86 protein-coding genes, 2 tRNA genes, 2 rRNA genes, 1 pseudogene, 1 CRISPR repeat array and 1 other annotated feature are annotated in these 101,539 nt (G+C 30.0%); of the genes and pseudogenes, 72 read left to right on the top strand and 19 right to left on the bottom strand.

Annotated features, from left to right (window positions below; all coding sequences use genetic code 11):
- From KPL37_RS07350 to KPL37_RS07330, 5 genes are all read left to right on the top strand, one after another.
- Nucleotides 1-231: ribosomal RNA gene (locus tag KPL37_RS07350) — 23S ribosomal RNA — on the top strand; the annotation flags it as partial.
- A gap of 124 nt (nt 232-355) precedes the next feature.
- Nucleotides 356-472 (top strand): 5S ribosomal RNA (gene rrf, locus KPL37_RS07345).
- Between the two features lie 5 nt (nt 473-477).
- Nucleotides 478-553, top strand: a tRNA-Phe gene (locus tag KPL37_RS07340).
- 6 nt (nt 554-559) lie between these two features.
- Nucleotides 560-634 (top strand) — tRNA-Cys (locus KPL37_RS07335).
- Between the two features lie 340 nt (nt 635-974).
- Nucleotides 975-1,469: a hypothetical protein gene (locus tag KPL37_RS07330; RefSeq protein ID WP_216147286.1), complete on the top strand. Its 495-nt coding sequence runs from the start codon at nt 975-977 to the stop codon at nt 1,467-1,469.
- Nucleotides 1,470-1,557: 88 nt separating this feature from the next.
- Here the strand turns inward: KPL37_RS07330 and KPL37_RS07325 are convergent, their stop codons facing one another.
- The gene (locus KPL37_RS07325) at nt 1,558-2,682 is read right to left on the bottom strand and encodes a zinc-binding metallopeptidase family protein (protein WP_216147283.1); all 1,125 of its coding nucleotides are present in this window, start codon (nt 2,680-2,682) and stop codon (nt 1,558-1,560) included.
- Nucleotides 2,683-3,061: 379 nt separating this feature from the next.
- On the opposite strand from KPL37_RS07325, the gene KPL37_RS07320 reads away from it, so the two are divergent.
- The 9 genes from KPL37_RS07320 (at nt 3,062) to KPL37_RS07280 (ending at nt 9,226) form a co-directional block, all read left to right on the top strand.
- A complete protein-coding gene (locus KPL37_RS07320; protein ID WP_216147280.1) occupies nt 3,062-3,274 on the top strand; it encodes a sigma factor G inhibitor Gin in 213 nt (70 codons plus the stop codon).
- Nucleotides 3,253-4,701 (top strand): aminotransferase class I/II-fold pyridoxal phosphate-dependent enzyme, encoded by a 1,449-nt coding sequence (locus KPL37_RS07315; protein ID WP_216147277.1) that lies wholly within the window; start codon nt 3,253-3,255, stop codon nt 4,699-4,701. Before KPL37_RS07320 ends, KPL37_RS07315 begins: the two co-directional genes overlap by 22 nt.
- Before the next feature lie 37 nt (nt 4,702-4,738).
- A complete protein-coding gene (gene tmk / locus KPL37_RS07310) occupies nt 4,739-5,350 on the top strand; it encodes a dTMP kinase (protein WP_216147274.1) in 612 nt (203 codons plus the stop codon).
- Nucleotides 5,351-5,365: 15 nt separating this feature from the next.
- Nucleotides 5,366-5,695, top strand: coding sequence for a cyclic-di-AMP receptor (locus tag KPL37_RS07305; RefSeq protein WP_216147271.1), 330 nt, complete (start codon nt 5,366-5,368; stop codon nt 5,693-5,695).
- Between the two features lie 57 nt (nt 5,696-5,752).
- A complete protein-coding gene (locus KPL37_RS07300; RefSeq protein WP_216147267.1) occupies nt 5,753-6,697 on the top strand; it encodes a DNA polymerase III subunit delta' in 945 nt (314 codons plus the stop codon).
- 177 nt (nt 6,698-6,874) lie between these two features.
- A complete protein-coding gene (locus tag KPL37_RS07295; RefSeq protein ID WP_216147264.1) occupies nt 6,875-7,786 on the top strand; it encodes a PSP1 domain-containing protein in 912 nt (303 codons plus the stop codon).
- A gap of 10 nt (nt 7,787-7,796) precedes the next feature.
- The gene (locus KPL37_RS07290; protein ID WP_216147261.1) at nt 7,797-8,000 is read left to right on the top strand and encodes a heavy-metal-associated domain-containing protein; all 204 of its coding nucleotides are present in this window, start codon (nt 7,797-7,799) and stop codon (nt 7,998-8,000) included.
- Between the two features lie 139 nt (nt 8,001-8,139).
- On the top strand, nt 8,140-8,400 hold the full coding sequence (locus KPL37_RS07285; RefSeq protein WP_216147257.1) for a YkuS family protein: 261 nt from the start codon (nt 8,140-8,142) through the stop codon (nt 8,398-8,400).
- Between the two features lie 214 nt (nt 8,401-8,614).
- On the top strand, nt 8,615-9,226 hold the full coding sequence (locus KPL37_RS07280) for a LysM peptidoglycan-binding domain-containing protein (RefSeq protein WP_216147254.1): 612 nt from the start codon (nt 8,615-8,617) through the stop codon (nt 9,224-9,226).
- A 102-nt stretch (nt 9,227-9,328) separates the two neighbouring features.
- Here the strand turns inward: KPL37_RS07280 and KPL37_RS07275 are convergent, their stop codons facing one another.
- Complete coding sequence (locus KPL37_RS07275; protein ID WP_216147251.1) at nt 9,329-9,985, bottom strand: PIN domain-containing protein; 657 nt, start codon at nt 9,983-9,985, stop codon at nt 9,329-9,331.
- A gap of 229 nt (nt 9,986-10,214) precedes the next feature.
- Here KPL37_RS07275 and KPL37_RS07270 point away from each other — a divergent pair, with 229 nt between their 5' ends.
- From KPL37_RS07270 to KPL37_RS07250, 5 genes are all read left to right on the top strand, one after another.
- Nucleotides 10,215-10,958: a tRNA1(Val) (adenine(37)-N6)-methyltransferase gene (locus KPL37_RS07270; RefSeq protein WP_216147248.1), complete on the top strand. Its 744-nt coding sequence runs from the start codon at nt 10,215-10,217 to the stop codon at nt 10,956-10,958.
- 46 nt (nt 10,959-11,004) lie between these two features.
- Entirely contained in the window at nt 11,005-11,847 is an 843-nt protein-coding gene (rsmI, locus tag KPL37_RS07265; protein ID WP_216147245.1) for a 16S rRNA (cytidine(1402)-2'-O)-methyltransferase, read from the top strand.
- Between the two features lie 201 nt (nt 11,848-12,048).
- Nucleotides 12,049-13,152, top strand: coding sequence for a C40 family peptidase (locus KPL37_RS07260; protein WP_216147242.1), 1,104 nt, complete (start codon nt 12,049-12,051; stop codon nt 13,150-13,152).
- A gap of 675 nt (nt 13,153-13,827) precedes the next feature.
- On the top strand, nt 13,828-14,826 hold the full coding sequence (gene argF / locus KPL37_RS07255; protein WP_246578163.1) for an ornithine carbamoyltransferase: 999 nt from the start codon (nt 13,828-13,830) through the stop codon (nt 14,824-14,826).
- A 163-nt stretch (nt 14,827-14,989) separates the two neighbouring features.
- Nucleotides 14,990-15,196, top strand: a complete 207-nt coding sequence (locus KPL37_RS07250) for a hypothetical protein (RefSeq protein WP_216147239.1) — start codon at nt 14,990-14,992, stop codon at nt 15,194-15,196.
- 155 nt (nt 15,197-15,351) lie between these two features.
- Here the strand turns inward: KPL37_RS07250 and ispF are convergent, their stop codons facing one another.
- The 3 genes from ispF to KPL37_RS07235 all read right to left on the bottom strand — a co-directional run bounded on the left by ispF (nt 15,352) and on the right by KPL37_RS07235 (nt 18,271).
- Nucleotides 15,352-15,819 (bottom strand): 2-C-methyl-D-erythritol 2,4-cyclodiphosphate synthase, encoded by a 468-nt coding sequence (gene ispF, locus KPL37_RS07245; RefSeq protein ID WP_281418636.1) that lies wholly within the window; start codon nt 15,817-15,819, stop codon nt 15,352-15,354.
- A gap of 1,034 nt (nt 15,820-16,853) precedes the next feature.
- A complete protein-coding gene (gene rluF, locus KPL37_RS07240; protein WP_216147236.1) occupies nt 16,854-17,639 on the bottom strand; it encodes a 23S rRNA pseudouridine(2604) synthase RluF in 786 nt (261 codons plus the stop codon).
- A gap of 59 nt (nt 17,640-17,698) precedes the next feature.
- Complete coding sequence (locus KPL37_RS07235; protein WP_216147233.1) at nt 17,699-18,271, bottom strand: anti-sigma-I factor RsgI family protein; 573 nt, start codon at nt 18,269-18,271, stop codon at nt 17,699-17,701.
- Nucleotides 18,272-18,508: 237 nt separating this feature from the next.
- Here KPL37_RS07235 and KPL37_RS07230 point away from each other — a divergent pair, with 237 nt between their 5' ends.
- On the top strand, nt 18,509-19,792 hold the full coding sequence (locus tag KPL37_RS07230) for a GAF domain-containing sensor histidine kinase (protein WP_216147230.1): 1,284 nt from the start codon (nt 18,509-18,511) through the stop codon (nt 19,790-19,792).
- 80 nt (nt 19,793-19,872) lie between these two features.
- Here the strand turns inward: KPL37_RS07230 and cls are convergent, their stop codons facing one another.
- Nucleotides 19,873-21,327, bottom strand: a complete 1,455-nt coding sequence (gene cls, locus KPL37_RS07225; RefSeq protein ID WP_216147227.1) for a cardiolipin synthase — start codon at nt 21,325-21,327, stop codon at nt 19,873-19,875.
- Nucleotides 21,328-21,643: 316 nt separating this feature from the next.
- Here cls and KPL37_RS07220 point away from each other — a divergent pair, with 316 nt between their 5' ends.
- On the top strand, nt 21,644-23,182 hold the full coding sequence (locus KPL37_RS07220) for a YiiX/YebB-like N1pC/P60 family cysteine hydrolase (RefSeq protein ID WP_216147224.1): 1,539 nt from the start codon (nt 21,644-21,646) through the stop codon (nt 23,180-23,182).
- 83 nt (nt 23,183-23,265) lie between these two features.
- Nucleotides 23,266-24,003, top strand: coding sequence for a tRNA pseudouridine(38-40) synthase TruA (gene truA, locus KPL37_RS07215; RefSeq protein ID WP_216147221.1), 738 nt, complete (start codon nt 23,266-23,268; stop codon nt 24,001-24,003).
- A gap of 96 nt (nt 24,004-24,099) precedes the next feature.
- Here the strand turns inward: truA and KPL37_RS07210 are convergent, their stop codons facing one another.
- Entirely contained in the window at nt 24,100-24,285 is a 186-nt protein-coding gene (locus KPL37_RS07210) for a hypothetical protein (RefSeq protein WP_216147218.1), read from the bottom strand.
- A gap of 111 nt (nt 24,286-24,396) precedes the next feature.
- A complete protein-coding gene (locus KPL37_RS07205; protein ID WP_216147215.1) occupies nt 24,397-25,257 on the bottom strand; it encodes a putative ABC transporter permease in 861 nt (286 codons plus the stop codon).
- Between the two features lie 287 nt (nt 25,258-25,544).
- Here KPL37_RS07205 and KPL37_RS07200 point away from each other — a divergent pair, with 287 nt between their 5' ends.
- From KPL37_RS07200 to KPL37_RS07150, 11 genes are all read left to right on the top strand, one after another.
- Nucleotides 25,545-26,120, top strand: a complete 576-nt coding sequence (locus KPL37_RS07200; protein ID WP_216147212.1) for a nucleoside recognition domain-containing protein — start codon at nt 25,545-25,547, stop codon at nt 26,118-26,120.
- A 70-nt stretch (nt 26,121-26,190) separates the two neighbouring features.
- Complete coding sequence (locus KPL37_RS07195; protein WP_216147304.1) at nt 26,191-26,709, top strand: spore maturation protein; 519 nt, start codon at nt 26,191-26,193, stop codon at nt 26,707-26,709.
- Between the two features lie 536 nt (nt 26,710-27,245).
- Entirely contained in the window at nt 27,246-29,186 is a 1,941-nt protein-coding gene (gene metG, locus KPL37_RS07190; RefSeq protein ID WP_216147209.1) for a methionine--tRNA ligase, read from the top strand.
- Nucleotides 29,187-29,233: 47 nt separating this feature from the next.
- On the top strand, nt 29,234-30,751 hold the full coding sequence (locus tag KPL37_RS07185; protein WP_216147206.1) for a DUF445 family protein: 1,518 nt from the start codon (nt 29,234-29,236) through the stop codon (nt 30,749-30,751).
- A gap of 222 nt (nt 30,752-30,973) precedes the next feature.
- Nucleotides 30,974-31,741 (top strand): TatD family hydrolase, encoded by a 768-nt coding sequence (locus tag KPL37_RS07180; RefSeq protein ID WP_216147301.1) that lies wholly within the window; start codon nt 30,974-30,976, stop codon nt 31,739-31,741.
- Between the two features lie 269 nt (nt 31,742-32,010).
- Entirely contained in the window at nt 32,011-33,048 is a 1,038-nt protein-coding gene (locus tag KPL37_RS07175) for a resuscitation-promoting factor (protein ID WP_216147203.1), read from the top strand.
- 198 nt (nt 33,049-33,246) lie between these two features.
- Complete coding sequence (rnmV, locus tag KPL37_RS07170) at nt 33,247-33,810, top strand: ribonuclease M5 (protein ID WP_216147200.1); 564 nt, start codon at nt 33,247-33,249, stop codon at nt 33,808-33,810.
- Nucleotides 33,791-34,627 carry a 16S rRNA (adenine(1518)-N(6)/adenine(1519)-N(6))-dimethyltransferase RsmA gene (rsmA, locus tag KPL37_RS07165; RefSeq protein ID WP_216147198.1) on the top strand — a complete coding sequence of 279 codons (837 nt, stop codon included), beginning with the start codon at nt 33,791-33,793 and terminating at the stop codon, nt 34,625-34,627. Before rnmV ends, rsmA begins: the two co-directional genes overlap by 20 nt.
- Nucleotides 34,628-34,704: 77 nt before the next feature.
- Nucleotides 34,705-36,039, top strand: coding sequence for a DUF7922 domain-containing protein (locus KPL37_RS07160; protein WP_216147195.1), 1,335 nt, complete (start codon nt 34,705-34,707; stop codon nt 36,037-36,039).
- Between the two features lie 110 nt (nt 36,040-36,149).
- Nucleotides 36,150-36,734 (top strand): hypothetical protein, encoded by a 585-nt coding sequence (locus tag KPL37_RS07155; RefSeq protein WP_216147192.1) that lies wholly within the window; start codon nt 36,150-36,152, stop codon nt 36,732-36,734.
- A gap of 168 nt (nt 36,735-36,902) precedes the next feature.
- Entirely contained in the window at nt 36,903-37,661 is a 759-nt protein-coding gene (locus tag KPL37_RS07150; protein ID WP_216147189.1) for a prolipoprotein diacylglyceryl transferase, read from the top strand.
- A 52-nt stretch (nt 37,662-37,713) separates the two neighbouring features.
- Here KPL37_RS07150 and KPL37_RS07145 read toward each other — a convergent pair whose 3' ends face one another.
- The 3 genes from KPL37_RS07145 to KPL37_RS07135 all read right to left on the bottom strand — a co-directional run bounded on the left by KPL37_RS07145 (nt 37,714) and on the right by KPL37_RS07135 (nt 39,224).
- The gene (locus KPL37_RS07145) at nt 37,714-37,893 is read right to left on the bottom strand and encodes a DUF3006 domain-containing protein (RefSeq protein ID WP_216147186.1); all 180 of its coding nucleotides are present in this window, start codon (nt 37,891-37,893) and stop codon (nt 37,714-37,716) included.
- 306 nt (nt 37,894-38,199) lie between these two features.
- Nucleotides 38,200-38,400, bottom strand: coding sequence for a cold-shock protein (locus KPL37_RS07140; protein WP_216147183.1), 201 nt, complete (start codon nt 38,398-38,400; stop codon nt 38,200-38,202).
- A 185-nt stretch (nt 38,401-38,585) separates the two neighbouring features.
- Nucleotides 38,586-39,224 (bottom strand): MBL fold metallo-hydrolase, encoded by a 639-nt coding sequence (locus KPL37_RS07135; RefSeq protein ID WP_216147181.1) that lies wholly within the window; start codon nt 39,222-39,224, stop codon nt 38,586-38,588.
- A 321-nt stretch (nt 39,225-39,545) separates the two neighbouring features.
- Here KPL37_RS07135 and KPL37_RS07130 point away from each other — a divergent pair, with 321 nt between their 5' ends.
- Nucleotides 39,546-41,333: an N-acetylmuramoyl-L-alanine amidase gene (locus KPL37_RS07130; RefSeq protein ID WP_216147178.1), complete on the top strand. Its 1,788-nt coding sequence runs from the start codon at nt 39,546-39,548 to the stop codon at nt 41,331-41,333.
- A gap of 258 nt (nt 41,334-41,591) precedes the next feature.
- Here the strand turns inward: KPL37_RS07130 and KPL37_RS07125 are convergent, their stop codons facing one another.
- Nucleotides 41,592-43,490 (bottom strand): type I glutamate--ammonia ligase, encoded by a 1,899-nt coding sequence (locus KPL37_RS07125; protein WP_216147298.1) that lies wholly within the window; start codon nt 43,488-43,490, stop codon nt 41,592-41,594.
- Nucleotides 43,491-44,092: 602 nt separating this feature from the next.
- Nucleotides 44,093-44,310 (top strand) — a binding site (T-box leader).
- Between the two features lie 131 nt (nt 44,311-44,441).
- Between KPL37_RS07125 and ileS the strand changes: the two genes are divergently transcribed.
- From ileS to KPL37_RS07100, 5 genes are all read left to right on the top strand, one after another.
- Nucleotides 44,442-47,543, top strand: a complete 3,102-nt coding sequence (ileS, locus tag KPL37_RS07120) for an isoleucine--tRNA ligase (protein WP_216147175.1) — start codon at nt 44,442-44,444, stop codon at nt 47,541-47,543.
- A gap of 261 nt (nt 47,544-47,804) precedes the next feature.
- Nucleotides 47,805-48,803 carry a LacI family DNA-binding transcriptional regulator gene (locus tag KPL37_RS07115; protein ID WP_216147172.1) on the top strand — a complete coding sequence of 333 codons (999 nt, stop codon included), beginning with the start codon at nt 47,805-47,807 and terminating at the stop codon, nt 48,801-48,803.
- A gap of 119 nt (nt 48,804-48,922) precedes the next feature.
- Nucleotides 48,923-53,002 (top strand): AAA domain-containing protein, encoded by a 4,080-nt coding sequence (locus KPL37_RS07110; RefSeq protein ID WP_216147169.1) that lies wholly within the window; start codon nt 48,923-48,925, stop codon nt 53,000-53,002.
- A gap of 112 nt (nt 53,003-53,114) precedes the next feature.
- Complete coding sequence (locus KPL37_RS07105) at nt 53,115-53,549, top strand: HipA N-terminal domain-containing protein (protein ID WP_216147166.1); 435 nt, start codon at nt 53,115-53,117, stop codon at nt 53,547-53,549.
- A gap of 137 nt (nt 53,550-53,686) precedes the next feature.
- Nucleotides 53,687-54,754: a mannose-1-phosphate guanylyltransferase gene (locus KPL37_RS07100; RefSeq protein ID WP_216147163.1), complete on the top strand. Its 1,068-nt coding sequence runs from the start codon at nt 53,687-53,689 to the stop codon at nt 54,752-54,754.
- A gap of 126 nt (nt 54,755-54,880) precedes the next feature.
- On the opposite strand, the gene KPL37_RS07095 is transcribed toward KPL37_RS07100, so the two are convergent.
- Nucleotides 54,881-55,636 carry an RloB family protein gene (locus tag KPL37_RS07095; protein WP_216147160.1) on the bottom strand — a complete coding sequence of 252 codons (756 nt, stop codon included), beginning with the start codon at nt 55,634-55,636 and terminating at the stop codon, nt 54,881-54,883.
- Nucleotides 55,627-56,883, bottom strand: a complete 1,257-nt coding sequence (locus KPL37_RS07090) for an AAA family ATPase (RefSeq protein ID WP_216147157.1) — start codon at nt 56,881-56,883, stop codon at nt 55,627-55,629. The genes KPL37_RS07095 and KPL37_RS07090 overlap by 10 nt, the downstream gene beginning before the upstream one ends.
- 304 nt (nt 56,884-57,187) lie before the next feature.
- Between KPL37_RS07090 and KPL37_RS07085 the strand changes: the two genes are divergently transcribed.
- The 17 genes from KPL37_RS07085 (at nt 57,188) to KPL37_RS07005 (ending at nt 76,357) form a co-directional block, all read left to right on the top strand.
- Nucleotides 57,188-57,877 (top strand): Cap15 family cyclic dinucleotide receptor domain-containing protein, encoded by a 690-nt coding sequence (locus KPL37_RS07085; protein ID WP_216147295.1) that lies wholly within the window; start codon nt 57,188-57,190, stop codon nt 57,875-57,877.
- Between the two features lie 312 nt (nt 57,878-58,189).
- Nucleotides 58,190-59,710, top strand: a complete 1,521-nt coding sequence (locus tag KPL37_RS07080; RefSeq protein WP_216147154.1) for a type I restriction-modification system subunit M — start codon at nt 58,190-58,192, stop codon at nt 59,708-59,710.
- 30 nt (nt 59,711-59,740) lie between these two features.
- Nucleotides 59,741-60,001 (top strand): hypothetical protein, encoded by a 261-nt coding sequence (locus KPL37_RS07075; protein WP_216147151.1) that lies wholly within the window; start codon nt 59,741-59,743, stop codon nt 59,999-60,001.
- Nucleotides 60,002-60,020: 19 nt separating this feature from the next.
- The gene (locus KPL37_RS07070) at nt 60,021-61,259 is read left to right on the top strand and encodes a restriction endonuclease subunit S (protein ID WP_216147148.1); all 1,239 of its coding nucleotides are present in this window, start codon (nt 60,021-60,023) and stop codon (nt 61,257-61,259) included.
- Nucleotides 61,260-61,322: 63 nt separating this feature from the next.
- Nucleotides 61,323-64,511, top strand: coding sequence for a type I restriction endonuclease subunit R (locus KPL37_RS07065; protein ID WP_216147146.1), 3,189 nt, complete (start codon nt 61,323-61,325; stop codon nt 64,509-64,511).
- Nucleotides 64,512-64,585: 74 nt separating this feature from the next.
- A complete protein-coding gene (locus KPL37_RS07060; protein WP_216147143.1) occupies nt 64,586-65,299 on the top strand; it encodes a M48 family metallopeptidase in 714 nt (237 codons plus the stop codon).
- A gap of 22 nt (nt 65,300-65,321) precedes the next feature.
- Entirely contained in the window at nt 65,322-65,561 is a 240-nt protein-coding gene (locus tag KPL37_RS07055; RefSeq protein WP_216147140.1) for a YdbC family protein, read from the top strand.
- A gap of 644 nt (nt 65,562-66,205) precedes the next feature.
- The gene (locus KPL37_RS07050) at nt 66,206-66,673 is read left to right on the top strand and encodes a hypothetical protein (protein ID WP_216147137.1); all 468 of its coding nucleotides are present in this window, start codon (nt 66,206-66,208) and stop codon (nt 66,671-66,673) included.
- Between the two features lie 269 nt (nt 66,674-66,942).
- Entirely contained in the window at nt 66,943-67,929 is a 987-nt protein-coding gene (locus tag KPL37_RS07045) for a hypothetical protein (protein WP_216147134.1), read from the top strand.
- A gap of 398 nt (nt 67,930-68,327) precedes the next feature.
- Complete coding sequence (locus KPL37_RS07040) at nt 68,328-68,636, top strand: hypothetical protein (protein ID WP_216147131.1); 309 nt, start codon at nt 68,328-68,330, stop codon at nt 68,634-68,636.
- 55 nt (nt 68,637-68,691) lie between these two features.
- Nucleotides 68,692-69,573 (top strand): toll/interleukin-1 receptor domain-containing protein, encoded by an 882-nt coding sequence (locus tag KPL37_RS07035; protein ID WP_216147128.1) that lies wholly within the window; start codon nt 68,692-68,694, stop codon nt 69,571-69,573.
- A gap of 247 nt (nt 69,574-69,820) precedes the next feature.
- On the top strand, nt 69,821-71,542 hold the full coding sequence (locus KPL37_RS07030; RefSeq protein ID WP_216147125.1) for a hypothetical protein: 1,722 nt from the start codon (nt 69,821-69,823) through the stop codon (nt 71,540-71,542).
- Nucleotides 71,543-72,015: 473 nt separating this feature from the next.
- Complete coding sequence (locus KPL37_RS07025; RefSeq protein WP_216147122.1) at nt 72,016-72,276, top strand: hypothetical protein; 261 nt, start codon at nt 72,016-72,018, stop codon at nt 72,274-72,276.
- The gene (locus tag KPL37_RS07020; protein ID WP_216147119.1) at nt 72,249-72,959 is read left to right on the top strand and encodes a hypothetical protein; all 711 of its coding nucleotides are present in this window, start codon (nt 72,249-72,251) and stop codon (nt 72,957-72,959) included. The genes KPL37_RS07025 and KPL37_RS07020 overlap by 28 nt, the downstream gene beginning before the upstream one ends.
- 35 nt (nt 72,960-72,994) lie before the next feature.
- On the top strand, nt 72,995-73,414 hold the full coding sequence (locus KPL37_RS07015; protein ID WP_216147117.1) for a hypothetical protein: 420 nt from the start codon (nt 72,995-72,997) through the stop codon (nt 73,412-73,414).
- Nucleotides 73,415-73,427: 13 nt separating this feature from the next.
- The gene (locus KPL37_RS07010) at nt 73,428-74,480 is read left to right on the top strand and encodes a hypothetical protein (protein WP_216147114.1); all 1,053 of its coding nucleotides are present in this window, start codon (nt 73,428-73,430) and stop codon (nt 74,478-74,480) included.
- A 512-nt stretch (nt 74,481-74,992) separates the two neighbouring features.
- On the top strand, nt 74,993-76,357 hold the full coding sequence (locus KPL37_RS07005) for a caspase family protein (RefSeq protein WP_216147111.1): 1,365 nt from the start codon (nt 74,993-74,995) through the stop codon (nt 76,355-76,357).
- 478 nt (nt 76,358-76,835) lie between these two features.
- On the opposite strand, the gene KPL37_RS07000 is transcribed toward KPL37_RS07005, so the two are convergent.
- The 4 genes from KPL37_RS07000 to KPL37_RS06985 form a co-directional block, all read right to left on the bottom strand.
- Nucleotides 76,836-77,315: a DUF3888 domain-containing protein gene (locus KPL37_RS07000; RefSeq protein WP_216147108.1), complete on the bottom strand. Its 480-nt coding sequence runs from the start codon at nt 77,313-77,315 to the stop codon at nt 76,836-76,838.
- Between the two features lie 261 nt (nt 77,316-77,576).
- On the bottom strand, nt 77,577-78,689 hold the full coding sequence (locus KPL37_RS06995) for a hypothetical protein (RefSeq protein WP_216147104.1): 1,113 nt from the start codon (nt 78,687-78,689) through the stop codon (nt 77,577-77,579).
- Nucleotides 78,690-79,021: 332 nt separating this feature from the next.
- A complete protein-coding gene (locus KPL37_RS06990; protein WP_216147101.1) occupies nt 79,022-79,354 on the bottom strand; it encodes a hypothetical protein in 333 nt (110 codons plus the stop codon).
- 148 nt (nt 79,355-79,502) lie between these two features.
- Nucleotides 79,503-79,646 (bottom strand): hypothetical protein, encoded by a 144-nt coding sequence (locus KPL37_RS06985; protein ID WP_216147097.1) that lies wholly within the window; start codon nt 79,644-79,646, stop codon nt 79,503-79,505.
- A 764-nt stretch (nt 79,647-80,410) separates the two neighbouring features.
- Here KPL37_RS06985 and KPL37_RS06980 point away from each other — a divergent pair.
- From KPL37_RS06980 to KPL37_RS06905, 16 genes and pseudogenes are all read left to right on the top strand, one after another.
- Nucleotides 80,411-80,890, top strand: a pseudogene (locus KPL37_RS06980) (mannose-1-phosphate guanylyltransferase); the annotation flags it as partial.
- Between the two features lie 291 nt (nt 80,891-81,181).
- A complete protein-coding gene (gene cas3, locus KPL37_RS06975) occupies nt 81,182-83,608 on the top strand; it encodes a CRISPR-associated helicase Cas3' (RefSeq protein ID WP_216147091.1) in 2,427 nt (808 codons plus the stop codon).
- Between the two features lie 14 nt (nt 83,609-83,622).
- Nucleotides 83,623-84,360: a type I-C CRISPR-associated protein Cas5c gene (gene cas5c / locus KPL37_RS06970; protein ID WP_216147088.1), complete on the top strand. Its 738-nt coding sequence runs from the start codon at nt 83,623-83,625 to the stop codon at nt 84,358-84,360.
- Nucleotides 84,335-86,251, top strand: coding sequence for a type I-C CRISPR-associated protein Cas8c/Csd1 (cas8c, locus tag KPL37_RS06965; RefSeq protein ID WP_216147085.1), 1,917 nt, complete (start codon nt 84,335-84,337; stop codon nt 86,249-86,251). Before cas5c ends, cas8c begins: the two co-directional genes overlap by 26 nt.
- 1 nt (nt 86,252) lies before the next feature.
- The gene (gene cas7c, locus KPL37_RS06960; RefSeq protein WP_216147082.1) at nt 86,253-87,110 is read left to right on the top strand and encodes a type I-C CRISPR-associated protein Cas7/Csd2; all 858 of its coding nucleotides are present in this window, start codon (nt 86,253-86,255) and stop codon (nt 87,108-87,110) included.
- On the top strand, nt 87,100-87,765 hold the full coding sequence (gene cas4, locus KPL37_RS06955; RefSeq protein ID WP_216147292.1) for a CRISPR-associated protein Cas4: 666 nt from the start codon (nt 87,100-87,102) through the stop codon (nt 87,763-87,765). The genes cas7c and cas4 overlap by 11 nt, the downstream gene beginning before the upstream one ends.
- Nucleotides 87,762-88,793: a type I-C CRISPR-associated endonuclease Cas1c gene (gene cas1c, locus KPL37_RS06950; protein ID WP_216147079.1), complete on the top strand. Its 1,032-nt coding sequence runs from the start codon at nt 87,762-87,764 to the stop codon at nt 88,791-88,793. The genes cas4 and cas1c overlap by 4 nt, the downstream gene beginning before the upstream one ends.
- Before the next feature lie 8 nt (nt 88,794-88,801).
- Nucleotides 88,802-89,092 carry a CRISPR-associated endonuclease Cas2 gene (gene cas2 / locus KPL37_RS06945; protein ID WP_216147289.1) on the top strand — a complete coding sequence of 97 codons (291 nt, stop codon included), beginning with the start codon at nt 88,802-88,804 and terminating at the stop codon, nt 89,090-89,092.
- A gap of 166 nt (nt 89,093-89,258) precedes the next feature.
- Nucleotides 89,259-92,006: direct repeats of the CRISPR family, unit length 32 nt; unit sequence GTCGCTCCTTACATAGGAGCGTGGATTGAAAT.
- Nucleotides 92,007-92,406: 400 nt separating this feature from the next.
- The gene (locus KPL37_RS06940; protein WP_216147076.1) at nt 92,407-92,694 is read left to right on the top strand and encodes a hypothetical protein; all 288 of its coding nucleotides are present in this window, start codon (nt 92,407-92,409) and stop codon (nt 92,692-92,694) included.
- A 109-nt stretch (nt 92,695-92,803) separates the two neighbouring features.
- Complete coding sequence (locus tag KPL37_RS06935; protein ID WP_216147073.1) at nt 92,804-93,742, top strand: hypothetical protein; 939 nt, start codon at nt 92,804-92,806, stop codon at nt 93,740-93,742.
- Nucleotides 93,743-93,862: 120 nt separating this feature from the next.
- Entirely contained in the window at nt 93,863-94,045 is a 183-nt protein-coding gene (locus KPL37_RS06930) for a hypothetical protein (protein ID WP_216147070.1), read from the top strand.
- A 205-nt stretch (nt 94,046-94,250) separates the two neighbouring features.
- Nucleotides 94,251-95,429 carry a hypothetical protein gene (locus KPL37_RS06925; RefSeq protein WP_216147067.1) on the top strand — a complete coding sequence of 393 codons (1,179 nt, stop codon included), beginning with the start codon at nt 94,251-94,253 and terminating at the stop codon, nt 95,427-95,429.
- Between the two features lie 263 nt (nt 95,430-95,692).
- Complete coding sequence (locus KPL37_RS06920; protein ID WP_216147064.1) at nt 95,693-97,090, top strand: beta/alpha barrel domain-containing protein; 1,398 nt, start codon at nt 95,693-95,695, stop codon at nt 97,088-97,090.
- A gap of 52 nt (nt 97,091-97,142) precedes the next feature.
- The gene (locus KPL37_RS06915; protein ID WP_216147062.1) at nt 97,143-99,077 is read left to right on the top strand and encodes an aconitate hydratase; all 1,935 of its coding nucleotides are present in this window, start codon (nt 97,143-97,145) and stop codon (nt 99,075-99,077) included.
- A 4-nt stretch (nt 99,078-99,081) separates the two neighbouring features.
- A complete protein-coding gene (locus KPL37_RS06910) occupies nt 99,082-100,095 on the top strand; it encodes an isocitrate/isopropylmalate dehydrogenase family protein (RefSeq protein ID WP_216147060.1) in 1,014 nt (337 codons plus the stop codon).
- Between the two features lie 222 nt (nt 100,096-100,317).
- Entirely contained in the window at nt 100,318-100,998 is a 681-nt protein-coding gene (locus KPL37_RS06905; RefSeq protein WP_216147058.1) for a pseudouridine synthase, read from the top strand.
- A gap of 87 nt (nt 100,999-101,085) precedes the next feature.
- Here the strand turns inward: KPL37_RS06905 and KPL37_RS06900 are convergent, their stop codons facing one another.
- On the bottom strand, nt 101,086-101,406 hold the full coding sequence (locus KPL37_RS06900; RefSeq protein ID WP_216147056.1) for a DUF1540 domain-containing protein: 321 nt from the start codon (nt 101,404-101,406) through the stop codon (nt 101,086-101,088).
- Nucleotides 101,407-101,539: the final 133 nt, after the last annotated feature.

The following is a 101,539-nucleotide window of genomic DNA, read 5'->3' as shown; positions in this document are numbered from 1 at the left end:
TCTGGTGCACCAGTTGTCACGCCAGTGGCATCGCTGGGTAGCTATGTTTGGAAGGGATAAACACTGAAAGCATCTAAGTGTGAAGCCCACCCTAAGATGAGATTTCCCATTGTCCACACGTAAGTGTGGTGCAAGTAAGACTCCTGGAAGACCACCAGGTTGATAGGTTAGAGGTGTAAGCATGGTAACATGTTCAGCTGACTAATACTAATAAGTCGAGGGCTTGACCAAGATAACATAAGTAACAATTAATATTAATATTGCGACTTACCTCTTTCGCAAGAAAGAGACAGGGCTTTGAGCGTTAGCGAAAAGACCAGCACTGTGCAATTTTCAGAGAATATTTATATTCTCATCTAGTGATTATGGCCTGAAGGTAACACCCGTTCCCATACCGAACACGAAGGTTAAGCTTCAATGCGCCGATGGTACTGCAGGGGTAACTTTGTGGAAGAGTAGGTTGTCGCTAGGTTACATGGCTAAATAGCTCAGTCGGTAGAGCAGAGGACTGAAAATCCTCGTGTCCCTGGTTCGATTCCGGGTTTAGCCACCAAGTTATGGCGCTATAGCCAAGCGGTAAGGTCAAGGTCTGCAAAACCTTTATTCCCCGGTTCAAATCCGGGTGGCGCCTCCAAAACACTTTGTATAATACAAAGTGTTTTTTTTATTTGTAACAATATATACGACATGATTGGTTCTTTCTACTAAGGATGCGTATCATATCTTATTAAACATAAAAAAATATAATATACATAATATTTAATGAAAGTTAGTAATTAAGAGTAATACCTAGAAATATATATGTTGATGCATATGAATCAATATAATTTGATCACATGCCTTTATACCATGTTATACAAACCATAGTTAACTTAGCAGAAGTAGATTATTATATGAAATGCTAGTATAATCACATATGTTGGGTAACAGACTGTATATGCCTGATTTTTTTAATAAATTTAGGGGGTCTGAGTTTGATGTATAAAGAAATGATTCAGAGAAAGAAGTTTCCAGCTGTGGTATCGCTATTTATTACATTAGTTGTATTTATATGCCTATCAGACTTATTGCCTAAAGTTAGTATAGGCAACATAAATGTTAAAACATTTGTAACTTTATTTTTTAATACGATAATGATAGCTCTTTGTTATATGGAGTTTTCAAAGTGTAAGGTTAAATATAAGTATTTAATTGTAGCAGATCAATTTATTATTCATAAAATAAAAGGTCAAGACGTTACAGTACGAGAAGATATTAAGTTAAAAGATATAGAGTACATTGGTAAGTATAGTAACTACAGTTCAGATATCCATATAAGTAGTAGTAAAAAGTATGTGTGTTCTACATTCATTGGAAGTAAATTTTGTTGTGTATATAAAGCAGGAAACAAGTTCAAAAAGTTTTATTTTGAACCTAGTGATGGCCTTATGAACAAAATCAAATTACTAAAAGAAAAGTCAGTATTTTAATAACGAATATAGCATACATAAAAAAGAAGTATAATTTGAAATTAATTATACTTCTTTTTTGTCGTGAAATATTTATAAAAAAAATATATTATTTTAATTCAATAGTAATTTCTTTTAATAAATCTTGTTTTTCAATAATATCAAGGCCTGTAATGGCAAGTGCGTTAGCTGCTTTTACAATATTATTTTTACAGAACTCGGTTTGTGTTTCTAAAGCAAAGGAAGGTGAGGGACAATTTATTAGGTTATTTTCTGTAATCGATATTGAAGGGTATATACACGGCGTTGTATGACTTATAGCACCAATGCCTAAGCCATAGGAACTATTTTTACAAGAATCAATATTAATAATGCCACATTCTTTTAAGTTGTGAGCAAGTAATCTTGATAAAGAAATATTAGTTAAAAGTTCCTCTGAAGGTAATTCGAATAGACTAATTTCTTCTGGCACACTCATTACTTGAGATAATGAATTAATGAGTTTTACAATTTTTTTCTGGAAAATTTCAGCTTCATTTAGGGTAGCAGCTTTAAGATAAAACTTGGCCTCAGATTGTAAAAAAGAATTATCACTAGGGGAGACATTAGTTATAGATATATTGTCAATAAAACAACTATTAGGTACTCCTTTTAGCAAACGATTTAATGAATTAAATATGAATAAATAGGAGTCTAAAGATGAAAAATTATTATTATCACTAATATATTTAAGCTTAATTGGAATAGTAGCCATAGATGTACCACTTTCTGCATTAGTTATATCACAATGAGGTGCAATGATAATATCCATATCTTCAAAACATTTTTCTTTTATTATAGTTAATTCTGATCCATTGGAATATTCACCAGGGCAACCTAGTATAACTACACTCCCACCACTTTTAGAAATCACTTTTGATAGACCTAATGCTGCTGCAACAGAAATACTAGCGTTTACGTTATTACCAAAAATATGACCTGCTTTTTCAGTGGAAGTATATTTACACATATAACATATTTTAGGATGACCAACTCCATATTGTGCATAAAAAGAAGTAGGAATATTACAGTAGTTTTCTTTCACATTAAAACCATTGGTTTTTAACATATTTATTATGTAAGCAGAACCTTTATATTCTTTATAACTTGATTCGGGATTATTATAAAGGTAGTTCGACAAATTGTATATATCATTTTTTATGCTATCTATATAACTTATAATTTCTTGTTTCATAGATTGTTCTCCTCTCAAAATCTTATGATTATTAATATGATTAGTATAACCGAAGTTATATAAATATATTGATAATAAAAAATAAAATTTTTAAGGCAATTCAAAATGTGTAACACTTAGTGACATAAAGTAGTCAAGTATATGGATATATTATTCAGTTTAACGAACCTAAAGCCACAGAGTAAATTAAAATGACTGGGTATAGCATAAAATGTAGATAAATATATTTTAAATTATTAGGTGGACAAAATAAGAAACTGTATCTAGTTGAATAAAATATATTATAGAGGCCATACTCTAGTTGGTTTTAACATCATTTAATAATGGTTTATATTATTGATAGAAAATGATTTAAGGTAGAGCGGTTAAGGGGGGAATTATGCTAAAAGAAAAGTGTATTATATGTAGAAAGCCTCTAAATGGTGGTATAATAATAAATGGAAGAGGGATTTGCAATAATTGCGAAGAAAGAATCATAGAAGCTAAGGCTAATACCGATTTCTATGAATATTACAAGAACTGTATAAGAAAGACTTTAGTACAGTTTATACCAAGAGGAGTGACTAAAGATTGTCAAGATTACCACTTTTAGATGGAGTGTTAACATATATAAAAGAAAAAAATGTTTCCTTTTGTATGCCAGGCCACAAAGGAGGTCTTGGTTTTTTAAAAACGATGAAAGGTAGAGAGCTTTATGAAAATTTTATTAAAGCGGATATTACTGAAGTTGATGGATTAGATAACCTTCATCATGCAGAAGGAATAATAAAAGAATCTCAACAATTATTGAGTAGCTATTATGGCAGTACAAAATCTTATTTTCTAGTTAATGGGAGTACTAGTGGGAATTTTACTATGATTTTTTCAGTATTTAATGAAGGTGATAAAATTATTGTAGAGAGAAATTGTCATAGATCCATATATAACGCAATAATTATGAGAAAATTAAAACCAGTATATATTAAAAATAAACTTAATTTAGAATATGATGTTCCTTTTCCTTTCGATAAGGAACATTTCCTTTGTTTAATTCGTGAAAACAAAGATGCCAAAGGAATAATCATTACATATCCCAACTATTATGGCATATGTCTTGATTTATCATATATTATTGCAACAGCTAAAAAATATAATATTAAGGTGCTGATAGACGCTGCTCATGGTGCACACTTTGGTGCTAATAAGTTATTACCTGAAAATCCTTTGAAGCTGGGAGCGAATATGGTAGTTATGAGTGCACATAAAACTCTACCTAGCCTAACGCAAACAGCTTTTTTACATGTAGGTCCGGATATAGCTATAAGTAAAGTAGATTTTTATGTAAGTGCATTTTTAAGTACAAGTCCTTCTTATATGTTTTTATGTTCTATGGATTATGCAAGGTTTTATATTGAGGAGTATGGTGAAAATGATTATGAAGAGTTAATTAAAATGTGTAAATTGAATAGAGTTAAAATTAATAAATTGGGTAAATTTCATATATTAGGTCAGGAAGATTTAGAGAATGTATCAGGAAATTCTACTAAAGATATTAATAAGTATACAATGGATTTAACTAGATATATATTAAATGTGCCTAAAGGTTATAGTGGTCATAAATTATTAGAATATTTAAGGCTAAGTAAAATACAAGCTGAGATGAGTGACAGTAGGAATGTAGTTTTAATATTTTCACCTTTTAATGACGAGCAAGATTTTGAAAAACTTTACCTAGCTCTTAAAGCGTGTGATATGGAGTCTCTAAAGGAGACGTATGTACATATAATAGATTATGATATACCGGCGCAAAGTATGTTCCCCTATGAAGTAATGGATAGTGATAAAACTATGGTAGAGTTAAAAAAGTCGCGAGGTGAAATATGTGCAGTGGCAATAGTTCCATATCCACCAGGGATACCAATTGTAATGCCTGGGGAAAGACTAGATGAGAATAATATAGCTTTGATATTATATTATTTGAAGTGTAATGTAACGGTGCTTGGAATTAATGATGGGAAAGTTGCAATAGTAAACAAATAACGGCTATGGTTATATACATATTGATGGAGGAGATTGAATGGAAAGAGGGCGCATGATAGTATTAGAAGGGCCAGATGGTTCAGGAAAAACCACGCAGATAGAGTTATTAGAAAAATATTTACAAGAATCTGGATATGAAGTAGTAAGAGTCAGAGAACCTGGAGGGACAGAAATTAGTGAAAAAATAAGAGAAATAATATTAGACAATGATAATTGTAACATGAGCTATATGTGTGAAGCACTTCTTTATGCCGCTTCTCGTGCACAATTAGTAAGTGAGGTTATAAAGCCGGCATTAGACAATGGTAAAATAGTCATATGTGATCGTTTTATTTATTCTTCAATGGTATATCAAGGTATTGGTCGAGGTCTTGGGATGGAGAAAATAAAGGGTATTAATGAGGTGGCACTAGATGGGCTTAAACCGGATATAACATTCATGATTACAATTCCTTATACTGAAGGGTTAAACAGAAAAAAGAAGCAAGGAAGCTTAGATCGTTTAGAAAATAGTGGGAATGAATTTCATAAAAAAGTTTTCGAAGGTTATATGGATATTTGTATAAAATATGATAAAATAGAAGTACTAGATGGTAATAGAAGTGTAAAAGAAATACAAAAGGATATAATTAAAATAATAAAATTATAGAAAGGGTGGGATTATATGAAATTAGTTATCGCAATTGTACAAGATGATGATGCCAATGATTTAATTGAGGCAATAACAGATAAGGGATTTAGGGTTACCAAACTTGCGACTACTGGGGGATTTCTAAAATCAGGAAATACAACATTACTAATAGGTGTTGAAAAAGAAAAGGTGGATGAAGTTTTAGCTATTATCGAAGAAGTATGTAAGGAAAGAAAGCAAATAATATCATCCCCATCACCTGTAGCTGGATCTACAGGAGTTTATATGCCATTTCCCATTGAAGTAGACGTAGGTGGGGCAAATGTATTCGTAGTTGATGTAGATAAGTATATAAAGGTATAACTAATTGGAAGCAAGTATATATAAATTTATACTTGCTTCTATGCATGGAGGACTAAAATGAGTTTTGAGGATATAATAGGACATAGTAATATAAAAAATCAAATAACTAAAGCTATACAGTTAGATAAATTATCACATGCTCATATTTTAGTTGGAGAAGATGGAATAGGCAAAAGTCTACTTGCAAAAAATATAGGGTTTATGATTTTAGGTAAAAATGAAGAAAGGCAGTACGTTGATTTAGTGGAATGGCAAATGGATAAAAATAAAAGCACAATAGGTGTTAGTTCTATAAGGATTTTAATTGAAGAGATTAATAAGAAACCTTTTGAAGGCGATAAGAAAGTTATTATTATTTACCATGCTCACAAAATGACGGTGCAAGCGCAAAATGCTTTTTTAAAAACGATTGAGGAACCCCCTAAAAATGTGACTATACTCTTATTATGTGAAAATCTTGAAGTAATATTAGATACAATAAAATCAAGATGTCAAATACATAAGCTAAAGAATTTGAATATAGATGAGATGAAAGAGTTTTTAAGTAAAAATTATTCTGATTTATCAATAGATACAATAAAAGTAATTTTAGCTTTTAGTGATGGAATACCAGGAAAGGCTGAAAAATTTATTAAAGACAACAATTTTAAGGATATAAGAGATATTACCTTGGAAATATTGCTTAAGTTAAATAATGCTAAAACTGAGGAACTACTTAAATATGAAAAGAAATTATCTAATCAAAAGGACAATTTTTACGAAATATTAACTGCATTTCTTTCGTATATTAGGGATACTATAATATATAAAGAAGTTGAAGAAGAAAATTTAATTATTAATATAGATAAACTATTAAATATAAAAGAGTTAGCGAACATATTTTCATTTAACAAATTAAATGGTATTATAAATATAATCAATGATACTAGAGAAAATTTAGATAGAAACGTTAACCCGGCGTTAGCGTTTGAAGTTATGTTACTTAAAATGCAGGAGGTTTAACGACATTTTAGAAGGAGAGTTTACTACTTATATAAGTGGGAGAATAACAATTGAGAATTGTTATCTAACCCAGAGATATACCTAGGGGATACCTACTTTAGCAAAAATAAAACTTCAATGGTAGTTAAATATCCTTTTGAAGTCGTTAATATTCAGCTGCGAAGGAGATGGTTTAACATGGTTACAGTAATAGGAGTACGATTTAAAAAAGCTGGTAAAATATATTATTTTAGTCCAAACGATATAGATATTAAGAAAGAAGATAGAGTTATTGTAGAAACTGTAAGAGGAATAGAATTTGGAGAATGTGTTATTGGAATAAAGGAGATAAAGGAAGATGATATAGTATCACCTCTTAAGTGTGTTATTAGAAAAGCTACAGATGAAGATGCTCAGAAGGATTTTGATAATAAAAGAAAAGAAAAGGAAGCATACGAAATATGCTTAGAGAAGATACATAAACACGAACTTGATATGAAACTTATAGATGTAGAGTATACTTTTGATAATAATAAAGTTATTTTTTACTTTACAGCGGATGGACGTGTTGATTTTAGGGAACTCGTAAAGGATTTAGCTGCAGTGTTTAGAACAAGAATAGAACTTAGGCAAATAGGGGTTAGGGACGAAGCAAAAATGGTTGGTGGTCTTGGACCATGTGGTAGACCTATGTGTTGTTCAACTTTTCTTGGTGAATTTGCACCAGTATCAATAAAAATGGCTAAAGAGCAAAATTTATCATTAAATCCTACAAAAATTTCAGGTATTTGCGGTAGGCTTATGTGTTGTTTAAATTATGAGCAGGAGACCTATGAAAAAATAAGAAAAACGTTGCCTACTCTAGGATCAGTAGTAGATACACCTTATGGTAGAGCCGAAGTTATTGGTAATAGTGTTGTAAAAGAATCAGTTAAAATCAAGATGAAACTTAATGGCAGTGATGAAGAAATTGTAGAGGTTAAAATTGAAGATTTAACATTAGTTTCTGGTAGATATGAAGATGCTGTAAATGATGAAGATATTAAATTAGAACTTTCTAAAAATGTAGAAGATTCATATATAATAAAGGAATTAATTAAAGATAACTAGGGGGGGAAAGATGAAGTCGGTTATAAAAGTATGCAATATGAATACTTCTAAAGATATTAGTAATATTAATTTAGCAATATCAAATAACCAAGGAGTAATTGCTTGCCAAATAAATAGTGAAAGTAAACAAATAGAAATAATATATGATGATTATTTTATTACCTTGGACAATTTAATTGAATCAATTGAAGAGGCTGGTTATGCGGTTATATAAAAAATCTGAGAGATAATTTTCTCAGCTTTTTTATTTTTTTTGATTGTTAAAATTAAAATATAAGTAAGTACATTTGAATATGCTTTTTTTTATTGGAGATAATAACTTAATAAAACAATTTCAAAGGGAGGCAAGAGATATGAAGAAAATAGCAGTGCAAGAGGGATTGAATCCAATTAAAGAGTATTTAAGCAATGAAGGTTATGCAGTCAAAGAATTTGATAATAGTAAGAAGAACGCAGGCCATTTTTTAGATAGGTATGATGCTGTTGTTGTTACAGGGGAAAATCAAGACATAATGGGAGAGGCTAAAACTATAACAACTACTCCAATTATCAATGCAACTGGTATGACAGGGGAAGAGGTTAGGGAGCAAATAGAGAAAAGTAATAGAAAATAATATATAAAGTTATAATTGATAAAGACTGTTAACCAATAGGGTTAACAGTCTTTATTTTTTAATATATTACATTTATAACAGATGAGTAATTCTTAAAATGATATTTCTAGCAATTATATAATAATAAGAGGTACAACATGTATGAGACATCTAAATTATGTCAATGATTATAAATATAGTTAATTAAAAAATAAATATTAAAGGGGTTTTAAATATGAGAATGAAAAAAGGAATAATTAGTATATCTACCGTTGTTGTATTAATTTTAGTAGTGTTTTTTGCAGTAAGATTTACAGGGTCACGAGACGTTGCTAGTGTGAAGTCGCCAGATGCGACTATAGTTCAAAATGACAATTCAACGTCTATAGGCAGTACCGATAAAACCACAAATGAAAATGTTTTAGAAACGAGTACTAATAAAATGGATGCAGCTTATATAAATGATAAAACTAATGTTGGAATCTATACTGTTAAAAAGAATGATACCGTGTTTAGTATTGCTAAAACGTATATGCCTAGTCAGGATAAAGTTAAAATCGTTGAATTTATTAAAAATAGAAATAGTATGACTGGATCTTATAAAATTGCAGAGGGCCAGAAGATAGTAATACCATATGAAAAAACAGCTGAGGCATCAAAGGCTGTAATTGCAGAAGGGAATACTACTGAATATATTGTTAAAAAACAGGATACATTAACTTCAATTGCTAAAAATAATATGCCCTCTTATAGTGTAAAGAAAGCGATTGGAATGCTAAAAGAAACAAATAAAATTGCAAACGAGAATGCAATAAAAGATGGCACGCATATTTATATTCCTAAATAATAAACACAAAGAAAGAAGCGTATTTTGAGATAATCAAATTTACGCTTCTTTTTTATAGTAATTTTAATTTATTAAATTAATTGCTTTAAGAAATGTTTTCTACTAAATTTTAAGTATTTTCATGTCACTGCTTTCAGCAAAAATAAAGTCACCATCCAAAGTTAGTAAAAAATCTATATTATTGTGCTCTGCAGTAGCTATGTGGAAAGCATCATTCACTGATAATAAACTCTCGCACATAAATTTTTTAACTAAGGATATACATTCTTCGGAAATACTAAGATACTTTATATTTATAATTTTTTCTAATTCTGAAAGTATTTCTACAGATTTACTGTAATAGATATTGAGTAAATTTCTTTTCATAGAATTTTTAGAGATATTATCAAAATACCTTTTATATGGAATATGAATAAGTCTGTCTTTTTTCTTTTCCTTTAATATTTTTGTATCATGGCGGCTGAAGCTATTTGTAATAGATCTAATATTATCCATCGAGTTATAAGGACTAGTATTATTTATTTTGCATTGAATGTCACTAATAAATAATTTATAAAGTATTTTATTCATAACCTCAGCTGTTATAATACTAGTAGTGTAAAAAACAGAACCTCCTTTTGAAAGTTGTTTTAAACATGATAAACAATCGCTATGCTTGATATCGTCATCATAAATTAAGCTGAGCAAGAAAGAGGCATCTAATAATACAGAGTTTTTATTGAAAACTACATTTTTAAATGGATATAATATTAATTGCATTTTTAACCTCATTAAAATCGATTATTCTATAATAACATGTATATTCAACAATGCTTACTAATAGTAGTTTAATAATTAATTACACGTTTATTAAATGAAAATATATATTTATTAATCATAAAAAAATAATAAAGTGTGTATTCTCTTGATTTAGCAATAAAAATTGAGGTATACTTCTTTTGTTGTGATGTATATAATAAATGCAAATTTTATAGAAAGGAGATACATAATGGAGTTTTTAAGAATGGATGAAACTTTAGATGATCTTCAATTAAAAGGTATTCACGTTATTCAAAAAAAACATGCTTTTAGGTTTGGGGTGGATGCAGTACTGCTTGCAAATTTTGCAAAAGTAAAAAAAAATGCTAAAGTTGTTGATTTGTGTACTGGTACAGGTATAATCCCTTTTATATTAGCAGGAAAAACAAACGCCAGCGATATAATTGGTGTGGAAATTCAAGAAGAGTTTGTTGATATGGCAAATAGATCAATAAGATACAATAATTTAGAAGATACAATTAAATTTATAAATGGAGACTTAAAAGATATAGAACTTATTAAAACTATTGATAAGGTAGATATTGTTACAGTTAATCCGCCATATAAACTTCAAAATTCGGGATTAATAAGTTTAAATGATAAGGAAGCTATAGCAAGACATGAAATTTGTTGTACATTAGAAGATGTAATTATTGCATGTAGAATTCTTCTAAATAATAATGGACGAATGTATATGGTGCATAGGCCGGATAGGTTAGCCGATATCTTGTGTACTATGAGAAAGCATAGGATTGAACCTAAACGTATAAGGATGGTGCACCCAAGTGTAAATAAGGCACCTAACATTGTCCTAATCGAAGGACAGAGAGATGGGGGGGCATTTTTAAAGTGGGATACGCCTCTTTATGTCCATACAGTAGATGGTGGTTATACACAGGAAATTAAAGATATGTATAATTCAGAGATGATTTAATATTAAAAAAAAATTAATGTAAATACTACAGCGAAGGGTGATAAGAATGTCAGGAAAATTATATTTAGTTCCAACTCCTATAGGAAATTTAAAGGATATCACGCTTAGAGCATTAGAAGTGCTTCAAAGTGTAGATATAATAGCAGCAGAAGATACAAGGCAAAGTTTAAAACTCTTAAATCATTTTAATATAAAAAAAATACTTATAAGCTACCATAAGTTTAATGAGTTAGGGAAAAGTGATGATATAATTAGACAAGTAAAAGATGGTAAAAATATTGCTATTATTAGTGATGCAGGAACACCTGGTATTTCAGATCCCGGAAGCGTAATAGTTTCAAAATGTATAGAGCAAAATATAGAATTTGTAGTGTTGCCTGGTGCTACTGCAATTACTACTGCACTTGTATATTCGGGTCTTGATACTACAAAATTTATTTTTAGGGGATTCTTACCTAGGGAAAATAAAGAAAGAAAGCCTATTATTGATGATCTAATAAATAGGAGTGAAACTTTAATTTTCTATGAGGCTCCGCATAGACTTTTAAGTACCTTAGAATTTTTATACGAGAATATTGGTAATAGAAAGATATCAATGTGTAGGGAACTTACTAAACTGTATGAAGAGATAATCAGGCTGACACTAGAACAAGCAATAGAATATTATAAACTGAATGCTCCAAGAGGTGAATATGTATTAGTGGTTGAAGGTAAGAGTAAGGAAGAGATAGATAAAGATGAAAGGGCTAAATGGGATTCATTAACTATAGAAGAGCATATACAAAAATATATGGATGACGGATTAAATAAAAAAGATGCAATGAAATTAGTTGCAAAGGATAGAAATATGGCTAAATCTGAAGTATATAAACATTCTTTAAAATTATGAACATATGATAGAATAAAATATGTAAAAAGATGTATAACAATAAACATATAATTGAATATTAAAATAGAATTTACAAAATAACCAATGTTTATTTTGAAGTTTCTAAGAAAATAGTGGTATAATGTAATCGTTGATTTAAAAGCGGTGATTAAAAAACGAGTAAATTGTAAAATGCATAATTTTACATATGGAGGGATTAAGTTGCGCAAAAGAATAATGTCATTGATAATAACAATTGGCTTTGTGGCTACAATAAGCATGCAGGTAATGGCAAATCCATTATCAGATAAACTTAGTAATCAAAAAAGTCAGTTAGAAAGTCAAAAAAACGCATACAAGAAAGCTCAAAGTAATAATGAAAGCATAGAAGTATCTATTGAAAAATTAGATTCAGACATAGAAAAGATGTATGCACAAGTTGACAAAACAAAGGTTAAAGTAGGGGAAACAGAGAAACAAATAGTGAAGACAACAAAGGATATACAAGTTGCACAGGATAATATTAAAAAAGAACAAGATTTATATGATCTTAGAATGCGAAGCATGTATATGAATGGTGTTGATAATTACGTGGAAGTTTTATTAGACTCTGAGGGAATAGAAGATTTTATTTCAAGGGCTGAAACTGTTAAGACGATAGTTCAGTATGATAATAAGATTGTTGCAGAGTTAACAGCTAAAAAGAGTGAAGTTGAAAACCAAAAGGTAGCACTTGAAACTGAGAAAACAAAGATATTGTTGTTAAAGGCTGATAATGAAGCAAAACTCGCAAAGCTTAAAGATACTAAGAAAGATCAAAGTGTATTAGTTTTGGAAGCTGCAAAACAAGAAAAATCTTATTCTGGCAATGTTAATAATGGACAGGCTACTGTAGATGCGACTATGAAGCAAATACAACAAATGAAAGATAGTGTTCCTAAGTATACCGCATCTAGAGGAGGATCATCGTCACTTAGTTCAAATGCCGTAGTTGCATATGCAAGTAATTTTTTAGGGACTCCATATGTTTGGGGTGCTAGTGGTCCTCAGTTTTTCGATTGCTCTGGATTTATGCAGTATGTATATGCCCATTTTGGGGTTTCAATAAGTAGAACTACTTTTACTCAAATAAATGAAGGCACATACGTTGCTAGAGAAAATTTACAACCAGGAGATTTAATTTTCTTTGGTACACAGTCTAATCCACATCATGTAGGAATGTATGTAGGTAATAACTCATATATTCATGCACCTCGTACTGGGGATGTAATTAAAATATCAGCACTTACAAGAGGCGATTACCTTACTGCGAGAAGAGTTAAGTAAAGCTTTATTTAGACAGGCTATTTAAATAGCTTGTCTTTTTATTCGTAATAAAATGTGATAAAGATTTAAAATAAGGGACCTTAGCATATTAAATAAATATGTTTTAAAAAACAAGTAATCGTAGTATTCTAAATTGAATTTGGTTAAAAATTTATTAAAATAATATATAAAGCAAATAGCAGAAAAAGATAAATATTGAATAATAAAGAAGAAGTTAAACTATTTATTTCACATAAAAACTAATAGATTATGAACAGATATTAGTAGATAATGTGGATAAAAATATGTCGGAATTACTTTTAATATGTATAAGCGCTCAAATAAGGCTTTCGCATATACATATAATTGTCCACAGCTTCTGTTGATTAAATGTTAAAAACTGTGGATAACTTATCCTAAATATTTAAAATATAGCTATTTGCAATATTATCTTTAAAATAAATCATATAGTATAATGAAAATCTTGTAATAAAATGGGGTATAATGTTTTTATGGCTAAAGTTAATAGTATATATGTAATTTTATATAGTAAAGATTTAGTGTAAATATAAAAATATATTGAAATTTTCGCAATAGTAGTACATTATAATGATAAACAACTTTTATGGATCACTTAAAAATATTTTATCTGTGATTAGTAAAAATTAGACGTAAAGATAAGAGAGGGGAATTATTATGTTTAACTTAAGGAACAGAAACTTTTTAACACTTATGGATTTTTCACCAAAAGAGATTTATTATTTTCTTGAATTGGCTAGAGATTTAAAGAGGGCTAAATATGCAGGCACAGAAAGGCAAACATTAAAGGGGAAGAACATAGTATTATTATTTGAGAAAGACTCAACTAGAACGAGATGTTCATTTGAGGTTGGAGCACTTGATCAAGGAGCACACGTTACATATCTTGGACCTACAGGGAGCCAAATGGGTAAAAAGGAGTCAATTGCAGATACTGCAAGGGTTCTAGGCAGAATGTATGATGGTATTGAATATAGAGGGTATGGCCAAGACGTAGTAGAGGAACTAGCAAAATATGCAGGAGTGCCAGTATGGAATGGGTTAACTACCGAGGACCATCCTACTCAAATTCTTGCTGACTTTTTAACCGTTCAAGAACATTTTTCGAAACCATTAAATGAAATTAAGTTTGTCTATGCAGGGGATGGAAGAAATAATATGGCAAATGCTCTTATGATAGGAGCCGCTAAGATGGGAATGGACTTTAGAATAATTGCACCAAATTCATTATTCCCTGAAGAAGCATTAGTTAGTAAATGTAGAGAAGTAGCCAAGGATACAGGAGCAAGCATCACAATTACAGACGACGTAGCAAAAGGAGTAAAGGATGCAGACGTTATATATACTGATGTTTGGGTGTCGATGGGAGAGGCAGATGAGGTTTGGGCTCAGAGAATTAATCTGTTAAAACCATATCAAGTTAATAAAGAAATGATGAATTTAACCGGAAACAAAAATACTAAGTTTATGCATTGTTTGCCAGCATTCCATAATTTGAAAACTAAAGTTGGTAGAGATATATATGAAAAATTTGGAATGAATGGTGTAGAGGTTACAGATGAAGTATTTGAAAGTCCTGCTTCAATAGTATTTGATGAGGCGGAAAACAGAATGCATACTATAAAAGCAATTATGGTGGCAACACTTGGAGAGTAATATATTCGTGTAATATTATATGGTAATATAATGGAATGAACAATGTATCTATAGTAAAAACTATATAGTAAAAATTATATAAAATAAATAAAATATTTAGCATAAATGTTAATATATTATAATATTTATCTATAGTTGATAAATATTAAGGGGGTAGATGTTTATGCTAAATAGTATACCAAAATTTATTTATGACCTATGTGGGGAAAAAGTGGAGGTTATGGATTATTCAAAGGTTTTTTTTGAAAACAAGAATGAAGAGGGTTATGTGCTTCATTTAGAACAACATGATAGGGTTACATCTATAAATGAGTTTGAATTAGAAAAAAAAGAAGATAAGTATTATTGTACGAGAAAATTGTTTAAATAATTAAATTTTTATAACATATATTTAATGGTATTGCAAAAGGGCGATAACGTTTATAATTGGTTTAACACATATATATCGATGAAAGATAATAAAAATAAGTGCGATTCTCATATAAGAATCGTCCTTATTTTTATTTAACACAAAATCATAAAGAACTATTTTAAAAGACATATAGCATTAGCTGATATTCCTGCGCATTGACCAGTGAAACCAAGGCCCTCTTCAGTGGTAGCTTTAATATTAACTTTATCTATAGGCAAATCAAGGGCAGTTGCAATATTTTTTACCATGTAGAGTATATGAGGTGCCATTTTAGGTTCTTGTGCTATTATTGTAGCGTCAATATTTTCAATTATATAATTCTTGTCTTTTATTAAGTTACACACATATTTAAGCAAAGAAATACTCGATATACCTTTATATTTAGTATCAGTGTCAGGAAAATGTTTTCCAATGTCACCAAGTGCAGCAGCACCTAGGAGTGCATCCATGATTGCATGAATTAGAACGTCTGCATCTGAATGACCAAGTAAACCAGTCTCGTGAGGTATCATCACTCCACCGAGGATTAATTTTCTACCCTTAACTAATCTATGAACATCATATCCCATTCCTATTCTCAAGTGAATTACCTCTTTTCAATTTAATTTATAAAGATTCCAAACATGTGTCATATATTTGAATTGAATATATACTTATGTGCCTAATATACCATTTCACGAGCTGGTAATCAAGAAATTTTATTAGGTGAATATATTAACTTATAATAACTTAAATCTAGTAAATATGGGTGATATTATAGAGAAAAAGTTATTAACATGTTATCAACAAAACTGTGGATAATGTGCATAACTTAATAATTAAATTCTTGATTATTTTATTTAATACACAAATATTTACATATTATGTTCCTATATATACATAATAACGACAAATAACTAATCATTAACATCGACTCCACAAGTTATGCACAGAAAGACTGTGGATAATGTGTATAACTATTAAATGGTTGATAAATTTTAACATATAATTACATATATTTAAATCGATTGTGGATTAGTAAAACTTAATGTGTACAATCTGTGAGTCTAACTAAAAAAAATAAGAAATTCAAAATAATTTTCAAAACAGTAGGAAATAATGTAAATTAAATATAATATCATAATAAGAAGAGTTTATAATTAAATTGGTATAATATATAAAATACAAGAGAAAATGTATTGTTGAGTTATATGGTAAAACGTGGCTATAACTAAAATACAATGAATACAATATAAATGTAGATAAGATTATACTTGTTAAATAAGGACTAGAAGCTTGAAATATGAAAATGATTACATAGCAGTCTATAATGCAATTACGATCATAAAAGCAGTAAATGGCAAGTGTTAGCAATTTGAGCTAAAGTTAAGTGATTTTATATGAAGTTAAGGAAAATAAACAAGTAATTATTTACAATTTTAAAGCATAATTTCAAACGAATTTATAACATAAATATAATAGTTATTATTAACTAAGAGTAACAAGTTATCCACAAATTCTGTGTGCATAATGTTGATAACTTTTGAATGAAGCAAAAAACACACAAATTTGTGTGTTTTTCAAGGGATTTTTAACATTAGAGATATTAAGTTAATAAAAAAACAGATGGTGTTATTTATTTAGAAGCACTTTCGGTTTTTATGGAGTCTAAAATTAGATTGTTAATACCCATTAGTTCAGTTTTAGATAGATATCTCCATCTTCCAATAGGTAAATTATCTATAGAAACATTCATAATTCTGAGTCTCTCAAGTCGCATAACCGAGTATCCTAAATACTCACACATTCTTCGTATTTGGCGGTTAAGTCCCTGCGTTAAAGTTATTTTGAAAACATATTTGCTTTCTTTTTTTATTAAACATTTTTTAGTGGTAGTTTTAAGTATAGGTATACCATTTCCCATGTTTTTTATAAAATCAGGAGAGATTGGTTTATCTACAGTTACAAGGTACTCCTTTTCATGACTATTACCTGAACGTAAAATTTTATTTACAATGTCACCATCGTTAGTTAAAAATATAAGACCTTGAGAAGCTTTATCAAGACGACCAATTGGAAAAATCCTTTTTGGATAATTTATAAAATCTATAATATTCCCATTAATTTTATGTTCTGTAGTACAGGTTATTCCAACAGGTTTATTGAAAGCTAAATAAATGTGATCTTCTTTATTTTTTAGGGGGTTACCATTTATTTTAATGTCATCCGCTTTAGAAACCTGAGTACCCATTTCAGGTATTTTTCCATTTACGGTGACTCTACCTTTATCAATTAGCTTATCTGCTTCGCGTCTAGAACAAAAACCTGTTTCACTTATAAATTTATTTAATCTAGTTTTTGAATCATTAGTCTCATAGTGCTGAATAATATTTTTTTCTTTTTCGCCATGTATAATTTTCATTTCACACCGTCCTTAGAAGTTATAAAGTAAATTTAAGATAAGTATTATGTAAAGACCATCTAATTGGTCATAGCTAGCCCATTATCATTTATTAGCACCTTGAAATTACGAGTTTCAGCATAATCTTTAAACTCAGTTAAGTTTATTGGATTTTTATTTATATTGCCAGAAATAAATATAGAAATTTTAAAACCATCATCTGCATGTGCTTTAGTTAAGTATTTTTGCTTAATAGATTCATCTAAAATCAAACGTAAGGACTGATTAAGCGATGTATTTTTGAGATTTAGAAGTTGTTTTATTTTATATCCACCAGAGCTAATTCCTTCAACATTTGTAACTTTATTTGAACCATTTAAATCCATTTTTAGAGAACAATTCATGTCTACGATAACGGAGTAATTATATCTATTATTCACATATAATTGCCTTATTAGAAGTAATATTAATAAAGAACAAGTAATTACTAAGATGTATTTCCAAGTAGTAATGGGTTTGAATTCTTTACCTATATATATTTCACCTATTACAGGTTCAACTGCATGTCTTTTGAGAGTTACAAACTCCTTATTTGTGGTAACGATATACACCTTATCTTTTTCAATATTAATTATTTTACCTGATTTTTGCATAGAGGCACCTCTTTCATATGATAATAAGTAGCTGTATTAAATGTTTAATAATACTTGACATAAAGAGATAAAATTGGTATTTTCATTATAGTTATGTATAAAATCAAGTCATAAATACATAAGTATTGTAACAGCAGGGTGCTAATAAATAATAAATAGAGGTATGTTATGATAAAAATATTGTCAAACAAATTTTACATATATATAGGAGTCATAATAATAACAAATATTATAATTATGCATATAGTAATAAAAATGTTAATGTCTAAAAAATCTAAGGAATTTGATAAGAAAATCATTTCAAATATTGATATATTTAAATCTACAACAAATATTAATGATATATTTAATAAGTTATTAAATAATTTATATAAAAATTTAGCTTACGATGTTGCTATAAGTATATTTAAAGATGATACTGACTTTAAAATTATGGCTTGTCATGGTGATGGAGTCGAACTAGAAACAAATAGCTACATTCAGGATGAGAAGTTTATTAATCTAATTAATAGAGTTACAAAGTCTGGCACGATGTTTTATATTCATGATTTAAGGAAAGTGGATTATACAAAATATAGTACCAAATTACAACTATTATTATATCACAAGAGAAGCCTATTAATGATTCCAATAATTTATAAAGATGAAATATATGGAACTGTAATAATGCTTAATTATAAGAAGGCAGCATACAATGAAATTTATAGAGGTAATGCTTATTCAATAGTTAGTCAAGTAGCCGTAGCTATAGAAAATGCTAAGCTTTTTAAAAAGCTAAAAGATATAGATAAGACGAAAACAGATTTTTTATCTACAGTTTCTCATGAACTTAGAACACCATTAACATCAATAATTGGGTTTACAGAAATGGTTAAGCGAAAATTTGAAGGATCTATAGTATCCGAATTAGATCTTTCAATTGAAAAAAACCAAAGTGCAGTAGTCAAAATAAAGAGAAATGTAAATATAATATTATCAGAAGGAGAGAGATTATCTAGTCTTATAAATGATTTATTAGATATATCAAGGATGGAAGCAGGAAAAGTTTTATTAAATGTGAGGGAAACTGATATAGAAGAAATTATAACACAAGTAATAACATTAACGAATCCCATTATAAGGGGTAAATCTCTTCAGGTTATACAAAGTATAAGTGAAACACTTCCTAAAATTATGGCAGATAAAGATAAATTAATGCAAGTAATAATAAATCTTATTTCTAATGCTATAAAATTCACGGAAAAAGGATGTATAGTATGCAGTGCAAGAGTAGTTGCGGCGAATATAATAGTAAGTATTAGTGACACAGGAGTAGGTGTTAGGGAGGCAGATAAAAAGTATATATTTGAAAAGTTTAGTCAAGTGGGTGATACGCTTACATCCAAACCTAGGGGCACAGGACTTGGATTATCCATATGCAAGTATATTATCGAAGAACATGGTGGAGAGATATGGGTTGAAAGTGAAATAGGAAAAGGAACTGATTTTTCATTTAGTATACCTATAATTAAAACTAATTGATTAATATTATAAAACATAATTAGTATGTGTAAATAATGGAATGGCCCTACAAACATTCAAAAGTTTGTGGGGCCATTCCATTATAGTATGGGAGAAAGCAATCTAGAAATGGATTCCTTGAATTTAACAATAAAACTTCTATTGGTGTATTTTTTTAGTGTTAGTTCATCACAAGATTTCAAATCATCAATAAAAAAGTGATCTAAGTCAGAAGTTATTTCTTTATCATAAATAAAAGCATTAATTTCGAAGTTTAAAGTGAAGCTTCGAATATCTAGATTTGCTGTGCCTACAGAACTTATAGACTGATCAATAGATAGAAATTTACTATGAAGAAAGCCCTTGGTATAGGTATAACATTTGACACCAGAATCGAGAAGATCCCCCATATAAGATGTAGAAGCCCAATATACAAAGGGATGATCTGGTTTACTCGGTATAATTATACGAACATCTACGCCAGACAAGGAGGCTATTCTTAGAGCTTCAAGGATACTGTCATCTGGAATAAAGTAAGGAGTTTCTATATAGATGTTTTTTTCAGCTTTACTTATCATTTTTAAATAGCCATTTTTAATAGAATTCCAAGTTGAATCAGGACCACTTGAAACTATCTGAAGACCTGTTTTACCAATGTGGGTTCTATGAGGAAAATATTTGTCATCAAAAACGGAGTTCTCTTTTGAAGCAAACCTCCAGTCCATTAGGAAGTGCAATTGAAGTGCATCAAGTGCATCTCCTTGTATGAATAAATGTGTATCTCGCCAGAATCCAAATTTTTTAGAAAGTCCTAAATATTCGTCACCAATATTAAAACCACCGATATAGCCATACTTACCATCAATAGTGCATATTTTACGATGGTTTCTAAAATTTACACGAAGATTTATATATGGAAGAAAAGGTGGGAAAAAACATGAAACTTTTCCACCAGACTTTATTAAAGGAGCAAAAAATTTCTTATGCACTTTAAGGCAGCCCATTCCATCATAGAGTAATTTTACCTCTACTCCTTCCTTAGCTTTCCTACACAAAATTTCTAGAATTGATCCTCCTAAATTATCATTTTGAAATATATAATACTCCATATGAATAAATATTTTTGCATCTTCTAGATTTTTTTTAAGCTGATCAAATTTTGATTTACCATCAGTAAATATAGTTACATTATTATTATTTGTGTAGAAAGAATTATCACTACATAGATTGAGTTTCATTACATCAGAATATTTACTTAAAAAAGGATTAGTTTTAATTAGAGTATCGTTACTCAAAAACTCTGTTTGTTTATTGATAATTGATGCGAGATTTTCCTTTTCTTCTTTCTTTAGTGAAAATAATTTCTTTTTTTTTAAGTTTTGACCCAGAAATAAGTATAGAATAAACCCTATGCTAGGTAAAAATAGTAATACCATAAGCCAAGTCCAAGTGCTTGCAGGGTTTTTTCGCTCAAGAAATACAACTGCAAAAGCGAAAAGGATATTAATAATAAATAATAAATTTAAAAAATGTAATAATAGTTCGCTTGTAAACATATAAACCTCCAGAAATTCATTTTATCTTACCAATTGTCGTATAGTGATAGTATACATATAAATGAGTAAAAAGAAACATTGAAAATTTGAAAAAGGTAAAATAAAATAGAAATATTCAATTATATAATTTATATATTAAAGGAATAGCGAGTTCTATGGTATAATAATATTTAATTGACAAACTCAATTTATGGGCGGAGTATGTACCTAATTGAATTTATAGCTATATTAATAATATAAATCATTTTTTTATCTGCACATGTAGATTTAAATTAAATGCTAATTTAAAAATGAATATGGAATCGAGGATAATTATATGGGCTTAGTTCATAGAACAGTTAATGAGGAAATAAAAAAATCCTTAGAGCTTATAAAAGAATTAGAACATGTGATGAGTGAGATTCAAAGTAATGAAAGCCTATTTATTTCAAATATTCAAAATATGTCATTAGTCGATAAACAAAATATATTAGATAAATGGATTAGTTACGTAAGATGTTATAATGAATTAAATGATATTAGAGAAAGATATAAAAATAAGCTTTTACTTAAGAATACTTCAAATTCTCATAATAAGTATAAAAATATTTTATTAATTTATGCATCAACTATAGCAATACGTAAAAACTCTGTTTTGCTTGTGGGTGTCATAGAGAAAAATAAGTATTTGGAGTCAATGCTAAATGAACCTAGGGCTGAATACAACATTAATAAAAAACAATATTACTATATTACTCAAGAAATTACGGAAATATCTTATATGATATCTTTGTATAGAAATAAGCATTATTTTGATTTTAATGTTAATTACTATAAGGTTTATGAATTGGAAAGAGATGAGACTGAAGCGCAATTATTAGATTATGCAAGTTATAATTATTTGAACGTTATTAAACTTGTAAGGAATCATAGAAATATTGTTAAAAATAATATGATTGATTTTTTTGGGAAAAATGTTTTTGATTTTTGGTTCCCATTTCAAAAATGGGTTGCTATAAGTATCACCGGAGTTGATTACTCTAGTAGAAAAGAAAAATATATTAGTAATGAAGATATCAATATTTTTAAAGAGGAATTGGTACCAGGAGATATTCTTTTAAAAAGAAATAATTACCAGCTAACGAATATGGGACTTCCAGGATTTTGGACTCATACTGGTATTTATATAGGTTGTTTGGAAAAATTGGACAAGTATTTTGGTGATATGCTATTAGGGGATTGCTTGTGTGTTTCGGAGTATGTAAAGGTGATTTATCCCAAAGTATATGAGAGTTTAAGGGTGAAAGATGGAGATAATAGAGACTATATTATAGAAGTTATTGCTCCAGGTGTTGTAATAAATACTCTAGATGCTATTGCAAAAGTAGATTATTTTTCTGCTCTGCGTCCAAAACTATCAAAAGAAGATAAACTAAAGGCTTTATTTACGGCTTTTGAATCTTTAGGAAAGGCATATGATTACAATTTTGACATTATGACAGATAACGCATTATTTTGTAGTGAATTAATTTATAAATCATATTTAAGTTCGAGTAATAAAAAAGGAATTACATTTGATCTTCAGCCTAAAGCTGGAAGATTATTACTTTCACCTAATAGTATTATTAAAAAATTTGATGTCGAATTTAATACTGAAAATGCAGAATTTGATTTTGTAGTATTTTATGATGGTAATGAAAGAGAAGGAAAGGCTATAAGGAGAAATGCAACTGATTTAAAAAACACTTGGAAATTATCTAGGTGGAAGATGGTAAAACGTAGAGTTTTTTTAGATACGGAAACAAGATATCCTATAGTAAAATTAAGTTTAGTTTTGTCAAAACTTAAAATTAAATTATATGGTATGTTTTATTAATAAAGATATATGTATATAATATAAGTAGTGGATTAAAAATATTAGATTAAATTCTAAAATAGAAAGTAGGATAAATAATAAATATGAGAAATATAAAAATTGTAATTGAATATGATGGTACTAGGTATAAAGGATGGCAAAGACTTGGAGATAGTGATAATACAATCCAGCACAAAATAGAAGCAGTTTTGAGTAAGATGGCAGAAGAAAATATTGAAATTACTGCTTCAGGAAGAACTGATGCGGGAGTACATGCATCAAACCAAGTTGCAAATTTTAGAACAGAATGTACAATGCCAACACATAAAATGCGTAGTTATTGTTATGAATATTTACCAGAAGATATTGTAGTGAAGAGTGTAGAGGAAGTAGATCTTAATTTTCATGCAAGATATAATGCTAAGGTTAAAAAGTATATATATAATATCTGCAACAATAAAGTTCATGATGTATTTACCAGAAAATATGATTATCATGTGCCATTACCTTTAAATATCGATAAGATGATGAAAGCAGCAGAAATTTTAATAGGAGAACATGATTTTCAAAGCTTTACAACACTTAAAACTAAGAAAAAATCTACTGTAAGAACTATTTACACAATAAATATTGTAAATGAAGATGGAAATATAGAAATTAGTGTTCAAGGAAATGGATTTATGAAGAACATGGTAAGAATAATAGTTGGGACACTTGTTGAGGTAGGACTTGGTGAGCGAGATGCAAATGAGATTAGTGATATATTAGATAGAAAAGAAAGAAAATATTCGGGACATATTGCACCAGCCAAAGGATTGTTTTTAGATGAAGTAGATTATTAAAAATTAATTTAATTTAATAAATTTATAAAACAAAAGCGACACATAAGTATTAACTTATGTGTCGCTTTTGTTTTATTATTATAAAGGCAACAGTAACTATAAAATACCTTCATTTTTTAAGATACTTTCAATTTTATCAACTTTTTTAGAAAGCGTATAAAAACTTTCTTTTAATATATTTTTTGAGATAGGAGTTTCTTTTATACTTTTTTCTAGCGATTCTATAGTGTCGAGCGCATCATCAATTCCTTGTTGCGCAAGTTTAAGACTATTTTCTTTCATTCTTAGGTCTCCTTTAACTTATGTTATTTTAATATATACAATTGAATCCTAACATTAGTAATTGCTAATTTCAAGCTCTAAATAATTTTTACCTTATTAAAGAGAATAAAATTAACTTTTTTTATCCTTATGAATTATATTTTTAACATTTTTTAAAATAGCATCTAAACCCTTAAATTTAAGGTCTGGAAAGGCTTTTATAAGTCGTGAATATTCGGGATACTTTTTTATAAACAAAGAATCATATTTTATTTTAACTTCTTTTACAATATTCCCGATATTGGATTTTTCTTTACTCATTTTAGTTTCAGAAAGTGCAATTAACTGATCCAATTTAATTCTTAACTCAGGTATATTTTTAGTATTACCTAAATTTGATTTAAAATCTAAAAATTTCTCAGTTAACTCTGAATATGCAGTGATTAATTGGGTTAAAAGAGATTTTAGTTTGAGTATAGTAAGTATAGTAATTATAAAATCTAGAATAAAATATAGTAAAGTGATATAAAAGAGAAATATACCTGGATTTTTAGGTATCAAACCTACTATGTGTTCAATATAGGGATGAAGTACCTTTAGTATTAAAATTGAAATGAATCCCCATAGTATAGAGAATTTTAAGCATATTCTTCCATGAAGATTGTGGGGCTCATCGCTATAATCCCACCAAGTACTATCAAAAGCAGTTTCTAAAACATAGCCTGTTATATACTCGATAATTGAAGTTAAAAATATTGAACCTAAAAAAAGAAATATATAATTATTTTCAATAGGTTTTAGCAAAACAATTATTGACAAGATAGCGAAACCATAAATAGGACAAAAGGGTCCAGTTAGGAAGCCTCTATTAACAAATTCTTTTTTACGAATTGTAGCATATACTGTCTCAAGACACCAGCCCATGAAGGAATAAATAATAAAATAACAAAAAAGTGAAAATACATTAAAATTTAGTAAAGTTATATTAATCATAAATTAACTCCCTTTTGAACTTTGTATATTAAATCATCTCCTGGGTCGCTGAAAAGCTTTGTAGAAGATGCATTAACGACTTCAGAAGGAAATTAATAATTCTACTTATAAAAATAAGAGACTTCCCTTCTGAAATGTCTTTAAACAAGAAAATGATACCACAAAATATATTTTTTTTATAGTATATGAAGTGAACAAAATATTAATATATGCAATTTTATAGAATTAGATACATATACATTAATAAAACAATGATAAATTAAATTTAATATCTAGGAGGAAAATATTTGATAAATATCATATGGTTTTTAATTTTAACACTCGGAATAGTTATTGGAATGCTTAGTGGAAAAGGAGAAATTGTGTCAAAGGCCCTTGTATCATCTACAACTAGCTCTGTAGAACTAGTGATGGGGCTTGTTGGAATGATGTGTCTTTGGTGTGGGATAATGAAAATCGCGCAAAAAAGTGGGCTAACTGATAAATTAGCAAAGGTACTTAGGCCTGTTTTAAAAATGATTTTTAAGGAAACTTCTAAAAACAATAAGGTTATGTCTAGTATTACCATGAATTTAACAGCAAATATGATGGGGCTTTCTAACGCAGCCACTCCATTTGGGATAAAAGCTATGGAAGAGATGCAGAAAATGAATATTAAAAAAGATACAGCTAGCAATGATATGGCTTTATTTTTAGTTTTAAATGCTGCTTGTATTCAGTTTTTACCCACTACAGTAATATCTATAAGAGCGGCATATAATTCCCAAAATCCAGCCATTATTATAGTGCCTGCAATAATTACAACAGGTGTTGCTTCGGTTTTAGGTGTAGTTTATTGTAAAATATTACAAAAATATTTTTAGAAAATTACCTTTTTACGGACAGTGAATCTAAATGGAGAGTGAGTAAAATATGGTTATTATAGGTAACTTGATGTCGTACATGCTTAAGGGAATAATTCCGATTATTATTGCACTCGTGGTAACTTATGGAGTCATTAAAAAAGTTAAGGTTTATGAATGTTTTGTAGAAGGTGCAAAGGATGGAATAACAATTTGCCTAAAAATTTTTCCTTATCTTTTAGCTATGATTATAGCTGTTAATGTTTTTAGAGTTTCAGGGGCTTTAGACTTTTTTATTTGTTTAGTTACACCAATTGTTAAGTTTATAGGGTTACCGCCGGAAATTGTTCCCTTAGTTTTAATAAAACCACTCTCAGGAAGTGGTGCTTTAGGAGTTTTTACTGATATTATAAGGCAATATGGAGCAGATAGTTACATAGGGCGTGTGTCATCTATAATAATGGGTTCAACAGAAACTATCTTTTATACGTTGACAGTATATTTTGGAGCCATAAATATAAAAAAAATTAGGCATACATTACTCGCGGCAATACTCGCAGATATAACAGCAATCATAATGGCCGTTAATTTAGCAAAATTTTTCTTCTAATGATAACTTATATGTAGCTTGCTTATTATAGTATAATTTTATATTTTTAGGATAAAATTATTGACATAGTGATTTATTTGCAATACAATTATTATTGAATAAATGCAATGATGAGAAGAGTAATAAGCTAAAGTGTTAAAAGAGAGCTGTAACTGGTGAAAAGCAGTAGCAAGGTGGTTTATGAATATGGACTCTAAGCAGATTATCCAAATAAAAAGTATAAAAGATTATTGTGATGATAGTTTTTTTATTTGTTTATTAAGATAATACGGTAGCAACCGTTATATTGACAGGTGATGATAGTCACCCATTGAGATCTTTATAGTGATGTAGGGATGAATTAGAGTGGTAAAACGTTAAATACGTCTCTAAACAGAAGGATTTTTCTGTTTAGAGATTTTTTTTATTTACCGGGAAATTAATATTGTGGTTCAAAAGAAGATGAACAGCTTCAAAGAAGATGAATAGCTTCAAAGAAGATGAATAGCACCAAAATTAATTATTAGTAATTTAAATATGAGAGGTAGGAGAAATTTATGAATAAAAAAACTTTTTACATTACTACACCGATTTATTATCCATCAGCAAAGTTACATATCGGAAATACATATACAACGGTTGCTGCAGATGCAATTGCTAGATTTAAAAGGCTTACAGGCTATGATGTAATGTTTTTAACAGGAACAGATGAACATGGTCAAAAGATACAAAGAATAGCTGCGGAAAAAGGGGTTACTCCAAAACAGTATGTAGATAAAGTAGTAGCAGGTATACAAGAATTGTGGAGTATGATGGATATAAGTTATGATAAATTTATAAGAACTACTGACGAATATCATAAAAAGGCTGTTCAAAAATTATTTAAACAATTATATGATCAAGGTGACATATACAAGGGTGCATATGAAGGTTGGTATTGTACTCCATGTGAATCTTTTTGGACAGAAACACAAGCGGTAGATGGAAAATGTCCTGATTGTGGAAGACCTGTGGAGAAAGCTAAGGAAGAAGCATATTTCTTTAAAATGTCTAAATATGCAGATAAACTTATAGAATATATAGAAGCTCATCCAGAGTTCATACAACCAGAATCAAGAAAAAATGAAATGATAAATAACTTCTTAAAACCTGGTCTTCAAGATCTATGTGTTTCAAGAACAACATTTAATTGGGGTATACCAGTAGAATTCGATCCAGGACATGTTATATATGTATGGGTAGATGCATTATCTAACTATATAACTGCCCTTGGATATAATGGCGAGAATACGACTTTATATGATAAATACTGGCCGGCTGATATACATTTAATAGGTAAAGATATATTAAGATTCCATACAATTTATTGGCCAATAATGTTAATGGCATTAGGTCTACCTCTTCCAAAGCAAGTATTTGGTCATGGATGGCTTCTTTTTGATGGTGGAGTAAAAATGTCAAAATCAAAAGGTAATGTAGTAGATCCTGTAATACTAGTTAATCACTTTGGAGTGGATGCAGTGAGATATTACTTACTTCATGAAATACCATTTGGTTCTGATGGAATATTTACTAATGAAATATTCATAAAGAAAACAAATTCAGACCTAGCTAATGATTTAGGTAATTTATTATCTAGAACAGTAACAATGATAGAAAAATATTTTGATGGAGTTATACCAAAACCTAAAGATATAGCTGATGTGGATAATGAACTTATAGAACTTGCTCTTTCAATTCCAGGTAAGGTAGAAAAGGCTATAGATGACCTTAAGATTCCTGAAGCACTTGATCATGTTTGGACACTAATAAGAAGAACTAACAAATATATAGATGAAACAACACCTTGGATACTTGGGAAAGATGAAACGAAAAAGGAGAGACTCGGTACAGTACTTTACAATTTAGTAGAATCATTAAGAATGACATCAGTACTGATTTCAGCATTTTTGCCTACAACTAGTAAAAAAATAAATGCTCAAATAAATGCAAGTGTTACTACTTGGGATAGCTTAAAAACTTTCAATGGAACAATCCCCGGAACAAAAGTTAATAAAGGTGACGTAATGTTCCCAAGAATAGATGTAGAAGCTAAAATAGAGGAGCTTAATGTACTTGTAGAAGAAGCAAGAAAACTAGCGAGTAAACCTACAATGCAGCCAATAAAACAAGAAATTACTATAGAGGATTTTGATAAGATAGATATGAGAGTTGTTAAAGTATTAGAATGCGAACCAGTTAAAAAGACAAAAAAACTTCTTAAGTTAAAAGTAGATTTAGGTGGGGAAGTAAGACAAGTAATTTCGGGAATAGCCCAAAATTATAAACCAGAAGATCTGATTGGAAAGTATGTGGTATTAGTAGCTAATTTAAAGCCTGTTAATTTAAGAGGTGAATTATCACAGGGAATGATAATTGCAGCGTCGACAGATGACGATAGTAAACTATTTGCAATATCTATACCTGGAGAACTACCGACTGGAAGCACAGTAAGATAGCTTTATAATTAGTTATATATTACTGAAAATTATGAGGAGGAAATAACATGAAGTTTATTATAGGTTCCTTAGTTGGAGCTGTTATCGGGTACATAACCAATTGGTTAGCTATAAAGATGCTGTTTAGGCCACATAAAGAAATTAGAATTTTTAATGTTAAAGTACCATTTACCCCAGGACTTATTCCAAAGGAAAAGTCTAGAATTGCAAGGAGCGTAGGTGAGTCTATAGGTAATCATCTTCTAACTAAGGAAACAATCATTAAATCTTTATGCAGTGAAGATATGAATATGCAATTGGATACTTGGGTGAAAAGCAAAGTTAGTACTATGAAAAACAGCAATGCTACGGTAGAAGATGAGCTAAAGGATATATTAGGTGAAGAGTATTGTAATTTCACCAAAGGTACTGTAGGTAACGTTTCAAAATCACTTATAAGCTATATAAATGACGTGGAAGTTAAAAAGGCCATCGCTAAATATGTTTATGCACAGATAATGTCAGAACTAAAGGCAAAACCACAAGCTATTTGTGAAAGCAAATTATATAATTCAATAAAAAATAAAGTACTGAATTTGGTTATCGAATATAAGGATTCAAAAGATTTTCACGAAGAAATTCAAAAAATGTTAAAAGCTAAGGTAGCTAAATTAGTGCTTTTAGACAAAAAATTTGAAGATGTTATACCAAGCGAGATAACAAATAACCTAAAAGTTTATGTCTATGGTAAAAGATATAATATTGCTATGGAAATAAAAAAAATGATTAAAGAAGAAAGGAATAGTAAAAAATTAAAGCAAATTGTTGAGGAAACAATATCTACTAAACTAAGTCCGATGATAGCAATGTTTATCAGTAAGGATAGTATTTTTGAAAAAGTTGTAATTGGTATAGATGAATACTTGGATAATGTAGAAAATCATAATGACATTGCCCTAATCATTAATGATATAATAGACAAATTGCTTAAAAAAACAATATCTAGTGTTGTTTTTGATTTGCCAAAAGAAGGAATTGATGATGTTATAGAGCCATTGATTAATTTATTTACAACAAAAATTGTAGATGAAGAACTTATTATAAGTACTTTTGAAAAGCTTGAGAGTAAGTTTAATAGTTATATATCTGTTGAAGATTTGCTCGAAAAGACAGGGATAGAGTACAAAAATGTAATAGAGGAAATTGTAAATAGTCGAATAAATAGTATGATTGAAAATGATTCTACTAAACTAAAAATCAATGAAATAGTAGGTGTAATGATTAATAAATTGTTACATATAGAGATGAAATCAATATTTAAAGGAAGAGGAGATAAGGTTACTCAATCTGTTTCTAAAGTAGTTGAAAAATCATATAATAAATTCATAGAGAATAAGGCACCAGAAGTAATTGAAGTGTTAAATATAGCTAAGATAGTTGAAGAAAAAATCAATGAATTCGATGTAGCTTTTTCAGAGGAAATTATACTCGAAATTGCTAGTAAAGAGCTTAATGCTATAACTTGGCTAGGGGCATTACTTGGTGCTATTATGGGACTATTATCACCTATACTAGGTTCAATGTAGTACATTATAATCAAAAGTCACTTCCGTTAGGAGGTGGCTTTTAATTATTTTAACGACCAAGGAGATGATTTAATGTTGTATACATCACAGAATCTTGCTAAAAGTTAGATACTAGTGATATAATATCTAACATATATTTGGAGTTTATATTAAATTTATAAGTTCATAGAAAGGATGGTGAAAACTGTTATTAAACTTTCGGTGTTTAATGCAGTAGAAATTATGATATTTGATTCACATGCACATTATGATGATGAGGCTTTTAATGAGGATAGAGATAAGGTAATAATGGGTTTAAATGATAAAGGGGTAATAGGAGTCTTAAATTGCGGGGCATCACTTGAAGGCGCAAGAATGTCAGTACAATTATCCAATAAATATGATTTTATATATTCAGCAGTTGGAATACATCCTGAATATGCAAATATTGTTAATGATGAAGTTATCAAAGAATTAGGAGATTTAGCGCATCAGCCAAAAGTTAGAGCTATTGGCGAAATAGGACTTGACTATCATACAGAAGAAAATCCAGATAGAGAAATACAAAAGGCCGCATTTAAACTTCAAATGGAGCTTGCAAAAAAACTTAAATTACCAGTAGTCATCCATGATAGGGATGCTCATCAAGATACTTTAGATATATTAAAACAATTCCCCGAAGTGATAGGCACAGTTCACTGTTTCTCAGGAAGTGTTGAATTCGCTAGGGAGTGTTTGAAACTAGGCTATTATATAGGGTTTACCGGAGTTATAACATTTAAAAATGCAAAAAAAACAGCAGAGGTTGCAAAAGAGGTACCAATGAATAGGATACTCGTAGAAACAGATTGTCCATACATGGCACCAGTTCCTCTTAGAGGGAAAAGAAACGAATCTGATTATATTAAGTATATAATAGAAAAAATATCAGAAGTTAAGGAGAAAAGTATAAAAGAAATTGAAGATGTAACAATCCATAATATTAAAAATTTGCTAAAAATAGAAAATTAGTGTAGAATAGATAATGTTCAATAAATGGTATAATTTTACAATAAATATTTGTAATTAAAATTAAATGTATAACATATAATTTTAATGGAAAATATTGTTTTCCAGTTTACCCTCAAGACTGGGTTAATTAGTTTATTTTGTAATTGTAATTGTATGCATAATGATGCATTAACAGTCAAAACTTAGAGTATTGGTATGGAAATTTGACATATTTACTGCTTCAAGTTATAATACGCAAGTGCTATTGACTAAGGGAGGGAATTTTTATAATGAAAAACGCGAAAAATAATTTTAAGAACTATTTTTCAAACGGACCCAAGACGGTTTTTGTAGTAATGCTAGTAGTAATGTGCATTACGGTGACTATATTTAACATGAAAAAAGCTATATCTGTTATCGTTGACGGTAAGGCTATACAAGTTGTTACTTTAAAGAGCAATGTTACACAAATACTAAAAAGTAATAATATAGCATTAGGATCAAAGGACCAAATAACAGTTAGTTTAGACAGTAAAGTAAAAGACGGAGATAAAATATATATAAAAAAAGCTATTAATGTTAAAGTAGAAGTTGATGGTAAAAAATACAATATTCTAACTGCTGAAAATACAGTAGAAGATATGCTTAAGGCAGAAAAAATTGTATTAAGTGGAACGGACAAAGTTATTCCATCAAAAAACAATGAGTTAACATCTGGGTTACAAGTGGTAATAACAAGAGTAAACACCAAGACACTTAAAGAGACAAAAGCAATAAATTTTGCAACGGAAATTAAGAATAGCAATGAGTTAAATAAGGGTGCAAAGAAAGTAATTCAAAAGGGTAAAGCAGGTCAGAAAGTTGTAACCTCATCTGTTGTCTATGAAAATGGCAAAGAGATATCGAGAAACTTGATTAGCGAAAAAGTTAAATCAAAGCCTGTTAAACAAATAATTGCATTAGGAACTACTGGCGTTTATACAGCATCTCGTGGGGGAAACGTTCGTTACTCGAGTAAACTGAGTGTAAGGGCAACAGCATATACTGCTGATTATAGTTGTACGGGCAAAGGTCCGGGTGACCCTGGATTAGGTATAACATCTACTGGAGCACGTGCGAAAAGAAATGCTAATGGATATAGTACTATTGCTGTGGATCCTAGAGTTATTCCTTTAGGCACTAAAGTTTATGTAGATGGATATGGATATGCTATTGCAGAAGACATAGGTGGGGCTATAAAGGGTAACCACATAGATTTGTATTTCAGTTCCACTGATGAAATGTGGAGTTGGGGAGCAAGAAATGTTAGTATTTATATTGTGAAATAGGAGCATAAGCTCCTTTTTTTTGTCTTATAGTTTATTATTAATAAGTAAAATGGTATTATAGATACAGTATTAGAAAGAAATACTAAGAGCGTTCATTATTACAATTATATAATAATGGATATTTTCTTAGTTTAGCATAACACTTAAAATGACAGTTATTATTGTGTATCGGTCGCGATAAATAGCAAGGGGGATAATATGATTAAAGAAGTGATAGTAGTTGAAGGAAGAGATGATGTTACAGCTGTTAAAAGAGCAGTAGAGGCTGAACTAATTTCTGTAGGCGGATTTGGAATTAACGAAAAGGTAATTAACAAAATAAGAGAAGCTCAAAAGAGAAAAGGCGTAATAATTTTTACTGATCCAGACTTTGCTGGAGAAAAAATAAGAAGAATTATTACTAAAAGGGTAGCTAATGTAAAGCATGCATACATATCTCAAAAAGAAGGAACTAGAGATGGGGACATAGGCGTTGAAAATGCATCACCTGAAACAATATTAAGAGCGCTCGAGGCTGCTAAGTTTGAAGTACAAGAGAAGAGAAAAGAATTTGATGTGCATGATATGATATTTTTTAAATTAACAGCGGATAGCAAGGCAAGAGAAAGGCGAGATGCCCTAGGAAACAAATTAGGTATAGGATATGGTAATGCTTCACAATTTTTAACTAGGTTAAACAACTATGGAATTGTAAAAGAAGAATTTACAGAGGCATTAGAAAAAATAAACAAGGAGATGAATTATGGCAGATTTGACGATTAGTGAGGTTAGTAAAAAATATGAATTTAGATTTAAAAAAGGTTTGGGTCAGAATTTTTTAATAGATGACTCTGTTCTAGATGATGTTGTAGATGGAGCAGAAGTTAATAACGATGATTTTATTATAGAAATAGGACCAGGATTTGGAACATTAACTAGAGCACTTTTAAGGAGAGCTAAAAGAGTTTGTGCTATAGAACTAGATGATAAACTTTTGCCTATTTTGGAAGACGAGCTTAAAGAGTTCGATAATTTTGAGCTTATACATAATGATGCTTTAAAAGTAGATTTCAATGAATTGATAGGAGATGAAAAATCCGTAAAACTAGTTGCTAATTTACCGTATTACTTAACAACACCTATAATTGTTAATTTACTTACTGGAGGTTATAATTTTAAGTCTTTGACTATAATGATACAAAAGGAAGTTGCTCAGAGGATAGATTCAGAGCCTAATTGCAAAGCTTATGGAGCTTTTTCAATATTAGTTCAGTACTATTGCAACACAAAAATACTTCGCCTTGTGCCGCCAACAGCATTTTTGCCAGAGCCTAAGGTAGAATCTATGGTTATAAGGTTAGATAGACTAAAAGAGCCTAAGGTTAAGGTTAATGATGAAGCTTTATTTTTTTCTATAGTAAGAAAATCTTTTAATATGAGAAGAAAAATTTTATGGAATTCTGTTAAAGATATAGGAATTCCTAAAGAAGAGTTATTAAAGTGTTTTGAAAGAGCAAATATTGATCCTAAAAGAAGAGGAGAGACTTTATCCCTTGCAGAATTCGCATTGCTTTCCGATGAAATAGGATTTATAAAATAAATTTCAAGATATTGTTCATTTTTTATCATACACTTCATATATTATAATGAATAAGTTTTATATGGAGGTAGAAGAAGGTGACACCTAAAAAAAATTATAGTAGGTATTTTATTATATTACAAGAAGATGAAAAAGGCTATTCATTAGAATCTGATAAAATTCCTTCTGGTTATGCAAAACTCGAAATGAAAAACAGTAAATGTAAGATTTCATACTATGTGCAAAACCTAAGGAAAGAAAAACAACCTTATTACATGATTTTAATATGTGGCAAAAAAGATGTAAACAAGATTATAAAAGTTGGTAAATTGAACATAGACGATCATGGTAGGGTAGACATTTTTCATGAATATGATATGGACAATATAGCGGACACTGGTATTAATGCTGAAAAAATTATTGGAGCGGCAATTGTAAAATTCTTAGATAACAATGTAATTTCAATAATGAGCGGTTTTTCAACAACTGAAAAACCAAATGAATGGAAAAACTATAAACTAGCTGATTCTAATAAGGAAACGAAAGAAGCTAGAACAGATGAAGTGAAAAATGAATTTGATGAATATGAACAAAGTATAGAAATAATTAAAGTAAAGAGTGATGAAGCACTCAAACATTTAGAGGTTCAAGAGAAGGTAGATAAAAAAGTAGATGCTGAGCAAAGAATTGAATCTAATGATATTTTACCTATAGAAACACAATTAAATGTAGATCAAATATTAGAAAAGAAAGTAGATATTATGCAAAAAGCTAGTATTGAAAACGCTTCGCTAATAAAAGATCCAAAGAAGACAGAAGATGAAAAAGTACAAATTGATCAAAGAGATAATACTTGTGATATCGAAATCCCAGTGCAAGTAGAAGAAGGTAAACTTAAATCTGATTTTGAAGAAATAATTAGAGATAAAGATAAAAAGTTCTGTAAAGAAAATAAGAAGCAAAAAGAGTATGAGAGTAATAAAAAGGAAAACAATTATTATAAAGCTGAATATCCTAAAGGTGCCATGGGGAATTTCTTCAAGGCGGCAGCGCAAGATTTTGTAGAAGTACCTGATTTTACTAAGGAAATCAAGTGGTGCAAATGGTATAAGGTACCTGTGCATAACTTAGAGAATATGTATGATTTGAGTGATTATAATAAATATACTATAGCGTATTACCCTATGATTTGTTATTACCCATACATTAGAAATTATAAATCTTTTATGCTAGGATACAAATGTGATTCAAGTGGAAAAATGAAATATATAGTTTATGGTATACCTGGAAGCAGAAATAAAGTGCATCAACCTTATGGAGGTAAAACTGGTTTTGTGACTTGGATTGCAGATAAGGGAAGTGATGAAATGGGACATTGGTTAATGTTTTATGATTTCAAAAATTCAACAGTTGTTGTCCCTATAAAAAAGTAATATAGAAAGAACAAAATGTGTGACTATTATTTAGTCACACATTTTATTTTTTTAATATTTTTATACTATTTATCATATAGTATATTAATATTAATATTTGGGGGGAAACATTGAAGATTATATTTGTAAATAGAAAAAAAATTGGGATTATAGTAATAGTTTTTGGACTTATGATTACTCTGCTAGGGATATCAAAACAATTTGATCAAAAGTTAAAAACGACTATTCTTGTAGAAAACAATATTAATTTATTGGATGATTATGTAGCCATAAATGGTAAAATAAATTATAAATTACCTAAGGGATGGACAACAAATGAAAAGAAATTTTCCGGGGACGAGATTCTATACCACAATGATTTTAAGTCTTCCGATGCATTAATTCATGGATTCGTAGAAGTATGGAAAGGTAGAAATGACTTAAAAGCATTTTTAGATAATAGTAAAAGCATATCGGAAGGGCAAAATAAAATTAAAAATTATAAGATAAATGAAATTGCTATTAATGGTAAAAAAACATATGTAGTACAATACTTAATTAATGTATCAGACAACAATTGGTATAAGTCTTATGAATATTTTATTGATGATAAGGAAGAGTTTTATAGATTTTCATTTTTTACAAGAAATGTTGATTTTAAAGAAACATATGGAGCTATTTTTGAAAGCATAGTTGAAACATTAAAAATTAGATAAAATTAATTATATTTGCTTTAAACTTTTTAGTGTATTATAATTTATCTAATAAGATCCAAAGGAATAAAAATATAGGAGAAGCATTATGCTTCTCTTAGTTTTTGTTTTTTAGGTAAATAAAGTAAATTGAATAAAAGCAAAAGTTTTATTATTAAGGGGTGGGGACAAATGAAGCCAATATTATTTGAGTTTTCTTTTGTGAAAATTTATGGATATGGATTAATGATAATGATAGGAATTCTTGCAGCGCTTTGTCTATTATCATATAGAAGTAAGAAAGGACAATATAATGAGGACAATGTTTGGGATATGGCAATACTTTCAATAATTTGTGGGCTAATAGGTGGAAAAGTATTGTACATAATTACAGATATTAAGGAAGTCTTGCAAAATCCTTCAGTATTAAAAAATATTGGAAATGGGTTTGTTATTTATGGAGCTATTTTGGGAGGAATACTGGGTGTTTATATCTATAGCAAAAAAAAGGCTTGGAATACGCTTAGAGTGCTTGACCTATTAGTTCCAAGTTTAGCTCTGGCACAAGGATTTGGTAGGATAGGATGCTTTTTAGCTGGATGTTGCTATGGAAAGGTCACGTCATTACCAATAGGGGTAGAGTTTAATAACTCGCCGTTTGTACCTGCAAATGTACATCTAATCCCAACGCAAATTTATTCTTCAATATTTGATTTTATGTTAGCGTTTTTTTTACTTTGGTATGATAGGTGTGAGCGAAAAAAAGGAAGAGTATTTTCTCTTTATCTTATTATATATAGTATAGGCAGATTTTTAATCGAGTTTTTAAGAGGTGACCCTAGAGGAAGTGTATCTATACTTTCTACATCTCAGTTCATTAGTTTGTTTGTCTTAATTATTGGAATTTTATTATTTAATTTTGAAAGAATAAAAAAAGATGTTTCTAAATAATATAAGAACTGTATTTATAAAAATAAGTACAGTTCATTTTATTGAAGTTTTATTAAAATAGATTAAACATATCATTCTTAAACATATTAGTTAAACTTCCAGTATCTAAATCAATAGTATCTCCTGTTTTTGAATTCCTAGGTAACCTTGTTATGCTTACATCTATAGTAGTTCCATCTTGAAAATTTATAAAAGCATCTGTACTGTTCATATCTATTATTTTTCCAAACATTATAAAAACATCCTTTCATAAATAGCTTTACTATAGTTTTAGCAAAGAACTTTATTATATTCAAAAAGTGAGAATGTTATTATAAATTATATACAGAACTACCCTAAACTATTAGTAAGTATATGTAATAGCTTATTTTGCGTCGTACTTGATTTTAGATGCAATAAGGTACCAATTAACCATACAATTTAATTTGTTGCATGAGATATGATATTGAGCCATGAAAGCCTTACTGTATATTTTTTTAACTAAATTAAAAAACACCTATCACAAAGTGATAGATGTTTTTTATATAATTAATTTGAATTATATTCTAGTAACATTTGAAGCTTGTGGGCCTCTAGCACCAGTAGTGATTTCAAATTGAACTTGTTGTCCTTCTTCTAAAGACTTATATCCGTCTCCTTGAATAGCTGAGAAATGTACGAATACATCCTCTTCTCCTTCAACTGATAAGAAACCAAATCCTTTTTCTGAATTAAACCATTTAACTGTACCTGTTTTCATATAACTTTCCTCCTGAATAAAAAAATTTGCAACATTTGTAACATACTTATCATGATACTACACTTTGGTGCTTTTTTAAATAGATTTTAGAAAAAATAAATATACTTATTGTATTTATACCATATTTTACTAAAGTTATATATTATGTAAATAATTAAGTTAAATAGAAAATATAGATAGTTTATTCACTGTATAAAATTTAATATTTTAACGGCTAGAGAGTCGGTTATTTCATCGTTAATTACTAACGTATTACTACCTATTTTTGTGGCATTTTTCATATACATAAGAAATGTTTCAACACCATCTAAAGGGAAAGACGCCTGTGATGTTTTGTAGTGCATAGGAATAACTATTTTAGGATTTATTTTTTTAGTGACTTGTGAGGCTTCTTTACCGTCTATTGTATAGTTACCACCTACAGGGACAAATAGTATATCTATAGAACCTATAGCGCAAAGATCATCATTTGAAAGAGTATGGCCTAGATCACCTAAATGGCACATGCAGTACCCATCCAATGTAAAGATGAATATTATGTTGTCACCACGTTTTGCACCTTTATTTTTGTCATGATAAGAAGGAATACCTTTTATATATATATCATAAACAGTGGATATACCAATCTTATTTATAATTTTATAATTACCCATAAGCTCTCTAGTATAATTGTGATCGAAATGCTGATGGCTTATAGTGACAATGTCAGGGCTACCTTTATAAACTTCATATCCTAAAGTAGCATCAAATGGATCCGTTAAAATCTTAGTACCTTTTGAATCTTCTAAAAGAAAACATGAATGACCTAGCCAAGTGATTCTCATGTAAATTACTCCTTTTTTAATTGTATTTATTTACATAGATTGAAACCATTATTTAAGTGGAACGTATTTTATAGTGAATGATATTTCATAATACTATTTATAGTATAAATTATGCCACCTTTTGTAGCGAAATACACTATAAAAAATTTATATAAGCAGATTTTCAATAAATAGTTGAAAGAAATTAAAAAAATTATAAATTATTGAGATGAAAATAAAAGTATAGTATGATTAATTGAGAATTAATACCATAATAAAATACATACTTAAAGTTATTTTAATAATTTTATTTAGTAATTATAAGGATTTAGGAGGGGTTATATGAAAAAAATTTTTAAAGCATTTGTAATTATGATTTTAGCTTTAGTTGTGTGTATACCTATGCAAACCATAGTGAAGGCTAGTACAATTACAAATATGGAGTCTAAAAAAGACGTGGTAATTAGTAAACCTTTCACAGTAAGTTTTAATAAGGTTTTAAATGTTAGCACAGTGAATACTACAAACATTAAGGTGCTTTCTGATGATAATAAGTACATAGAAATCAAAGTTAGTTTAGCGATTGGTAATAAAAATGTAGTAGTTGAACCTGTGGAAAATTATGAATACAATAAAAAATACACATTGATTGTAACAAATCAGGTTAAATCCACTGATGGTAAAATCCTTCCTAGTGAAGTTAGAATGGATTTTACTACTAAAAGTGCACCTACAAAACCAAGCGAATTTACTGTATGTATTGATCCAGGTCAGTACTATAAGGTAATTACTGGTGCAAGTGGGGTTAAGGCTAAGGATATAAATTTAAGTACAGCGTTAAAACTTGGTAGTATACTAAAAACAAGAGGATTTAATGTAGTATATACAAGAACTACTGATGCGGTAACTTGGACTCAGAGTGGCGAAGATGCTGCAAAAGCATTAATTGCAAAAAATGCAAATGCTAATATATTTTTAAGTATAAACACTAATTCATATACGGCAGATAGTACTGCTAATGGAATAGAAACATATTACAAATCTGATGTAAGTGCAAATAAGCTTCTTGCGACATCAGTGCAATCTGAACTAATAAAAGCAACACAAGCTAAAGATAGGGGAGCCCAAGTAGGAAGTACTGAAATATTAACTAAGACAAGCTGTCCTACCATAGTTACGGACTTGGGGTTTATAACAAATCCAGGTGAAGAGGCATTATTAATTAGTACACAGTATCAAAACAACGCTGCAAAAGCTATAGCTAATGGATTAATGAATTATGCTGGCTTTGCAAATACCGATACTACTTATGATAATACTTTGAAAATATCTTCAATACCAGATATAGTAGGTAGTGTAACAGTTGGGGATACATATGCATTGCCGAAAACTGTAACCGCAATTATGAGCAATGGTTCAAAACAAACAGTTAGTGTAACATGGCTTAAATCAGTTGCTACAAGCGTTGTAGGCAGTACCACTTACTATGGAACTGTGATTGGAATAGCCACGAATGCAAAAGCTATAATTACTGTAAAAGCTGCAACTATTGCGGCGAAGTATAAAATAGTTTTAGATGCAGGTCATGGTGGAAGTGACCCAGGAGCAATAGGACCGACGGGTGTTTATGAGAGTACAGTAAACCTTGCAATTACTTTAAAAGTAGGAGCAATATTAACTAAAAATAATGTTTACACCGTATATACAAGAACAACGAATGCTATAGCTTATTCAACTGATGAATCTAGAAATCTCCAATTAAGATGTGATATTTCTAATAATGCTAAGCCAAATTATTTTGTATGTATACATGCAAACGCAGCAGATATGACATCGGCTCATGGCACCGAAACTTTTTATTATGCTGGAAATGTAGCTGCATCAAAACTTGCGCAGAATATTCAAACTGAAATAATTAAAGCAACTGCAAGTTATGATAGGGGAATTAAAACTGCTAATGATTATGTTTTTAGAAATAATAGTGCCACAGCTATATTGGTGGAAACTGGATTTATAACTAACCCGTCAGAAGAAAAATTACTAAATAGCTCTGCATACCAAACTAAAGTGGCTAATGCAATTGCAAAGGGAATTCTTAATACTTTAGGAATAACTAATATAAAATATTAATTATTTAAAGGCATAAAGGCATAAAGGCAAAATCATAAAAAACAACCTTAATAGTAAAATCCTATTGAGGTTGTTTTTTTATGATTCATGTTATATAAGTCTAAAACTTATTAATCATCTCCTGGGTCGCTTCAACAGCTTCGAAGAAGATGCATTAACGACTTCAGAAGGAGAATTATATTACCACTGAAGTTTTCTATTTGTTTGGGGATGTAACTCCAACTTATAGAAGTGGGAGACTTTCCTTCTGAAATGTCGTTAAATGTCTAATAAATTCTTTTGATAGTTAGAGTAACAGAATCTAAGCTCTTCAATTTGAGCATCTAATTGTATCTGTAATGTAGAAAGTTCTTCATAATTTTCAACATTAGAAGCTTCTTTTATCTTAGTAAATAGGCTAGTTTTAGAATAAGTATCTTTCATAAGAGAGTGTCTTAGGTCATTAACTTTTTGCCAATTTGCTAAATCTAAATCTAATGCTTTTTCAGCAGTGTGAATCATTTTAAATTTCCTGATTTCTTCTGAATAATTGTTTAACAATCTATTATTTATTTCGGTAACCCATCTAGAGGTTATTGCCATTCTAAAACTATTTATTATACTAGTAGTAAATACGCCACCAGCCTTAAGGATTTCAAGTTTTTCAGGACATTCATCTAGTGCACAAACATTTTCATAAACAGTTTTAGGTGCTTTACCAAAGTAATCTGCGCGTTGCTGTTCTGTATAGTATTCAAATACATCTTCTTCACTTCTATAAGACCTATCTTTTTCTAAATAATCTGCTTCATCTCCTGGTGCCTTAGATAGTTCTTTCAAAAGATCATCTTCAGATTTATTGTTTTTGATTGCATATACTATACCGTCAAGCATACCCATATATAAAGTAGATAAAGCTAGGTAAGTATTAGTATGTGGGCATGGAGCTCTAAGTTCAAATCTTGTAGCAAGTGGATTATCAAGGTCCCTTATTAATGCGAGTAGTATAGATCTATTTCTAGATGGAACATCAACACTGTGACCAAGTGATGTTACTATACATATAGGAGCCTCAAAACCAACTTTTAATCTTCTTAGAGAATCATTTGTTGAAGAAACAAATGGGTTTATTACTTCATAATTCTTAAGTACACCCATTACTGAAGCGTATCCTAAATTACTTAAGAAATGGTTATTATCTGAATTAAATAAATTAACTCTTTTGCCGTTAGTTAATTTAACAGCGATTCCAATATGAGTATGTTCGCCACTGCCGGCTACATCATGTACGGGTTTTGCTAAAAAGTTAACATCTAAACCATTAAGTCTAAAGGTTTCTTTTACTAAATTTCTAATGAATAACTCGTTATCTGCACATTGAAGAGCGTCTGAGTATTTCCAATCTATTTCAAGTTGTTCCATTATATGTGTTAGTGAACCAGCTTCTCCGATTTGAGCTTTTACTCCACCAACTTCTTTATGACCCATTTCAGGTTCAAAACCATACTTTTCCATTAAAAGAAGAGTTTGTTCAAGAGCTGTTCTAACATTTCCTTTAGTTTTACTCCAATACTGTTCTTTTAGTACTTGTGATGTAGATAATTCTTCTATATCTGCTTTATCATTAGGTGTTTTTACCCAAAACTCTAACTCAGTTGCAGATGTGAGCATTAACTTATCAATATCTTTAAATTCAAAATCAAAAGAACTTAAAGCAGATGGATTTTCTTTAAGTAAATCAAGAAGAGTTGTTTTGAAAGTTTCAACGGATTTTTTTAGTATTGATCTTGAATCTACTGCGATTTTATCATGTAATAATGTACATGGAATTTTGAGTGTTCCTATTGGTAATTCTGTTTCTGGGTCAATGTTTTCATAATTGTAATCAATATACCAATTACAATCAGCATCTGCAAGCATATCCAACTTAGCGTTGTTTAGAGTTGCGATACCTGGCAATACTACAGATGAACCATCGGTTTGAATAACACCGTTTTCGAATCCACTGATGTCATCTAAAAATATTTGAATTGGAATTCTCTCGTCAGTGTCATTACCTGATAAGTCAATACCAACAAGGGAAACGAATTTCACCTCGGAGTGTGCAAGTAGGATGTCTTTAATGTCCTTTTCAGAATGTTTTTCTTTAGGAATTACATAAATTAATTTTTTCAAAATAATAGTCCTCCTTTAAATATATATTTAATTGTTAAAAAGTCACTGAAATGACTTATTTGACATTTTTATGAACAAGCTTTTAATGAAATATTTGACTTATTTGTAATAATTCATATACATCAGAGGGTAATAAAAATCCATACTAATACATAACTGAATTTTAGTTGCAAATAAAATGATTTTATTACAAAAATGAAGTTGTGTCAATACAAAACATCAATAATTTAAAATAATTACGAAATAATGACACTATTTTGCAAGTTGACGAAAACACAAATTCATTAAAGAAACAAATTTTAAAACCATTTATATTTTTGTATTACAATAAGGTTCATTTTTAACTAACATTATATCACATATATCTAGGTAAATGTGTTAAATAAATAATCGTGGAATTTATTGTAAGCGTTGCATAATAATACTTTAAGGGTAGAGAGACACTTGTACTAATATAAATCCAAGGCTCCAAATAAATAGCTTTAAATCCATATTAATTGTAAGAAAATTCAAAAAGAAATTGACAACAAAAATTCATTATAATATAATAGTAAGAAGTTATATTAATTTATAATATATTTATATTAATTATTAATTATGACTAATTAATAGCTTTGATTAGGAAAAGTATTTAAACAAGTAACTTAAAGAGAGTGGGAAAGGTGAGAACCCATAGTGAAGGTTTAAAGAAAATCACCTATGAGCTGAGAGCTGAAATTTTAGTAAGCTTATCCGTATTTCTGCGTTAAAGAATAAGGTATAACAGTACTTGATTTTATATATATCATATAGGTGGTTTAGCGAATTTAACTTCGCCCTATTAAATAGGGGGGAGTTTTTTATATTTAAAATGTAGTTTCAATTAATATCTAATAAAGATAATGAAAATTAAGCTGAGAAGTTTTACATGTCTAATTTGATATTATCAAATAAAATTGAAAAAGGAGTTTTATTATGTATAAAAAAAATGATCCTTCCAAGAGCTTTATGGAAATAGAAAGTGATGTACTTAAGCTTTGGAAAGAAAAAGATATCATTCAAAAGAATTTTGATTTAAATAAGGGTGGAAAGACATTTACTTTCTATGATGGTCCACCAACAGCAAATGGGAAACCACACATAGGTCACGTCTTAACTAGAGTTATGAAGGATTTAATACCAAGATATAAGGTAATGAAAGGATATAATGTTCCAAGAAAAGCTGGATGGGATACTCATGGTTTACCAGTAGAACTTGAAATAGAAAAGAAACTTGGAATTAATGGCAAACCTGGCATAGAAGCATACGGAGTAGAAAAATTCGTTGAAGAATGTAAGGCTAGTGTTTTTAGCTATGTTAATATGTGGAAAGAAATGTCTGAGAGAGTAGGATACTGGGTTGATATGGATAACCCTTATGTAACTTACCATAATGATTATATTGAATCAGTTTGGTGGGCATTAAAACAAATGTGGGATAAAGATCTATTATACAAGGGTCATAAGGTAATGCCTTATTGTCCAAGATGTGGAACTTCATTATCTTCTCATGAAGTAGCTCAAGGATATAAAGATGTAAAAGAAATGTCAGCATATGTAAAATTTAAAGTAAAAGGTGAAGATAAATACATAGTTGTTTGGACTACAACTCCTTGGACTCTTCCAAGCAATGTAGCTCTTGCAGTTAATAAAAAATATGATTATGTTGAAGTAAATCAAGAAGGTGAAACTTTAATACTATCAAGAGATTTATTAGGTAAACTTGAGGGAGAGTATGAAGTAGTACGTGAATTTAAAGGAGAAGATCTACTGGGCCTTGAATATGAGCAAATGTTTGATTTTTATACTCCAAAAGAAAAGGCTTTTTATATAGTTCATGGAGATTTTGTAACTCTTTCTGATGGTACAGGCATAGTTCATATTGCTCCAGCTTATGGTGAAGACGATAACTTGCTTGGTAAGAAATATGATTTGCCACTTATTAACTTAGTCGATGTAGAAGGCAAGTTTGTTGACTGCGTTACTCCATGGAAAGGAATCTTTGTTAAAGATGCAGATGCTAAGATATTAGAGTACTTAAAAGAAAATAATGTTTTATATAAAGCAGAGAAATTCGAACATTCATATCCACACTGTTGGAGATGTGACACACCACTATTATATTATCCAAGAGAAAGCTGGTTTGTAAGAATGTCTTCTATGAGAGACAAACTTATAGAAAATAACAATAAGGTTAATTGGATGCCAGATAACGTTAGATCAGGTAGAATGGGTAAATTCCTTGAAGGTGTTATAGATTGGAGCATAAGTAGAACAAGGTATTGGGGAACTCCACTTCCAATATGGGAATGTGAATGCGGACACCGTGAACTTATAGGAAGCATAGAAGAACTTAACGAAAAAGGAATAGATGTACCGGAGGGAATAGAACTTCATAAACCATATATTGATAAGGTACACTTAAAATGTCCTAAATGCGGAAAAACTATGACTAGGGTAGAAGAAGTTATAGATTGTTGGTTTGATTCAGGATCAATGCCATTTGCGCAACATCATTATCCATTTGAAAACAAAGAAGTATTTGAAGCTAATTTCCCAGCTCAATTTATTTCAGAAGCAGTGGATCAAACAAGAGGATGGTTCTATACATTACTTGCAATATCTACTACTGTATTTGATACAAATCCATTTGAGAATTGTATAGTTCTTGGTCATGTATTAGATAAAAACGGACTTAAAATGTCTAAACATAAGGGCAATGTGTTAAGTCCATTCACGATTCTTGAAAATCAAGGAGCAGATGCTCTTAGATGGTATTTCTATACAGCAAGTGCACCATGGTTACCATCAAGATTTTATGAGGGTGCAGTTATAGATGCACAAAGAAAGTTCATAGGAACCCTTTGGAATGTATATTCATTCTATATTTTGTATGCAGATATAGATAATTTTGACCCAACTAAATACGAAACATTTAAGGCTACTAATATTATGGACAAATGGATGATGTCAAAATTAAATTCATTAGTAAAAGATATAGATGAACACTTAACTAATTACAGAATAACTCAAGGAGCACTTGAGCTAGAAGACTTTATTGAAGAACTTTCTAACTGGTATGTAAGACGTAATAGATCAAGATATTGGGTAGAGTCACTTACAGAGGATAAGATAAGTGCTTATATGACACTATATAGAGTTATTACAACGTTTGCTAAAATATCTGCTCCATTTATACCGTTTATAACAGAAGAGTTATATCAAAATCTAGTAGTTGCATTTGATAAAAATGCTCCTGAGAGTATTCATTTATGTACTTGGCCTGAATATCAAGAAGACCAAGTTAATAAGGATTTAGAAGAAGAAATGGACAAAGCTTATAGGATTGTTAAATTAGGAAGAAGTGCACGAAATGCTGCTAATATAAAGAATAGACAGCCACTTTCGAAGATGCTTGTTAGTTCTAAATCTCTTCCAGAGTATTATGGACATATAGTTAAAGAGGAACTTAATATTAAGGAAGTAGAGCTAGGTGCTGATCTTTCTAAATATGTTAAATTCGAAATTAAACCTAACTTACCAGTGCTTGGTAAACCATATGGTAGATTAATACCTGGTATTAAAAAAGCTATTGGAGCTATGAATCAAATGGAACTTGCTCAAACTATAAATAAAGGTAATATTGTTACTATTAATGTTGCTGGTACGGAAATAGACTTAGATAGTGAAAAATTACTTGTTACAATGCAAGGACTTGAAGGTTACGCTTTTGCTGGCGAAGGCGAAATGGGAGTAGTATTAATTACCCACATAACTGATGAACTTAAAGAAGAAGGTAATGTACGTGAAATCTTAAGTAAAATTCAAAACATGAGAAAAGAAACTGGATTTGAGGTTGCTGATAAGATTATAACTTATGTATCAGGAAATGAAATACTTCAAAAGGTAATTGCTAAGTTTGAAGATCAGATTAAAAAAGATACTTTATCTGCCCAAATTGTATATAACGAAGATAGAGAATACAAGACGGTAAAGATAAATGGTGAGGACTTACAATTAGATTTAGTGAAGTTATAATTAATAATAGTAAAGCAGAGTATGTGGCAATTGTCACATACTCTGCTTTTAATAATGATAAAATCTGGATAATATCTATGAAATGAAGAAATAAATAAGATAACGCCATGATTAAGGAATATATTAACTGGCAATAATAAAAAGTATAGGTTAAAATTATTGTATTGGGACATACTTTAGTGTAAGTTCGTGTTATAGCTTGAAAAGAAAAGTTTTTATAAGTATAATGGTAAGATAAGAAAATAGTGGGAGTTGAGTAATATGGCTGCTTCAATAAAAGATGTCGCAAGAGAAGCGGGAGTTTCTATTGCAACAGTATCTAGAGTACTAAATGATATAGATGTGGTAAATGAAGACACCAAGAAAAAGGTAAAAGATGCAATAAAGAAATTATCATACAGGCCGAATATAGTTGCTAGAAGTTTAAAGACACAAAAATCCAGTACAATAGGAATAATTATACCGGATATATCCAATCAGTTTTATCCCGAAATAGTTAGGGGTTGCGAGGATGTAGCTAATATTTATAATTATAATATTATGCTTTGTAATGCAGATTTAGATGTAGACAAAGAAATGGAATCTTTAAGAATACTTAAAGAGAAAATGATAGATGGAGTTATATATATGAGTAATTCCATAGGAAATAATGTAATAGAATTAATAAAAGAATTAGAAATGCCGGTTGTTCTTGTTGAGACAGCGGATGAACAGGGTATATTCCCTAGTGTTGCTATTGATAATGTAACGGCAGCAGCGGATGCAGTGAAATATTTAGCAAATAAGGGAAATAAAAATATTGCATACGTAGGGACTTCTATAGAAAAAGTAAATGCATTATCTCAAAGATATACAGGCTATACAAAAGGACTTTCAGATATAGGAATAACTCTTAATAAAGATTTAATTTATCTTGGTGGAGTTAAGTCTAGAGACGGGTATACAGGAATTAATGTTATATTAGATACAGGTGCTAAGGTAGACGCTGTATTCTGTGCTAGTGATGAAATTGCTATGGGAGTAATAAATGCATTAAGAGACAAATCTATTAATGTTCCAGAAAAGATAGATGTAATGGGCTTTAATGATATTTATTCTGCATCAACATTTTATCCAAAGCTTACCACAGTTTCTCAACCGATGTATGATATGGGTTCTGTTGGTATGAGAATGCTTATAAAATCTATAAATAATTTAGTAGTTGACGAAAAACATTTTGTATTACCTTATAGAATAGTGGAGAGAGATTCTTGTAAATAAATATAAGTCTTATTAAAACTACTTAAGTTTTAGTAAGACTTTTTACATTATACGCGTTTCAACGTATAAAATACTCCATAATAGAAATGATGAATTAATAAATTGGAGGTAATGAAGAGTTGAATATTAATGATAAAGTAGAAAAAATATTCTCGTATTTACTCAGCATTAAAAATATGAATCAAAAAACTATAAGAAACATAAATGAATATGAAAAAGTATATTGGGAAAAAGAACTCCAAGATATTAGTGGATGTACTTTTAATATTGACGATAATAAGGATTACTGGTTAAGCATAGATGAGAGAGCGCAAGATTTATATAACCAGTTTCAAAAAACGTATTTACAATTAGAAAAAAATAGTGAAGATTTAGAGATAGTTTGGACAAATGGATTACTGAGTTGGGAAAAAGAAGAAAAAGAAATAATTCATCCTGTTTTTACTACTAAAATGGAGATAAAATTTGATTCAAAGAAAAAAAGTTTCACTTTAAAACCATATAATAATCAAACAAATGTGGAACTTGAATTTTTAAATGAATACTTGGAGGTAAACTTAGATAGTTTACTGAAAATCAGAAATAAAGCAAAAGATATGGCGCTGGATGTAAGAAATATTAAAATAGCATCAAAAATATTTGATGAGTTAGCTATGCTTTTGAAATCTTATACAAAGGATGTCTATATTGATGAGCTGAGTAGTGCTTCTGATATATTGACTAAAACTAATATACAATTTTATAATGCCCCTTGCATCATACTTCGAAAGGTTGACACAAGACTTTGGAATATGGAATTAAATGATGTATTATCACAAATAAGAGCTGGGTTCCCTATCCCTAAGACTGTGGAGGCTTTGGTGTCGGAAGAAGAAATAACGCAAGACGCAAAGACTTCTAATGAATGGAGGGAAGTAGGAGAAGATGTATTGTTCCCACTACCTGCTAATGAGGAACAAATGGAAATAACTAAAAAACTTTCTGAAAATTTTGGCGTAGTTATACAGGGACCTCCAGGTACTGGTAAAAGTCACTCTATTGCTAATTTAATATGTCATCTTTTGGCTCATGGTAAAAGGGTATTAGTGACAAGTCAAACAGATAGGGCGCTAAGGGTTTTGTCTAATAAAATACCAGAAGAGGTTAGAGCATTATGCATAAGTATACTAGGAAATGATACTAAATCCCTAGAAGAATTGGATGAGTCTGTTAGAAAAATAACAGAAAGCTTATCTATGGATACTAAAGAGTTGCGTAAAGAAATAAAACTTTTAAAATATAAACACAATAATTGCATTGAGTCGCAGAAACGCTTATACAAAGAGTTAAAGTGCATTGATGATAGAGAGAATGAAAAGATAGAATACGAAAAGCAAAAGTATACACTAATGCATATGGCTAAATGGGTTAAAGATAATGAAGTTAATCATTCATGGATAGTAGACAAGCTTGATTTTAATAAAGAAAACCCTTTAACTTCTGAAAAATTTAAAAGGTTAGTTACATTGTCATCTGTAATTACGAAACAACAAATACATGAAATAGACAACATAGATAAATATATAGCGATACTTCCCAAAGAAGAAGAGTTATGTGATGATATTTCAGAACTAATTAAACTAGGGCAGCAAAAGCATGTTTATGAAGATAATATTAAAGATTTAAATAGTGCAAATTCTATAGATTATGGGAATAGAAGATTACTTAAACTGGTAGATAATGCAATAGAAAAATTTGAAAGATTTGAAAATAACTGGCTAGATAATGTTATGAAAGATTATTACTCTAATAATGAGGCACAAGGTTTGTGGAAACAATTAGTAAATAAAGGCAATGAATATATAAAAAATATAAGTGAATTAAAGCAAGAATTAAACAATCATAAATTAGAGCTACCTTCAGATATTGATATAAACACATTTAAAAATGATTTTGATATTATAGCAAAAACAATCAGCCAAAAAGGTAGATTGGGAGGTCTCTTTAAAATACTTCATGGGAATCTTAAATATATATTCGAGGGCTGCAAGGTAGATTATGAGTGTATAAATACTAGCGAGCAAATAATTGTGGTTGATTTATATATAAAACTGCAGTTAGTAGAAAGAGAACTTAAAAATATTTGGAATAATACAGTAAAAGAATATGGTGGAAAAATTATCGATGATACGAATTTAAATTATATAAGTGTTATCGTAGATGATATTAAGGGGATTTATGAAATTATTAACTGGGACAAAACATTTAAAAATAATATAGTCAATTTTTTGCCTGATAAGAATTTGACCGGCAAGAATTTGACGAGTGATATGTATTGGTATGATAAAGAAACATATATTTATCTAAAAAATGGATTTGAGAGTCTAAAGAACATAAATAGATATAATAAATTAAATCTAAAAATGGAAGAAATAAAGACAACTTTTAATAACAAAGGTTGCCTAGGAAAATTACAAGATGCTATAAATATAAGAAGTTTAAATGCTGTACAAGCTGTTTATATAGAGATTAGGGAGCTAATGCAGACAGCTAATAAGGCTTTAGAATTAAAGGAATTATGTTATAAATTGGAAATGTGTTGCCCTATATTACTTGAAAATATTATAAATGATGAAGATAAAACCATAGAAAATTTAGAGAGTCTAAGTTTTGAAAAGGCATGGAAGTGGAGAAAATGGAATGACTATTTACAAAAATTAGAAGAAGTTGATGTAGAAGCTTTAGAAAAAGATATTGCCCGGGAAAAAAGTAAAGAAAAGCAAATTATAGGAGACCTTGTTTCTAAAAGAAGTTGGTTTAATCAAATAGAGAGGACTACAGAGGCACAGAAGCGAAGTTTATTTACTTGGATGGAAGCTATAAAAAGGATAGGAAAAGGAACGGGTACTCAGGCAGTAAAGTATAGAAAAATTGCACAAAAGGAAATGGATAATTGTAAGGATGTAATTCCTGTGTGGATAATGCCAATAAATAGAGTTATGGAAAATTTGAAGCTCACAGATAATTTATTTGATGTGGTAATTGTAGATGAGAGCAGTCAAAGCGACATATCGGCTATAACCGTTTTGATGAGGGCTAAAAAGGCGATTATTGTAGGGGATGAAAAGCAAATAAGTCCTGAAGCAATTGGGAAAGATCATGCAATTGTCGAAACCCTTATAAATACTTATTTAGAGGATATACCACATGCCCAGTGGTTTGATTTAAAGACAAGTTTATATAATACTGCACTAAGAGTATTTCCAAGTAGGTTATTATTAAAGGAACACTTTAGATGCGTACCGGAGATAATTGGATTTAGTAATGAATTATGCTATTCCAATGAAATAATACCTTTAAGGAGAATAGAAGAAAAAGAAAAAGTTGGACCATTTATAGTAACTACTAAAGTAATAGGTGGATACAAGGACAAAAACAAGGCTTTAAATGTATTAGAGGCAGAGAACGTCGTAGGACAGATATTAAAGTGCTGTAGCGATGAAAGGTATAAGGGCATGACCATGGGAGTAATATCGCTTCTAGGAGACGTCCAAGCTGAACTAATACTAAGTATGTTAGTGGATAAACTTGGGATGGAGGAAATATTAAGTCGAAGGCTTATATGCGGAGATGCATATTCATTTCAGGGTGATGAGAGAGATGTAATGTTCTTGTCTATGGTTATTGCAAATAATGCTAAATTTGCAGCTTTAACTAAAGATTCTGATATAAGGAGATTTAATGTAGCAGCTAGTCGTGCTAGAAATCAAATGTGGTTATTTCACTCAGTGGATTTAGAGGACCTTAATGATAAGTGTGTTAGATATGCTTTATTAAAATACTGTATAGAGCAGAATGAACCAAAGAAAGAAATTAAGGCTGAGAAACATTTATTATTGAATGATTTTGAGGAGAATATAGAAAGACATATAAGAGAAAATGGATTTAAAATTACACCGAAGGTTAAAGTAGGAAAATATATTATAGATTTTGTTGTAGAAACAGATGTGTTGTTGCCAGCAAGCGATGAGAATTATAAGAAAATAGCAGTAAAATGTATTGGAATGACAAGCGATGAAGATTATGATTGGCAAAAACAGTATGAAATGCAGATGTGCCTTGAGAGAGTTGGATGGGAGTTTTATAAAATACGTGCTAGTGAATTTTATAGAAATCCTACCCTAGTTATGGAGAAGTTAGTTAAAAAATTAAAAAATTAGAGTATATAGAAAACAAAGTATTACTTAGTTTTTATATACTAATATTTGTTATATAGTTATCATCATAACAATATAATAATATTATAATTTTTTTAATAAGAGGGTGAAAGGAATGACTTGCAAAGTGGATAGCATAATATATATGATGTGGAAAAATAATGAAGGTAAATCGTTTAAAGTAGGAGAATTAAGTAAAAAAACTGGAAAATATTATTTTAAATATGACACTAATGGTGTGGAAAATGCTAAAGAATATGGGTTTTGTCCATTTCCGTATTTCCCTAAAGTAGATGCAAAGTATTTTAGAGAAGAATTATTTAGAACATTTGCTAAGCGATTACCGGTTCAGGGTAAAAAGGATAAAACATCTATTTTAAAAGAATATGATCTTAAAAAATATGATGACTTCGAATTGTTAAAAAAAATTGGAGATAAAATGCTAAGCGACAACATTGAATTCATTTCGCCTTTTGATGAAGAAAAAACTGTTTTGGATGAAGAACACGACATTCAGGGCGAAGAACATAGTGATCAGGATGAAAAATAAATAAATTAAAGTAAAAAGCGTGTATTATGAAAAAGAAAATTCATAATACACGCTTTTATTTTTAATATTATAAATTGTTCTCACAACATAGGCATGTAATTCATAAAATAAAATGAGTAATAATTTGGGGTGGTATTTTGTTATATGTACTAATTTTAGCAGGTGGAAAAGGAACAAGACTTTACCCTCTATCTCGTGCCCAAAACCCAAAGCAGTTTTTAAATATTATTAATAATAAGAGCTTTTTAAGAAGCACTGTAGATAGAATAAAGTGTTTAGTTAGCAATGAAAATATCTATGTAGTTACTAATGAAGAGTACTTTGATAAAATTTGTGAGGAACTTCCAGAGATTAAAAGAGAAAATATATTTGTTGAACCTAGTAATAAAGAGACCGCTACGTGTATAGGTCTATCTGCTGCAAAACTGTTAAAAGTAGACAAGGAAGCAACTATGATAGTACTGCCTTCTGATCACTATATAGAAAACGAGAAGGAGTTTAAAGAAACAGTACTTCAAGGAGTTGAAATAGCAAATAAAAAACGAGGTTTAGTAACCATAGGAGTACAACCTACAAGGCCAGAGACTGGTTATGGTTATATTGAAATGGGAGATAGGGTAAACGCAGATATGCCTACATTTAGAGTAGAACGATTTTTAGAAAAACCTAACTCAGAAGTAGCAAAGGATTTGCTCATAAAAGGTAATTTTCTTTGGAATAGTGGTATGTTTGTATGGAGAGCAGATGTGTACTTGCGTGAAATGGAAAAGTATTTACCTAAGATGTATAAAAGATTAATGACCATCTATCAATCCTTAGAGACTGATGAGGAAAGCAATGTAATAAAAGAACAGTATAATGAGATAGATGGGATATCAGTTGATTTTGGTATAATGCAGAAAACCAGAAAGGCTTTTGTTATAAAATGTGATTTTGTATGGGATGATATAGGAACGTTTGCAGCTCTTTCAAGATTCCTAAGCAATTTACGAGGTAACAATGTTTTGGGTAATACATTTATGGAAGAGAGCGAAAACTGCTCAGTATTTGGTAAAGACAGGCTTATAATTGGATTTGGAATAAAGGACCTTATAATTGTTGATGCAGGAGATGTAATACTCGTAATGGACAAAAATAAGGATCAGGAGATTAAGCATTTAGTTAATGAACTTAAAGAGAGTAAAGAAACGGAGAAATATATATAAAATATTTTAATAAGCTCCACTTGGGTATTCTGACCTAGGTGGGGCTTTTTGTGATAATTTAATTCCAAAATATGAAATAGAAACTGTGTTACCTCAAATGGGTAATAGTAGGTAAATAACTTAATATTATGGCTGCATTAAATTAAGCTGTTCAATGTATTCTACAAGTTCCCATACATTTGTATAGGGATTACTTTCAATAATATCTTTTACATTCAACAGAGAAGAACTTTTCTTAAAATCCATCAATATTTTTCCGAGACTTTCGTAATGAGCTTTAAGTTTAACTGAATTTTTAATTGCTTCTGCTGTTTTATCATGAAGAAGGCTATTGATACATTTGTTTTTTTCATAATCTTTAAGAGGTGTTTCTTTTACAAGTTTATTTTTTACGGCATTATAATTTTTAAGGTTGGCAGTTGTATAAATATAATGAAGTAAATACCAAATCTCAAAGCAAGGATTTGAGATACCTAAATTAATAACTTTTTTTCTTTGTTTTTCATAGTTTTTTGCTTTTTTATAGGCCTTTTCTATTTCTTCTACCCGCTGATTTATAGTATCTGGATTCTTATAGTTTAAATCTACATCAATTAGACACCAAACACTGTCACCATCGTCGCAGGTTATGTCATATTTATGATCCATATAATCAATTGCTTTATCTACCAGGTGAGAAGGATCTGTTTTTCTACTTTTATTTTTACCAGCAGAATTTTTATCTGCAACTTTTATATCGACATTAACATATTTAAGGTTAAACTCTTTAAAATAATTAACTTCTGTATCCTTCCCTTCAGATATTATTAAAATAGTAGGTTTAACTCTACGTTTTCGTCTTTTATCTCTTGATAATTCTCCAATATTTCTTTTTACTCCCATAGACAATCGCCTTTCATATTAGGAATTGCGCCATATTTACCTTGTAAATAGCCTTTCTCGATGGCCGCATCTTTTCTTACCGTAAAGTCATCTAAGGAATATAAATCAGTACTATTATCTTCTTTTTTTTCTGTAAACCATATTTGGTCCCTTCTAAAAAGATCTTGATCAAGAAGATTTGTATCATGAGTTGAAAAAATAAGTTGAGCATTGTTTTTATTAATCTCAGGATTTTGAAAAAGTTCAACTAAAAATCTTGTTAAATGAGGATGAAGTCTTATATCAAGTTCATCTACAATAAGAGTGTGACCTTGTTCTAAAACAGTAACCCAAGGTCCTAAGATTCCAAAAAGCTTTCGTGTTCCATCAGATTCTTCTGCTAAATCGAATTCTATTAATTCCTCGGAATTATTAATTTTGTGTGCTGTACTAACGCTTAAAAGCTTATTATCATTACTGCTTAAAATCTTTGATTTTGCATCTTCGGTTAAATATTTTAACAGAGGATTATCTTTCTTATTTAATTCAATTTCTGTAAAGGTGATGTCTTCGATATCTTTTACAACATTCTTAATTAGATATTTAACTTTTTTATTAATGATTTCATTTTCTTTCATCATATCAGCAGTGATTTCTTCTAATCTCTCATGGGAGATTATAATTTGTAAATTATTATTTATCCACTCAAATGGAATTTGAGCAAGTTTATAGTCCCATAAACTTGCAGTAGATAGAAATAACTTATTTGGAGAATGAAATTTATTTTTTATTTGAGTTTGTAGTTCTATATCATTTGTAAATTTATATTGATCTGTATTTTCTCTTTCAAAAATTATACTTTGCCTGCCCTTTGGATAGTAGTAAAGATATTCATCAACAACTTTATCTTTAGTAACTGAAAAGCCATATAAATATTTTATACCCTCTGTTTTAAAAATGATTTCAAAACTACTAGGCTTGTCAAGGCAGGCTCTATCAAGTCTAAATGGTTTTACAGATATTTTTTTACCACTTTGCATTTCATGAGAACTGTTTAAAAAATTAGCTAAAAATCCTATAGCACGTAATACAGTTGTTTTTCCAGAAGCATTTGCTCCATATATTACAGCTGTATTTAAAATATTTATACCTTTGTCTGCGTTTTTTATAAGATTATTTTTGTGTGATGTATCTTTTGATGCCACCATAGTTAAAGTTACCCTGTCTTTTATAGACAGAAAATTTTCTACACTGAATTCCATTAACATAATTAATTCCTCCAATAATCTATAATCATTTGTTACATAGTAAGTTCTATATATAATACTACGTTTAAATATAGTATACCCATATATATGTGAAAAATCCACAAAAAATTACGATTAATCATTAAAATAACAGAATTTATTTTAAATATGTAGACAAACAATTTCGATGGTGATATGGTAAATATATAAATAAATATATAAAATATAGTTTTATATATTTAATATTTGTGACAAATAAGCAAATATACGTGTTTGAATAATAAAACATGGCATTTAAAGGAGATATTTTATTTTTTAATGTTGTATAAAATCAAATAAATGCGTAAATAACCATCCAAAAGTAAAATTTATTTTTTACTTAGTAATTATTTCAGGTATTGTTGCTTCAGCAATAAACAAAATCATAGAATATTTACTTAATCAAAAATTTCATTTAGATGTGAAATTCATACTTTCTACAGCTATAGTATTCTTGGTGGTTTACTTCATATTTTCAAAATGGGTATGGAAAAATAGAATATTTGGGGAAATTTTTAAATTTCCTAATTTAAATGGTAAATATGAAATTGAGGGATTATCATTAAAAAATCCAACAGGGGTTGAAATACCTTGGACGGGCTTTTTAACTATAGAGCAAGATTGGAATGAAATATTGATTGTCTTAAACACTAGCACATCAAGTTCTACTTCTTTAAGTGTTCAAGGCAGTATTGAACACATTCCTAGAAATGGATATCAGCTAAGTTATAATTATAAAAATAAACCTGGCATTAGTGAAGGCTACCTCCGTTCCCATGAGGGATTTTGTAAAATAATGTTTACTGAAAATATTTTATTTGGAAGTGCTGAATATTATAACAATGGTAAGGAACGGCCATCATATGAAAAAATGAAATTAAGGAGGTGTACTAATGATAAAAAAACATATAGTGAAAGACTTAAATCAATGAAAGAAAGAAGAACAGATATTGATTTTATAATACAAATAAATTAATATAATCACTATGAGACTAAGCAATTAGTTAATGAACTTAAAGGAAGCAGTGAAACTGAGAAATATATATAAAATATTTATAATAAACTCCACTTGGGTGTTATGCCTTAGATGGAGTTTTTTTAGGTAGCAGTTACGAGACGGTTAAAGAGGGTTGTATTTTAATAATAAATTTGTGATTAATAATAATCATTTTTATAACAAATAATTCACAATAGACAAAGAAATTCGAAAATGTGGTAAACTAAAACGAATAGATTATTAAAATAAAACATTAAAATAATGGATATTGATTGACGAGGAGATAGAATTATGGAGAAATTGACATTACAAAATTTAGAGGGCGTATTGTGGTCCTGTGCAGATATTTTAAGAGGCGAATTATCGGCAGCGGAATATAAAGATTACATATTTGGATTGCTATTTTTGAAGAGATTAAATGATGAATTTGATGAAGAAAGAGGACATAGATATAAGGAATTTGTTGAGCAGGGAATGGTTACGGAAGAAGTAGAGATGCTGTTAAACGATAGCGCTATATATGAAACTTTTTATGTGCCTGAAACTGCAAGATGGGCTAGGTTGAAGAATTTGAATTTAAATGTGGGACCAGAACTTGATAAGGCTTTTAAAGCATTAGAAGATGAACCTAAAAATGCAGAGCTTATTGGAGTCCTTACTACAGCTAATTATAATGATAAAGAAAGGGTTCCTGACAAGAAGCTTTCACAACTACTATTGGTACTTGATACTATTAACCTTGCAAACTCTAATCTTGCATCAGAGGATATATTGGGGGATGCTTACCAATATTTAATAAAACAATTTGCAGATGAAGGTGGAAAAAAGGGTGGAGAATTTTATACCCCAACAGAAATAGTAAGAATAATGGTAAATGTGTTAAAACCACAAGAAGGCGAGAGAATTTACGACCCTACAGCTGGGTCAGGCGGAATGCTCATTCAATCATTACAATATATTAAGAATCAAGGTGGAAATTATAAGAACATATCTTTGTTTGGACAAGAAATTAACCTTTCTACTTGGGCTATTTGCAAGATGAATATGTTGTTTCATGGAGCAAAGGGTGCAGACATTCAAAAAGGAGATACGATAAGGGAACCTAAACATACAGAGGGAGGAGTTTTGAAGACCTATGATAAAGTTTTAGCAAATCCTCCTTTTTCGTTAAGCAACTGGGGTTTGGAAGAAGCAAGTGCTGACCAGTTTCATAGATTTCCATATGGAATACCACCAAAATCATATGGAGATTTAGCTTTTGTTTGCCATATGATAGCAAGTTTAAATGTAAGAGGTAAAATGGCTTCGGTAGTCCCTCATGGAGTATTGTTTAGAGGTGGGTCAGAAGGGAAAATAAGAGAAGGTTTTCTTAAAGATGATTTAGTTGAAGCTGTAATTGGACTTCCACAAAATATATTTTATGGTACTAGTATTCCTGCGGCTATACTCGTGATAAATAAGAATAAACAAGAAGATAGAAGAAATAAGGTTTTATTTATAGATGGAAGTAACAACTTTGTTAAGGACGGAAATAAGAATAAAGTGCGAGATGAAGATATAAACAAAATAGTTACAGCTTTCGATGAATATATAGATGTAGAAAAATATGCAAATGTAGTAGATATAGAAGCTATAAAGGAAAACGGTTATAACCTTAACATTAGTAGATACGTTGATACAAGTGAAGAAGAGGAAGAGATAGATATTAAAGCGGTTATCGAGGAAATTAATGAGTTAGGAATTAAGGAAAAAGAGATTGGATTAAGGCTGAATGGGTATTTAAAAGAATTGGGATTTGAGGAAATAGAATAAAATTAATAATGTAGGTTTTTATGGAGACAGATGAAGGGAATTAGTATGGGTAGGATGATATATGATTCTTTAATAAATGGATTTTTATTGATATTTAAGATATTATGGTCAACAACTGAATTTAAATCTGCGGTAATTGGAGTTCCAGTATCAATAATAACATTTAGAATTGTTGGTGAAGTTTTTAGATATGGTAGAGCAAATGATATATGGTTCGGAAGCATAGGCGGGAAAATACTTTATTATTTAATTAATACTTTACTTATTTGGTTAGTTTTGAAAATTACATAAAATTGAGGTGTCAGAGATAGTGAATAAGGTTAAAGAAGGATATAAGATGACGGAGTTAGGGGAGATACCAGAAAATTGGGAAGTAGCTAAGTTAGGAGGAATATCAGAAATTACTATGGGTCAATCACCAATAGGAAGCTCTTATAATAGCATTGGAGAAGGAATAGCATTATTAAATGGACCAACAGAATTTACAAGTAAGTATCCAATTGCAAAACAATGGACTATAAAGCCTACAAAGTTATGTTCAAACAAAGATATATTGTTTTGTGTAAGAGGAAGTTCAACAGGTAGGATGAATATAGCAGATGATAAATATTGTATTGGCAGGGGGTTAGCCTCAATTAGAGGAAAAGAAAAATATTCACAAACTGATTTCATTTATCAAACAATGATTTTTAATATTGATTCAATTTTGAGCTTTTGTGAAGGGTCTACATTTCCTAATATAAGTGGAGATAATTTAAAAAACTTAATAATAGCAATGCCATCGTTAAAAGAGCAACAAAAAATATTTTCAATACTATTATCAGTAGACGAAAAAATAGAAAACACTGATAAACTTATAGAAAAAACAAAGGAACTTAAAAAAGGGCTTATGCAGAGGATTCTTACAAAAGGAATTGGACATGATAAATTTAAGGATACGGAGATTGGTAGGATACCAGAGGCATGGGAAGTTAGAAGATTAGGTACACTTTTTACAATTAATAATAAATCTATAAATCCATATGAACACAATGCCTTATTTCTACATTATAGCATTCCAGCCTTTGATGAAACAGGAAATCCAGTTCTGCAAAATGGTGAAGAAATTAGAAGTAATAAATTTGTTATTGAAAAAGATTCTATATTAGTTTCTAAGCTTAATCCAAGAAAAAAAAGAGTATGGAAGGTAAATTACATTTGCGGGAAGATACAAATTTGTTCAACTGAGTTTATAAATTATAATGCAATTAGTAAGGAAAAAATATACATAGATTTTTATTTCCAATATTTTTTTTCAGATATTTTTCAGAATGAATTATTATTAAGAGAAAAAGGTACTACAGGAAGCCGAAAAAGGGTTAGTCCAAGTGAAACAAAAGATATTTATGTTGTTTTACCATCGTATAAAGAGCAAGTTGAAATATCTAATTTTTTATCAACATTAGATTTAAAGTTAAAACAATATAAAACTAAAAAAGAAAAGCTTCAAGAACTTAAAAAAGGACTTATGCAGAATCTTTTGACAGGGAAGATTAGGGTTAAGGTCTAATGAAAAATTGGATATGAGATAATAAATTAAAGAATATAGTATAAAGATAAGAGGGGGAGAATTGTGGGCGATTTGGGCAATGAGGAAACTCTCGTAGAGCTTCCTGCAATAAAATACTTAACAGATTACTTGAAATATGATTTTATTCATGGCAAAGAGCTTGTCCCAGAAAAAGGAGAAAGAGATTCTTTAACAGAAGTAATCCTTGTAAGAAGGCTTGAAAAAGCTTTAATAAAATTAAATCCGTGGATGGATGAAGGTAATATTAATAAAACCATTAGATATTTAAGTAGACCTGAGAATTTGGGGACAAGTCTATTAGAGATAAATGAAAAGCTTTATGATGATATTGTAGATTTAAATTATACAGTTGAACAAGATATATATGGAGATGGTCATAAAAAGCACCAGACAGTGCATTTTATTGATTGGGGTAATGTGGATAATAATAACTTTCTAGTTACACGCCAGTTTGAGGTTAAAACTTCTTTAGGGAAATCAATATATCCTGACATAGTTATATTTGTTAATGGTATTCCAGTAGTTGTTCTTGAATGTAAATCCCCATTTTTAGAAAAAACAAAGAATGAAAATATAGGCAAAAAAGAAGCCTTTAAGCAACTTAGAAGATATATGAATGAGAGAGACACTGATTTTTCAGAGGGTAATCCAAGGCTATTTTTTACAAATTTCTTTACGGGAATAATGAATAAGTACCATGCATATGCTGGAACAATTAGCTCTCAGTATACTCATTATTTGGAGTGGAAGGACACTTATCCGTTTGCAAAGGATAAGGTTCAAGGGTTGAAGGAAAATGCGCAAAATTTATTTATCCAGGGCTTGCTTGAAAAGAATAATCTTCTTGATGTTATGAGAAACTTTTTATTGTTTGAGACTGATAATGGAGTTATAGTTAAAAAAATAGCTAGATATCAACAGTTTAGAGCAGTTAACAAAGCAATTAGCAGGTTGAATAATGGAAAGGATTCCTTATCAAGAGGAGGAGTTATCTGGCATACACAAGGTTCAGGAAAGTCGCTGACGATGGTAATGTTAGCGAGGAAGATAAAGAGAACTAAAGAGCTTTCTGATGCTACTATAGTAGTGGTAACAGATAGAATTGATTTAGATAAGCAGATATTTAATACTTTTATAAGAACTCTATCAAAAATTACTACACCAGAAAGAGCAGGTAAAATTTCAGTAATGAAAAAACTTTTAGCTGATGCTCAACCAAAGATTATTATGACTACTATTCAGAAATTTGAAAGTGAAATTGAGGAAAGAGAAGTTATAGAAAATGGAAATAAGGTTAAGAAACAGTTTAGTCTTCCTTATCATGTATTAACAGTAAAGTCTAATGTAATTGTACTGACAGATGAAGCACATAGGAGCCAGTATAAGGATACAGCATCAAACATGCGTACAGCGTTACCTAATGCCACTTTTATAGGGTTTACTGGAACACCTATTGATAAAGAGGACAAGTCCACACCTCAAACATTTGGTGGATATATTGATAAGTACGGGATTAAGGAAGCTGTGGATGATGGCGCTACTGTTAAGATAGTGTATGAGGGAAGAAGACCTGAACTTCATATTAAAGGTGAAACCTTGGATGATTTATTTGATGAAGCTTTTAAAGAGAAAAGTGATGAAGAAAGAGAAGCTATAAAGCAAAAATACGCCAATAAAAAAACAATAATTGAAGCGGATGACAGGATTAAGGATATTGCAATAGATATACTTAAACATTATAAAGATAATATATTGCCTAATGGATTCAAAGCACAAATTGTTTGTGTAAGTAGAGCGGCTTGTGTTAAATATTATAATGCTATAAAGGAACATATGAATGAAATTATAGGACAAGAATTAGAGTGTAAAGTTATTTTCTCTGGTAACTTAAATGAAGAAACTTATTTAAAGGAACATTTTACTACAAAAGCAGAGCAGGAAAAAATTATAGATAATTTTAAGAAGCCTATAGAAAAAGATAAGCTTTGTTTTATTATTGTAAAGGATATGCTTTTAACTGGTTTTGACGCACCCATAGAGCAGGTTATGTATCTTGATAGACCATTAAAAGAGCATAATTTACTACAAGCTATTGCTAGAGTAAACAGAACTTGCACCACAGATATTACGCGTGAAGTTGAAGGTGGAAACATTAAAAAAGATATCATAATAAAGCAGTGCGGGTATGTTGTCGACTATTATGGCGTTTCGGACTATTTAGAGGAAGCTTTAGCCATATTTGATAAGCAAGACTTAGGTCAACCTATGCAGCCTATGAATGAATTGTATAAAGAAATGCTTTCCTATAGAGAAGACATTATAAATATGTTCAAGGGAAAAGATAAAAATAATCTTGATGAACTTATTAATGTGTTAGAACCACAGGACAAGAGAGCAGAATTTGAAATAGGATACAAACGTTTTTCAGGAACGGTAGAATCACTATTGCCATCACATGTTGGAACGGATATTATAAATGACGTGAAGTGGCTTGGATATATTAGGGCAGGAGCTAAAGCAAAATATAGTCCACAAGAGGAACTAGATATAAGTGATTGTGGAGAAAAGGTAAGGGAAATAATTGAAAAACATCTGAAATCTCTTGGTGTTTTCCAATGGATAGAGCCAATAACTTTATTTGAAAATGACTTTAAAAGTAAAATTAACACCTTAAAATCAGACGAAGCACAAGCATCAGCCATGGAGCATGCTGTAAAACATGCTATAAGTGTAAAAATGGATGACAATCCTGTATTCTTCACGAGCCTTTTACAGAAACTTCAAAAAATACTTGATGAAACTACGAATAATTGGATAGAGAGAAAAAAGAAGCTTGAAGAATTTATTGAGAGAGATGTTGAAAAAGGTACAAAATCACAGTCTGAAAGCTTAGGCTTAGATGAAAAGGAATTTGCTTTCTTTGAAGTCGTGAAAAAGTATATTTTAGAAGATAATGAGGCAGAAGGGAGTAAATTTTTTGAGGAGAGTGAAACCTATATTAGCCAAGATATAATTGAGTTATCTAAAGAAATAGCAAAGGATATATCACAAATTATCCAAGAAAACTATTGTGTGGATTGGGTCACTAACAATTCCAAAACATCAGACGTTGAAAGAGAAATTTTTATGACACTAAACAAGAATTATTTCAAACAAATTAAGTTCGGTGTAAGAAAGCAGATGGTTCAGCCATTATTAAATTTAGCTAAGAAGCATTTTCCAGTCATTTAAGAGTTAGTACAATATAAATTAGAAATTAGAGTTAAGGCATAGGCTCACCTTAAACCTAATAAATGAGGTGTCGTATGAAGCTTTCATTTAAGTATGGAACAAAAAACATAGCATTTAATGTAGAGTATAAAAATAGAAAGACGATGGAAATTGCAGTAGAACCGCCCAACATTATTACTGTAACTGCTCCTATTGGGACATCAGAAGAAAGAGTAGTTGAAAAGGTAAAATGTAAAGCAAATTGGATTATACAACAAATTTATTCTTATAAGCATATGCATTTTGTCCATATTAATAGAGAATTTGTTAATGGTGAATCCTTTATGTATTTAGGTCGGAACTACTCGCTGCAAATAGAATTAGATTTAAACATAAAAAACACTAAGGTAAAATTATTTAGAGGTAAATTTATTGTTACAGCTCCAAATAAGAGTGAAGATGATATTAGAAAAGCCATGGAAGTGTGGTACAGAGGAAGAGCCAAAGAGATGATATTGTTAAAGGTTAAATACTATCAGAGGTTCTTTAATATCGTTCCTACGGCTATAAAAGTTAAAGAACAAAAGAAGAGATGGGGAAGCTGTACATCTAAAAATGAACTATTATTCAATTGGAGATGTATAATGGCAAAAGCAAATGCTCTGGATTATATAATAGTCCATGAGATGTGCCATATGTATCATAAGAATCATTCAAAGGAGTTTTGGGAGCTTGTAGCTTCTGTAATGCCTGACTATGAGATAAGGAAAGAATGGTTAAAAAATTATGGTGTTAGGATGGATTTATAAGTTAGATAAAGGAGAGATATAAATGTCTGAAATTAAGTTTGATATTATTAAAAACATTGGAGTTTTGTCTGATGATGGTAAGGGCTGGAAAAGGGAGATAAATATAGTAAGCTGGAATGATAGAAAGCCGAAAATTGATATTAGAGATTGGGATGAAGAACATATTAAAATGCGAAAAGGGATTACAATTAGTAAAGTAGAATTAAATAAATTAAAAGAAGTTTTAAATGATATTAATATAGACGAATTGGATATAGGGTAAAAAATAACTGTTCAAAAGACAAAAATATTATAATTAATTGTAAATAATAATGAGGGAGAATCTCCAGATGATGGGTGTTCTCTTTTTTTATTTTATTTTTATTAATTATATATTTTCTAAATAAAGGGTACATTGCTTGATACTTTAATGCTTCTTCTCTGGAATAAAGTAATAGGCAAGAAATAATAACAATTTCTTACAATATAAAATTATTGTGATATGTTAATTTTGAAATGTAACACATGTTATAAAGAAGTAAATTGCTCATTTAACTGAGTAAAATTTAACTGAGTAAAATTTAATAGAAATCATAATTTAATTAAGGCATATGATGCAAAAAAATAAAAGTAAGGGGACTTACTGTTCAGTTCAAAACTTTAATTAAAGGCTATGTAAAGGAAGACGTTAAAATAAAGGGTAAGGATATAAAAGTAGAATGCGACTTTGCCCAACAAGAGAGCATCTCTAATAATTTTTATAGGGTACGCTTAATAATTGGCTATAAAATAAGGTACATTAACTCAAGGTGTACAAATCTTTATTAAATTAGATAACAGTAGTATAAGTAACGTCTGTTATTATTTTATTAAAAATTAAAGGAAATTTACCTTAATATGTAGAATATGGAATGTTGAGGTGATAAGATGGAGACATATGAAAGACTAATAACAGAAAATGAAGTAATTAGATTGGTTATTTTAAAACTTGAGTGCCTTAATTTTGAACTAATAAGCAAATGTAATACAAGCCAAACTGGAATTGACATTGTACTAAAGAAAGGTAATTATAGATTATTAATAGAGGCGAAAGGGGCTACAAGTTCAAAGAAAGGTACGCCTAAATACGGGCAACCTTTTACTAAAAGCCAAGCATTAGTACATACTTCGGTAGCAATTTATACTGCTATGGATTTAATTACACGACATCAAGGCGAGGATAATTATATAGTAGGAATAGCTTTACCTTTAGAGAAAAACTCCATAGAACATGTAGAAAAAGTAAAACATGTATTAAGCAAACTTGGGATTGTTATATTTTGGGTAAATAATGAAAAAGTGATAATCGAAGCTCCTAACCAAGAGATAGATTTAATACTAAATTATAGTAGCTAATACTCAGTTTAAATTTTAATTACTTGCGATAAAAATAATGTTACGTCTGTAAAGACTACAGTAAATAACAATGGGATTACACAGGTATATTGGATAACTTTATATTAAGATTATGAGTATAATTTAAAGATAGGCTAATTTGAAAATTTATTAAATAGTGAATCAATTATATATCTACGCTTAATTCACTATTGTAAGAGATAACGGACCAAAAGATGATGTTATTTATTTAGAAAAACTGGTATCCAAATGATTAAGGGGTGCGAAAAATGAAGTTCAATGTCTTTAATATTTGGGAGAAGATATATAAAAAAGTTATTATTGTGATAGTTATAGGTATTACTTTTTGTAGTGTGGATTGGTATTTAAATCTGAGGGATAAAAGTGATACATTTATTATTAGTACTTTGTATGCTTTGTTCCTATTCGCTTTAGGCATATATATGAATTATATGGGAAATGAAATCCAGGAAAAGTTCTATGATAAAAAAGATTGTTATTTAGTTCTGTCAAGATTAAAAGCTATATTTAAGAACATGAACTTGGAAAATTATTCTGAAGAGGATGTAAAAATGAATATTATTTCCTTTAAAGTCTTTACCAGCAGAACAGATGGAATGGGAAAAGTAAAACCATATGTTCCAGAAAAAGGCTTTAAATTTAAAAACCGTGAGTTAGATATTGAAGATGAATTTACCCAAAAGTATAGTTGTTTATTAAATAAACTGAACAGTAGCATAATGAACTATATTAGTGAAAAATCAATTACAACAAAAGTAAACTACCCACATATAAATAATATACTCTTTGTAGCAAAAGAATGGTGTTGTAAATATTGTGAATTAAATAAGGATGAACAGGAGAATATGGAAGCGTATATCCTCCAATTATATTCAGAACTACAAAATGAAATAAATGAACTGGAATTATTAATGAAAAAAATCATAAAGCTATATCGTTCTTATAGAAAAAAGATAGACTTGAATATCAAAGCAATAGAACGTATTTACGGAAAAAAATTAGAATACGAATTTTATAAAGAGGATAAATATATAAATCAAATAAGAGAAGTTAGAGATATTGTTGAGCATATAAACGATAAAATACCTTCTAATGATGAATATGACGAACTATCAAACAATATTAGTGAAGTCCGACAAGATATACTTTCAATATATGAAAAAATTGAATCGGTTGAAGATAATTTGACAAGTGAAATTGATGTAGCTAAAAATGAGTTGCTCGGTAGAGATTAAAGTTAGTTTACAGTCTTCTTATTTTTCAAACAAAATGTGAGGGCTATATTTTTTTGTTGATAGGACAAGTTATATACTTTTTACAGTTATATATTGTCCGTATAAACGATGATACAACAAGGTTAGTAACGGATTTTATGAGCGAAGTATTAACTCAATAAAATAAATATAATTTTATTACGCATTATTCTTAGCGAATAGATTGTAATTATACGATATATTTAAACTTATATTATAAGGTGAATTTATTGAGAAAGGTCATTATCATATAGTCAATTTGAAAAAATAATTTTAGTAGAAAGATGACATCTATATAAATAGATATGTGCAATTATATGGAATACGAATTTATCTATAAATTGTGCAGGCAAAATAAATTATACTGGGGTGTAGGCGATATGAATGATTTAGAAAGAAAATTCAATAAAGATATGACTAATATTTATAGGAAAGCAGATAAAGAATGTGGGTATAGAGCTACAAGATTTTTACAAATACTTAGTGAAAAAGGCGGAATTATAACTGCTAAAGAATTAGTATCAAAAGAGGGTGGAACAGAAGGGTTTTTAAAACTTTGGCAATTAGGAAGACTTGATTTATCAATAGAAGCTTTGCTTCTAACAGATGAATATAAGGTGCTCTTTACAAAAGAAGAACTTAAGTTGAGTAAAGAGAGGTTAGAGAAGTACCAATACGAAGTTAAATAAAAAAAGATTGGAATTTATTTAAAAACTAAAAAAGGAACATGAAGAGGTGTAAATCATGAAAGTTTTCATAAGTCATTCAAATTTAGATAGTTTGTTAATTAATGAATTTATAAAAGCATTGGAAAGATTAGGCTGCAAAATATTTTATTCATCAAAAGCTCATATGAATTCTATTAGGTTTGGCGAAAATTTTTACGAAACTATAAAAACAGAAATAAAAGATAGCGATTATATATTAGCAATGTTATCCGATAATTTTTATAGGAGTATTCCATGCCAAGTAGAGATGGGAATTGCATATGCTTTTGATAAGAATATAAAAACCATCGGGATACAAAATAAGAATTACAAGGAATTACTTAGAGGTATCTTCACCACAAATGATAGGTTGGCAACTTTTTTTAAAGAAGAGGATATTATAGGCATTTTAAGTTTGTTTTCCAATGAAACATTAAAGGTTATTAATTATGCAAAGGATATAATATTAAAAAGTAATAGTGATATGGAGATTAGTTGCGATGTGATTGATAAAGATAAAGTAGTGACATCCACAACTTTAAAAGAAGATTATGTAAAAGAATTAATAATTACTGGACAGCTTAATATAAATGAATGTATATTTTTGAAGTATATGTTAGATAAAAGAAGATATAAATTTGAATGGGCATGGCAAAGGGAAAAAGGTACCAAAAAATTTGGAGAATGGGCAGAGTCAGATTTCACTTATGTTGAAGGTGATTTAACCGAAGTTTATGTTGATATTATAAATCACTTCATTGATTTAGAGCTATTAGATGAAACTGAGATGACGAGTGAGGGAAATGTTAGATTATTTGGATTTAAGCCAGAATATGCTAAACAACTTATTTCATTCTATAATAAGAATCCTAAAATAATAGAAAATGAATGTGAAAAACAAAGTTCAATTCCATTCTAATAAAAGATGGAAGCTAAATTGACTTATTAAACTTCTATCAGAATTTGTGCACACTAATATGATTGCGTCAGGTAACTACGGTATAATGATTGTTTTTTGCAGTTTTATAGATAATGGGATGTGTTATAAAATAGAGAAAATTAAAGTATATAAATTTATCAATAATTATGATTTATTATTTTTACGTGAATTTAAACGTTTGAGGTTAATTACCCAATTGCCTAAATTTAAAATAGAGGTGGTTATTATGCTTAATAATAGAACTGAACAAATAGCTGTAGGTAGGGTTAAAGATGCTATACTTCAAAGTCGTATATTAGAACCACTTATTGATGAAAATGATAAAACACCATCTTGGGATGGAAATATTTTGATGTATAAATCTTCTGTTACTAAAAAGAATAATATGAAAGGAAAAATACCTGTACAAGTAAAAGGCACAGCCGTTAAGAAATTTAGTGGTAATACAATATCATTTTCTTTTAACGTTTCTGATTTAAAAAATTTTCTAATAGATGGTGGAGTATTATTCTTTGTTGTACAAATCATTGATGTATGTGATGTAAAAATATTTTATAATAGTTTACTACCAGTTGATTTAAATGAACTTATTAAAAAAGTAAAAAAAAATAGAAACAGCATAACTGCGACGCTTAAAGTTCTAAATACATCTAAGGCTAAGATGTTAGAAAGTATTTGCAATAGCTTTTTACATAATAGGGAACTCCAATATAGTACATATAAATACTCCAGAGATATAAATAATTTTAACAGTGTATCATTTAGTGTATTTCCAGATGGCACTCCATTTAATGATTATATGCTTAATAATGAGATATATCTTTATGGTTATGAGGACAAGAATGCATTACCAATACCCATAACTAAAATAGAGGTTGAAACAATTTATCATAAAATGGAGAAAGAGATTTTTATTGATTCAATTAAGTATTTTGATAGTTATGAGGTTATAAATTCTAAAAAGAATAATATAATTAGTTTTGGTAAAAATTTTAGGTTTGATATTGATAGAGGAGAATTAAAATATAAAACATTAGGCAATTTAAAAGAAAGATTATATGACGCAACATTCTTGAAAAATGTAGTTTTAAAAAACTACTTTACTATAGGTGGTATTAAAATTTCAAATCTTAAATTATCAAAAGATTATAGTAATACTATTTGTAATCATCTAAAATATTTAAACGATGTAGCAAATTTAATGAATTTTTTTCATATTAGTGAAGAATTAAATATGGATGATTTTAGTGATGGAGACTATGGCAATATAAATTATTTAATTGATATTGTCCTCTATAACAAAAAAATAAAATCTAAAATGAAACCTGGGTTATCAATTGTGAAGATTGGCAATATAAACATATTAACATTTATCTTGATTGATAAAGATAAAATTATAAGCATAGAAGATTACTTTAGCTCTATTTATAAACAGTACACATTGTGTTATCCGATAGGAGAAGACAGAAAAGAGATTATTTGTAGTTTTTACAGTCAGTTAAAATCAACTGATATAATTAAGTCTAGCAATTTAGACTTGAAAATTGTTGAGGAATCTGTAAAAAGTATTGTATTAAATAATGATAATGCAGGGGTAGTCAATTATCAAATTTTAGAATTAATAAAAGCATATGATTTGAATAATGATTTTACTAATTGTTTAGAGACCTCTCTTAAATTATGTGAATGGTTAGAAGAATATGATAGCAATTCCTATATATATAAAATCAATAAATATCAAATAATAAAACGCTTACGAAAGTTAAATAAAGAAGAAAAACTTAAACTCATGGAAATTAAAAGAGCATCAGCGGAAAACATACAAATACAATGTGGAATTAGTATTTTGTTGGAAAATAAAAGTGATTTCGAATATTACTTTGATAATCTTTCAGAAGGAGAGGGTAAAGTCTTTTGCGAGTACCCTATTTTCAAATTAATTAAATAATATTAAAGTGTTTTGGAGAATAGACAGATAGGGTAATTATAAAAAAGAGTTAATAGTTATGTGATGTAAGTAATAGGTTTATGAGTTTTGAAATTGTTAGTAGTAAGCTCAGTCAAGCCTTCACAAATACCCCATGAGAGTTTATTTTTACATTGATGTAAAAATAGACTGTTGGATAATGCGAGCCAAACTGTGACAAACAAGGAGAATATTAAAGAGTATATTGAGTTTCGAAAGCTTACTGAAAGTGGGAATGATAGTATAGTAAAATCATTGCAATGGGTGTTCTAATGGAAACTGTAATAAAAATAAGTTAAGATGAATAATATGATTTGGTTAGAATATCAAAAATAAAATAGCATTACATAGAGAATGAATTAATTAAGGGTTTATTTGGGGGTACTGAAGCCATAACAAAACTTAAGGCTCGTAATATATAAATAAGATAGGCAATAAGTAATGGGGGGTATTTTATGGATAGGGATACAGGAAACATAAATTTTCCAATATGGATTATAGGTGATTCAGAGCCAGATAGATGGAAAGATGTATTAAATGAGCCGTTTGATTCTAGGCACCCTATAAGACATAATATTATTACGTCTGTGTTTGATATTATGCAGGATAACATATTTAGAAAGACTGGAAAACGTATTGAAACTTCTGAAATTTATACTCGTAATGCTGTGCTGTATTATATGATGAAGTGGAAAATAAGTATTTATATTTATTAACTAAAATTGAACATAAAGACTTTTTTGAAGATGAAACTTTTAATTTGAAAACTGGTTTTTCAGTTGATAAAAATAGATTTTTTAAATCGTGTTTAATTTCCTTTGAATTGGATGAGGAACAAGTTCTAAACATTAATACGATAAGAATATTCTTAGATAATAAAGCAAATTATTGGCATGACTCTTTTCTTGAAATTATGCCTGTAAGGCAAGATGATAAAAATACAACTAAACTATTTGCAGCAATGGACCATGAGCTAAAAAAAATTGTCTATAAGAAAAGTAGGTATGATTATTTAGTATACAGAAATCATCTATTAGGTTATGTCAAAAGTCATGAAAGAATTGATTATGAAGAGCTTATGAAACAAGTATTTATAAACTCAGTTCCAGAGAATATTAATGATGAAATAAAAAAGAGTTTGATTGAAAGCTTAAACATACTTCCAGAAATAAGAGGATTTGATAGGCAATTTAATTGTGTTCCAAATGCTATTAAAGCCAGAACTATTAATAAGTCATTCCAACTTAATACGGGGATAGAGTTGATAATAAAAGATTATATGCCAGATGAAATGCGCTGTATTTCTATTGAAAATGAAGCTGATGGCACTACATATTTAAAAGTACAAACCAATGATAATGAAGTAATAAAGACATTCCCGAAGTTTAATCGAGTATAATTAAGTGCAAGTATGTAATAGAAAGGAGGTAATGTATGGGATTTATTGATACAATTCGAAATACTTTTAAAGCTAAGACATTTAAATATGAAGAAAATTTATCAAAAGTTCAAGTTACATTATCAACCAATATTATTATAATATCTAAGGAATCAATTTTACAATTTAATGAATTAATATATAGTGCAGACCAGTTTTTTATTTCTATAGAATTTGAATATGATGATGTTTTAATATTATCAAAAGAAACAGATATTGATAAATTCTTAGAAGATTTTAAGGATAGAAAAGAAATTATAGGTGATGATGAATATACACTGAAAATTGTAATAATAAAGAATGTAGATAATAACTCAATATCTGTATATGATTTTGATGAATTTCTTCTGTGGCTTGGTAAATTAAATTTATTTCAGCAATTAGAAGCTTTCGCATTTATTTTTAAAAAAAATTAATAATAAAAATATCGTGTTTAGATGTTATGATGTTCAAGCAATATATTGTACAGATACGATTCAGTTTATACCAAGTACGATATCTCAATATCCAATGCAAGTCTTTGATAGAGTGGTAAGATTGAGTCAAATTAGACAGAATACGAATTTTTCCAAGGTAAATATCATAACTCTTGTTCCTGAGGACTTTGATTTGAAGACTAGTAATGGTAATAATGCACTAAATAACATTTTTAATAAATTGAAAATTATACTTTCCTATGTTTATATTTCTGATTATGCAGATTTAGACGAGAGCTCCTTAATAATTAAAATGAATGGTTACCGTAGTATAGAAAAAACAATTAATTTAAACACTTATGAATATAAAACTAATCACGTGGAGTTATATAAAATTTATATTTGGATTTATTCTGGTGGAAATTCATGTGATAAGATGCAATTGGCAAAAAATATTATAAGTTTGCATTGTAAGTATAGTGATATTTTAGATATAGATGGTAGAACGTTTTCATCAATCAAAGCTAATTATGAGTTATATTTAAAATCAAGTGTAGATAAATACCTACAAACTAAAAAGGAATATACTACATTTTTACTTGATATAATTGAAAAGATTAATAATGAAGTATCGACATATTTTACAAGTATAAAGAAAAATATGGTTGCAATATTAACATATATAATAGGAATTGTAGTTTCAAATGCATTTTCTAATAAAAAATTCAATAATATTTTTACTAAAGATATAACAACAATAACTTCATTTATAATATTGGGTTCATTTGTATTTTCAGTAATAAATATAATTGAAACTTATAGTAAGTATCTACGGTACATAGGTAGAATAAGTAAAATCAAAGAAAGCTATGGAGATATTTTAGATGAATACGAATTAAATGAAATTTTAAATAAAACTTTGGATTTAGAAAAAACCAAAACAGATTTCAAAAATGGAATTAAGGCATTATCAATTACCTGGTTTATAATGATTTTAGGTATGTTAGCTATATTGGACTATCTAAGCAATTATAAAGTTTTATTAATATTTAATTTATTCAAATAGTAATGTATAGGATGTTTTGTGAATTCTAATTTTTATGTAAGTGTAGAATTATAAATGGTATAAATCAAGCTTTGCATTTAAGAGCGTTAGGGATTATATTTGGAGATAGCTTCTTTAGAAGAAGCAGTGAAGTAGTATTTATGAAATTTAACAATGGTTTGAAGCTCAGAGGGTTACCTAGGGGCTTTTGTTTTTTGTTAAGTAAATTTATGAGTGTAGATAATTCACTAAGTTAGATATTTAAATGCATATTATCATATAAGTGAAAAATAAAAATGATTTAACACCATAAATAAACGCAGAGTGATTTTATTCTTATGGGATATACATCAGAATTTTCTATAACACTACATTCATTTTTTATTTTAAATTTAGGATAATAATAGTATAATTAAACATGTTATGTATCGATTGTAAAATAATGAGATACTTAAAAGGTGGATGACAACTAACAATATTTATTTAGTAGCAATTTGTAGGTTATTTATAACTTTATAGGGGGTATATAATTAATGCAGAAAAGAGCTGTAGTTTTTTCAGCTGGTGAGTATCTTAATTCACCAAGCTATCCAAAGCCTAAATTAGATTTACAAGGTGTTAAGTATGATATATTAGCAATTGAAAAAAGATTAAATCAGATTGGCTTCAATGTAACAAAAAAAGAGAATATTTGTAAAAATGAATATCTCTTAACTTTACAAAAAAGTGTTGAGAATTGTCCTAATGATGCTATACATATAGTATATTTTTCTGGACATGGGGGTCATTGTAATGGCAAGAATTACATCTATCCTTCTGATTTTGCAGTACGATATAATATGACTAACGATATAGATGATGCAAGCATTAACATAGAGGATATTATATCTGTATTCAAGGATAAAGGCAAATTGGTTTTGATATTGGATTCTTGCCGAAATGATTTTGGATTATCAAGGGGTTATTATTCTGAAATGACTTATACAGAAAATGTTTATATAGCTTATGGTACGATGTTTAAAAGTACATCAATGGCTACAAATGGGTTAAGTTGGTTTACCGAAGCAATTTGCGATGAGATTTTAACACCAAATATAGATGTTGATACTTTATTTACACGAGTACGACAAAATGTTTTTACCAAACATTTTGTGCAAATTCCTCCAAGTGCAACTGGCTTACTTGAAAAGGTTGTTCTTCATTCTGAATTAAGCTATGATGATGATAAAAAGGTTTATGATTTTATTCAAAAATATGGAGATGAATATACTGATAAGTATGGGTATTTTCATGGAGATGATTTAATATTTATAGATGCAGCTCAATATTTTGATATAGGGTTGCTTGATGCAATCTGGAAATTTCAAAAAGTGGATAACAAAATATTTAAAGATAGAGGCGTAGAGATTCCAGAGCTTACTAGAGAAGAATCAAAGTTAGTGAGCTTTTTAGGATTTACACGTAGTCAGAGGTTTTTTACTTGTGATGAAAGCCATACTTGGTATTATAATAGGAGGCAAATCAGAATGGGAGAAATTCCACCCCTTCCACCAAGCATGCAAAGAAAATTACCCGAGCAAGGAAAAGAGTTATATGTAAGCTTTGATGTAAAAAAAGAAGGAGGTAATATAATTATTGAAACAACTTTACCTGACCGATGTGAGATTTTCGTTTGGAATAACAAATCTGATTTCTACGAAAAGGTTGTTGTTGTTGCTGGAAAGATAACTATAACGGATGCTGACAAAATAGTAAGAGTAAAAATTGATTCTGGTGTATTTACATCTGATAGAATGGTACAGCAGTTGCTCGGTGATAAATGTCGTAATCTTATTGGAGAGTATGTTAAGTACCATCCGATAAATGGAATTCAGCTAACATACTTATATGAGTTCTAAGGATGTCTGTATTAAAAAAGGTTGTAAAAATTATGGTTAGAATGTGATGGTGTCAAATCCAATTTATAGAGTTATGTAACATAATTTTAAATTTGGGTGTCTGTCACATGTTTCTAAAAGTATTTATTAATCGTAAAAGTACGATATAAATCTTTAGTCTAATTACTAAACTAATTTTTTATAATATTTTTTCTGCTGTTTCAAAGTTTAAAATAATTCATTAAAAAACAAAGAAATCGTCGGCAATCGAGTGGTTGTGGTATACCACAACCACTCGATTGCCGACCGTTTTTCAATTATATGACAATGGAAAATGATATTTAGTAAGTTATTGAGTTTAGTATATTTACTAAACTAATAAAATAATTTCTATATTGGAACGCCATTTAGTCACAGTAAGAGGTGATGGGATAAGGTATATACGCAAACTATAATTTTAAATAAGTACAGCAGATAACGACAAAGTTTGGAAATAAGATTATTTCGTTATATTTGATTGATAATTAGTTGTAATATTTTTCTTAATGATATTTTGATAATTAGGAGGTAACTCTAAATAATAACTTTTAATATGTTCAAATTTAGTTACCTTTACTTCACCAATTCCATCCACAGTAATTGTAATACGGTCAATGCCTACATCAAGATGAGGTCCGACATATGGTCTAACTTGTATTTTAATCACAAAAAAGAATGTACGGTAACCATCAGGTCTTTCAACATTTAAAATATCAATATCCCAAGGGGCGACAGTTGGTACATCGGTTAGAAATTTTGTATAATAATCACCAACAGATTTTTGTATATATGGCATAAGCAGAGAGCAAAAAACATCTTGATATAATTCTACCTTTGAGTGTGGAAGTGGTTTATTGGGAATAGCATAAACACTATATGATGGAAGTTGGATACATATAAGGCTTACAAATAATAGTACCATAATTATTTTTTTCTTCATAATTAATATCCTCCAAATAGCTTTCTTATAGTATTCTTTACATCGCTAATTATTATCCCTTGAAGGCTATTAATGAAATCAAAAATTAAAACATATTTCATCGATTCATATTAAATTGAATTCAAACAAACCACAGGTTCGTAGCCTGTGGTTTGTTCTTTAATAGTAGTTTAATACCTTATACATTAGCTATTCTTTTTTAGGGGGCAGCTAAATCTAATAAGTGAAATTTGAGTAGCACTTTAAAGTTTAGTCAATATACTAAACTATAAATGTATTTATCAAAAAATCTTCTATAGTTCTATTTTTAGTTACATTGATATAAGCTTCTTTGTTCATATTGAATCGTATATAGCTTCTGCCTTCTTGTTTTGTATTACTGGAAAGACAATATCGTATAAACATTTTATTAGCTAATCCACTTATTTGTAATTGATATCTTGTGTATGATTGCATACCTAAAAAATTATATAACTGAGTATCTTCAATGGTTACATACTTATATTCACTATTCGTAACGTCCGATTTTTCTTCCCTGTGATTTTTCAAAGACTTTTTTATAGTATTACCGCTATCTATTTTTAGGCTTCCATCTATAATACTTAAGGCTTCTTCTTGTGTTATAGGTTTTAAATTTCTATTAACATCTTTTTCTATTATTTTTACGATATTTACTATTTCTTTTTTTAACCTTTGTTTTGTTCTGTATCTCAATAAAATTATACTTAATTCAGGCTGTTTAAAGGCTATTGATGTATTAATTCTAATTTCTGTATATTTAAAATATTTAACTAGAAAGTTTAATATGGATGCTCTAGAGATAAAAATATGTTTTCTCCAATAAAGAGGGTCCTTTTGCAAATTGTGTACTCTTTCTTTCCCATTTTCAATTTCTTCTTCAATTACGTACCTAACAAAATTAGATAGTTTAATATAATCTAGATATTGCATAAAATTGTTTGTAATATATTTTGGAGTTATACATAACATAGCTGCAAACTCTTCTAATGTGTACACATAGTGCTCATTTAACATGCTATTTATAGTATTTACAGTATATTGTTCTATAGCATCAAAAAATTCATCTAAAAGCATTACAGTGTAAGGGATACCTCTTGAATATGCTATGAAAACACGATTTTGTAAACTTTTTTCAGTAAATCTTCTATCATGTGTTTTCATTTTTTCATATTCATAAGCATATGTAGGATTACCTTTTAATTTATAATACAAATCTTTTGCTGCAAGAAAATCTGTTTGCCCTATAGAATAGGTAATAGAATTATTTTTTAATACATTCCTTGTGCCAAATTCTCTTAGAAAGTCTTGTATTATATTTTCTTGGTTATATATTATTTTGTTTAAGCAGTTCATTAAAAAGGTCTTCCTTTCAATTTACATCTTATTGGTTAGCTATATTGCTAAATAAATTGAATGTTTTCAAATTAGCCCCTAATGTAATATATAGTAAGTATATTTAGTGCAATAGTGATTTATTATATATTTCTATAGAAAAATTATCTTCGTTATTAATAATGTATAAAATTATTTAATACATACCACAAAAAAGCCCCTCTCATAATGGGAAAGACTGTTTTGTGTATATAAATATTAGGTCATGTTTAAAAACAGTGTTAATTTTGAACATAAAAGGGACTGCATCACAAAACAAATCTTAATTATCTTTCTTAATGTGGTAGTTATTTTTATTTGTTGGTTATTATTAAGTCATTATATACAAATATAATAGTAATAACACACCCTAATATAGCAAAGCCAACAAAGAAAACTTCATTATTTGTAAGCTTTTCTATAATAGGCATTCCTACAGAAAAATAAGTTATAATTATAGGGTATACTAACTTTCGCAGTTTTTTAGTTTTTATAAATTCGAAGGCGCTACAAATAATTAAAAGCATTGTAATTATTGTTAACATGGATGTTGGTAATACCATTTGCATAAACATCATTATACATCCAGCCACACCAATAACAAATAAAAGCATTTCTAGTACCAGTGTTATTGATTTGAAGTTCATAAATAACATCTCCATCCTAAAGTGTTATTAAATATATATGATGGTAAAAGTAATGTATTCTTAAATTTTAACAACAGTTTAAACATAGCCAAATGTTAAAGTTTATTACGGAGATTAGCTAGCTCTAAGTATGCTAACCTTTCTTTTACTATTTATCGTAATTATCACATCTTTCATTTTCTTCTAGTACAGACAATCTATTTTCTAAATCTTTAAGATAACCTTCTATTAAGTTTATATATATATATATTTCATCAATTGATTTAGAATTTTCATTTTTTGTTTTAGACATTTAAAAGACTCCTTTCTTCGATGTACGGTATAGCCTTACCGTTAATTATATTTAGATTTAAGTTTGATGGGAATATCGCATTATTGAATATGATTCTATAAAACATTTGGGGAATAGAGATAGGCTTCCAAATAACGTCGCATGATGAAGTTAATATATAAAGCTTTTCTTTAAGGCTGAAAAAGTCATTCTTGGGGCTTATAAAGTATTTCTTATTTACAATAAACATATACGTTCTACCGTACAGTATTATCTTAAATGGGTTCTTAGTGGTCTTATCTAGTAACAAGTAATATTCATGTAATGGATAGTTTTTTTCATTTAGCATATTATTTCAATATCTCCTTAAGTTTTAAATATTGTGCTCTTGTAGGGTACGTAAGACTTCTTTCAAAGGAACATATATCAACTGGGCTCATTTTTAGAATTTTTGCACACTTTTTTTGAGTTAAATTATTTTTTTGTCGGTACTTTACCAACAATTTTCCATAAGATGATAATATAAATCTATAATATTCGTCGCATAATTGTAAATGGGAGACTTCTATAAATTCACAAAATTTAATAAATTTATCAAATCTTAAGTAATTATTATCAAAATCCTGTAGTATAAGTGAGTTACTAAAGATTTCTATTTTATTTTTAGAAACTTCTATATCAATTTTCAGCTCAAACAACTTGGTGCTAAACTGTGATAACATATAGCATTGCATCACTTCACTGTATAAATTTATTTGAACTATGATACTCGTGATATGCGTCGCATTTTTATGAAGAGAGCAGATGTGTACTTGCGTGAAATGGAAAAGTATTTACCTAAGATGTATAAAAGATTAATGACCATCTATCAATCCTTAGAGACTGATGAGGGAAGCAATGTAACAAAAGAACAGTATAATGAAATAGATGGGATATCAGTTGATTTTGGTATAATGCAGAAAACCAGAAAGGCTTTTGTTATAAAATGTGATTTTGTATGGGATGATATAGGAACGTTTGCAGCACTTTCAAGATTCCTAAGCAATTTACGAGGTAACAATGTTTTGGGTAATACATTTATGGAAGAGAGCGAAAACTGCTCAGTATTTGGTAAAGACAGGCTTATAATTGGATTTGGAATAAAGGACCTTATAATTGTTGATGCGGGAGATGTAATACTCGTAATGGATAAAAATAAGGATCAGGAGATTAAGCATTTAGTTAATGAACTTAAAGAGAGTAAAGAAACGGAGAAATATATATAAATTTTTTAATATGCTCCACTTAAGGTGTTTCACCTTAGGCGGGGCTTTTTGTTTTATGGAACTTTTATATATGTTTATATAGTTTCAAAGGATAGTGAAAATATATGTAAAAGTAACAAATACAATTATATAAAAATGAAGGTATTTGTATGTTTTTGTTGAATATAACAATTAAACCAATAAATGTTAACATACGAATTTATAAGAAATTTTTGAGGAAAGTTAAAATATGATTTTATTGTTGAGTTACTGTCAAAATTAAATTATAAGAATTCATAAAGGAGTGACAATATGTTATGCGCTCACATTAATCCAATTACTTTAAAGGAACAAAGTGTTAAGGAACACTTGGATAATGTTTCTAAAATGTCCATGGAATATGGTGCGAAAGTTTCGCTTGAGAATACAGGAGAATTAATTGGTATTCTCCATGATATGGGAAAGGAAACAAATAAATTTGATAAATATATACATTATTCTTCATCACATCCGAGTGATAAATCTCTAAGGGGAACAATAAATCACTCTACAGCAGGTGCAAAATTTATTTATGATAATTTCTATAATACAACTGATATGTTTCAAAAATTCACAGCACAGCTTATTTCATTGGCTATTTGTTCCCATCATGGTGGACTTATAGATTGTTTAGATTTAAAAGGCATTGATATATTTACAAATAAGATGGAAACGGATAAAGATATTTTGTATGATGAGGCGCTACGTAATTTTAAGTTGGAATATTCGGGAATTGAGCACATTAAAGATTTGTTCAATAAATCAAAAGATGAGATAGAAAATATTTTTATAAATATTAACAAGATAGATGGATCTGCTAAATTTGGACATTTCGCAGCTGGAATGTTAGAAAAATACCTTTTTAGTTGTGTTATTGATGCAGACAGATATGACACATATACATTTATGGAGGGTAAGGATCAGAAAAAGAGTATTGATAAATTAGATTTATGGAACGAACTTGTGGATAAGTTAGAAACTAAACTAGAAAGTTATCCTAAATTAACTAAAATAGATTTATTGAGAGAAGAAGTTTCGATAGCGTGTAAAAATTTTGCCGAAAATAAACCAGGAATATATCAACTTGCAGTGCCAACGGGAGGAGGGAAAACCCTTTCAAGTTTAAGGTATGCATTAGGGCATGCAAAAAAATTTGATAAAGATAGAATTTTTTATATTATTCCTTTTACTACGATTATTGATCAAAACGCTAAGGACATAAAAGATATTTTGTGCCGTGATGATATAATTTTAGAACATCATTCAAATCTTGTTGTGGATAACCAGCAGGAGGATTATAAACTTTTAACAGAGAGATGGGATAGTCCTATTGTTCTTACCACAATGGTGCAGTTTCTTGATACTTTATTTAGTGGAGGTACGCAAGGAGTTCGGCGAATGCATAATCTTGCAAATTCAATTATAATATTTGATGAAATTCAGGCGATACCTATTAAGTGTATAAATATGTTTAACAGTGCAATTAATTTCCTGGCAAATATCTGCAATGCGACAATTATACTTTGTACAGCTACACAACCACTTTTATCGACAACAAAAATGCCTTTAATGCTGAGCGAAAATGCTAATATAATTACGGATATACATGAGAAATTCAAACAATTTAAACGTGTAAATTTGGTGGATAAAAGGATTGTTGGGGGGTACAGTGTATCTACATTAAAGGAGTTTATTTTAGAAATTATGGAGAAGTTAGATAGTGCATCGGAAATTAAGGACAAGCTAGCAAGTGTGTTAGCAATTTTTAATACTAAGAATGCTGCAAAAGATGTTTTTAATGAGTTGAAAAAAGCAAATGCTGATTTACCTAAAGAAAAACAATATTTAATTTTTCACTTGAGTACTAATATGTGTCCTTCTCATAGAATGAAAATTTTAAAAGATATGAGAGAAAAGTTGGGGCATCAGAGGATAATTTGTATAAGTACTCAGTTAATAGAAGCTGGTGTTAATATTTCATTTGGGTGTGTGGTGAGGTCTCTTGCTGGACTTGATAGTATAGCCCAAGCAGCAGGTAGATGCAATCGACATGGGGAAAGTTCTTGTAGTGATGTTTATATAGTTAATGTTGAAGGAGAAAATGTTAGCAAATTGGTGGATATCAAAGAGGGGCAGGAATGTACAAAGAGAGTTCTTGATGAATTTAAAGCAAATCCAAATATCTTTGATAATGATCTACTTTCTCCAAAAACTATGGAAAGATATTATAAGTACTATTACTATAATAGAAGTGCAGAGATGGACTATACATTACCTAAGCCAGACAATGATAATTCGATGTATGACTTATTATCAACGAATAGTGAGGGTGGTAATTCATTTAATAGTAGAAATACTTGTAAATCAAAATTAATGTTAAAACAAGGATTTAAAACTGCAGGTAAGGACTTTCAGGTAATAGATCAAAATATAACAGGCGTGATTGTTCCATATGAAGAAGGCGAGGAGCTTATAACTCTTATAAATGGTCAATGTAGTTTAGGTGAATTAAAACAGTATTTAAGGAAAGCACAGCAGTTTTCGGTAAATATATATGAAACAGATAAAAGAAAACTTGAACAAATGGGAGGGCTTATTGGGTTAAAAGATAATGCAATAATTACTCTTAGAAAAGAATTTTATACAGAAGATGCAGGGGTAACATTTGAAAATGCACCAATGGAATTTTGTAATTTTTGAGGAGGTTGAGATAATTGGAAAGAGAAAATATTGTTGAATTCAAAGTTAGTGGGCGATACGCACTTTTTAGCGATCCTATAAATAGGATTGGAGGAGAGAAATTCTCATATCAAGTTCCAACTTATCAGGCATTAAAGGGAATACTTGAGAGTGTATATTGGAAGCCTACACTAATCTGGATAATTGACGAAGTTAGGGTAATGAATCTGATTAAAACTCAATCACAGGGAATACGACCTGTAAATTTTAGTGGAGGAAATACTCTGTCAATTTATACGTACCTTGCTAATGTTGAATACCAAGTAAGGGCCCATTTTGAATGGAATTATAATCGCCCTAATTTAGAGCAGGACAGAAATGAGAATAAGCATTATTTAATTTCTAAAAGAATGATTAAATGTGGTGGTAGACGGGATGTTTTTCTAGGAACTAGGGAGTGCCAGGCATATGTTGAACCATGCAAATTTGGGGAGGGAGAGGGAGCTTATGATAATTATGGGTCGCTTTCCTTTGGGCTAATGTTTCATGGCTTTGATTATCCGGATGAAACAGGAGAAGATGTACTAATGGCTAGGCTTTGGACACCAATAATGAATAATGGCTATATCAAATTTCTCAAACCTGACGAATGCACTATAAAACGTGAGCTAGCATCAATGAAACCTAAGGTGTTTGATGATAATAATTTTAGTGGACTTAAGGAATTTGAAAAGGAGGGGGAGATTATTGAGCTGGATACAGAAACTTTATGATACTTATGAGAATTGTAGGATTGAAGTGGGTGTTCCTGGAACAGATGAGAAGAGAATTACACTTCTTCCTATTGCCCATTCAACTCAAAATGCACATATAGAGATAGCTATTAATGGGGATGGAGAATTCTTAAGAGCAAGGATACTTGAAAAAAATGAGGTAGTTACAATTATTCCTGTAAATGAAGATTCAGCTGCAAGGGGCAATGGAAATTTACCACATCCACTTTGCGATAAATTGCAATATGTTGCGGGTGATTATTGCAATTATGTAGACAAGAAAAAAGGTGAAGAATTCTACAAAAATTATATAGAAAAACTTGAGGGCTGGTGTAATTCACCTTACTCTAATACAAAAGTTAGTGCAATTTTAAGTTATTTAAAAAACAAAGCACTTATATCAGATTTAATACATCAGAAGATAATGATATGTAATGATAATGGAGGGCTTAAACAAGGTGTGAAGCTTGGAGTAAGTGATCAAAGTGATGCTTTCATAAGATTCAGGGTGGAAATTTCAGGTGAAGATGAATCTGCTGTATGGCTTGATAAAGATATCTATGAAAGTTATATTAATTATTATTTAAGTCTTCAAGAAAAGGTAGACTTGTGTTATGTAAAGGGAAAAGTCATTCCTTGTTCAGTAAAACATTCTGCAAAGATTAGACATACAGGAGATAAGGCAAAGCTTATTTCAGCAAATGATGATACGGGTTTTACATATCAAGGACGGCTTGGGGGCAAAAATGACAAAAACAAAGTTGTGAGTATTGGTTACGAAACTTCACAAAAAGCACATAGTGCATTAAGATGGCTTATAGAAAAACAAGGTTATAAAAATGGTGATCAGGTGATTATAGTATGGGGCACTAAAAATCAAGATATACCTGACCCTATGTGCGATACTCAAGATAGTATGTTTGGTAAAGAAGAGCCACCTGCTATTTCAACTGAAAAGGAGTTTGCAAAAAGGCTTAATAGTGCTATTGCAGGTTATGGTTGTGATTTAAATACAAAAGCGGAAATAATTATTATGGGGCTAGATGCCGCAACAACTGGAAGACTATCTATCACCTATTACCGTGAGCTTGATGGTATTGATTTTTTAAATAGGATTGAGAATTGGCATAAGACTTGCATTTGGCAACATACGTATAAAAAAGTACCTGATGGAGTTGATGAAAAAGGAAAATTAAAATTCAAGGCCATTACTTTTATCGGTGCTCCATCTCCTAAAGATATAGCTTTAGCATGTTATGGTGATAAAGTGAATGATAAGTTAAAAAAATCAACAGTAGAAAGGTTATTACAATGTATTATTGATGGCGCTAGAATACCTTATGATTTTGTAAATTCCGCGTTAAACCGTGCTTCAAATCCACTATCAATGGAAAATTGGGAATGGCAGAAAACATTAACAATAACTTGTGCATTAGTGAAAAAATATAGATATGATAAATTTAAGGAGGAATGGTCAATGTCACTTGATGAAAATCAGAGGGATAGGAGTTACATTTTTGGCAGGCTTCTAGCAGTAGCACAGCAAATTGAAGAATATGCGTTATATACGGTTGGTGAAAAAAGAGATACAAATGCAGAAAGATTAATGCATCAATTTAAAATTCATCCTTATAAAACATGGGGTATTATTACAGATAAGCTTAAGCCATATATGGCAAGGTTAGGGTTAAAGGGCACAAGCTTAACGGAACTAATGACAAAAATAAATTCTATGATACCATATGAAGAATTTATAAGTCTGAAGAAGTTAGATGATAGTTATATCTTAGGATATTATTGTCAAAGACAAGTTTTTATAAATGAAAAAAATAAAAGAATAGAAGAAAATGCAAAAAAGAAATTACAAAAAACGAACGAAGGGGAGATTTAATATGAGTAATTTTGTAAAAAAAATTGATTTTGCAGTTGTCATTTCAGCGAAAAATGCGAATCCTAATGGAGACCCACTAAATGGGAATAGACCTAGAGAAAATTACGATGGGTTTGGTGAGATTTCTGATGTTTGCATCAAAAGAAAAATTCGTAATCGCCTTCAAGACATGGGTGAGGCAATATTTGTTCAATCGGATGAGAGAAGAACAGATGGTTTTAGAAGTCTTAAGGATAGGGCTGAAGGTTGCCCAGAACTAAAAAAATCAAATAAAGATAAGGAAAACTATGCAAAAATAGCTTGCGAAAAATGGATTGATGTTAGAAGCTTTGGGCAAGTATTTGCATTTAAAGCAGGAGCGGATAATTCTGTTTCAATAGGGATAAGGGGACCAGTTTCAATCCATTGTGCTGTAAGTATTTCACCCATTGAGATATCAAGTATGCAAATAACAAAAAGTGTTAATGGAGAAACTCAGAAAGACCCAGATAAGAAAAGTTCAGATACAATGGGTATGAAGCATAGAGTTGAATTTGGTGTTTATGTGATTTATGGAAGCATTAATACACAATTAGCAACAAAGACAGGTTTTAGTGAAGAGGATAGTGAAATTATTAAAAAGTCATTAATTACACTTTTTGAAAATGATTGTTCATCTGCTCGCCCGGATGGAAGCATGGAGGTATGTAAGGTTTATTGGTGGAAACATAATGCACAAATGGGCCAATATTCTTCTGCAAAGGTGCATAGAAGTTTGAAAGTTGTACCAATTGTAGATATACCAAAAAGTATTAATGATTATAATATTTCTAATGAAACATTAGAAGGGTTAACACCAGAAATATATGATGGAATATAAAGAAGATGATTTTTTGCTATTGTCTGGGATACAACATTTTGAATTTTGTAAACGTCAATGGGCATTAATACACATTGAACAGCAATGGCAAGAAAATCTTCGAACAATTGAGGGCGAAATTCTTCATGAGAAAACACATGATGATACATTAAAAGAAAAGCGTGGAGATATAATTATTTCGCGTGGAATGAAAATATTTTCGCATACACTTGGAATAACTGGAACTTGTGATGTGGTTGAGCTACATAAGGATTCGGATGGGGTAAATATATTTGGCAGGACTGGAAAATACAAACCAGTTCCTGTGGAGTATAAGCGTGGGAAACCAAAAGAAGATGAATCGGATGTTCTACAATTATGTGCACAGGCTATGTGTATTGAGGAAATGCTATTATGTAAAATCCCTGAAGCATATTTATTTTATGGCGAAACAAAACGTAGACTTAAAATTATATTTGATAATGACTTACGTGATCGTGTAAAAACTATTTTTAAAGAAATGCATGAATTATATGACAGAAGATATACACCTAAAGTTAAAATATCTAAAAGTTGTAAAGCATGTTCACTTACTGAGGTTTGCATGCCAAAGTTATGTAAAAATCCATCCGCACTTAATTATATTAATAAAAATATTTTGGAGGTGAAAGAATGAGAAAGCTATTAAATACACTCTATGTTACATCTCCAAATACTTATTTATCACTTGATGGAGAAAATATTGTAATTTTAAAAGAGCAAATAGAAATTTCAAGAATTCCATTACACAATCTTGAAGGTATTGTAGCTTTTGGTTATACTGGTGCGAGTCCAGCATTAATGGGTGCATGTGCAAAACATAACATTGCATTAAGTTTTATGAAACAAAGTGGTAGGTTCCTTGCAAGGGTAGTTGGGGAGGTTAGGGGCAATGTTACTTTAAGAAAAGCTCAATACAGGCTTTCAGACAGTAATGAGGAGAGTAATAAAATAGCTAAAAACTTTATTATAGGGAAAATTTATAATGCGCGTTGGGTTATTGAACGTGCAACTCGTGATTATGCAATTAGACTTGATGTTGATAAGTTAAAAGGAGTTTCTAAAACTCTTGTAAATTCGCTTTCATTAGTTGAACAAAGTGAAAATTTAGATCAACTAAGAGGATATGAGGGGGAAGCATCATCACAATATTTTAGCGTATTTGACGATCTAATTCTTCAACAAAAAGAATCTTTTTATTTTCATTGTCGTAATAAACGTCCGCCTTTAGACAATGTTAATGCGATGTTATCATTTGTATATACGCTTTTAGCGCATGATGTTGCGGCGGCATTGGAAACAGTTGGATTAGATCCTTATGTAGGATTTTTACATCGTGACAGGCCTGGTAGAGTGTCATTAGCTCTTGATATGATGGAAGAGTTACGTTCGGTCTATGCGGATCGATTTGTTATATCGCTAATAAACAAAAGGGAAGTAAATTCAAAAGGGTTTACACAAAAAGAAAATGGAGCAGTTAACATGGATGAGGATACAAGAAAAAGCATATTAAAAGCTTGGCAAAGCAAGAAGCAAGAGAAAATTACGCATCAATTTTTGCAAGAAAAAGTAGAATGGGGACTAGTACCTTATGTTCAGGCAATGCTATTGGGCAGGTTTATCCGTGGTGACTTGGATGGATATCCTCCATTTATGTGGAAGTAGGTGATAAAATGTTAGTACTTATAACATACGATGTAAATACACAAACGCCAAGTGGCATGAAACGGTTGCGCCAGGTTGCAAAACAATGCGTTAATTACGGTCAGCGTGTTCAAAATTCAGTTTTTGAGTGTGTATTAGATGCAGCTAAATGCCGTGAGGTTCAGCATAAGCTTGAGCAAATCATTGATAAGGATAAAGATAGTTTGAGATTTTATTATTTAGGGAACAATTATAAAAATAAGATTGTGCATATAGGTGCAAAGGAATCAATTGATGTTGAAGGTACGCTTATAATTTAGTGCGTATGTTAAGCAAACATAAAATCGTGGAGCCTTCGCACCATAAATATAGTAAAAACCTTTTGTTAAAGGTGAAATATATGGTAGGAGGGATATAATTTAACAAAAAAAGTGCAAAAATATCTTTAATCCTTATAAATTTAACGGATTTTTGGCCATTTTTGCTGTCGCTCCTTACATAGGAGCGTGGATTGAAATCAGTAGAAACAGTTAGTCAAATAATAGAGTCTAGTCGCTCCTTACATAGGAGCGTGGATTGAAATAACATTAAACCCTGACCAAACTTCATACTTCTTAGTCGCTCCTTACATAGGAGCGTGGATTGAAATCAAACATAAGTTAGATTATCTCCATCACTATCTTGTCGCTCCTTACATAGGAGCGTGGATTGAAATCATTATCGTTTCACCAAGGTATCTACTAAATTTAGTCGCTCCTTACATAGGAGCGTGGATTGAAATCTATTAAGGAAGTACTTAACGATATTGATAAAACGTCGCTCCTTACATAGGAGCGTGGATTGAAATTTTTGATGATATATGGCATGTACTTGAAGATAATGTCGCTCCTTACATAGGAGCGTGGATTGAAATTGGTACTACCTATAGGGGATCAACTTATAATAGCGTCGCTCCTTACATAGGAGCGTGGATTGAAATAATGATGGTGTATGTAATATATTTACTACTGATGGTCGCTCCTTACATAGGAGCGTGGATTGAAATTTTAAAAGTAGATCATATATCAGAAATATTAATAGTCGCTCCTTACATAGGAGCGTGGATTGAAATTAAGCCCCTACAAATTTCTTAAATCATGTGTATCGTCGCTCCTTACATAGGAGCGTGGATTGAAATTTTTGACCAGATTAGTGAATTAAAGGGTTTTGGTGTCGCTCCTTACATAGGAGCGTGGATTGAAATTTATAGTTTCCTATAAGCTCGGCATACATTTTCAGTCGCTCCTTACATAGGAGCGTGGATTGAAATCTACTGGTCCAGTTATAAATGTAAAGATTGCTACGTCGCTCCTTACATAGGAGCGTGGATTGAAATTTGATTGCAGTCTAAACATTTATGCATATCCATTAGTCGCTCCTTACATAGGAGCGTGGATTGAAATTGACCAAACATCATCACAAACTTGAGGTATTGTAGTCGCTCCTTACATAGGAGCGTGGATTGAAATTTTACCGCAATTAAAAGATTGAAAAACTTAGGTTGTCGCTCCTTACATAGGAGCGTGGATTGAAATAAGAGAAATGTGTAAGAGTATTCGCAAGTAGAAGGTCGCTCCTTACATAGGAGCGTGGATTGAAATACATGAGATTGTAAGGCACAGAGTTGCTTCATATGGTCGCTCCTTACATAGGAGCGTGGATTGAAATCAATACCAGGCACTTCCAATGCCCATTGCTTATAAGTCGCTCCTTACATAGGAGCGTGGATTGAAATCGAACTTGAAGATAAACTTAACGAAGTATTATTTGGTCGCTCCTTACATAGGAGCGTGGATTGAAATTAAGAGGTCTAGTAAGGTACTCTTACCATTACTGTCGCTCCTTACATAGGAGCGTGGATTGAAATCTAGTATACAAGAAGTTAGAATAGTAAATTGTGGCGTCGCTCCTTACATAGGAGCGTGGATTGAAATTCATAGTATCGGCATATTGTTTAGCCCATGGAAATGTCGCTCCTTACATAGGAGCGTGGATTGAAATTTTGATACAGAAAAACAAGCAAAAGGATTTTGTGGTCGCTCCTTACATAGGAGCGTGGATTGAAATAATATATAAGTTATTAATCTTTGCTTGTATTTCAAGTCGCTCCTTACATAGGAGCGTGGATTGAAATCTGGTTTGGCAAAGTATTTCATCATCGCTTAACAGTCGCTCCTTACATAGGAGCGTGGATTGAAATCCAAAGCGTATGTAATAGTTTTTGCGTATTAGATGGTCGCTCCTTACATAGGAGCGTGGATTGAAATTTTTATTTTAAATTTATCCTGTCCGTAACTAGACGTCGCTCCTTACATAGGAGCGTGGATTGAAATTATTATTTTATATCCATTTCGTTGAAACTTCCTTGGTCGCTCCTTACATAGGAGCGTGGATTGAAATATCCATATAAGTAAAAGTATGGCAATATGTGTATAGTCGCTCCTTACATAGGAGCGTGGATTGAAATTTTCGATGTCTTTTATCTCGTCTGATGTGAAATAGTCGCTCCTTACATAGGAGCGTGGATTGAAATTTTAATATAAGTTTGATTGTTTGATATTCATTTCGTCGCTCCTTACATAGGAGCGTGGATTGAAATTTGTTAAATTACCTAACAATGATGTTTTACCGCTCGTCGCTCCTTACATAGGAGCGTGGATTGAAATACTTTTTTTAGCTTTATATGCAGTACCAGTTTTGTCGCTCCTTACATAGGAGCGTGGATTGAAATATTGTTATATTCCTCATGTGCTTTTATAGTAGCGTCGCTCCTTACATAGGAGCGTGGATTGAAATTGCACTGCAATTTAGTAAAAATAAAATTAAGGGGTGTCGCTCCTTACATAGGAGCGTGGATTGAAATTAAATAAAGTGGCACTCTATATCCTGCTATGATTGTCGCTCCTTACATAGGAGCGTGGATTGAAATTCTTGCACTTACTGTTTGTTTACCGTCAATATTTGTCGCTCCTTACATAGGAGCGTGGATTGAAATCGATGAAAAGGTACTTTAAAATTAGTTTTGAAAAGTCGCTCCTTACATAGGAGCGTGGATTGAAATTGTGTCTGCATCATCCTGGCCATTATCCTGTTGAGGTCGCTCCTTACATAGGAGCGTGGATTGAAATCAGTCGCATACCCTACGTAACCACCACCCTTAAATGTCGCTCCTTACATAGGAGCGTGGATTGAAATATTAGGTTTCTGCCGGGCTGTTGTATAAAGTTTTGGTCGCTCCTTAATTATCATTATGATACTTGTGAAAATGAAAATATATTAGGATACAGCTTGCATGGTTTATTTATTGGAGAGAAATAGGCGAAATATTTTATAACCTTAATAGTGATATATAAGTGTAGAAAGTATGTATTACAAGGTATATACAAGATATAGCCTATCAATTTTAAAAGGAGAAACTTAAGCAGAAAAGATTAAAAGAAGCTGAAATCAATTGTGAACTTATGAGCTTTTCTATTTTGATGTTCGTATATAAAGTAAATATTTAGAAGTAAGGTGAAATATGTATAAGCTTATTAGAATTACAACCCTTGGTTTAATATTATGTATAGTGTTAATAACGGGATGTTCTAAAAGCGTGTCACCTACTATAAACGAACTTAAATTTGAGAATATAACATCTGCAAGAATTGAATTAGCGGGAAGTGTATTACCTGGAGCAACAAGTCCAATTAAAACTTATACTTTTTATTTTAATAATTCTAAACAAACTAAAATAATTGAAGATGTTATAAAGTATTTAATTTCTGCTAAAGCCCAAGAAAATGAAGTAACAATAAGTATAAACTCTAATAAAAATCTAATAAGAATAATATCTCCAGAAATAAGAAAATTAATTGATGGTGGGTACAAAGATATTTTTTGAATCAGCAGTTTCGAGGTAAGAATATTTTGTAAAGTCTGATATTTATTAATCTTATATGTAATAAATAATATGTTTTTTATAAAAAATCATAATGAAAGGAGAAGTTATTATGTTTGAAGATCTTAATAGGGAACTTATAAATGTAAAAGAAAAATTGCTTAAAAAAAGAAAACTTCAAAATTCAGTTAATCTGACCAGTGAAGAGTTGCAAAAGGAAACAGATAGGAAGGTACAGCTCAAAAAAATCCTTAAAGATGAGGATAATGATGTAAAAAGACTTGAATCAAAAGGGATTACAAGTCTTTTTTATGCAATACTTGGTAGTAAACATGAACAACTTGAAAAGGAGAAGCGGGAGGTGCTTTCTGCAATGCTAAAATATGATGATTGTTGTAAATCAGTTTTAGAATTAGAGAGAGAGCTCGCGTTATATAAAGCATCATTAAATGATTTGGCTGGGGTAGAAGGTGAATATGAAATTGTATTAAAGCATAAAGAAGAGATTATAATGCAATTAAATGATGATAATTCTCAAGAGCTGCTTCAACTTATAGACAACCTCTCTGATTTTAAAACACAAAAGAAAGAACTTAAGGAAGCAATTGTGGCGGGCGATGCTGTACAAATTAAACTGGGACGCGTAATAGATTCTCTTGAAAGTGCACAAGACTGGGGAACATGGGACATACTAGGAGGCGAGCTACTGGCCACGGCAGCTAAGCACTCGCATATTGATCAAGCTAAGGAATATGCCCATAGTGTAAAAGGAGCATTGATACGATTTCAAAATGAATTATCTGATGTAAGATTAACAATGAATATAGATATAAATATAAGGTCTTTTGAAACATTTGCAGATTATTTTTTCGATGGTCTTATATCTGATTGGGTTGTACAATCAGGAATTCATGAGTCATTGGATGGTGTACAGAGTGTTTCAACTAACGTAGAGAGCGTAATGGATTCATTGAAAGAAAAATTTAATAATACACAAAATAATTTGATTTTAACACAAGAAAAATTAAAATTACTTGTTGAAGAAGCGTAAATTAAACCTAAACATGATGCCTCAGTAATGATATTCATGTTGGATTTTGGCAATTAATTGAACAATAAATACCAATAAGGTATAATAAAATATATATTATAGCGCTGAGGGGTGGAAAAAATGACAGATAAACAAAAATTATTGATTCTATTGGATGATTTCGAATTAGGATATACAAATGAAGATAATAGCATTGTACTTAAGGAAGGCAATGAGAATGTAATAGGTCGTGATGGATATGGGGCGACATTTATATTCCAAAAAGACAATTCCTTTGATGCTTTAAAAATTCATAAAAAATAAAGCAAATAGCAACATAAAAAATTCTGATAAGCTCCACTAAAAGTTGAACGCCAGTAGGTGTTTTACCTTAGGTGGAGCTTTTAATTTACATTAAATTCATAAAACACATGAAAGTAACATTTTGTTGACACATTGTTGACATAACAGGTGCCTATAATAAAAGTGTAGTCATTAATAAAAAATAAATTAGTGAGGAGCAATTAATATGAAAAGTATAACTTTAAGAACAAAGATAATAACAGGAATAATAACAGGAGGAATGCTTTTATCTTCTGTTAGTTTGGCTTTTGCAACAGGCACGACAACAACAAAGACTGATGTGAAGGCGTCTTCAAAAACTGAGTTTAAGCAACCTAAAGCTGAATTAGAATCAACGCTAAAATTGGGTGTTAGCACAGGTATTATTACACAGACTGAAAGTGACAAAATTTTAGCATATGAAAATAGTAAAACTATAGATAAAACAGTTAAAACTGACATATATAAAGATTTAGTTGATAATAACATGTTGACTAAGGCTAAGGCTGATGCACTAAAAGCTAGTGAGCAGGTCCAAAGAGAGGCTCAAAGACAAGCGGAAATAGATACTAATTTAGCAAAGCTTGTAACTGATAATACTATAACTCAAGATCAATCAGATAAAATTAAAGCTGCTATAGCTACACAGGAAGCTACAAACAAAGTAGAAAGGGAAAAGACTAAAAGTATGACTGATGCAGAAAGAAAGGCATATATGGATAGTAACAAGACTACTCACGTAAGTGCTTTAAAAGCTCTTGTAGATGCAGGTACTATAACACAGGCTCAAGCTGATAAAGTTGGACCTGTCGGTGCAAAAGGTGGTCCTGGTGAACGTGGGAAAAATATGAAAGGTGGAATTAAACTAGAATCAACACTTAAATTAGGTGTTAGTTCAAATATTATTACGCAAAGTGAAAGCGATAAAGTATTAGCATATGAAAAGACTAAAACCACGGATAATACAATAAAAACTGATGTATATAAAGACTTAGTTGATAATAACATATTGACTCAGGCAAAGGTTGATGATCTAAAAGCTGCTGAAAAGGCTCAAATGGATACTCAAAGGCAAGCAAAAGTAGATACTAATTTAGCAAAGCTTGTAACTGATAATACTATAACTCAGGATCAATCAGATAAAATTAAAGAAGCTATAGTTACTCAGGAAGCTGCAAACACAGCAGAAAGGGAAAAGATTAAAAGTATGACTGATGCACAGCGCAAAGCATATATGGATAGCAATAAGACTACACATGTAAGTGCTCTTAAAGCTCTTGTTGATGCTGGAACTATAACGCAGGCTCAAGCTGACAAAGTAGACTCTGGTGCTAATAATCATATGGTAGGTCTAAAAATTAAATAGTTTATTTTAAAAATTAAGTTAGATATAGTAGGAGCATACGATGGGAAACCCGAGTATGCTCTTTTTTTAATTCTCATAAGAATTACTATTTTGATAAATGATGGACATACACTATGATGTTGCAAAATATCTTTACAAAACTATTCATAAGCTATATAATTAGCATTAAATGAAATTTTAATGCATAGTACATTCATATACTCTAGAATTATATGCAGTGGCTAAAGATGCAAATAAGGAAGGACTAAGAAGGGGGATAATAAGTGAATAAGTTCAAATTAGTAAATAATGATGAGTCTAAGATTGTAACAAACAATTTTAAGTTAGTTGATGAAAAACAACCTAGGTTGTTTAAAGATATATTCCCATATTCAGAAATTCCGAAGGTTGTTTTTGGAGGTCAGCAGATTCCAATGTCTATACCTGATGATATATGGATCACGGATACTACATTCAGGGATGGTCAACAGTCTATGGATACTTACACTGAAAAGCAAATAGTTAAAATATTTGATTATTTACACAAACTTGACAATAATTCGGGTATAATTAGACAAACAGAATTCTTTTTATATACTGAGAAGGATAGAAATGCTGTTAAAAAATGTTTAGCAAGAGGATATGAGTTTCCAGAGGTAACATCATGGATACGAGCTAACAAAGAAGATTTTAAACTTGTTAAAGATATGGGACTTAAGGAAACGGGAATGCTTATGTCTTGTTCTGATTATCATATATTCAAAAAGCTTAATAAAACAAGACAAGAGGCCATGGACTTATATGTTTCATTAGTAGAAGAAGCGCTAGAAAATGGAATAGTTCCAAGATGTCATCTTGAAGATATAACTAGAGCTGATTTCTTTGGTTTTGTTATACCACTAGTACAAAGGCTTATGGAACTATCCAAGGAATCTGGTATTAAAATAAAGATTAGGGCATGTGATACATTAGGACTTGGATTGCCTTACTCTGGTACGGAACTTCCAAGAAGTGTACCACAAATTATTAATGGATTAATAAAGTATGGTGGAGTACCCTCGGAATATCTTGAATGGCATGGGCATAATGATTTTTATAATGTAGTTCCAAATGCTACTACAGCGTGGCTACACGGATGTTCTGCAATAAATACATCACTTTTTGGTATTGGTGAGAGAACAGGTAATTGTCCACTTGAAGCAATGATTATAGAATATGGTCAAATAAGAGGAAATGTAAAAAATATGAATCTTAAGCTTATAAGTGAAATTGGACAATACTTTGAAGGCGAGTTTAAATATAGTATTCCACCTAGGACGCCTTATGTGGGTAGTGAATTTAATGTTACAAGAGCGGGTATTCATGCTGATGGAATATTAAAAGATGAAGAAATATACAATATTTTCGATACTGAAAAAATATTAGGTAGGCCAATTGTTGTGGCAGTTAACGAACATTCGGGACATGCAGGCATTGCAGCTTGGGTTAATACTTATTATAGATTAAAAGATTCGGATAAAATTGATAAAAAAGATGAAAGAATTAATACTATAAAAGATTGGGTAGATAAGCAATATGAGACTGGAAGAAGCACTGTAATGAAAAGTGAAGAATTAGAACTAATTGCAAGAAAAATAATTCCACAGTTAAGTACAAAAAAACATAACACTGAAGAGTTTTAATCTATGTTAAATATTGTAGAATAAATTTATATATATAAAATGGAGGGATAACATGGCATATACTGCTGCGCAAAAAATAATTAAAGCTCATTTGGTTAAGGGCGAAATGATTACAGATAGTGAAATTGCAATTAAGATAGATCAAACATTAACTCAAGATTCTACAGGCACGATGGCTTATCTACAATTTGAAGCTATGGGAATTGATAAAGTTCAAACTAAAAAGTCTGTTGCTTATATAGATCATAATATTTTACAAACTGGTCCTGAAAATGCAGATGATCATTTATACATTCAGACTGTTGCAAAAAAACATGGCATATATTTCTCTAAACCAGGCAATGGTATTTGTCATCAAGTCCATTTAGAAAGATTCGGGGTTCCAGGAGAGACTTTACTTGGTTCAGATAGTCATACTCCTACTGGTGGGGGAATTGGAATGCTAGCTATTGGAGCAGGTGGATTAGACGTAGCTGTTGCAATGGGTGGTGGTGAGTATTATATAACAATGCCTAAAATCGTTAAAGTAAATTTAACAGGAAAGCTTAGTCCTTGGGTTGCGGCTAAGGATATAATCCTTGAAGTATTAAGGCGTTTAACAGTTAAGGGTGGAGTTAACAAAATATTTGAATATGCAGGAGATGGATTAAAAACTCTAAGCGTACCTGATAGGGCAACTATTACAAATATGGGTGCAGAACTTGGTGCTACAACTTCAATCTTCCCTAGTGATGAGATAACATATAAATTTTTAAAAGCACAACATAGAGAAAAAGATTTCGTAGAACTTAAAGCGGATGATGGAGCAGTATATGATGAGACAGTTGAAATAGATTTAAGTAAAATAGAACCTCTTGTTGCTTGTCCTCATAGTCCAGATAAGGTAGTTCTTGTATCATCACTAAAGGATATAAAGGTAGATCAAGTGCTAATAGGAAGTTGTACTAATTCATCTTATGTTGATATGATGAAAGTGTCTAAAATACTCTTAGGTAAAACAATACCGGATGATATGTCACTTGCTATTGCGCCAGGATCAAAACAAGTTTTAAATATGTTATCTAAAAATGGTGGACTTGGAGATATGATTGATGCCGGTGCAAGAATACTCGAAAGTGCATGTGGTCCATGTATAGGAATGGGTCAAGCACCTTCAACTGGAGCCGTATCCCTTAGAACATTTAATAGAAACTTCAAAGGTAGATCTGGTACAACATCTGCGAATGTTTATATTGTAAGCCCAGAAGTTGCAGTTGCATCAGCACTTACAGGATATATTACAGATCCTAGAGAACTTGGAGAAGCAGTTATTGTGGATATGCCAGAAGAATTTGTTATTAATGATAATTTAATAATAAGCCCAGCACAAGATGGTAAAGATATAGTAGTTAAAAGAGGTCCAAATATAAAACCATTCCCTAAAGCAAAAGAGTTAATAGGAAGCGTTACAGGTAAAGTTCTAACTAAATTAGAGGATAACATTACAACAGATGATATAATGCCATCTAATGCTAAATTACTTCCATTTAGATCGAACATTCCATACCTTGCAGAGTTTTGTTTAACGCCTAGCGATGCAGAATTTCCAGCTAAGGCTAAAAAGTATGATGGTGGAATAATAGTTGCAGGTTCAAACTATGGTCAAGGATCAAGTCGTGAACATGCAGCACTTGCACCACTATATTTAGGCGTTAAGGTTGTTCTTACAAAATCTTTTGCAAGAATTCATAAAGCCAATTTAATTAATAATGCTATAATTCCATTGGTATTTAAGGACTTTAAGGATTATGAAAATATAGATATGATGGATGAATTAGTAATTGAAGATGCTGCAAATCAGATAAAAAAAGGTATAGTTATTGTAAAAAATATAACAAAAAAAACCGAGTATGAAACTCTTCCTGAAGTAACTCAAAGAGAAGAAGAGATGCTTATACACGGTGGATTAATAAATCTTATGAAAAATAAGAAAAAGGTAGGTGCCTAGAAGAATGAAACATAATATTACACTTATACCAGGAGACGGAATTGGACCAGAAGTAACAACAGCTACGGTTAAAATACTAGAAAAAAGTGGAGTTTGCATTAATTGGGAAACTGTACGTATGGGTGCAGAAGTTATAGAAGAGTTTGGTACCCCTATGCCTCCTTATGTGTTAGAAAGCATTAAAAAGAATAAAGTTGCGCTTAAAGGACCTGTAACTACACCTGTAGGCAAAGGATTTAAAAGTGTTAATGTTACACTAAGACAGGAACTAAATCTTTATGCTAATATTAGGCCTATAAGGACATTTGAAGGCGTTCCTTCAAGATTTGAGAATGTAGACCTAATAATAGTAAGAGAAAACAGTGAGGATTTATATGCAGGTATTGAGCATATGATTACAGACGATATTGCTGAGAGTATAAAGATAATAAGCAAAAAAGCTAGTGATAGAATTGTAGAATATGCTTTTAAAATAGCAAAAGAGCAAAATAGAAAAGAAGTTATAGCTGTTCATAAAGCAAATATTATGAAACTTTCTGATGGATTATTTTTAAGATGTGCAAGAAATATCGCAGCGAATCACAAAGATATAGCCTTTGGAGATGTTATAGTTGATGCCATGAGCATGAAACTTGTTATGAATCCAGAGAAATATGATGTGCTTGTTATGCCTAATCTATACGGGGATATACTCTCTGATATGGCAGCAGGTCTAGTTGGTGGTCTAGGGTTAGTACCAGGAGCAAACATTGGCGAAGAAGGTGCAGTGTTTGAACCAGCTCATGGATCTGCTCCAGATATAGCAGGGCAGAACATAGCAAACCCAACTGCTTGTATTTTATCTAGTGTAATGATGCTAAGATACATAGGAGAAGCAAAGGCAGCAGATAAAATAGAACAAGCTGTAGAAGCTGTTCTTAAAGAAGGAAAACATTTAACTTGCGATTTAGGTGGTAACACTGGAACAATCGAGTTTACGCAAGTTGTAATTGATAAAATGCAAGAACAAGCTAAATAATAGTTGTAAATTTTAATATATATTAGTAATAACTCATGAGCAGATTGCTTATGAGTTATTTTTTTAAGATGATATGGTATTGTGATGTATAATGTTTAAGAAGCAAGCTTAAATTGTAAATGTAAATGTATATTTATAGATATATATACAAATGTAGATATATATATCTATAAATGTAAACATATATCTACATTTTGTATGATGAAAGGATAAAGAGTTATTATGAGAATAAATAAACTTCTTAGCAATTATGGTATTTGTTCAAGAACTGGAGCAAATAAACTTATTGAGGAAAATAGAATAATAGTAAATGGGGAGCTTTGTACTCCAGGGCAGTGGGTAGAGCAAGAGGATAACATTCTTCTTGATAATAAAAATATAATAGAAAAAGATAAAATTTATATTGCACTTAATAAACCCGTTGGAATTACATGCACTGCAGAAAAAACAGTAACTAGTAATATAATAGATTTCATGAATTACCCAGAGTATATATTTCCAGTTGGTAGGTTAGATAAATCATCCCAAGGGTTAATACTTATGACTAACGATGGAGAGCTCGCAAATAATATTTTAGAATCTAAAAATGAACATGAGAAAGAATATGTAGTTACAGTAAATAAGTCATATGATAATAGCTTCATTGAAGGTATGTCAAAAGGAGTACAAATTTGCGGTATTAACACAAGGCCTTGCAAAGTTTTCAGAATATCAGAGGATACTTTTCGAATTATTCTAACTCAAGGATTAAATAAGCAAATCCGTAGAATGAGTAAAACTTTCGGATATACAGTTGTAAGACTAGAGCGCGTTCGAATTGTTGAGATAAAAGTTGATGGGATAGAGAGCGGAACGTGGCGTTACCTAACCATAGGCGAGGTAATTGGATTAAGGAATAGTTAAAAGGGTACCTTAGCTTTAATTAAAATGTCCTTGACGCAAGGTCCACTTTAAATACTAAGGTATCCTTATTTTGTAAAATCTATATAATTATTTAGTTTTAAAAGTTAAGCAGTCAGTCTCAGAATATAGATTAACATTTTCACCATTAACCTCTATGCATTTAGCACTACACAGTTCATTAGAGTTATAGATACAAGTACCTACATTACAAGAAATTACATCGCATCCATTACTATTAGAATGTACGATATTTGTAAGATCGCTATAGACGATACTATCTAAAAAAGTAGCGCAACAAGTGTCAGAGTCTTTTTTAGCATTTTTTCCACCAACGTTTATGATATTAGCGTAACATGTGGTTTCATTATTATGGGAGCAATTTAAAACACTGCAGTTAATTTTTGGCATGGTATCTCCTCCTTAATATATCTGAGATTTCACGGAAACTCCCTAGTTCCTGTGATTACTCATTTTTAGTATCATTAATTTTTATTGATTCCCCCATTTTTTTTGCATAAAACACTTGACAAGTCTGTAGAAT

Source organism: Clostridium frigoris, from assembly GCF_018861865.1.
GTDB classification, from domain to species: Bacteria; Bacillota; Clostridia; order Clostridiales; family Clostridiaceae; genus Clostridium_AD; species Clostridium_AD frigoris.
This window is presented reverse-complemented; position numbering and strand designations above follow the sequence as displayed.

What these genes read in the sequence shown, in the direction of transcription:
- cas4 (WP_216147292.1), top strand. Translation starts at nt 87,100, where the DNA reads ATGGAATATAAAGAAGATGATTTTTTGCTATTGTCTGGGATACAACAT.
- KPL37_RS07235 (WP_216147233.1), bottom strand. Translation starts at nt 18,271, where the DNA reads ATGCAAAAATCAGGTAAAATAATTAATATTGAAAAAGATAAGGTGTAT.
- KPL37_RS06930 (WP_216147070.1), top strand. Translation starts at nt 93,863, where the DNA reads ATGACAGATAAACAAAAATTATTGATTCTATTGGATGATTTCGAATTA.
- ileS (WP_216147175.1), top strand. Translation starts at nt 44,442, where the DNA reads ATGTATAAAAAAAATGATCCTTCCAAGAGCTTTATGGAAATAGAAAGT.
- KPL37_RS07060 (WP_216147143.1), top strand. Translation starts at nt 64,586, where the DNA reads ATGAAGCTTTCATTTAAGTATGGAACAAAAAACATAGCATTTAATGTA.
- KPL37_RS06915 (WP_216147062.1), top strand. Translation starts at nt 97,143, where the DNA reads ATGGCATATACTGCTGCGCAAAAAATAATTAAAGCTCATTTGGTTAAG.
- KPL37_RS07325 (WP_216147283.1), bottom strand. Translation starts at nt 2,682, where the DNA reads ATGAAACAAGAAATTATAAGTTATATAGATAGCATAAAAAATGATATA.
- KPL37_RS07205 (WP_216147215.1), bottom strand. Translation starts at nt 25,257, where the DNA reads ATGATTAATATAACTTTACTAAATTTTAATGTATTTTCACTTTTTTGT.
- KPL37_RS07115 (WP_216147172.1), top strand. Translation starts at nt 47,805, where the DNA reads ATGGCTGCTTCAATAAAAGATGTCGCAAGAGAAGCGGGAGTTTCTATT.
- KPL37_RS07000 (WP_216147108.1), bottom strand. Translation starts at nt 77,315, where the DNA reads ATGAAGAAAAAAATAATTATGGTACTATTATTTGTAAGCCTTATATGT.
- KPL37_RS07220 (WP_216147224.1), top strand. Translation starts at nt 21,644, where the DNA reads ATGGGCTTAGTTCATAGAACAGTTAATGAGGAAATAAAAAAATCCTTA.
- KPL37_RS07270 (WP_216147248.1), top strand. Translation starts at nt 10,215, where the DNA reads ATGGAGTTTTTAAGAATGGATGAAACTTTAGATGATCTTCAATTAAAA.
- KPL37_RS07185 (WP_216147206.1), top strand. Translation starts at nt 29,234, where the DNA reads ATGAAGTTTATTATAGGTTCCTTAGTTGGAGCTGTTATCGGGTACATA.
- KPL37_RS07135 (WP_216147181.1), bottom strand. Translation starts at nt 39,224, where the DNA reads ATGAGAATCACTTGGCTAGGTCATTCATGTTTTCTTTTAGAAGATTCA.
- argF (WP_246578163.1), top strand. Translation starts at nt 13,828, where the DNA reads ATGTTTAACTTAAGGAACAGAAACTTTTTAACACTTATGGATTTTTCA.
- cas2 (WP_216147289.1), top strand. Translation starts at nt 88,802, where the DNA reads ATGTTAGTACTTATAACATACGATGTAAATACACAAACGCCAAGTGGC.
- KPL37_RS07005 (WP_216147111.1), top strand. Translation starts at nt 74,993, where the DNA reads ATGCAGAAAAGAGCTGTAGTTTTTTCAGCTGGTGAGTATCTTAATTCA.
- KPL37_RS07090 (WP_216147157.1), bottom strand. Translation starts at nt 56,883, where the DNA reads ATGTTAATGGAATTCAGTGTAGAAAATTTTCTGTCTATAAAAGACAGG.
- KPL37_RS07080 (WP_216147154.1), top strand. Translation starts at nt 58,190, where the DNA reads ATGGAGAAATTGACATTACAAAATTTAGAGGGCGTATTGTGGTCCTGT.
- KPL37_RS07105 (WP_216147166.1), top strand. Translation starts at nt 53,115, where the DNA reads ATGACTTGCAAAGTGGATAGCATAATATATATGATGTGGAAAAATAAT.
- rnmV (WP_216147200.1), top strand. Translation starts at nt 33,247, where the DNA reads ATGATTAAAGAAGTGATAGTAGTTGAAGGAAGAGATGATGTTACAGCT.
- KPL37_RS07145 (WP_216147186.1), bottom strand. Translation starts at nt 37,893, where the DNA reads ATGTTTGGAAAAATAATAGATATGAACAGTACAGATGCTTTTATAAAT.
- truA (WP_216147221.1), top strand. Translation starts at nt 23,266, where the DNA reads ATGAGAAATATAAAAATTGTAATTGAATATGATGGTACTAGGTATAAA.
- KPL37_RS06985 (WP_216147097.1), bottom strand. Translation starts at nt 79,646, where the DNA reads ATGTCTAAAACAAAAAATGAAAATTCTAAATCAATTGATGAAATATAT.
- KPL37_RS07130 (WP_216147178.1), top strand. Translation starts at nt 39,546, where the DNA reads ATGAAAAAAATTTTTAAAGCATTTGTAATTATGATTTTAGCTTTAGTT.
- KPL37_RS07210 (WP_216147218.1), bottom strand. Translation starts at nt 24,285, where the DNA reads ATGAAAGAAAATAGTCTTAAACTTGCGCAACAAGGAATTGATGATGCG.
- KPL37_RS07300 (WP_216147267.1), top strand. Translation starts at nt 5,753, where the DNA reads ATGAGTTTTGAGGATATAATAGGACATAGTAATATAAAAAATCAAATA.
- tmk (WP_216147274.1), top strand. Translation starts at nt 4,739, where the DNA reads ATGGAAAGAGGGCGCATGATAGTATTAGAAGGGCCAGATGGTTCAGGA.
- KPL37_RS07275 (WP_216147251.1), bottom strand. Translation starts at nt 9,985, where the DNA reads ATGCAATTAATATTATATCCATTTAAAAATGTAGTTTTCAATAAAAAC.
- KPL37_RS07180 (WP_216147301.1), top strand. Translation starts at nt 30,974, where the DNA reads ATGATATTTGATTCACATGCACATTATGATGATGAGGCTTTTAATGAG.
- rsmI (WP_216147245.1), top strand. Translation starts at nt 11,005, where the DNA reads ATGTCAGGAAAATTATATTTAGTTCCAACTCCTATAGGAAATTTAAAG.
- KPL37_RS06995 (WP_216147104.1), bottom strand. Translation starts at nt 78,689, where the DNA reads ATGAACTGCTTAAACAAAATAATATATAACCAAGAAAATATAATACAA.
- KPL37_RS07285 (WP_216147257.1), top strand. Translation starts at nt 8,140, where the DNA reads ATGAAGAAAATAGCAGTGCAAGAGGGATTGAATCCAATTAAAGAGTAT.
- rsmA (WP_216147198.1), top strand. Translation starts at nt 33,791, where the DNA reads ATGGCAGATTTGACGATTAGTGAGGTTAGTAAAAAATATGAATTTAGA.
- KPL37_RS07015 (WP_216147117.1), top strand. Translation starts at nt 72,995, where the DNA reads ATGGGATTTATTGATACAATTCGAAATACTTTTAAAGCTAAGACATTT.
- KPL37_RS07295 (WP_216147264.1), top strand. Translation starts at nt 6,875, where the DNA reads ATGGTTACAGTAATAGGAGTACGATTTAAAAAAGCTGGTAAAATATAT.
- KPL37_RS06900 (WP_216147056.1), bottom strand. Translation starts at nt 101,406, where the DNA reads ATGCCAAAAATTAACTGCAGTGTTTTAAATTGCTCCCATAATAATGAA.
- KPL37_RS07305 (WP_216147271.1), top strand. Translation starts at nt 5,366, where the DNA reads ATGAAATTAGTTATCGCAATTGTACAAGATGATGATGCCAATGATTTA.
- KPL37_RS07040 (WP_216147131.1), top strand. Translation starts at nt 68,328, where the DNA reads ATGAATGATTTAGAAAGAAAATTCAATAAAGATATGACTAATATTTAT.
- cls (WP_216147227.1), bottom strand. Translation starts at nt 21,327, where the DNA reads ATGTTTACAAGCGAACTATTATTACATTTTTTAAATTTATTATTTATT.
- KPL37_RS07230 (WP_216147230.1), top strand. Translation starts at nt 18,509, where the DNA reads ATGCATATAGTAATAAAAATGTTAATGTCTAAAAAATCTAAGGAATTT.
- rluF (WP_216147236.1), bottom strand. Translation starts at nt 17,639, where the DNA reads ATGAAAATTATACATGGCGAAAAAGAAAAAAATATTATTCAGCACTAT.
- metG (WP_216147209.1), top strand. Translation starts at nt 27,246, where the DNA reads ATGAATAAAAAAACTTTTTACATTACTACACCGATTTATTATCCATCA.
- KPL37_RS07290 (WP_216147261.1), top strand. Translation starts at nt 7,797, where the DNA reads ATGAAGTCGGTTATAAAAGTATGCAATATGAATACTTCTAAAGATATT.
- KPL37_RS07280 (WP_216147254.1), top strand. Translation starts at nt 8,615, where the DNA reads ATGAGAATGAAAAAAGGAATAATTAGTATATCTACCGTTGTTGTATTA.
- KPL37_RS07075 (WP_216147151.1), top strand. Translation starts at nt 59,741, where the DNA reads ATGAAGGGAATTAGTATGGGTAGGATGATATATGATTCTTTAATAAAT.
- KPL37_RS06905 (WP_216147058.1), top strand. Translation starts at nt 100,318, where the DNA reads ATGAGAATAAATAAACTTCTTAGCAATTATGGTATTTGTTCAAGAACT.
- KPL37_RS07095 (WP_216147160.1), bottom strand. Translation starts at nt 55,636, where the DNA reads ATGGGAGTAAAAAGAAATATTGGAGAATTATCAAGAGATAAAAGACGA.
- KPL37_RS06925 (WP_216147067.1), top strand. Translation starts at nt 94,251, where the DNA reads ATGAAAAGTATAACTTTAAGAACAAAGATAATAACAGGAATAATAACA.
- KPL37_RS07140 (WP_216147183.1), bottom strand. Translation starts at nt 38,400, where the DNA reads ATGAAAACAGGTACAGTTAAATGGTTTAATTCAGAAAAAGGATTTGGT.
- KPL37_RS07045 (WP_216147134.1), top strand. Translation starts at nt 66,943, where the DNA reads ATGAAGTTCAATGTCTTTAATATTTGGGAGAAGATATATAAAAAAGTT.
- KPL37_RS07250 (WP_216147239.1), top strand. Translation starts at nt 14,990, where the DNA reads ATGCTAAATAGTATACCAAAATTTATTTATGACCTATGTGGGGAAAAA.
- KPL37_RS07035 (WP_216147128.1), top strand. Translation starts at nt 68,692, where the DNA reads ATGAAAGTTTTCATAAGTCATTCAAATTTAGATAGTTTGTTAATTAAT.
- KPL37_RS07320 (WP_216147280.1), top strand. Translation starts at nt 3,062, where the DNA reads ATGCTAAAAGAAAAGTGTATTATATGTAGAAAGCCTCTAAATGGTGGT.
- KPL37_RS07030 (WP_216147125.1), top strand. Translation starts at nt 69,821, where the DNA reads ATGCTTAATAATAGAACTGAACAAATAGCTGTAGGTAGGGTTAAAGAT.
- KPL37_RS07050 (WP_216147137.1), top strand. Translation starts at nt 66,206, where the DNA reads ATGGAGACATATGAAAGACTAATAACAGAAAATGAAGTAATTAGATTG.
- KPL37_RS07055 (WP_216147140.1), top strand. Translation starts at nt 65,322, where the DNA reads ATGTCTGAAATTAAGTTTGATATTATTAAAAACATTGGAGTTTTGTCT.
- KPL37_RS07025 (WP_216147122.1), top strand. Translation starts at nt 72,016, where the DNA reads ATGGATAGGGATACAGGAAACATAAATTTTCCAATATGGATTATAGGT.
- KPL37_RS06990 (WP_216147101.1), bottom strand. Translation starts at nt 79,354, where the DNA reads ATGAACTTCAAATCAATAACACTGGTACTAGAAATGCTTTTATTTGTT.
- KPL37_RS07150 (WP_216147189.1), top strand. Translation starts at nt 36,903, where the DNA reads ATGAAGCCAATATTATTTGAGTTTTCTTTTGTGAAAATTTATGGATAT.
- cas7c (WP_216147082.1), top strand. Translation starts at nt 86,253, where the DNA reads ATGAGTAATTTTGTAAAAAAAATTGATTTTGCAGTTGTCATTTCAGCG.
- KPL37_RS06910 (WP_216147060.1), top strand. Translation starts at nt 99,082, where the DNA reads ATGAAACATAATATTACACTTATACCAGGAGACGGAATTGGACCAGAA.
- KPL37_RS06935 (WP_216147073.1), top strand. Translation starts at nt 92,804, where the DNA reads ATGTTTGAAGATCTTAATAGGGAACTTATAAATGTAAAAGAAAAATTG.
- cas1c (WP_216147079.1), top strand. Translation starts at nt 87,762, where the DNA reads ATGAGAAAGCTATTAAATACACTCTATGTTACATCTCCAAATACTTAT.
- KPL37_RS07175 (WP_216147203.1), top strand. Translation starts at nt 32,011, where the DNA reads ATGAAAAACGCGAAAAATAATTTTAAGAACTATTTTTCAAACGGACCC.
- cas3 (WP_216147091.1), top strand. Translation starts at nt 81,182, where the DNA reads ATGTTATGCGCTCACATTAATCCAATTACTTTAAAGGAACAAAGTGTT.
- KPL37_RS07195 (WP_216147304.1), top strand. Translation starts at nt 26,191, where the DNA reads ATGTCGTACATGCTTAAGGGAATAATTCCGATTATTATTGCACTCGTG.